The sequence below is a fragment of the Sphingomonas sp. Marseille-Q8236 genome, assembly GCF_965112005.1.
On the sequence record NZ_CBCOPO010000002.1, the window covers coordinates 1,326,568 to 1,418,645 of the forward strand.

At 66.0% G+C, this 92,078-nt stretch carries 84 protein-coding genes and 1 tRNA gene; 37 read left to right on the forward strand and 48 right to left on the reverse strand.

Annotation, left to right across the window (positions count from 1 at the left end; genetic code table 11):
• Positions 1-71: 71 nt before the first annotated feature.
• Together def and recR are read right to left on the reverse strand one after the other, a co-directional pair.
• Positions 72-593 (reverse strand): peptide deformylase, encoded by a 522-nt coding sequence (gene def, locus ACWPWT_RS18545; RefSeq protein WP_261267831.1) that lies wholly within the window; start codon positions 591-593, stop codon positions 72-74.
• Positions 594-638: 45 nt separating this feature from the next.
• Positions 639-1,235: a recombination mediator RecR gene (gene recR, locus ACWPWT_RS18550; RefSeq protein WP_261267832.1), complete on the reverse strand. Its 597-nt coding sequence runs from the start codon at positions 1,233-1,235 to the stop codon at positions 639-641.
• A 54-nt stretch (positions 1,236-1,289) separates the two neighbouring features.
• On the opposite strand from recR, the gene fmt reads away from it, so the two are divergent.
• Entirely contained in the window at positions 1,290-2,195 is a 906-nt protein-coding gene (gene fmt, locus ACWPWT_RS18555) for a methionyl-tRNA formyltransferase (RefSeq protein WP_454280908.1), read from the forward strand.
• Complete coding sequence (gene truA / locus ACWPWT_RS18560; RefSeq protein ID WP_454280909.1) at positions 2,192-2,941, forward strand: tRNA pseudouridine(38-40) synthase TruA; 750 nt, start codon at positions 2,192-2,194, stop codon at positions 2,939-2,941. The genes fmt and truA overlap by 4 nt, the downstream gene beginning before the upstream one ends.
• On the opposite strand, the gene ACWPWT_RS18565 is transcribed toward truA, so the two are convergent.
• The 9 genes from ACWPWT_RS18565 to smpB form a co-directional block, all read right to left on the reverse strand.
• Entirely contained in the window at positions 2,923-4,119 is a 1,197-nt protein-coding gene (locus ACWPWT_RS18565) for a class I SAM-dependent RNA methyltransferase (RefSeq protein WP_454280910.1), read from the reverse strand. The two genes, truA and ACWPWT_RS18565, sit on opposite strands and share 19 nt — an antisense overlap.
• A gap of 4 nt (positions 4,120-4,123) precedes the next feature.
• Positions 4,124-5,506, reverse strand: coding sequence for an NAD(P)H-hydrate dehydratase (locus ACWPWT_RS18570; protein ID WP_454280911.1), 1,383 nt, complete (start codon positions 5,504-5,506; stop codon positions 4,124-4,126).
• Positions 5,503-5,886: a hypothetical protein gene (locus tag ACWPWT_RS18575; RefSeq protein WP_454280912.1), complete on the reverse strand. Its 384-nt coding sequence runs from the start codon at positions 5,884-5,886 to the stop codon at positions 5,503-5,505. Before ACWPWT_RS18575 ends, ACWPWT_RS18570 begins: the two co-directional genes overlap by 4 nt.
• Positions 5,873-7,594, reverse strand: a complete 1,722-nt coding sequence (gene ilvD, locus ACWPWT_RS18580; RefSeq protein WP_261267838.1) for a dihydroxy-acid dehydratase — start codon at positions 7,592-7,594, stop codon at positions 5,873-5,875. The genes ACWPWT_RS18575 and ilvD overlap by 14 nt, the downstream gene beginning before the upstream one ends.
• A 151-nt stretch (positions 7,595-7,745) precedes the next feature.
• Entirely contained in the window at positions 7,746-8,096 is a 351-nt protein-coding gene (locus ACWPWT_RS18585) for a response regulator (protein WP_261267839.1), read from the reverse strand.
• Between the two features lie 56 nt (positions 8,097-8,152).
• Positions 8,153-10,558: a response regulator gene (locus ACWPWT_RS18590; RefSeq protein WP_454280913.1), complete on the reverse strand. Its 2,406-nt coding sequence runs from the start codon at positions 10,556-10,558 to the stop codon at positions 8,153-8,155.
• A 75-nt stretch (positions 10,559-10,633) separates the two neighbouring features.
• The gene (locus ACWPWT_RS18595) at positions 10,634-12,691 is read right to left on the reverse strand and encodes a M13 family metallopeptidase (protein ID WP_454280914.1); all 2,058 of its coding nucleotides are present in this window, start codon (positions 12,689-12,691) and stop codon (positions 10,634-10,636) included.
• Between the two features lie 95 nt (positions 12,692-12,786).
• Positions 12,787-13,362, reverse strand: a complete 576-nt coding sequence (locus ACWPWT_RS18600; protein WP_454280915.1) for a DUF2062 domain-containing protein — start codon at positions 13,360-13,362, stop codon at positions 12,787-12,789.
• Positions 13,362-13,841: an SsrA-binding protein SmpB gene (smpB, locus tag ACWPWT_RS18605; protein ID WP_261267843.1), complete on the reverse strand. Its 480-nt coding sequence runs from the start codon at positions 13,839-13,841 to the stop codon at positions 13,362-13,364. The genes ACWPWT_RS18600 and smpB overlap by 1 nt, the downstream gene beginning before the upstream one ends.
• A gap of 142 nt (positions 13,842-13,983) precedes the next feature.
• On the opposite strand from smpB, the gene ACWPWT_RS18610 reads away from it, so the two are divergent.
• On the forward strand, positions 13,984-14,874 hold the full coding sequence (locus ACWPWT_RS18610) for an endo alpha-1,4 polygalactosaminidase (protein WP_454280916.1): 891 nt from the start codon (positions 13,984-13,986) through the stop codon (positions 14,872-14,874).
• A 10-nt stretch (positions 14,875-14,884) separates the two neighbouring features.
• Here the strand turns inward: ACWPWT_RS18610 and ACWPWT_RS18615 are convergent, their stop codons facing one another.
• Both ACWPWT_RS18615 and dapA read right to left on the reverse strand, forming a co-directional pair.
• Complete coding sequence (locus ACWPWT_RS18615; RefSeq protein WP_261267845.1) at positions 14,885-15,217, reverse strand: hypothetical protein; 333 nt, start codon at positions 15,215-15,217, stop codon at positions 14,885-14,887.
• Between the two features lie 80 nt (positions 15,218-15,297).
• Positions 15,298-16,197: a 4-hydroxy-tetrahydrodipicolinate synthase gene (gene dapA, locus ACWPWT_RS18620; protein WP_261267846.1), complete on the reverse strand. Its 900-nt coding sequence runs from the start codon at positions 16,195-16,197 to the stop codon at positions 15,298-15,300.
• Positions 16,198-16,288: 91 nt separating this feature from the next.
• On the opposite strand from dapA, the gene ACWPWT_RS18625 reads away from it, so the two are divergent.
• From ACWPWT_RS18625 to ACWPWT_RS18640, 4 genes are all read left to right on the forward strand, one after another.
• Positions 16,289-18,298: a transglycosylase SLT domain-containing protein gene (locus ACWPWT_RS18625; protein ID WP_454280917.1), complete on the forward strand. Its 2,010-nt coding sequence runs from the start codon at positions 16,289-16,291 to the stop codon at positions 18,296-18,298.
• Between the two features lie 31 nt (positions 18,299-18,329).
• A complete protein-coding gene (greB, locus tag ACWPWT_RS18630) occupies positions 18,330-18,812 on the forward strand; it encodes a transcription elongation factor GreB (protein ID WP_261267848.1) in 483 nt (160 codons plus the stop codon).
• Positions 18,813-18,926: 114 nt separating this feature from the next.
• Positions 18,927-19,307, forward strand: coding sequence for a DoxX family protein (locus ACWPWT_RS18635; protein WP_454280918.1), 381 nt, complete (start codon positions 18,927-18,929; stop codon positions 19,305-19,307).
• A 26-nt stretch (positions 19,308-19,333) separates the two neighbouring features.
• Positions 19,334-20,113 carry an NYN domain-containing protein gene (locus tag ACWPWT_RS18640; protein ID WP_454280919.1) on the forward strand — a complete coding sequence of 260 codons (780 nt, stop codon included), beginning with the start codon at positions 19,334-19,336 and terminating at the stop codon, positions 20,111-20,113.
• Between the two features lie 37 nt (positions 20,114-20,150).
• Here the strand turns inward: ACWPWT_RS18640 and ACWPWT_RS18645 are convergent, their stop codons facing one another.
• Both ACWPWT_RS18645 and ettA read right to left on the reverse strand, forming a co-directional pair.
• Complete coding sequence (locus ACWPWT_RS18645) at positions 20,151-21,335, reverse strand: sensor histidine kinase (RefSeq protein WP_454280920.1); 1,185 nt, start codon at positions 21,333-21,335, stop codon at positions 20,151-20,153.
• A 169-nt stretch (positions 21,336-21,504) separates the two neighbouring features.
• Positions 21,505-23,184 (reverse strand): energy-dependent translational throttle protein EttA, encoded by a 1,680-nt coding sequence (gene ettA, locus ACWPWT_RS18650; RefSeq protein WP_261267852.1) that lies wholly within the window; start codon positions 23,182-23,184, stop codon positions 21,505-21,507.
• 106 nt (positions 23,185-23,290) lie between these two features.
• Between ettA and ACWPWT_RS18655 the strand changes: the two genes are divergently transcribed.
• The 4 genes from ACWPWT_RS18655 (at position 23,291) to bfr (ending at position 26,463) form a co-directional block, all read left to right on the forward strand.
• Positions 23,291-24,688: a M20/M25/M40 family metallo-hydrolase gene (locus tag ACWPWT_RS18655; RefSeq protein ID WP_454280921.1), complete on the forward strand. Its 1,398-nt coding sequence runs from the start codon at positions 23,291-23,293 to the stop codon at positions 24,686-24,688.
• A 192-nt stretch (positions 24,689-24,880) separates the two neighbouring features.
• The gene (locus tag ACWPWT_RS18660; protein WP_261267854.1) at positions 24,881-25,147 is read left to right on the forward strand and encodes a hypothetical protein; all 267 of its coding nucleotides are present in this window, start codon (positions 24,881-24,883) and stop codon (positions 25,145-25,147) included.
• 145 nt (positions 25,148-25,292) lie between these two features.
• Positions 25,293-25,368 (forward strand) — tRNA-Ile (locus ACWPWT_RS18665).
• A gap of 573 nt (positions 25,369-25,941) precedes the next feature.
• Complete coding sequence (gene bfr, locus ACWPWT_RS18670; RefSeq protein WP_261267856.1) at positions 25,942-26,463, forward strand: bacterioferritin; 522 nt, start codon at positions 25,942-25,944, stop codon at positions 26,461-26,463.
• 292 nt (positions 26,464-26,755) lie between these two features.
• On the opposite strand, the gene der is transcribed toward bfr, so the two are convergent.
• From der to ACWPWT_RS18695, 5 genes are all read right to left on the reverse strand, one after another.
• A complete protein-coding gene (gene der / locus ACWPWT_RS18675) occupies positions 26,756-28,126 on the reverse strand; it encodes a ribosome biogenesis GTPase Der (RefSeq protein WP_454280922.1) in 1,371 nt (456 codons plus the stop codon).
• Between the two features lie 84 nt (positions 28,127-28,210).
• Complete coding sequence (locus ACWPWT_RS18680) at positions 28,211-29,533, reverse strand: outer membrane protein assembly factor BamB family protein (RefSeq protein ID WP_454280923.1); 1,323 nt, start codon at positions 29,531-29,533, stop codon at positions 28,211-28,213.
• Complete coding sequence (locus ACWPWT_RS18685) at positions 29,530-30,198, reverse strand: tetratricopeptide repeat protein (RefSeq protein WP_454280924.1); 669 nt, start codon at positions 30,196-30,198, stop codon at positions 29,530-29,532. The genes ACWPWT_RS18680 and ACWPWT_RS18685 overlap by 4 nt, the downstream gene beginning before the upstream one ends.
• A 116-nt stretch (positions 30,199-30,314) precedes the next feature.
• Positions 30,315-31,181: a 3-methyl-2-oxobutanoate hydroxymethyltransferase gene (panB, locus tag ACWPWT_RS18690; RefSeq protein ID WP_454280925.1), complete on the reverse strand. Its 867-nt coding sequence runs from the start codon at positions 31,179-31,181 to the stop codon at positions 30,315-30,317.
• Between the two features lie 49 nt (positions 31,182-31,230).
• Positions 31,231-31,575, reverse strand: coding sequence for an ArsC family reductase (locus tag ACWPWT_RS18695; RefSeq protein ID WP_454280926.1), 345 nt, complete (start codon positions 31,573-31,575; stop codon positions 31,231-31,233).
• 170 nt (positions 31,576-31,745) lie between these two features.
• On the opposite strand from ACWPWT_RS18695, the gene ACWPWT_RS18700 reads away from it, so the two are divergent.
• Both ACWPWT_RS18700 and ACWPWT_RS18705 read left to right on the forward strand, forming a co-directional pair.
• Positions 31,746-33,800 (forward strand): NAD(+) synthase, encoded by a 2,055-nt coding sequence (locus ACWPWT_RS18700; RefSeq protein ID WP_454280927.1) that lies wholly within the window; start codon positions 31,746-31,748, stop codon positions 33,798-33,800.
• A gap of 107 nt (positions 33,801-33,907) precedes the next feature.
• Positions 33,908-34,552 carry a GntR family transcriptional regulator gene (locus tag ACWPWT_RS18705; RefSeq protein WP_261267863.1) on the forward strand — a complete coding sequence of 215 codons (645 nt, stop codon included), beginning with the start codon at positions 33,908-33,910 and terminating at the stop codon, positions 34,550-34,552.
• A gap of 5 nt (positions 34,553-34,557) precedes the next feature.
• Here ACWPWT_RS18705 and ACWPWT_RS18710 read toward each other — a convergent pair whose 3' ends face one another.
• The 3 genes from ACWPWT_RS18710 to ACWPWT_RS18720 form a co-directional block, all read right to left on the reverse strand.
• Positions 34,558-35,844 (reverse strand): NAD(P)/FAD-dependent oxidoreductase, encoded by a 1,287-nt coding sequence (locus ACWPWT_RS18710; protein WP_454280928.1) that lies wholly within the window; start codon positions 35,842-35,844, stop codon positions 34,558-34,560.
• A gap of 10 nt (positions 35,845-35,854) precedes the next feature.
• The gene (locus tag ACWPWT_RS18715) at positions 35,855-36,859 is read right to left on the reverse strand and encodes a zinc-dependent alcohol dehydrogenase family protein (RefSeq protein ID WP_454280929.1); all 1,005 of its coding nucleotides are present in this window, start codon (positions 36,857-36,859) and stop codon (positions 35,855-35,857) included.
• A 62-nt stretch (positions 36,860-36,921) separates the two neighbouring features.
• Positions 36,922-38,121, reverse strand: a complete 1,200-nt coding sequence (locus ACWPWT_RS18720) for a hypothetical protein (protein WP_454280930.1) — start codon at positions 38,119-38,121, stop codon at positions 36,922-36,924.
• 115 nt (positions 38,122-38,236) lie between these two features.
• Here ACWPWT_RS18720 and ACWPWT_RS18725 point away from each other — a divergent pair, with 115 nt between their 5' ends.
• Positions 38,237-38,467 (forward strand): hypothetical protein, encoded by a 231-nt coding sequence (locus ACWPWT_RS18725; RefSeq protein ID WP_454280931.1) that lies wholly within the window; start codon positions 38,237-38,239, stop codon positions 38,465-38,467.
• 115 nt (positions 38,468-38,582) lie between these two features.
• Here ACWPWT_RS18725 and ACWPWT_RS18730 read toward each other — a convergent pair whose 3' ends face one another.
• From ACWPWT_RS18730 to ACWPWT_RS18770, 9 genes are all read right to left on the reverse strand, one after another.
• Positions 38,583-39,179: an alpha/beta hydrolase gene (locus tag ACWPWT_RS18730; protein WP_261267868.1), complete on the reverse strand. Its 597-nt coding sequence runs from the start codon at positions 39,177-39,179 to the stop codon at positions 38,583-38,585.
• A gap of 61 nt (positions 39,180-39,240) precedes the next feature.
• On the reverse strand, positions 39,241-39,660 hold the full coding sequence (locus ACWPWT_RS18735; protein ID WP_454280932.1) for a hypothetical protein: 420 nt from the start codon (positions 39,658-39,660) through the stop codon (positions 39,241-39,243).
• Positions 39,661-39,845: 185 nt separating this feature from the next.
• Positions 39,846-40,454, reverse strand: a complete 609-nt coding sequence (locus tag ACWPWT_RS18740; protein ID WP_261267870.1) for a TetR/AcrR family transcriptional regulator — start codon at positions 40,452-40,454, stop codon at positions 39,846-39,848.
• 81 nt (positions 40,455-40,535) lie between these two features.
• Positions 40,536-41,939 (reverse strand): amino acid permease, encoded by a 1,404-nt coding sequence (locus ACWPWT_RS18745; RefSeq protein ID WP_261267871.1) that lies wholly within the window; start codon positions 41,937-41,939, stop codon positions 40,536-40,538.
• 51 nt (positions 41,940-41,990) lie between these two features.
• Positions 41,991-42,701, reverse strand: coding sequence for a GntR family transcriptional regulator (locus tag ACWPWT_RS18750; RefSeq protein WP_454280933.1), 711 nt, complete (start codon positions 42,699-42,701; stop codon positions 41,991-41,993).
• Positions 42,701-43,615 (reverse strand): dihydrodipicolinate synthase family protein, encoded by a 915-nt coding sequence (locus ACWPWT_RS18755; RefSeq protein ID WP_261267873.1) that lies wholly within the window; start codon positions 43,613-43,615, stop codon positions 42,701-42,703. The genes ACWPWT_RS18750 and ACWPWT_RS18755 overlap by 1 nt, the downstream gene beginning before the upstream one ends.
• A gap of 70 nt (positions 43,616-43,685) precedes the next feature.
• On the reverse strand, positions 43,686-45,479 hold the full coding sequence (locus ACWPWT_RS18760) for a DUF885 domain-containing protein (protein WP_454280934.1): 1,794 nt from the start codon (positions 45,477-45,479) through the stop codon (positions 43,686-43,688).
• Between the two features lie 16 nt (positions 45,480-45,495).
• Entirely contained in the window at positions 45,496-46,491 is a 996-nt protein-coding gene (locus ACWPWT_RS18765; RefSeq protein WP_261268224.1) for an Ldh family oxidoreductase, read from the reverse strand.
• A gap of 11 nt (positions 46,492-46,502) precedes the next feature.
• Positions 46,503-48,878 (reverse strand): glycoside hydrolase family 127 protein, encoded by a 2,376-nt coding sequence (locus ACWPWT_RS18770; RefSeq protein ID WP_261267875.1) that lies wholly within the window; start codon positions 48,876-48,878, stop codon positions 46,503-46,505.
• 99 nt (positions 48,879-48,977) lie between these two features.
• On the opposite strand from ACWPWT_RS18770, the gene ACWPWT_RS18775 reads away from it, so the two are divergent.
• A complete protein-coding gene (locus ACWPWT_RS18775; RefSeq protein WP_454280935.1) occupies positions 48,978-51,725 on the forward strand; it encodes a DUF5695 domain-containing protein in 2,748 nt (915 codons plus the stop codon).
• Here the strand turns inward: ACWPWT_RS18775 and ACWPWT_RS18780 are convergent.
• A complete protein-coding gene (locus ACWPWT_RS18780; RefSeq protein ID WP_454280936.1) occupies positions 51,671-52,150 on the reverse strand; it encodes a (deoxy)nucleoside triphosphate pyrophosphohydrolase in 480 nt (159 codons plus the stop codon). The genes ACWPWT_RS18775 and ACWPWT_RS18780 overlap by 55 nt on opposite strands.
• 33 nt (positions 52,151-52,183) lie before the next feature.
• On the opposite strand from ACWPWT_RS18780, the gene ACWPWT_RS18785 reads away from it, so the two are divergent.
• Both ACWPWT_RS18785 and ACWPWT_RS18790 read left to right on the forward strand, forming a co-directional pair.
• On the forward strand, positions 52,184-52,375 hold the full coding sequence (locus ACWPWT_RS18785) for a Flp family type IVb pilin (RefSeq protein ID WP_261267878.1): 192 nt from the start codon (positions 52,184-52,186) through the stop codon (positions 52,373-52,375).
• 126 nt (positions 52,376-52,501) lie between these two features.
• Positions 52,502-52,669, forward strand: a complete 168-nt coding sequence (locus tag ACWPWT_RS18790) for a Flp family type IVb pilin (RefSeq protein ID WP_261267879.1) — start codon at positions 52,502-52,504, stop codon at positions 52,667-52,669.
• Between the two features lie 333 nt (positions 52,670-53,002).
• Here the strand turns inward: ACWPWT_RS18790 and ACWPWT_RS18795 are convergent, their stop codons facing one another.
• The 4 genes from ACWPWT_RS18795 to ACWPWT_RS18810 are packed head-to-tail and all read right to left on the reverse strand — an operon-like array spanning position 53,003 to position 56,820.
• The gene (locus ACWPWT_RS18795; RefSeq protein WP_454280937.1) at positions 53,003-53,953 is read right to left on the reverse strand and encodes an acetyl-CoA carboxylase carboxyltransferase subunit alpha; all 951 of its coding nucleotides are present in this window, start codon (positions 53,951-53,953) and stop codon (positions 53,003-53,005) included.
• 11 nt (positions 53,954-53,964) lie between these two features.
• Complete coding sequence (locus tag ACWPWT_RS18800; protein ID WP_454280938.1) at positions 53,965-54,864, reverse strand: tyrosine-type recombinase/integrase; 900 nt, start codon at positions 54,862-54,864, stop codon at positions 53,965-53,967.
• A complete protein-coding gene (locus tag ACWPWT_RS18805; protein WP_454280939.1) occupies positions 54,861-56,702 on the reverse strand; it encodes a hypothetical protein in 1,842 nt (613 codons plus the stop codon). Before ACWPWT_RS18805 ends, ACWPWT_RS18800 begins: the two co-directional genes overlap by 4 nt.
• Positions 56,686-56,820 (reverse strand): hypothetical protein, encoded by a 135-nt coding sequence (locus tag ACWPWT_RS18810; protein ID WP_261267883.1) that lies wholly within the window; start codon positions 56,818-56,820, stop codon positions 56,686-56,688. Before ACWPWT_RS18810 ends, ACWPWT_RS18805 begins: the two co-directional genes overlap by 17 nt.
• An 81-nt stretch (positions 56,821-56,901) precedes the next feature.
• Between ACWPWT_RS18810 and ACWPWT_RS18815 the strand changes: the two genes are divergently transcribed.
• The 3 genes from ACWPWT_RS18815 to ACWPWT_RS18825 are packed head-to-tail and all read left to right on the forward strand — an operon-like array spanning position 56,902 to position 58,681.
• Positions 56,902-57,444, forward strand: coding sequence for a shikimate kinase (locus tag ACWPWT_RS18815; RefSeq protein WP_261267884.1), 543 nt, complete (start codon positions 56,902-56,904; stop codon positions 57,442-57,444).
• The gene (aroB, locus tag ACWPWT_RS18820; RefSeq protein ID WP_454280940.1) at positions 57,441-58,541 is read left to right on the forward strand and encodes a 3-dehydroquinate synthase; all 1,101 of its coding nucleotides are present in this window, start codon (positions 57,441-57,443) and stop codon (positions 58,539-58,541) included. The genes ACWPWT_RS18815 and aroB overlap by 4 nt, the downstream gene beginning before the upstream one ends.
• On the forward strand, positions 58,541-58,681 hold the full coding sequence (locus tag ACWPWT_RS18825; RefSeq protein WP_454280941.1) for a DUF2256 domain-containing protein: 141 nt from the start codon (positions 58,541-58,543) through the stop codon (positions 58,679-58,681). Before aroB ends, ACWPWT_RS18825 begins: the two co-directional genes overlap by 1 nt.
• Before the next feature lie 21 nt (positions 58,682-58,702).
• Here the strand turns inward: ACWPWT_RS18825 and ACWPWT_RS18830 are convergent, their stop codons facing one another.
• Together ACWPWT_RS18830 and ACWPWT_RS18835 are read right to left on the reverse strand one after the other, a co-directional pair.
• A complete protein-coding gene (locus ACWPWT_RS18830; RefSeq protein WP_454280942.1) occupies positions 58,703-60,073 on the reverse strand; it encodes a cryptochrome/photolyase family protein in 1,371 nt (456 codons plus the stop codon).
• Positions 60,070-61,005: a histone deacetylase family protein gene (locus ACWPWT_RS18835; RefSeq protein ID WP_454280943.1), complete on the reverse strand. Its 936-nt coding sequence runs from the start codon at positions 61,003-61,005 to the stop codon at positions 60,070-60,072. The genes ACWPWT_RS18830 and ACWPWT_RS18835 overlap by 4 nt, the downstream gene beginning before the upstream one ends.
• A gap of 19 nt (positions 61,006-61,024) precedes the next feature.
• Here ACWPWT_RS18835 and ACWPWT_RS18840 point away from each other — a divergent pair, with 19 nt between their 5' ends.
• From ACWPWT_RS18840 to ACWPWT_RS18890, 11 genes are all read left to right on the forward strand, one after another.
• Positions 61,025-61,999, forward strand: a complete 975-nt coding sequence (locus tag ACWPWT_RS18840) for an alpha/beta hydrolase (RefSeq protein WP_454280944.1) — start codon at positions 61,025-61,027, stop codon at positions 61,997-61,999.
• Between the two features lie 2 nt (positions 62,000-62,001).
• Positions 62,002-62,517, forward strand: a complete 516-nt coding sequence (locus ACWPWT_RS18845) for an RNA pyrophosphohydrolase (RefSeq protein ID WP_454281008.1) — start codon at positions 62,002-62,004, stop codon at positions 62,515-62,517.
• An 11-nt stretch (positions 62,518-62,528) separates the two neighbouring features.
• Positions 62,529-63,440, forward strand: coding sequence for a DUF481 domain-containing protein (locus ACWPWT_RS18850; RefSeq protein WP_454280945.1), 912 nt, complete (start codon positions 62,529-62,531; stop codon positions 63,438-63,440).
• Positions 63,441-63,487: 47 nt separating this feature from the next.
• Positions 63,488-64,690 (forward strand): hydrolase, encoded by a 1,203-nt coding sequence (locus ACWPWT_RS18855; RefSeq protein ID WP_454280946.1) that lies wholly within the window; start codon positions 63,488-63,490, stop codon positions 64,688-64,690.
• The gene (locus ACWPWT_RS18860; protein WP_454280947.1) at positions 64,687-65,706 is read left to right on the forward strand and encodes an arginine N-succinyltransferase; all 1,020 of its coding nucleotides are present in this window, start codon (positions 64,687-64,689) and stop codon (positions 65,704-65,706) included. The genes ACWPWT_RS18855 and ACWPWT_RS18860 overlap by 4 nt, the downstream gene beginning before the upstream one ends.
• Positions 65,707-65,711: 5 nt before the next feature.
• Positions 65,712-66,965, forward strand: a complete 1,254-nt coding sequence (locus tag ACWPWT_RS18865; RefSeq protein WP_454280948.1) for an N-succinylarginine dihydrolase — start codon at positions 65,712-65,714, stop codon at positions 66,963-66,965.
• Between the two features lie 39 nt (positions 66,966-67,004).
• Positions 67,005-67,223 carry a hypothetical protein gene (locus ACWPWT_RS18870; RefSeq protein WP_261267895.1) on the forward strand — a complete coding sequence of 73 codons (219 nt, stop codon included), beginning with the start codon at positions 67,005-67,007 and terminating at the stop codon, positions 67,221-67,223.
• A gap of 49 nt (positions 67,224-67,272) precedes the next feature.
• Complete coding sequence (gene cysD / locus ACWPWT_RS18875) at positions 67,273-68,172, forward strand: sulfate adenylyltransferase subunit CysD (RefSeq protein ID WP_454280949.1); 900 nt, start codon at positions 67,273-67,275, stop codon at positions 68,170-68,172.
• On the forward strand, positions 68,172-70,085 hold the full coding sequence (gene cysN, locus ACWPWT_RS18880) for a sulfate adenylyltransferase subunit CysN (protein ID WP_454280950.1): 1,914 nt from the start codon (positions 68,172-68,174) through the stop codon (positions 70,083-70,085). Before cysD ends, cysN begins: the two co-directional genes overlap by 1 nt.
• Positions 70,082-70,813, forward strand: coding sequence for a 3'(2'),5'-bisphosphate nucleotidase CysQ (locus tag ACWPWT_RS18885; protein WP_261267898.1), 732 nt, complete (start codon positions 70,082-70,084; stop codon positions 70,811-70,813). Before cysN ends, ACWPWT_RS18885 begins: the two co-directional genes overlap by 4 nt.
• 148 nt (positions 70,814-70,961) lie before the next feature.
• Positions 70,962-71,672: a ZIP family metal transporter gene (locus ACWPWT_RS18890; protein ID WP_261267899.1), complete on the forward strand. Its 711-nt coding sequence runs from the start codon at positions 70,962-70,964 to the stop codon at positions 71,670-71,672.
• A gap of 57 nt (positions 71,673-71,729) precedes the next feature.
• Here ACWPWT_RS18890 and ACWPWT_RS18895 read toward each other — a convergent pair whose 3' ends face one another.
• The 5 genes from ACWPWT_RS18895 to ACWPWT_RS18915 all read right to left on the reverse strand — a co-directional run bounded on the left by ACWPWT_RS18895 (position 71,730) and on the right by ACWPWT_RS18915 (position 75,671).
• On the reverse strand, positions 71,730-72,248 hold the full coding sequence (locus ACWPWT_RS18895; RefSeq protein ID WP_454280951.1) for a YciE/YciF ferroxidase family protein: 519 nt from the start codon (positions 72,246-72,248) through the stop codon (positions 71,730-71,732).
• 17 nt (positions 72,249-72,265) lie between these two features.
• Positions 72,266-73,048: an SDR family NAD(P)-dependent oxidoreductase gene (locus ACWPWT_RS18900; protein WP_454280952.1), complete on the reverse strand. Its 783-nt coding sequence runs from the start codon at positions 73,046-73,048 to the stop codon at positions 72,266-72,268.
• 11 nt (positions 73,049-73,059) lie between these two features.
• On the reverse strand, positions 73,060-74,235 hold the full coding sequence (locus ACWPWT_RS18905) for a zinc-dependent alcohol dehydrogenase (protein ID WP_454280953.1): 1,176 nt from the start codon (positions 74,233-74,235) through the stop codon (positions 73,060-73,062).
• A complete protein-coding gene (locus ACWPWT_RS18910; RefSeq protein ID WP_454280954.1) occupies positions 74,232-74,822 on the reverse strand; it encodes an SRPBCC family protein in 591 nt (196 codons plus the stop codon). Before ACWPWT_RS18910 ends, ACWPWT_RS18905 begins: the two co-directional genes overlap by 4 nt.
• Before the next feature lie 129 nt (positions 74,823-74,951).
• Positions 74,952-75,671 (reverse strand): Crp/Fnr family transcriptional regulator, encoded by a 720-nt coding sequence (locus ACWPWT_RS18915; protein WP_454280955.1) that lies wholly within the window; start codon positions 75,669-75,671, stop codon positions 74,952-74,954.
• Between the two features lie 512 nt (positions 75,672-76,183).
• On the opposite strand from ACWPWT_RS18915, the gene ACWPWT_RS18920 reads away from it, so the two are divergent.
• Entirely contained in the window at positions 76,184-77,374 is a 1,191-nt protein-coding gene (locus tag ACWPWT_RS18920; RefSeq protein WP_454280956.1) for an amino acid aminotransferase, read from the forward strand.
• A gap of 108 nt (positions 77,375-77,482) precedes the next feature.
• Here the strand turns inward: ACWPWT_RS18920 and xylA are convergent, their stop codons facing one another.
• The 3 genes from xylA to ACWPWT_RS18935 are packed head-to-tail and all read right to left on the reverse strand — an operon-like array spanning position 77,483 to position 81,404.
• Complete coding sequence (gene xylA, locus ACWPWT_RS18925; RefSeq protein WP_454280957.1) at positions 77,483-78,805, reverse strand: xylose isomerase; 1,323 nt, start codon at positions 78,803-78,805, stop codon at positions 77,483-77,485.
• Position 78,806: 1 nt separating this feature from the next.
• Positions 78,807-80,255 carry a xylulokinase gene (gene xylB, locus ACWPWT_RS18930; protein WP_454280958.1) on the reverse strand — a complete coding sequence of 483 codons (1,449 nt, stop codon included), beginning with the start codon at positions 80,253-80,255 and terminating at the stop codon, positions 78,807-78,809.
• A gap of 9 nt (positions 80,256-80,264) precedes the next feature.
• Positions 80,265-81,404 carry a glycoside hydrolase family 43 protein gene (locus tag ACWPWT_RS18935; RefSeq protein ID WP_261267908.1) on the reverse strand — a complete coding sequence of 380 codons (1,140 nt, stop codon included), beginning with the start codon at positions 81,402-81,404 and terminating at the stop codon, positions 80,265-80,267.
• 350 nt (positions 81,405-81,754) lie between these two features.
• On the opposite strand from ACWPWT_RS18935, the gene ACWPWT_RS18940 reads away from it, so the two are divergent.
• Complete coding sequence (locus ACWPWT_RS18940) at positions 81,755-82,825, forward strand: alpha/beta hydrolase (RefSeq protein WP_454281009.1); 1,071 nt, start codon at positions 81,755-81,757, stop codon at positions 82,823-82,825.
• Between the two features lie 45 nt (positions 82,826-82,870).
• Here ACWPWT_RS18940 and ACWPWT_RS18945 read toward each other — a convergent pair whose 3' ends face one another.
• Positions 82,871-85,555, reverse strand: a complete 2,685-nt coding sequence (locus ACWPWT_RS18945; protein ID WP_454280959.1) for a glycoside hydrolase family 3 C-terminal domain-containing protein — start codon at positions 85,553-85,555, stop codon at positions 82,871-82,873.
• 160 nt (positions 85,556-85,715) lie between these two features.
• On the opposite strand from ACWPWT_RS18945, the gene ACWPWT_RS18950 reads away from it, so the two are divergent.
• The 4 genes from ACWPWT_RS18950 to ACWPWT_RS18965 all read left to right on the forward strand — a co-directional run bounded on the left by ACWPWT_RS18950 (position 85,716) and on the right by ACWPWT_RS18965 (position 92,074).
• Positions 85,716-87,626, forward strand: coding sequence for an NPCBM/NEW2 domain-containing protein (locus ACWPWT_RS18950; RefSeq protein WP_454280960.1), 1,911 nt, complete (start codon positions 85,716-85,718; stop codon positions 87,624-87,626).
• A gap of 94 nt (positions 87,627-87,720) precedes the next feature.
• Positions 87,721-88,857: an endo-1,4-beta-xylanase gene (locus tag ACWPWT_RS18955; RefSeq protein WP_454280961.1), complete on the forward strand. Its 1,137-nt coding sequence runs from the start codon at positions 87,721-87,723 to the stop codon at positions 88,855-88,857.
• Positions 88,854-90,521, forward strand: a complete 1,668-nt coding sequence (locus tag ACWPWT_RS18960) for a glycoside hydrolase family 43 protein (protein WP_454280962.1) — start codon at positions 88,854-88,856, stop codon at positions 90,519-90,521. Before ACWPWT_RS18955 ends, ACWPWT_RS18960 begins: the two co-directional genes overlap by 4 nt.
• Positions 90,521-92,074, forward strand: a complete 1,554-nt coding sequence (locus ACWPWT_RS18965; RefSeq protein WP_454280963.1) for a glycoside hydrolase family 43 protein — start codon at positions 90,521-90,523, stop codon at positions 92,072-92,074. The genes ACWPWT_RS18960 and ACWPWT_RS18965 overlap by 1 nt, the downstream gene beginning before the upstream one ends.
• The last annotated feature ends 4 nt before the right edge of the window (positions 92,075-92,078 follow it).

The window sequence follows — 92,078 nt, forward strand, 5'->3', positions numbered from 1 at the left end:
CGGAACATAGAACGAACGACCGGGATCGAACAGGGGGTAATCGCCCCCCGCCCGATCGATCCGGGCCGCGATCAGGCTTTGCGCAGCTTGCCCAGCTTGCGCATCAGCATGTCACGCTTCAACCGGCTGACATGATCGATGAACAATACGCCGTTCAAATGGTCGATCTCATGCTGCATACAGGTGGCGAGCAGGCCATCGAGTTCGGCCTCATGCGCGTCGCCCTTCTCGTCCAGCCATTTGACCTGGCAGCGCGCAGGCCGCTTCACCTCGGCATATTGCTCGGGGATGGACAGGCAGCCTTCATTATAGGTCGACAGCTCGTCGCTGACCGACAGGATTTCCGGATTGATATAGGCGCGCGGGTTCTTGACCGGCTTGCCCTCTTCATCCTCTTCCTCCTGAAGGTCGATGACGAGCACCCGCTTGTCGACGCCGACCTGGATCGCCGCCAGCCCGATGCCGTGCGCGTCATACATGGTGTCGATCATGTCGGTAACGAGCTGACGGATCGAGTCATCGACCGCCTCCACAGGCTTGGAGACGAGACGCAGGCGGGGGTCGGGAACTTCGACGATGGGAAGAATGGCCATGACGGTTTCGCTACGGTGCGGGCCGGGGACCGTCAAGACGGCGCATCAGACCACGGGACGCCGCGCCCGTAGCGCCTGTGCCAGCGTCCCCTCGTCCAGATAGTCGAGTTCGCCGCCGACCGGCAGGCCATGCGCGAGCTGGGTCACCCGCACCGGAAAACGCTCGATCCGCTCGGCGATGTAGTGGGCGGTGGTCTGGCCCTCCAGCGTGGCGTTCATCGCAAGCACGACCTCGTCGATGCCGCCTTCCTCGATCCGGCGGACCAGAGCGTCGATCGCCAGATCCTCGGGCCGCACGCCCTCCAGCGCCGACAGCCGTCCGCCCAGGACATGGAAGCGGCCGGGGAACAACCGCGACCGCTCCAGCGCCCAGAGGTCGGCGACCTCTTCCACCACGCACAAGGCACCCGCATCCCGCCGCGGATCGACACAGATGGCGCATGGATTGGCCGTGTCGATGTTGCCGCACACCGCGCAGGTTTCCAGCCGCTCCTCCACCGCGCTCAACGCCGACAGCAAAGGAGCCAACGCCGCCTCGCGCTTCTTGAGCAGGTGCAAAACCGCGCGCCGGGCCGACCGGGGGCCAAGGCCGGGAATACGCGCCAGCGCCTGGGTCAGCGCCTCGATCTCGGGGGATGCCATGATGAACAGATAGGGGCTTGCGCGCCATCCCGCCAGCGAAGAGAGACCTTCGCCATGCGGATCATCTTCATGGGTACGCCGGGCTTTGCCGTCCCGGTTCTGGACGCGCTGGCACGGGCCGGACACGACATCGTCGCCAGCTATAGCCAGCCGCCGCGTCCTGGCGGACGGCGCGGGCGGCAACTCGTCCCCTCGCCAGTCCAACAGGCGGCGGAGGCACTGAACATCCCCGTCCTGACGCCGGTCAGCCTGCGCCATGCGGAGGAGCAGGCGCGCTTTGCCGGGTTCGACGCGGATGTCGCGGTCGTGGCCGCCTATGGCCTGATCCTGCCGCCGCCGATCCTGGCCGCGCCGCGCCTGGGGTGCCTGAACGTGCATGGCTCGCTGCTGCCTCGCTGGCGCGGTGCCGCGCCGATCCAGCGCGCGATCCTGGCGGGGGACGCGGTGACGGGCGTCGGGATCATGCAGATGGAGGCGGGGCTGGATACCGGCCCGGTCCGGCTGGAGGGATCGACGCCGATCGGGCGCAAGACCACCGGCGAACTGACCGACGAACTGGCAGCGATGGGGGCCGAACTGATGGTCCGTGTGCTGGCCGATCCGGATCGCTATCCGGCACGGCCCCAGCCGGTCGAGGGCGTCACCTATGCCGCCAAGATCGACAAGGCGGAGACACGGATGGACTTTACGCGGGAAGCCGTCGAACTGGAGCGACAGGTTCGCGCCTTCCATCCCGCCCCCGGCGCCTGGTTCGAGCATCTGGGGGAGCGGATCAAGCTGCTGTCCGCCGACATCGAGAACGCATCGGGTGCGCCGGGAGAAGTTCTGGACGACCGGCTGACCATAGCGTGCGGCACGTCGGCCCTGCGCCCGCTAATCGTTCAGCGCGCGGGCCGTGGCGTGTCGAGCGCAGAGGAATTGCTGCGCGGCTTTGCGATCCCGGCGGGCACCCGGCTTTGACGCGCTTTGCCCTGACGGTCGAGTATGACGGGCGGCCCTTCATGGGCTGGCAGCGTCAGTCGCACGGACCCAGCGTCCAGCAGGCGCTGGAGGACGCCATCCATGCCGTGACGGGGGAGCGGACCGCCGTCCATGCGGCAGGACGGACCGATGCGGGCGTGCACGGGCTGGCGATGCGGGCGCATGTCGATATCGAAAAGGCGATCACGCCGTTTCGACTGATGGAGGCGATCAACGCCCGCGCCCGCCCCGCCCCCGTCGCGGTGCTGGAATGCGTCGAGGTCGCCGACGACTGGCATGCACGCTTTTCGTGCATCCGACGGTCCTATGAATATCGCATCGTCAACCGCCGAGCGCCGCTGACGCATGAAGCCGGGCTCGCCTGGCAAATTCCCCAGCCGCTGGACGAGGCCGCCATGGCCGATGCCGCGGGCCGGCTGGTCGGACGGCATGACTTCACCACCTTTCGCTCGGCGCATTGCCAGGCGGACAGCCCAGTGCGGACGCTGGACCTGCTATCGGTCGAGCGGGACGGGCCGCGGCTTCTTATCCGAGCGGCGGCCCGATCGTTCCTCCATCATCAGGTGCGGTCGATGGTCGGCTGCCTTGCGCTGGTCGGCATGGGCCGCTGGGCGCCCGACGATGTCGCGGCGGCACTGGCGGCGCGCGACCGGGCGCAACTGGGACTGAACGCGCCGTCCGACGGGCTGTTCTTCGTCCGGGCGGATTACCCGGACGAAGCCTGACGCACGAACCGCGCCGCCAGTTCGACATGGGTCGACCAGCGGAACTGGCCCACCGGCTGGACCCATTCGAGCTGCCATCCCTGATCGACCATCGCCCGCGCATCCCGCGCAAAGCTTGCCGGATTGCACGAAACATAGGCGACGGCACCGACATCGGCGCTGGCCAGCGCATCCGCCTGGTCCCGCGCCCCCGCACGCGGCGGATCGAGCACGATGGCGTCGAAACGGTCCAGCTCCGCCTTGGTCAGCGGGCGACGATACAGGTCGCGATGCTCTGCAAAGACCGGCCGCCGCTGCGCATTGGCGGCGCCCTTCAGCGACAGGATGGCATCCCGCGCGCCCTCCGCCGCATAGACCTTCCCCGGCAACGCGAGCGCGAAGGTGCCGAGCCCTGCGAACAGATCCGCCGTGGTGCGCGGTTGGCCGACCGCCTCCAGCACGGCGGCGACCAGGGCCGCCTCTCCGTCCGGCGTCGCCTGTAGAAAGGCACCGGGCGGCAGGGGGACGCCGATCCCGCCCAGGGTGATGGTCACCGGCTCCGGCTCCCACCGCGTCTCCGGGCCCAGCCCGTCATCGACCGAGAAGCGCGCGACGCCGTGCCGCTCGCAAAAGCCGATGATCGTCTCCGCCGCTTCCAGCCCGTCGGGCGAGAAGCCCGTGACCAGAATGTCCGCTCCCTGATCCGCCAGCGCCAGATGAACGTCGCCGCGCCGCTTGAACCCCAATCGCTGCAACAACGCCCGGAGCGGAGCGACCAGGGCGAAGAGCACCGGATCGAGGATATGGCATTCGGCGATGTCGACGATCGCGTGGCTCTTTTCCTCCGAAAAGCCGATCAGCACGCGGCCCCCCTTGGCCTCCGCATGAAGGGTCGCGCGCCTCCGGCTGCGTGGCGGCGACAGATGGGCGGGGCGCAGCGGGGCGGTCAGGCCCTGTGCGTCGAGGGCCGAGGCGATACGGTCGGTGACGAAGCCCGCATAGCTTTCGTCGTCCAGATGCTGAAGCTGACATCCGCCGCAACGTGGGAAATGGCCGCAGGGAGGCGTCCGGTGATGCGGGCCGGGCGTGATCGTGCCGTCCGCCGAAAGAATATCGCCGGGCGCGGCAAGGGCGGCATGTCGCCCGTTCTCGGTCACGCCATCGCCTCGGGCGGCGACGCGGATGATGGTATCGCTCATGCGATCAGCCTCTGACGGCGGAAAGCGCGTCTGCCAAGTCGTCCGCGATGAAAGCCTTGCCGCACGCCCGCGCGGCCTGGGCGTGGAGCCAGACCCCCGCCTCTGCCGCCGCCAGCGGATCGAGGCCGGCCGCCAGCATCGCGCCGACCGCGCCGGCCAGCACATCGCCGGTCCCGGCAGTCGACAACCACGGACTGGCTTCCGGGCACAGGATCGCGCGGCCATCGGGGGCCGCTATGACCGTATCCGCGCCCTTATGAACGACGGTCGCGCCGCTGCGCTCGGCGGCGCGGAGTGTCGCGGCCAGCTTGCCACCGCTCGTGTCTGCGAACAGATGCGCGAACTCGCCGCCATGCGGGGTCAGAATCTTCGGTCCGTCATGCCGGTGTAGACGCTCGACATCGATCAGCCGAAGCGCGTCGCCATCGATGACAAGAGGCCGTCCGCTCGCCAGCGCCGCCTCCAGGCGATCGCGGGCCTGGTCATCGCGCCCCAGCCCCGGTCCGACAACGATCGCGCCGATTCGCTCCTCGGCCAAAGCGTCCGGCGAAAAGGCGCGTCGGACAATGGCATGGGGCTGCGCCGGGCCCGGCGGGGCCGCGCTGGCGAGATGGAGGACATAACCCGCCCCGGCGCGCAACGCCGCCACCGCCGCCAGTTCCGATGCGCCCGACATGCTTCCGGCCACGACGGCGACCATCCCGCGGCTATATTTGTGCGACGTCGCATCGGGCTCGGGCAGATCGGGCCGCGTCATCGCGCGGACTTTGCCGGACACCGGCACCCCGATCTCGATCAACCGGACCTGCCCGACCCGCGCGGCGGCGGGCTGAAGCAGATGCGAAGGCTTCACCGCCCCAAGCGCCAGCGTGACGTCGAAAATCGGTACATCGCCGAACAGCGCGCCGTCGTCGCTCGACACGCCACTGGGCAGATCGACCGCGATGCTCAGCCAGGCCGCCGCCGTCAGTCGGGACAGCGCGGACGCGACCGCCGCGTCGGGCGCGCGGGAAAGACCGGTGCCGAATATCGCGTCGACCAGAATGGGGGCGGGTTTGGCGTCGGCCAATGGCTCGACCGGACCGTCCCAGCCCGCTCTGGCACGACGCGCCCCGTTGCCGCGTGGCTCGTCGCTGGCTGCGACGCGAACCGTCAGCCCCTGCTCGCGCAACAGGGTCGCCGCGATATAGCCGTCGCCGCCGTTATTGCCGGGCCCGCACAGGATCAGCAGCTCGCGCCCGCCCGCCAGTCTTGCCACCTCCCGCGCGATCCCGGCCCCGGCGCGGTCCATCAATTCCGCTTCCGAACTGCCATCGGCGATGGCTTGCCCTTCCGCAGCCCGCATCTGTGCAGCGGTCAGAATCGGGCGACCATCGATCGGGATCATCGTCCACCGACCGTTGCGGGCAGGCGATAACGGTCGTCGCCGACCCGCACCTCGATCTGATCGCCACCAGCGATCGAAACCAGCGCCGGCAGCGCCCCGTCCGCGCTGGCGACGCCATGGCCGTCCTGGGTCACGCGTAGCCGCCGGAAACCGCCATCGCCATGCCGCAGGGTCAGAACCACCGCGTCACCCGCGGCCGATTGCTCCACCGTACAGTCGCGGCGGAAAGCTTGCGCTCCACCCAACGCGCATTCGATCGGCAGGCTCCGCTGCTCGGCGGCGGGGGCATCGGATGGCTCCGTCCCCTGCCCGCCCTGTTCGCCCGAACAGCCGGCCAGCGCCAGAGCGCCGGCCAGCGGCAGCCAATCAGATGTCCGCATAGACATGGCGCTCGCTCTTGGCGCCGGGATGGGTGACCGCGCCCTGATGCGCGGGGCCGACATTCTGGGCATAGCGCCACAACACGCCCGCCTGGTAATCGTTCACCCGCGGGGTCCAGCGCGCGCGACGCTCGTCCAGCACCGAGGGCTCGACGGCCAGGTCGATGGTGCCCGCCTCCGCATCGATGCGGATGACGTCGCCATTCTCGACCAGCGCGATCGGACCGCAATCGGCAGCTTCCGGGCCGACATGGCCGATGCAGAAACCACGCGTGCCGCCCGAGAAACGGCCATCGGTGATCAGCGCCACCTTCTCGCCCAGCCCCTGTCCATAGAGCGCGGCGGTGGTCGACAGCATCTCGCGCATGCCGGGGCCGCCCTTGGGCCCTTCATAGCGGATGACGACCACGGTGCCCTCGGTGATGGCGCGGGCCTCGACCGCGGCGAACGCCTCTTCCTCGCAATCGAAGACCCGTGCGGTGCCTTCGAACTGCAGGCGCTTCATGCCCGCGACCTTCACGATCGCTCCTTCAGGCGCCAGCGACCCGCGCAGGCCCACCACGCCGCCGGTCGGCGACAGCGGCGTCTTCACGTCGTAGATGACCTTCTGATCGGGGTTCCAGGTGACCTCATCGATATTCTCGGCCAGCGTCTTGCCGGTCACGGTGATGCAATCGCCATGCAGGTAACCGCCCGCCAGCAGCGTCTTCATCAGCATATAGACGCCGCCCGCCTCGTACATGTCCTTGGCGACATAGCGGCCGCCGGGCTTGAGGTCGGCGATATAGGGCGTGGTCTTGAAGATTTCGGCCACATCGAACAGATCGAAGTCGATGCCCGCTTCGTTCGCCATCGCAGGCAGGTGAAGCCCGGCATTGGTCGAACCGCCGGTCGCGGCGACGACGCGCGCGGCATTTTCGAACGCCTCGCGGGTGCAGATGTCACGCGGGCGCAGGTTGCGCGCGACCAGCTCCATCACCTGCTCGCCCGCCGCCTCGGCAATGCCGTGACGGTCGAGGAAGGGTGCGGGCATCATGTTGCTGTTGGGCAGCGACAGGCCGATGGCTTCGCCCACGCACGCCATGGTGTTGGCGGTGAACTGGCCGCCGCACGCACCGTGGCCGGGACAGGCGACCTTTTCCAGCGCGATCAGGTCATGGAGCGGGCAATTGCCCGCCGCATGCTGGCCCACCGCCTCGAACACATCGACCACGGTCACGTCGCGGTCATGGTGCCGACCGGGCAGGATCGAGCCGCCATAGACGAAGATCGACGGCACGTTCAGGCGCAGCATCGCCATCATCATGCCGGGCAACGACTTGTCGCACCCCGCAAAGCCGACCAGCGCGTCATAGCAATGGCCACGCACCGAAAGTTCGACCGAATCGGCGATCACCTCGCGGCTGACCAGCGAGGACTTCATCCCCTGATGGCCCATCGCGATGCCGTCGGTGACGGTGATGGTGTTGAACCGGCGCGGCATTCCGCCGCCACGGATCACCCCGCCCTGCGCGGCGTCCGCCTGCGCATCGAGCGTCGTGTTGCACGGGGCTGAGTTGTTCCCCGCACTCGCCAGCGCGACGAACGGCTTGGCGATATCCTCTTCCTGGATACCCATCGCGTAATAATAGCTGCGATGCGGAGCGCGTTCTGGGCCGACGGAAACGTGGCGAGACGGCAGGCGGGACTTATCGAATTGGCGTGTCATGGCGCAGGCCTATGTCGCCAGACGGGGCTTTGACGCAAGCAAATTTCGCAACGCGGGCATTGCGCGCCTATGAAGCGAGAGGTGGCCCGCTCCCTTCACCGCTGCGTCGCGGCGCCTCCCTCCCCATGGGAGATGGGGAGGAATAGAAAGGTCAAAGCGAGCCGAGCGCCTTGGCCACACCGTCCATGGTGAACGGCTTTTGCAGGCGCGGACGGTCGCGGAACCGCTCGTCCACCGAATCGTCCGACCCGCCGGTGGCGAAGACGAAGGGAACGCCGCGCTCGGCCAACGCTTCGGCGACGGGGGTGCTCTTCTGGCCGCCGCGCAGGTTGACGTCGAGAATGGCGGCGTCGATACCGCCCTGAGCCACCCGCGCCAGCGCGTCATCGACGCTGTCGACGGTGCCCGCGACCTGTTTGTCGAGGACGTCCAGGAAATCCTCGAGCATCATGGCGATCAGGGGTTCGTCCTCGACGATGAGGATTTGCACGGGCTCTGTCATCGGCACCGCCATACCATGGTTTGCGCCGTCCGCCAGCCGCTTGTTACGAACCGGCGTTAAGCCACCGGACCGCGCGACAGAGCCGCCTGGGTCGCTTCGGCCAGATCCTGCACGGAGAAGGGCTTGGGCAGGAAACCGACATTGGGCAGCGTGATCGACTTTCGGAGCTGTTCCTCGGCATAGCCCGACATGAACAGGACGGCGAGGTCGGGATAGCGTTTGCGAACGATGCCGACCATCGTCGGGCCGTCCATGGTCGGCATGACCACGTCGGAGATCAGCAGGTCTGGCTTGCCATGCTTGTCCAGCAGCTCCAACGCGGCCTCGCCATTCTCGGCCGCGATCACCGTATAGCCCTGTCGCGACAAGGCGCGCTCCGCGACCGCGCGGACCATGTCCTCATCCTCGACCAGCAGGATCGTGCCCGATCCCCATGGCGTGGCCGCGCGGGCGGCTGGCTTTTCGGGACTGGACTTGGCCGTCGGCATGGCGGGTGCGGCGTGGACCGGCAGATAAATGGAGAATTTGGCTCCCCCGCCCGACGGCGAATCGGCGAAGATATAGCCCCCCGACTGTTTGATGATGCCGTACACGGTCGACAGGCCTAGCCCGGTCCCCTTGCCCAGCTCCTTCGTGGTGAAAAAGGGCTCGAATATCTTGGGCAGGATTTCGGGGGGGATGCCCGTCCCGTTGTCGCTGATCGTCAGTGCGGTGTAATCGGCCGCAGGGAGGATGTCATTGCCCATCGCGCGGACGTCGGCCATCGACACCGCCCGAGTCTGAATTGTCAGGATGCCGCCGCCTGCCGGTTCATTCTCCAGGATCGCGTCGCGCGCATTGACCGCCAGATTGACGACGACCTGCTCCAACTGCCCCGGATCGGCGCGGACCGGGCCCAGGTTGCGGCCATGGCTGACATTCAGCCGCACCCGTTCGCCCAGCAGGCGCTTGAGCAGGTTCGACACTTCCGACACGACATCGGGCAATTGCAGGATCTGGGGCCGCAACGTCTGCTGACGCGAAAAGGCGAGCAACTGCCGCGTCAGGCTGGCCGCGCGGTTGGAATTGGTGCGGATCTGCTGAATATCGTCATAGTCGCTGTCACCGGGCGAATGACGCATCAGCATCAGGTCGCAATGCCCGATGATCGCGGTCAGGATATTGTTGAAGTCGTGCGCGACGCCGCCCGCCAACTGGCCGACCGCCTGCATCTTGGTCGCCTGCGCCACTTCGCGCTTCAGGCGGCTTTCCTCCGAATTGTCCTTGAGGCTGAGCAGCACCGCCGCATCGCCCAGCCCGCGCGCACCGGCGATGGTCAGCGCGACGGGCTCTTCCGGATGATCCTTCAGGCGGACGGCCATATCGGCGGAGTGGGTCGCCCCCCCGGCAAAGCGTCGGATCGCATCGGCCACCGCCGCCTTGTCCTCGCGCACCACCAGATCGCCCGGATAGAGAGGCGGGGTCGTCCCCTTCACCCCGGCGGCGCGCATGAACGCGGAATTCATCTGGAGGAAGCGACCGTCGCGGTCCACCAGCGCGATACCGAATGGCATCAGCGAGACGAGGCCACGCACATGGCTGCCCGCGCTCGCCCCCACGGGCGCGACGAGCCGCTCGTCCTCGTCGAGCAGCACGACCAGCATCGGTGCGGCCTCGCCCTCGACAAAGGGAATTTGCAGGATGCGCAAGGGCCGGCCATCGCCCTTGCCGGCCTCGGCAGCGAAGCGGACCTGACCGGCGGGATCGTGCATCAGGAACGTCGCAAAGTCCCGGCCCACGATCGAGAGCATCTCGCCGCCCATCGCCCGGGCGCACAGCACGCGGTTGGCGGCGCGGACGCGACCGTCGGGGGCGATCAACGCCGCCATGATCCCCGCCGCCCCCAATCGGTCGCCCTGGATGCCGCCGATCAGCCGCTCGACCGATTCGGCCAGATCCTGTTCCTGCGCCACCGCGAACCGCCAGACGAGCAGATCGGCCTCGTCCCCCGCACGCGTCACCAGCACCGACAATTCAGTGCCCATCACCGCGATCCGGTCCGCGCGGCCCAGCCCGTCGCGCCACGCCGTCCGCCCAGCCTGCGCCAGCGCCTCGACCGATGGCTGGTCGAGCGGCACGCCCGGCGGGGTCGGCATCATGGGGAAGAGCGAGGCATAGGCGTCGTTGGCGCAAACCAGTCGCCCCGCCCGGTCGGTCACCGCGATTGCATCATGGCTGGCATCGGCGACGACGCGCGCGAAATCCCAATCGACGCTTCGCCGCGTCTGCTCGACCTGCGGGGCCAGCACGCGCCAGACGACGATCAGCCCGAAGGCGAGCAACGCGACCGCCAGAAAACCCGCCGCGACGATCCAGTTGCCGATCGCCAGGAATAGCAGCGCCGCCGCCCCCGCCCCGCTGAGGAGCGATACGAAGCCCGCGATGCGGACGGGGGTAAATCTTTCGGGAGACGCAATCGCCATGATGAAACTCTTCATCCGGCGACCCGGCACGGGTCAAGCGCGATCCTGCGCCCGAGTGCGTCTCCCGACAGAACGTTACCAGATACGCACGCGCTGTTCGGGCGTCAGCGCCATCTTGTCAGTCGGCTGCACCTTGAACGCCGCATACCAGGGATCGAGGTTGCGCACGGTCAGCACGCGCTCATGTCCCGGCGAATGCGGGTCCGAGAGCAGCGCCTGGCGCAGCGCCGGTTCGCGCCACTTGGTCCGCCACACCTGCGCCCAGCCATAATAGAAGCGCTGGTCGCCGGTCGTGCCGTCGATCACCGGCGCGGGCTTGCCGCCCAGCGACTTGCGATAGGCATCGAGCGCGACGGTCAGCCCCGCCAGGTCGGCGATATTCTCGCCGAGCGTCAATTCGCCCTGAACATGCTGGCCCGCCAGCGGCTCATATCCGTCATATTGCTTCACCAGCTTGTCGGTGAAGGTCTTGAACCGCGCCACGTCCTGCTCGGTCCACCAGTCGGTCAGCTTGCCGGTCGCGTCGTATTTGCGACCCTGATCGTCGAAATGGTGGCTGATCTCATGCCCGATCACCGCGCCGATACCGCCATAATTGACCGCCGGATCGGCCTTGGGATCGAAGAAGGGCGGCTGGAGGATCGCCGCCGGGAACACGATCTCGTTCATCGGTGGGTTGGCATAGGCGTTGATCGTCATCGGCGTCATGAACCATTCGCCGCGATCGATCGGCTGGCCCAGCTTCTTCAGGTCACGCTGGAACTCGAAGGCATTGGCGCGCGCGACATTGCCGACCAGATCGCCCCGCTGGATGGTCAGCGCGGAATAATCCTTCCACTTGTCGGGATAGCCGATCTTGGGCGTGAAGGCGGCCAGTTTGGCCAGCGCCTTCTGCTTGGTCTCGGGCGCCATCCATTCCAGATTGCGCAGCCGGTCGCCCATTGCGGCGATCAGATTCTTGACCAAGGCGTCGGCGGCGGCCTTCGATTCGGGCGGGAAATATTTGGCGACATATTGCTTGCCGACTTCCTCGCCCAGACCGTCGGACACGAGGTTCACGCCCCGCTTCCACCGCGCCTGCTGCTGCGGCGTACCCGACAGGGTGGTGCCGTAAAAGGCGAAGTTGGTCTTGTCGAAATCGCTCGACAGATAACCCGCATAGCTGCGCAGCACCTTGAGCATCGCATAGTCCTGAAGGACGTTCAGCGGCGTCTCGCTATACAGCTTGGCTTCGCCGGTGATCGCGCTCGGCTGGGCCACCAGATAGGCGGGGCGGCCCGCGACGCCCAGCGTCTGCATATATTGCGCCCAGGGGAAGCCAGGCGCCTTGGCGGCGAAGTCCGATGCCAGCCACTTGTTATAGGTCTTGTCCGCGTCGCGGCTTTCGATCCGGGTCCAATGGACGTTCGCCATCGCCTTTTCGAAATTGAACACCGCCGCCGCGCGCGCCTCGGCATTCGGCTCACCCGCCAGCGTCAGCATCCGTGCGAGATAGGCCTGATAGGCGGTGCGGATCGTCGCCAGCTTGGCATCGTCCTTCAGATAATAGTCGCGGTCGGGCAGACCCAGACCGCTCTGGCCGAAGTTCGGAATATAGGTGTCGGGGGCCTTGTCGTCCTGACCGATATAGACGCCGAACGGCGAGCCGACGCCCTGCCGTTGAAGCTTGGCCATCTCGATCGCCAGCGCGTCGCGGCTCTTGGTCGCCTTGATGGCGCTCAGCCACGGCTTGACCGGGGTCGCCCCCTTCGCATTGACGGCGGCCTCGTCCATGAAGCTGGCGTAGAAGTCGCCCGCCTTGTTGCCCGGCTGCTTGGTCGCCTCGTCCAGAATCGTGCGGGTCTGCTCCAGCGAGCGATCCTGCAGGACATGGAACATGCCGTAGGACGAGCGATCGGCGGGGATCGTCGTGCTCTTATACCAGGTGCCGTTCGAATAATCGAAAAAGTCGTCGCCCGGCTTCACCGCCGTATCGCGGCCCGCCATGTCGAAACCGAAATCCCCGATTTCGGGACCGTTCTTAGCATTGGGCTTGACCGGGCCGACAGCGGCCTTGTCGACGGGGTTCGCAGTCTGGGCCATGACGGGGGAAATGGCGGTCGTAAGAAGAGCGGCGATCAGCAGAGAGCGCATCTGAATTCCCGAAAAGGAGATGGATGCGGCTGTTGTAGCGAGCCGATACGCCCAGTCAAACCGTTAGAAAGTCACGTCAAACCGCGATACCGCTATCAGATTGCCGCGCTTTTCCGTCGGTTACGCCATTTGCGCGCGATCCATAGCCGCCATCCCAGCGCCGATCCGGCATAGCCGATCACCGCGCAGGATGCGGTCAGCACGCACAGTCCAAGGCCGAAGGCGGGTCCCTGCTCCCAAAGCCAGTGAAAGGCGCTCAGCGCCCATTGCAGCCATCCGGTCGCGGCCTCGGCCACCGGCTGGGTATTGAGCGGCGTCTCGCTCCGCAGCAGGAAGGTGCCGATGCGATAGGCGATCAACCACAATATCGGCGTGGTCAGCGGGTTGGTGATGAAGGTGGTCAGTGCCGCGACGGGCACATTGGCGCGAAAGGGCAGCGCGAAGACCGCCGCGATCGCGATCTGCGCCAGCGGGAACAGAAACCCCGCCACCACGCCCAGCGCGACGCCGCGCGGCACCGATCGCCGGGTGAAGCGCCACAATTCGGGCGCGAGCACGCGGTGCGCGACCGGCCGCAACAGCCGGTTCTTCTCCATCGAATCGCGGGTCGGCATATTGCGCCGGACCCAGGCCAGAGAGCGGCCCCACATGGTGGGCGCAGCCGAGGCCATCAGCCGCGATCGCGCAGGATACGGCCCTGCTCACGCTTCCAATCGCGTTCCTTGATCGCATCGCGCTTGTCGTGCGCCTTCTTGCCCTTCGCCAACGCCAGCTCCACCTTCGCGCGACCGCGCGAATTGAAATAGATCATCAGCGGCACCAGGGTCATGCCCTCGCGCGCCACCGCTCCATGCAGCTTGTTTATCTCGCGCTCATGAAGGAGCAATTTACGCGGGCGCTTCGCCTCGTGGTTGAAGCGGTTACCATGGCTGAATTCCGGAACGTTGGAATTGACCAGCCACACCTCCTCGCCGCGAACCTCGGCATAGGCCTCGGCGATCGAACCCTCGCCGAAGCGAAGGGACTTCACCTCGGTCCCGGTCAGGGCGATACCGGCCTCATAGGTCGTCTCGATCGCATAATCAAAACGGGCACGCCGGTTCTCGGCGACGATCTTCTTCTTGTCGAAGGTTTGGGGTTTCGGGCGCATGGACGCGTCGATGTAGGCGCTTGGACCGCGCATGAAAAGCCGCTGCCGTCGCCATTGTCCCGTTTCCGACCTTTGCCCTTCCCGCCAGGGCCGCCGGGGCTGGCAAGCACTGCCGCTTTGTCGCAGAGCAGCCGCGATGGGCATGACGTGCATATTCCGCTGGGCCATGCCCTGTATCGCGATGACGATGGCGACCGCTTGCGGCGGCGGCGGCACGGGGGACGATGCGGAGGCGGCCCCGATCGTCTCCGCCAGCCCGACGCCGCAACCCTCGCCCTCTCCGACAGCAAGCGCTTCCGCGGCGACCTGGTGGCGTCCCAACCGGGCGACGAGCTGGCAGTGGCAATTGAGCGGTCCGCTGAACACCGGCTATGCCGTCGCCGCCTATGACATCGACCTGTTCGATACGAACGCCGCGACCATCGCCGATCTGCATCGTCAGGGCCGAAAGGTCATCTGCTATTTCTCGGCCGGCAGTTCGGAGGATTGGCGGCCCGATGATGGCCAGTTCGCATCCGGCGATCGCGGCAGGGCGCTGGACGGATGGGCTGGCGAGCGCTGGCTCCGGATCGATTCGGCATCGGTGCGGAAGGTCATGACAGCCCGCCTCGATCTGGCGCGGAGCAAGGGGTGTGACGCGGTCGAGCCCGACAATGTCGATGGCTATGCGAACGACAACGGGCTGGGCCTGACCGCCGCGATGCAGCTCGACTATAACCGCTTCCTCGCCACCCAGGCACATGCGCGCGGACTGGCGATCGGGTTGAAGAACGACCCCGACCAATTGGCCGTCCTGCAACCCGCCTTCGACTTCGCGGTGAACGAGCAATGCCATGAATATGCCGAATGCGCGGGCTATTCGGTGTTTCTCGACGCCGGAAAGCCGGTGTTCGTCGCCGAATATGCCCAACGCTATCGCGACGACAGTGGGGGCGCACGGGACGCCCTGTGCGCTGCCTCCCGCAACCAGGGGGTGCGCACGCTGGTGCTCGCGGTGAAGCTGGACGACAGCTATCGCTTCAGTTGCGACTGACGGCTGCACCTCATTCCTTGCGGCGACCGCCCAGCGGGATCTTCAGGCGAACCATCGCCCGGTTGCTGACGAAGCCGCCGACCGAGCCCTGCTCGGTCTCGGCCGACAGCGTGCCGACGCCCGGAATGTCGGTCCGCGCCTGGGGCAAGGTCAGCGGCGAGGAATAATCGCGCACGCTGGGGATACGATACGCATCCGACGGCTTGGCGCAGACGATCACATCGTCGCTTCCGCCATCCTCCGCCACGGGGCAGCGCCGCGCGGTGGCGGGCTGGCGCGGCTTGGGCAAGACGGGCCCTGCCACCGCGCCAGACTGCAACGCGATCATCACGACCATCCACATCGGCCCGTCTCCCTGCGCATCCCCCGACCGGGGGACGACGCCGATGCTGGATCAGGAATGCGGCGGAAGCGGGGCCGGCTTCAGATCAGCCCGGCATGGGCCAGCGCGGCATCGACCTGGGCCCGAGCCGCCTCGGACGGCCACGTCATCGGCAGGCGAACGCCGACCGGGAAATGCGGCAAAATCCGGCTGAGCGCATATTTCACCGGCCCCGGCGATGCATCGGCGAACATCGCCTCGTGGAGCGGGAAGAGCCGGTCGTGCAATTCCAATGCACGCGCCATGTCTCCGTTCGCACAGGCCGCCTGGAACTCGGCGCACAGGCGCGGCGCGACATTGGCGGTCACCGAGATGCAGCCGACCCCGCCCATCGCGTTGAAGGCGAGCGACAGATCGTCATTGCCCGAAAGCTGGCAGAAATCGGCGCCCAGCGCGCCGCGATGATGCGACACGCGGGCCAGCACACCGCTGGCATCCTTGACGCCGACAAAGACCTCGGGCGCGGATTGGACGATGCGGATCAGCGTCGCGGGCTGAATGTCGGTCACCGTGCGGCCCGGCACATTGTACAGCACGATGGGCAGCGGCGCGTCCTTGGCCAGTTCGGCGAAGTGGCGGGCGATCCCCTCCTGGCTCGGGCGATTATAATAAGGCGGAACCATCAGGGCGGCATCCGCGCCGGCCTGTTGCGCTGCCTTCATATTCTCGATCGCGACGATGGTGTCGTTGGACCCCGCACCCGCGATCACCGGCACCCGGCCGCGTGCCTGGTCGACGCAGACGCGCACGACGTGGAAATGCTCGTCCTTGGGCATGGTCGCCGCCTCGCCCGTCGTGCCGCACGCGACCAGCGCCGACGAACCCTCGGCAATCTGCCATTCGACGAAATCCCGGAATTTCGCCTCGTCAAATGCTCCGCCGACATGATCGCCCTGATCGTCGAACGGCGTCACAAGCGCCGGAATGGACCCTGAAAACATGAGAGGAAATGCGCTCCTGCTGCGCCGAAATTCGCGCGGATAAGGGAATTTGTTCAGGACATGTACGGGTAGAGTCCCTATCCTGTCCACCATGATGGCATTGACGAAGGCGGGGGCGATCCTCGCGACACTGGCGGGCACCATGGTCTCCTCGGGCGGGCAGGATCAGCTCGACCGCTATCGTACCCAAATGGCGAATATGAGCCCCAGCCAAAGCACCCAGGGAATGCCCAGCGCCGCCGACGGCGCGATCGCCGCGGCGCTGGCGCAGTGGCGCGCGCTGCAACAGACCGATTCGCTGCCCTTCGACAGCTATGCCGGCTTCCTGATGGCGCATCCCGGCTGGCCGGGCGAGGCGGGCAACCGCCGCGCTGCCGAACGGCAGGCGACGAACTTCACCGCCGCACCGTCGAGCATCGTCGCCTATTTCCGACGCTATCCGCCCTTATCGGCCGCGGGCGGCGTCGCCTATGCCCGCGCCCTGCTCGCCACCGGAGCGCCCGGCGAAGCGGCACAGGCGGCGCGCATGGCCTGGCGACGCGGCACCCTGTCACCGACCGACGAAGCGCTGGTCATGTCGACCTTCGCCTCCTCGCTGACGCCCGAGGATCACGACGCACGGATGGACTCGCTGCTGTGGAGCGGACAGACCAGCGCGGCGGCGCGTCAGCTCGGCTATACCAGCGCCGCGCGGCGGCCGGTCTTTGCGGCGCGCCTCGCCTTCCGCACCAAATCGGCGGATGCGGCCAGCCTGTCCGCCTCGACCGCCGAACTCTACGCCAATGATGCCGGCTATGTCGCCGACCGGGCCATGTGGCTGCGCGACACGGGCGACAGCCTGACCGCGCGGTCCTGGCTCGCACGGACGCGCCAATTGACCGTGCGGCCCGGCAATGTCGAGAAATTCTATGAGGCGCTGCTCGTCAACGGCCGCGCCGCGGCGTCCGACAACCAGCTTCAGACCGCCTATGACATCGCTCGCCAGGTGGACGATGCCTATCCGGCGGGGACCGACGTCTCGACCAAGGCTTATGGCGAGCGCGACGACTATACCAGCCTGGTCTGGCTGGCGGGGCAGAGCGCGATGAAGCTGGCCAGGCCTGCCGATGCGATGACCCTGTTCGACCGCTATGGTCGTGGCAGCCAGTCGCCGCAGACGCGCGCCAAGGGCTTTTACTGGGCGGGTCGCGCGGCCGAGGCGGCCGGGCGTTCCACCGATGCCGCAGGCTTCTATGCCCGCGCGGCGCAGTATCGCGATCAGTTCTATGGGCAGCTGGCATTGGAGCGCACCGGCCGGCCGCTGGTCGCGCCGCCCGCCATCGCCGCGACCAACGTTCCTCCCGCCACCCGCGCCGCATTCGACGCCCGCGAAACCGTGCGCGCCGCCAAGTTCCTGGGGCAGATCGGCCAGTGGCAGGATCAGAGCGCCTTCGTCCGCCAGATCGCCGCCGATGCCGAAAGCGAGAGCGATCACCTGCTCGCCGCCGATCTGTCGCGGACGATCAACCGCCCCGATCTGGCGGTGATGGTCGGGCGCAGTGCGATGCAGAACGGGCTGACCGACTATTCGGCCGCCGGCTTCCCGGTCGTGCCGGTGCCGTCGGGCTATGAATCGAGCTGGACGATCATCCATGCGATCGCGCGGCAGGAGAGCCAGTTCGACCGCGCGGCCGTCAGCCATGCGGGCGCGCGCGGACTGATGCAGTTGATGCCCGCCACCGCCGCCGAACAGTCGGGCAAGATCGGCCTGGCTTACTCGCCCGCATCGCTGACCACCGATCCCAACCTGTCGATCCAGCTGGGCGCGAGCTATTTCGAGCGGATCCGCAACAATTTCGGCAGCTATCCGCTTGCCATCGCGGCCTATAATGCGGGCGGCGGCAATGTGAACAAATGGCTGCGGCTGAATGGCGATCCCCGGACAGGCGCGGTCGACATCGTCGATTGGATCGAGGCGATCCCGTATATGGAAACGCGCAATTACGTTCAGCGCGTGCTGGAGAATGCGGTCGTCTATGACCTGATGAACCCCGCCCGCGCCACCAGCCGGGGACCGGCGCCGCTTAGCTGGTATCTGGGCAAGTCGTCGCGGCCGGGTTGATCGCGGCGGCATAGGGAATAGAGGGGGGGCGATGGATCGTCCCAACTATATCACGCCCGCCGGTTACGCCGCGCTGCGACAGGAATATGAGGCATTGTTCGCGGTCGAACGGCCCAAGCTGGTCGATACGATCGCTTGGGCGGCGGGCAATGGCGACCGTTCGGAGAATGGCGACTATATCTATGGTCGCAAGCGCCTGCGCGAGATCGACCGGCGGCTGGGCTGGCTGTCCAAGCGGATGAAGGCCGCCAAGGTCATCGACCCCGCGCGTCAGGAAGACCGCAGCAAGATATGGTTCGGCGCGACCGTGACCATCGCCGATGAGGACGATAATGAGCGCGTCCTGACGCTGGTCGGCGATGACGAGGCGGATGCTGGCAAGGGTCGGGTCGGCTGGAACGCCCCTCTGGTCCGGGCGCTGCGCGGGGCATCGGTCGGCGATTTGCGGCGGGTGACCCTGCCCGCGGGGGAGCGGGAATATGAAGTGATGGCGATCGCCTATCCCGATCCGTAACCGCATTCGCAACGGTTCGTTTCGCATCCGGTTCTTGTTGTGGATCAGGCCGTTGGCAAGATGGGATTTCCGGGGGCGGCGATTGTCGCAGCCCTCTGTCAACGAGTGTCGACCATGCCCATTCCTGCCCGCTTTTCCGCGCCTCTCCTGTCGCTGTTCCGCGCCGTTTTCGGCATGATGTTCCTGGCGCACGGCGTCTCAAAATTCTTCGGCCTTCCGCCCTTTCCGATGCCGCTCAACCCGTTGCTGACGGCGGCGGGCGTGTTGGAACTGGCAGGCGGCGCGTTGCTGCTGATCGGCCTGTTCACCCGGCCGGTGGCCTTTCTGCTTTCCGGTCAGATGGCGGTCGCCTATTTCATGGCTCATGCGCCCCAGGGCTTCCTGCCGCTGGCCAATGGCGGTGAAGCGGCGATCCTCTACTGCTTCGCCTTCCTGTATCTCGCGGCGGCGGGCGGCGGTTCGATCGGCGTCGATGCAATGCGCCGTGGCGGCTGATCGCCGGCTCTGATAGCGAGGGCGGCATGAACGCCCTCACCCGCAACATCGCGCTGCTCATCGACGCCGACAATGCCCAGTCGGCGGCCATCGACCCCGTTCTGACCGTTCTGGCCGAGCTGGGCACGGTCAATGTACGGCGCGCCTATGGCAACTGGTCCAAGCCCGGGCTGAAGGGCTGGCGTGACGTCATGGTCAAGCATGGCATCGAGCCGCAGCAGCAGTTCGACCTGACCAAGGGCAAGAACGCCACCGACATGAAGATGACCATCGATGCGATGGACCTTCTGTTCCGTGGGCGGATCGACGGCTTCGGCATCATGTCGTCCGACAGCGACTTCATGCCGCTGGCGACCCGCATCCGGCAGGACGGCTTTCCCGTCTACGGTTTCGGCAACAGCCGCACGCCCGAGGCGTTCAAACAGGCGTGCAGCCGCTTCATCGACGTCGGCGCGCTGATCGGTGAGGCGGCACGGCCTGCGGCCATAGGCAAACCGACGGCCACCGATGTTCCCCTGGCCGATTCGCTCCCGCCGTCGATCGAGCAGACCAAGCGGACCACCGGCACGCCCCGCCCGATCGACGAGGAACTGCTCAAGCTGCTGGTCGATGCCTATAATAGCGTGAAGCGCGACGAGCGCGGTTTCGCCAGCCTGTCGGCAATGGGGCAGCTGGCGGGCAATCGGTCGAGCTTCGACACGCGCAATTACGGGTTCAAGCGCCTGTCCGACCTGATCGAGGCGGTCCCCAATTTCCAGACCGAACGGCGCGAGGACGGCCGGACCTTCGTCAAGCGGGTGCGGTGACCATGGGCCTTTCCTCCCCTGCAAGGGGAGGAGTTTCCTAATCCCTCGGATCGGGCATGGTCAGCGTCGCACAAGTGCCCGGTGCCGCGTCGTCGAACCGAACCTCACCACGCAACTGACGCGCTAGGCTAGTGATCATCCGCATCCCGAGGCTATGCCGCGATGCCGCCTTCATGTCGAAATCGGCGGGAAGGCCACGCCCCCGGTCGCGCACCGACAGGACGATGTGCCCGTCTCGCGCGTGCAGCGACACGTCGATCGTGCCGCCCGCTTCATCATAGGCATATTTGATCGCGTTCGTTAGCAGCTCGGTCAGCATCAGCCCGATCGGGATGGCGGTATCGGCGTTCATCTCGATCGCCTCGATATCGCAGTGAACCTGATGGTTCTGCGCCTGTTGCGCCAGTTGCTCAGCGATACCGCAGGCGAGATCGTCGAGCGAGACGATCCCCACCCGCTCACCGCGCCAGAGTTGATCGTGCGTCTGGGCGATGGCGGTGATCCGTGCCTGCGCGTCGTTCAGCATTCGCAGGACACGGGGATCGTCATCCTCCTGCTTTTGCAGGTTGAGCATCGCCGACACGAGCGCGAGACTATTTTTGACCCGGTGGCTTGCCTCGCGGGTCAGCAGTTGCTGATGCTCGACCGCCTCGGCCAGCCGCCGCTCGGCCTCCTGCCGTTCGATCGCGACGCCGATCAGATTGGCAAAACCCTGCATGAAGGCCAGATCGGCCTCCTCGAACCGCCCCTCGTCAGGGCTGTCGACTTCCAGCACGCCGTAACGCTGGCCCGACGCTTCGACCAAGACGTTGATGGCGCGGCGGATATGATGATCGGCCATGAATTGCGGCGTGCGGAACCGCTCTTCCTGATCGAGATGGTTGGAGATGACCCCCTGCCCCGTCTGAAGCGCGAAACCGGCTGGCGAGCACATATCGGTTCGCATTTCGGTCGATCCGACCACACCGGGGCCCCAGCCCACGCCGTTGCGCACCAACAGGGTTTCGCGATCGGACCGGTATTCCAGGAATTTGCAGTAGCGCGAGCGCATGCCCTCGGCACATAATTCCGTCGCGCGCTGCAGCATCGGGTCTAGGTCGCGCGCACGCAGCGCCTCGATCCCGAACGCCGCGAGGACCGATTGTTGCCGCAGGCGATAATGCAACTGTCCCGCGCCGGCGATTTCCTGATCCTCGCCCTGCGCCTGTTCCACCACCGCCATTCGCTATCGAACCCCTAATATCCTCGCCCTCGCGTTGAAGAATAGGGAATTGATTAATCGATTTAAACCCGGCCCCGTCGCATTTGCGGAAAGCCAGTCCGGGACGGATATGAAAACGCCCTCCCCGATCGCTCGGAAAAGGCGCTTTCTTCATTCAGGAGGCTGCAGCTCAGCGGGTCAGCTTCTTGTACGCCAGACGGGTCGGACGATCGGCGGCATCGCCCATGCGGCGACGCTTGTCCTCTTCGTAGGATTCGTAATTGCCCTCGAACCATTCGACATGGCTGTCGCCCTCGAATGCCAGGATATGGGTGCAGAGGCGATCGAGGAAGAAGCGATCGTGGCTGATGACCACGGCGCAGCCTGCGAACGTCTCCAGCGCCTCTTCGAGCGCGCGCAGCGTTTCGACGTCGAGGTCGTTGGTCGGTTCGTCGAGCAGCAGGACGTTGCCACCCTCCTTGAGCATCTTGGCCATGTGGACGCGGTTGCGCTCACCGCCCGACAGCTGGCCGACCTTCTTCTGCTGGTCGGGTCCGCGGAAGTTGAACGCGCCGACATAGGCGCGCGTGCCCAGTTCCTGCTTGCCGAAGCGGAAGACCTCCAGTTCGTCGGAGATTTCCTGCCAGACATTCTTGTTGGGGTCGAGGTCGTCGCGGCTCTGGTCGACATAGCCGAGCTTGACGGTCGAGCCGATCTCGATCGTGCCCGCATCGGGCTGTTCCTGCCCGGTGATCAGCTTGAACAGCGTCGACTTGCCCGCGCCGTTCGGCCCGATCACGCCGACGATGCCGCCCGGCGGCAGCATGAAGTCGAGATTCTCGAACAGCAGCTTGTCGCCATAGGACTTGGTCAGCCCCTTGGCCTCGATCACCTTGCCGCCCAGGCGCTCGGGGATCTGGATCAGGATCTGCGCCTTGCCCGCGACGCGGTTCTCCTGCTTCTCCATCAGCTCCTCGAACGCGCGGATACGCGCCTTCGACTTGGTCTGGCGGGCCTTGGGCGTCTGACGCATCCAGGCCAGCTCGTCGGCGATCGCCTTCTGCTTGCCCGCCTCGTCGCGCTCTTCCTGCTCGAGGCGCTTGGCCTTCTTTTCCAGATAGCCGGAATAGTTGGATTCGTAGGTGTAGTAGCGGCCGCGATCCAGCTCGAGCACCCAGTTGACGACATTGTCGAGGAAGTAGCGATCGTGGGTGACGAGGATGACGTTACCCGCATATTCCTTGAGGTAATTTTCCAGCCACGACACGCTTTCGGCGTCGAGGTGGTTGGTCGGTTCGTCGAGCAGCAGCACGTCGGGCTTTTCGAGGAGCAGCTTGCACAGCGCCACGCGACGCTTCTCACCACCAGACAGGCGGGTGACGTCGGCGTCACCCGGCGGGCAGCGCAGCGCTTCCATCGCCTGCTCCAGTTGGCTGTCGAGCGCCCAGCCATCGACCGCATCGATCTTGGCCTGAAGCTCGCCCATCTCTTCCATCAGGGCGTCGAAATCGGTGTCGTCCTTGGGATCGCCCATCTCGGCGGAGATGGCGTTGAAGCGATCGACCAGGTCGGCGACCGGGCGAACGCCGTCCTTGACGTTGCCCATCACGTCTTTCGACGGGTCCAGCTGCGGCTCCTGCGCCAGATAACCGACGCGGACCCCCTCGGCGGCCCAGGCTTCGCCGGTGAAGTCGGTGTCCATGCCCGCCATCACCTTCATCAGCGTGGACTTGCCCGCGCCGTTGGGGCCGATGATCGCGATCTTCGCGCTCGGCAGGAACTGAAGGTGGATGTTGTTGAGGACAGGCTTGTTGGCGCCGGGGAAGGTCTTGGTCAGACCCTTCATCACATAGGTATATTGGACGGCCATGGCGGCGCGGGGCTCCGTGCTTTTTGCGACTGTTGGATATTTCCCGCCCATGTAGTCTGTGGGCGAGCGGTTGGCAAACGGGACCGGCTGGGCAACAGTCGCACCCATGAAGCGATTTGTCCTAGCGGCGCTGGCCGCCACCGCCCTTTCCTCTCCCGTTCTGGCACAACGCACGCCGCCACCCATGCCCGCCGCGGTCGCGCCGGAGGTGGAACGCCTGCGGGATGCCGCACTGACCGACACGGTCGCCTGGGACATTGTCGAGGGGCTGACCACCGAAGTCGGCCAGCGTCTGGCTGGCACCGAAGCGGAAGCACGCGCACGCGACTGGGCGGTCAAGCGGCTGACCGCGCTGGGGTTCAGGAATGTGCGGATCGAGCCCTATCGGATGCCGGTGTGGGAACGCGGCGCGGAAAGCGCCGAGATTCTCGCCCCCTTTCCGCAGAAGCTGACCTTGGCCGCGCTGGGCAATTCGGGGGCCACCCCGCCCGCCGGGCTGACGGCCGAGGTCGCGGTCTTTCCGAGCATGGCCGCCTTCCAGTCGGCGCCGGATAGCGCGATCAAGGGACGGATCGTCTATATTGGCAACGCCATGCCCCGTACCCAGGACGGATCGGGTTATGGCGCCTATGGCACCGCGCGCTTCACCGGCCCGGCCTTGGCGGCACGGCGGGGGGCCGTCGCGATCGTCATCCGTTCGATCGGCACCGACCATCACCGCTTCCCGCACACCGGCACCACCAACTTCCCCGAGGGTGTGAAGCCGATCCCCGCCGCCGCCCTGTCGGTTCCCGACGCCGAACAGCTGGAGCGAATCGCAAGCCGCGGCGGCCCGGTGCGGATGAAACTGATCCTCACCCCGCGCATGGTCGGAATCCGCGAATCGGGCAATGTCATCGCCGAAGTGCCCGGCAGCGATCCCTCGGCGGGCATCGTCCTGGTTGGCGGTCACCTCGACAGCTGGGATCTGGGCACCGGCGCGATCGACGATGCCAGCGGCTTGGCGATCACCACCGCCGCCGCCAAGCGCATCCTGGACGCTGGCACCCCGCGTCGCACGATCCGCGTCGTCTGGTTCGGTGCCGAGGAAGTCGGCGGCATGGGCGGCGCGGCCTATGCCAAGGCACATGCCGGTGAACGTCACGCGACCGCATCGGAGAGCGATTTCGGCGCGGACCGCGTCTGGCGCTTCGAGGTCAATCTGCCCGACACGGCCAAAGCCGTCGCCGACCGGCTCCAGACCGCGCTCGCGCCGCTGGGTATCGCACGCGGTAGCGGCCTGGGCGGCGACGGCACCGACATCGGCCCGACGCTGAAGCTCGGAACCGGCGCGATCGACCTTAACCAGTCGGGCTGGGATTATTTCGACACCCATCACACCCCCGACGATGTCCTCGACCGCGTCGATCCGGCGGCGCTGCGGCAGAATGTGGCGGCGTGGACCGCGATGCTGGCGGTCGTGGCCAATGCGCCGGAGGCGATCGGGCCGGTGACACCGCGATGACCCTTCGGATTAGCGGTAACGTTTTGGTAACCCCAACGCCTTGAAAAAGCCCGCTCCGTGCCATCGGTTCGTCGCGAACCTTGCCGCGATGTGAATTTTGCGGATTGACCGCGATGAACCGCGCGTTATTTGAGCCGCTTCGCGACGGCATTCGGGTCGGCCGCGATGATTGCTATGCTTGGGAGCATTCGAATGAAGAAGATTGCCTTTGTTCTCGCTGCCGCCGGCCTGATGTCCGTGGCCGCCTGCACGAAGTCGCCGGAAGCGGCCGCTGTTGAAAACAACGCGGACATGCTGGCTGACAACATGGAAATGCAGGCCGACAACCTCGAAGCGGTTGCCGACAACACCTCGAACACCGCCGCTGCTGCGACGCTCGAGAACGCTGCTGACAACATGAACGCCGCCGCCGACAACGTCCGTGACGCTGCCGACGCCAAGGCTGACAACATGCAGTAATGTCGCCTCGGACCTTCGGGTCCGAAGCACAGACTGTTTGTCGGAAAAGGGCACCTTCTTCGCGAAGGTGCCCTTTTTCTTTTGTCCGATACGCAATTCCCCCGTTGCGAAGCCGCGCGTCGTCACGCTACGGACATTCTCGGTGGGGCCTGTAGCTCAATGGTTAGAGCTGGCCGCTCATAACGGCTAGGTTGCGGGTTCGAGTCCTGCCGGGCCCACCAATGTCGACATTCACCTTGTCCCAGACTTCCCCTGCGGCGCCAGCAAGCCACGGCATCAGGGCATGTAATCTCACCTCGACGAAAGCCCGCATCACCTGGGGGTAGTTCGGGGGGGGGTATCTGGGGGTAGGGTTAGCCGATACCCCCATGGCGTCGTTCCCTTGCCCCTCACTGGTGCGGGGGCTGCGCGCGGCGATCAGTGCGCAATATCGATGATTTCCGGGACGCCATGACTAGTCGCGAACCAGTGACATCGCCATCCAGAAATAGCGCCGCCGACACAGGGCTTGCCGAGCTATCACGCACGATGGGGAGATACCGGTAGGCTGGAAAGCCCCGATGTTTCCGATCAACGAGCATGAGACCTTCAAGAAATATCTTCGGCGATCCGCCCCCAATTTCTCCGGCCCGCTACTCACCCGATGCTGCGAACGCCTTTCAACTTCATTCGCAGGTCTCACAACTTCAATGCCCTGAAAATGGTTCGCAGTTTTACTTGTGAAAATCTTCTTGCCGTCGTCACAGATATTACACTAATGTGGTTGGCGAGCCGATTTACGAAGGATGAAGGCAATGGCAGTCAAGGGCGACCCCAAGGTCATCGAGTTTCTGAACGAGGCGCTCAAGAACGAGCTGACCGCGATCAATCAGTATTTCCTGCACTATCGACTGCTCGATCACTGGGGCGTCTACAAGCTCGCCCAGTTCGAGTATAAGGAGTCGATCGACGAGATGCGCCACGCCGACTGGCTGGCCGAGCGCATCCTCTATCTGGACGGCCTGCCCAATTTTCAGCTGCTCGGTCGCCTGCGCATCGGCGAGACAGTGGAAGAGGTGCTCAAGGGCGACCTCGCCATCGAGATCGAGGCGGTGGCGCAGCTCAAGGGCGCGATCGCCTATTGCGAGGAGGTCCGCGACTATGTCAGCCGTGACCTGTTCCAGCGCATCCTCGCCAGCGAGGAAGAGCATGTCGACACGCTGGAGCGCCAGTTCGAGATGATCGAGCGTATGGGCATCCAGAATTATGTCCAGCTGAACGCCATGGCGGAAAACGACGCCCCCAAGTCGGGTGCTGCGCCGCACTTGCAGGGGTAATGGCCGCGGGGGCGGGTTTGGAAACCCGCCCCTTTCCGGCTTTCGGGCTCGCTCCCCGTCGAGCCCCCATATCCCCTCACTCCCGTTCAGCCTGCGCGAAGTCGAAGGCTATGGCAAACCCTTCGCTACAAAGCCCCGTCCAAGCTTGGCCGAGGTCATCCCGTGGCCTTCGACTTCGCTCAGGCTGAACGGAGGTAAGGCTGGAACGGAACGGAGGTGGTCCGGAACGGCACGGAAGTGCGTACTAGCCCAAGGGTGGCATGGGCAGCAGGCGGGGCTTGCGCCCCTACCCTCAGTCCTTGTTTGCGAACGGGTTCTTCGGTGCCCGCAGCGTCAGCCGCACCGGCACCGCGCCGAAGCCCAATTCTCGCCGCATCGAGTTGACCAGATAGCGCTCATAGCTGGCGGGTAATTGGTCGACCCGCGTTCCGAAGATCACGAAACTCGGCGGCCGCGACTTGATCTGGGTGACGTAGCGCAACTTGATCCGCTTGCCGCCGGGCGCGGGCGGCGGATTGGCATCGACGGCCCTTTCGAACCAGCGGTTGAGTTCGCCGGTCGGCACCCGCTTCGACCAGGCGGCGCGCGTTTCGAACGCCGCCTCGATCAGCGTATCGAGCCCCTTGCCGGTCGCGGCCGACACCGCCAGCAGCGGCACGCCCTTCACCTGGCTGAGCCCATCCTCCAGCGCCTTTTTCACGCCGTTGAACAGCGACGACGGATTTTCCGCGACATCCCATTTGTTCAGCGCGATCAGCAGCGCGCGCCCTTCCTCCAGAACGCGGTCGGCGATACGCAGATCCTGCGATTCCAGTCCCAGCGTCGCGTCGAGCAGCAACACCACGACTTCGGCGAAATCGACCGCGCGCAGGGCATCGGCGACGGACAGCTTTTCCAGCTTGTCCTGCACCTTGGCCTTTTTGCGCATCCCCGCCGTGTCGATCAGGCGGACCTGGCGGATTTCGCCGTCCCGGTCGCGCCATTCCCAGTCGATCGCGATCGAATCGCGGGTGATCCCTGCCTCGGGTCCCGTGATCAGGCGGTCCTGCCCCAGGAAACGGTTGATCAGCGTGGACTTGCCCGCATTGGGGCGGCCGACGATCGCCAGCTTGAGCGGGGCGAAGGGGTTTTCGAGATCGACCTCCTCCTCTTCCTCGATTTCGACATCGATGAAGGGAAGCAGCGCCTCGAACAGATCGCCCACACCCTCGCCATGTTCCGCCGAGAGCTGGACCGGGTCACCAAAGCCGAGGGCCAGCGCTTCCAGAATACCCTGCTCCGCCGCACGCCCCTCGGCCTTGTTCGCGGCGAGGACGATCGGCGTGTCCGAACTGCGTAGCCAGCGGGCGATTTCCTCGTCCAGCGGCACGACCCCGGCACGCGCATCGACCAGGAACAGCGCGACATCGGCCTCGGCGACCGCCGCCTCGGTCTGGCGACGCATCCGGCCGGGGAGCGTATCGGGGTCTTCGTCCTCGTAACCCGCCGTGTCGATGACACGGAAGTCCAGGCCCAGCAGATGCGCGTCGCCTTCGCGTCGGTCCCGCGTCACACCGGGCCGGTCATCGACCAGCGCCAGCTTTTTTCCGACCAGACGATTGAACAGCGTCGACTTGCCGACATTAGGACGGCCGACGATCGCGACGATAGGGAGTTTTGCCATCGCGTTCCGTTAGCGAAAGGCGCGCCTTTCGTCACGGTACAAAACATACCGTCCCCCCGGCCGGGCCGAGGGGACGGTCGTTCTTTACTTATAGGCGGCGATCCGCCCCTTTTGATCGAGGACATAGAGCGTCCCGTTCGCCACGACCGGCGGCAGCGCGAAGGGGGTCTTGGCCTCGACCGTCGCCTGCACCGATCCGTCGCCCGGATTGGCGTAGACGATCTGCCCTTCCGAATTGGTCAGGATCAGGCGGTTGCCTGCCAGCACCGGGCCGAACCAGGTGATCGCACCCGACTTCTTCTTCTCGTTATGGAAACGCTGGAGCTGCGCGATCCAGCGCGCCTTGCCGCTCGACCGGGCGAGCGCGACCAGCCGCGCGTCGTCGGTCACCAGAAAAATCCACTCGCCCGCGATCCAGGGAGTCGAGATACCGGCAAAATTCTGTTCCCACAGACGCTGACCGGTGGACAGTTCCAGCGCGACCATGCGGCCACCCTGGCCCAGCGCATAGACGCGGCCCTGATCGATGACGGGCGCCGCGTCGATGTCGGACAGCGTCGAGACCGAGGTCGAGATGCTGGTCCGCGACAACGCATCCTGCCACAGCATACGCCCGTTTTCGTAGCGATAGGCGTTGAGTTCGCCGCTGGAGAAACCGGCGACGACCGTGCCCTGGCTGGCGGCGGGGGCCGCGACGCCGAACACGCCCTGCGTCTCCAGCGTGCCCTGGCCGGCCCATACGATCTTACCATCGGCCTGGTTGATCGCGTAAAGCTGATTATCCTGGGTCAGGACATAGACATTGCCGTTGGCGATGGTCGGCGATCCGCGCAGCGGGCCGCTGGGCTTGGCGCGCCACAGCACCTTGCCGTCGGCGGCATTGGCCGCGATCACATCGCCCAGACCATCGGTCGCATAGACCGTGCCGCTGTCATAGCTGGCCCCGCCACCGAAGCGGGCAAGACGGTTTTCGTCGCCCTCGGTGATCGCGGTTGACCACAAGCGAGCCCCGGTATCGGCGTTCAGCGCCTGGAGATTGCCCTCGACATCGACGACGAACAGCTTGTTCTCCGCCACCACCGGCGCGGCGCCCAGCGGATCGCGCGCCGACCCGCCGTTGATCGTCGTTTCCCAGACCCGCTGCGGCTGCTCGGCAAGGGCGAGTTGCCCCATCGACTTCGACGCGTTGCCGCCCGGCTGCGACCATTCGGCATTGGTTTCGGGTGCGGGCAGCAGGACCTGCACATCGGCGATCGTCTTGTCGGCCTCGACGCCGGTTTCGGACACCAGGATGGGGACCCGGTTACCGACGGTCGGAGTCTTTTTCGGCGCGCTCTTGAATACGCCACAGGCGCCCAGCGCCATCAGCGCGGCCAGCGCGGCCGAGGTGCGGAAATGCTTCGTCATTGGGTTTTAGTGTCCTCGCTCTGGCCGACGGCATCGACCCCCAATACGCCGGCCATCTGAACCGCACGTTGCCGCAACGTATCGGGCACATCCTTCTCGCTGGCAATCTGGCCGAACAGGCGACCGGCTTCGGCGCGCTTGTTCTGGCGCAGATAGGCGATGGCGACCATTTCTCCGGCGCTACCGAAATAGGCGTTGCCGGGCACCGCCATGCCACCCAGCCGCGCGACGACGGCCTCGGGCTTCAGCGTATCATATTCGGCCATGGTCTGGCGGATCAGCGCCAGGTCACGGAAAGGCTGGGCCAGCGACGCATCGTTGGCGATCGTCGCGAAGCGCGCCGCGGCACCCTTCATATCGTCCTTCTGCAGAAGGATGTCGGCCTGGGTGAACTGCGCCAGCGCGCGATAGGCATCGACGTCGGACGTCGCCAGCGTCTTCAGCTTGGCATCCGCCGCCTTGGTGTCGTTCTGCGACAGCGCGTCATAGGCGGCCTGCAACTGCTCGCCATCCGTACCCGCCGCCTGATGCTGACGATGCTGCCAGTAGAGATAGCCGCCGAACGCCGCGAGCCCGATCAGGATCACCGCACCGACGACGAGGCCCCAGCGGGTCCAGAATTTGGTCAGCCGGTCGCGACGCAGTTCGTCGTCAACCTCGCTCAAAAAGGCCTGGCTGGATTGGGGCGTTAGGGCCAAGACGGGCTCCGCTATTCTGGATCAAGGCAACAAGGAAGCCGCGACCTTTAGCGAGGAGCGGGCCCGGTGGGAAGAAGCTTGCGTCACGCCCCTTCGCGGGGCGCGTAAATCTGTTCCGGCCCCGGAAAGCGACGAGCCCGGACATCTTCGGCATAGGCGCGCGCTGCCTCGCCGATCCGGTCGCCCATCGTCTCGTACCGGCGAACGAAGCGCGCGGTCCGGTCGAACAGGCCCAGCATGTCTTCGCCCACCAGAACCTGTCCGTCGCACTGCGCCGATGCGCCGATACCGATCGTCGGGCAGCTGACCCGGTTGGTGATCTCGATCGCGATCGGCTCGACGACCCCTTCGATCACCACCGAAAAGGCTCCGGCCTCGGCAATGGCGAGGGCGTCGGCGATGATCTTCTCCGCCTCTTCGGGAGTACGGCCGCGCGCGCCATAGCCGCCCAGCACGTTCACCGCCTGCGGCGTCAGGCCGACATGGCCCATGACGGGAATGCCGCGTTCGACCAGGAAGCGGACGGTCGGCGCCATCGCGACCCCGCCCTCCAGCTTGACCGCCGCCGCGCCGGTTTCCTTGAGCAGCCACGCGGCATTCTCGAACGCCTTTTCGGGGCTCGCCTCATAGCTGCCAAAGGGCAGGTCGATGACCACCACCGCGTGATAGCTGCCCCTGACGACCGCCGCGCCGTGGGCCGCCATCATCGCGAGCGTGACCGGCACCGTCGAGGGCAGACCATAGATCACCTGCCCCAGACTGTCTCCAACCAGCAGCATGTCGCAATGCGGATCGAGCAACTGTGCCGAGCGCACCGTATAGGCCGTCAGCATGACGAGCGGCGTCTCGCCCTTGCGACGACGAATGGCCGGAACGGTCAGCCGCTTCATCGGGGCGGGCGTGGGATTGGCGCGACTCGTCGCGGTGTCGAGCGTGTAGGTCGTGGACATGCGCCGCCCTTACTCCCGCTATCGAGCCCGCTCCACCCCCTTGGCGAGGTTAGAAGATTTCGGCGTAGCGCTCCGGCTTGAACCCGACGGTCAACGCACCCTCCCGGTCGAGCACCGGCCGCTTGATGAGCGAAGGCTGGGCCTGCATCAGCGTGATGGCCTTGTCCGCATCGATGTCCTGACGATCGGCTTCGTCCAGTTTGCGGAACGTGGTGCCGGCGCGGTTGAGCAACAGCTCCCAGCCGACCTGCTCCACCCAGCGGCGCAGCGTGGCCTCGTCGATGCCGTCCGCCTTATAATTGTGGAAGCGATAGGCGACGCCGTGCTGATCCAGCCAGACGCGCGCCTTCTTCATCGTGTCGCAGTTCGGAATGCCATAGAGTTCGACCGTCATCAGTGCCTCTGGACGCTAGGAATGCGACGCCTTTAGCGAGGTCGCCGACGGATTGCAGCAGGATCGCATGGAGTGGGGACAAAGCTCACCCCCACGATCACGACCCCATCCTAACCCGTGACAAGCCACACGGGGTAGCGCCCCCCTGCCCGGACCGCTATCCCGACAGGATGCAGGACCATCCCTTCTACGCCCTTCACTCCCATGGCCTGATCCGCGTCGCGGCCGCGACGCCCGCCGCGTCGGTCGGCGATGCGCAGGCCAATGCGGCGGCCATGCTCGATCTGGCGCGGGTCGCGGACGAGGATGGGGTGGACCTGATCGTCTATCCCGAATTGTCGCTGACCTCCTACGCGATCGACGATCTGCATCTGCAAGGCGCGATGCACACCGCGACGCTGGCCGCCCTGGGCGAGATGGTGGATGCCAGCGCCGCGCTGTCGCCCGTCCTGCTGATCGGAGCCGCGCTGCCCCGCAATGGGCGGCTGTACAATTGCGCCATCGTCATCGCACGGGGGCGGATACTGGGGGTGGTGCCCAAGACCTTCCTGCCCAATTACCGGGAATATTACGAAAAGCGCTGGTTCGCGAGCGGGGCCGGCCTGACCGGGCTCACCATCGAACTGGACGGGCAGGTCGTGCCCTTCGGCACCGATCTGATCTTCGCGGCGGAGGATGTGCCGGGCTTCGTCTTCCATGCGGAGATTTGCGAGGATTATTGGGCCCCTACCCCACCCTCGACGCTGGGCGCGCTGGCGGGGGCGACGATTTGCTGCAACCTGTCGGCGTCCAACATCGTGATTGGCAAGGCGCGCGATCGGGCGATGCTTGCGGCGGCGCAATCCGCCCGCTCCGCCTGCGCCTATGTCTATTCCGCCGCCGGGATCGGGGAGAGCACGACCGACCTGTCCTGGGACGGGCAGGGGCTGGTCCACGAACTGGGCGAAACACTGGCCGAGTCCGAACGCTTCCTGCGCGAGCCCGCGCTGACCACCGCGGATGTCGATGTCGAGCGGATCGTGCAGGAACGGCTCCGCTTCGGGACGTTCAACGATTCGGCGGCCTTTGCCGGGCATCCCGAGACCCGGTTCCGGCGGATCGGTTTCGTGCACGGTGTCGAGCCCGCGGACCAGGGGCTTCGCCGCGCGGTCCACCGCTTTCCCTTCGTCCCCGACGATCCTGCGCGGCGCGACGCGGATTGTTACGAGGCCTATAACATCCAGGTCGAGGCGCTCGCCAAGCGGCTGGACGCCAGCGCCGCCAAGACGTTGGTCATCGGCGTGTCGGGGGGGCTCGATTCCACCCATGCCCTGATCGTCGCCGCCAAGGCGACCGACCGGCTGGGCTGGTCGCGCGACCGTATCCTGGCCTTCACCATGCCCGGCTTCGCGACCGGCGAAGGGACCAAGGCGCATGCCTGGGCGCTGATGCGCGCCCTGGGCGTCAGCGCGGAGGAGATCGACATCCGCCCCGCCGCACAACAGATGCTGGCGGATATGGACCACCCCTTCGCCAAGGGAGAGCCGGTTCACGACGTCACTTTCGAAAATGTCCAGGCGGGCCTGCGCACCGATTATCTCTTCCGCCTCGCCAATCAACGCGGCGGGATCGTGCTGGGCACCGGCGACCTGTCGGAGCTGGCGCTGGGATGGTGCACCTATGGCGTCGGCGATCAGATGAGCCATTATGCCGTCAATGCCGGAGTCCCAAAGACGCTGATCCAGTTCCTGATCCGCTGGTGTATCCGAACCCGCCAATATGACGACGACACCAATGCCGTGCTCGCCGCCATCCTGTCGCAGGAAATCTCGCCCGAACTGGTCCCCGCCGACGCCAGCGGGGCGATGCAGTCGACCGAGGCAATGATCGGCCCCTATGCGCTCAACGACTTTTTCGCGCATTACGTCATCCGGTATGGCCTGAAGCCATCGAAAATCGCATTCCTGGCCTGGCATGCCTGGCGCGACGCGGAGGTCGGGGGATGGCCGGAGGATTTGCCGCCCGACGCGCGGGTCGCCTATGACCTGCCGTCCATACGCCATTGGCTGGAACGGTTTCTGACCCGCTTCTTCCAGACGAGCCAGTTCAAGCGGTCCGCTTTGCCCAATGGACCCAAGGTTTCGCCCGGTGGCGCATTGTCGCCCCGTGGCGACTGGCGCGCGCCCTCGGATGGACGCGCATCGGTGTGGCTGGCGGAGTTGAACGACGCCTTGCCGACCGACTGATCCGCGACACTTGGCAGCGACATATGAAAAGGTCTATGCTGCCGGTCCCAATAATACTTTATCCATGAATTACAGGCTCCTCCTGGCCTGTCGGCACGAGAGAGACCATGAGCCTTGTCGTTCGCACGCTGTCCGAACAGATCTTCACGATCATTCGCGAACGGATCATCAGCGGCGATCTGCCCGAAGAACAACCGATCCGGCAGGACGCCCTCGCCAACGAACTGGGCGTCAGCAAGATTCCGCTGCGCGAGGCGCTGGCGCGGCTGGAGCAGGAAGGCCTGCTGACCAGCCAGGCCAATCGCGGCTTTTTCGTACGGTCGTTGGGGGCGGGCGAGGCGGAAGAGATTTACGAACTTCGCCTGGCGCTGGAGCCCGATGCCGCCGCTCGCGCCAGCCGGGTGGCGACCGACGCCGACCAGCAGGCGGCCAGGGATGCCCTCGTGGCACTCGACGTCGCCGCGCATGAGGCGCTGCATGAGGTTGCGCTGCGCAACCGCGCCTTCCATCTGGCGCTGGTGCGGCCGCTGGGCGCGGCCTTGACCTTTCAGTTGATCGAGCGGTTGCAGGTGCTAGCCGAACGCTATGTCGTTCAGCATCTCAAGCCTGCCGGGCGCGAGACCCGTGCGCACAAGGAACATCATGAACTGCTCGACGCGTGGTTGGCGCGCGACGAGGCACGCGTCGCCGGGTTCCTGACCGACCATATCGGCGCCACCCTGGTGGATCTGCGCGCCCAGTTGAGCCGCTGACCCGTTCAGCCGGGGGGCCGCGCGAGCGGCGTGGTGATGATCCGCGCACCCCGGCGATAGGTCAGGTATCGCCACAGCCATTGCAGACTGACCCGGATGCGCTGCGCGAAACTGACCAGCAGCACGACATGGACGATCGCCCAGAGCATCCAGGCCGGATAGCCCTTCATCCGAAACCGCCCGAAATCGAAGATGGCGGCGTGCCGCCCGATGATCGCGGCATTGCCCCGATTATGGAAGCGGAAGGGCCGGGCCGATTGCCCCTTCGTCAATTCCGCACGTAGCGCCTTGCCCAGATACTGGCCTTGCTGCTGCGCGACCTGTGCCAGTCCGGGCAAGGGCTTGCCCTGCTCATCGGGACACGCAGCGACATCGCCCAGTGAATAGACATCATCGATTCCGACGACCTTCAGGTCGGACCCCACCGCCACCCGCCCGCCCGGTCCCGGCGCGATGCCGAGCAGCTTGGCGGCCCCGGTCGGCGCGACGCCCGCACCCCAAAGAACGGTGCGGGCAGGGATGAATTGCCCACCTGCGGTCAGCCCTTCGGCCGTGATCGCCTCGACCGGGCAATCGGTCATCACCTGAACCCCCAACCGCGACAGCGCGCGTTCGGCATAATCGGCCAACTCGTCGGGAAACGCCGCCAGGATGCGCTTTCCGCCTTCGACCAGGATGATCCGCGCGGTTTCGGGCCGAATCCGCCGAAAGTCGGAGGTCAGGACATGGCGCGCCAGTTCGGCCACCGATCCCGCAAGCTCGACCCCGGTCGGGCCGCCGCCGACGATCACAAAGGTCATTAATGCGTCGCGATCCGCCACGCCGTCGCGCTCCGCCTCCTCGAATGCGCCCAGCACGCGCGACCGGATGACCCGCGCCTCCTCGATCGTCTTGCAGGCGGGGGCGACGCTTCGCCACTCGTCATGTCCGAAATAGCTGCTGGTCGATCCCGTCGCGACGACCAGCCGATCATAGGTCAGCGTCTCGCCCGTCGCCAGCGCCACCTCGTGCCGGTCGGTATCGACCTGCACGACCTCCCCCAACACCACCCGGATATTGGGATAACGGCCCAGCACATGCCGGATCGGCTCCGCCACATCCGCCGGGGATAATGCGGCGGTCGCCACCTGATAGAGCAGCGGCACGAACAGGTGATAGTTGTTGCGGTCGACCACCGTCACCCGGACCGATGCATTGGCGAGCTGCTGGGCGACGGCGAGCCCGCCAAAGCCTGCCCCCACGATGACGATGTGCGGCCAATTCGGATCGACAGTGGCGGCGGCGCTGCTCATCCCCCTGCCCTCACCATGTCACGGCGATCTTGCCGAAATGGCCGCCGCTTTCCTGCAACCGGAATGCCTCGGCCAGATCGGGCAGGTCGAAGCGGCGATCGATGACAGGCCGGAGCGCGGCATCGTCCAGTGCCCGAACGAATTCCATCTGCATCCGGCGGCTGCCGACGATCAGCCCCTGCAAGCGCGCCTGTTTGCGCATCATCGTCGCGGTCGGCACGTCGCCCGCCACGCCGGTCAGCACCCCGATCAGGCCGATATGCCCGCCGATCCGGACCGAATCGATCGACTGGGCCAACGTACCCGGCCCGCCGACCTCGATGACGTGATCGACACCGCCGCCCGCCCAGTCATGGACGCGCCGCCCCCAATCCTGATGGGTGCGATAGTTGATCGTATGCGCGGCCCCGAGCGCCCGCGCGCGTTCGAGCTTCTCGTCGGATGAGGAGGTCACCACCACCTGCGCCCCCATCATTCGCGCGATCTGCAAGGCCCAGATGGACACGCCCCCGGTGCCGAGGACGAGCACGCTGTCCCCGGCCTTCAGACCGCCATCGACCACCAGGCTGCGCCATGCCGTCAGACCGGCGGTGGTGATGGTGGCCGCCTCGGCATGGTCATAGCCCTTGGGCGCGCGGGTGAAGGCCGTGGCGGGTGCGACCACCGTCTCACAGGCATAGCCGTCGATCCCGTCGCCCGGCACGCGGGCGAAGTCGCCGACGCGGGGCGGCCCCTCCTGCCAGTCGGGGAAGAAGCAGGCGACCACCGCGTCGCCCGCCGCAAAGTCTGTCACCTCGTCCCCGACCGCCTCGACCACGCCTGCGCCATCGGCCATCGGGATGCGGCCATCCTCGGTCGGCATGCTGCCCGAGACGACGCCATAATCATGATAGTTGAGGGATGTCGCGTGGAGCCGCACCCGGATCATTCCGCGACCCGGGGCACCGGGGTCGGGCCGTTCGACCAGCTTCAGCCGATCCAGTCCACCCGGTGCATCGAGGATCATCGCCTTCATACCGTCGCCTTCATCGCTGTCGTTCGTTCGCAAAAAACGCAGGCGCGACGCGATGCGATCCCTCAGCCGGTCGCCAGCACCCACCCATCGGGCAGGAAATCGACTGACATATAATAGTAAAAGGCACAGCTTCCGTCACCGCGATAGCTGCCGCCTTTCACGATGCCGAATGCCGTGCCGCCCAAAAAGACAGGACCGCCGCTGTCCCCGCTTCGACAGGTGGGACCACGCACCGCGACCCAGGTCGGGGTACAGCCGCCCCCGCACAGATCGCCCGCAGGGGCGAAGTCGGGCATCCAGACTTCCGCGCAGCTATAGCCGGTCCGCTCGCCCCGATGGCACACAATGTCGCCCGCACGGGTCGAGGCACGGGGGCGTGCCCCCGTCACGGTGCGGCTGATCGTCTTGGCGGTGTCGCTCCAGAAGTCGGGCACGAGCGGATGGTCGCTGACATTGACCTGCACGTCCTGATAGCCCCAGCCCCATTGCCCGGCATAGCGTAGCGGATGTGCCGTCCCCAGGGCGTCGATCCAGGACAGATCGTCCGGGCAGTGTGCGGCGGTGACGATCGCGCTCTCGGCCGCTCGCCGGACCACGAAGCCGCTGGTGCAGGCGTAACGCCGCCCATTGGCCCGATCGACACCGACCAGCCGCGTTCCACCCTGGAGATCGGCCAGATCGATCTCCGGCGTATCCAGGGTGGCGATCTTCACCGGCACGCCTGCGATCCGCGCGATCCGGTCGCGCAGAGCGTCCGCTGCTTCGGCCAGCAAATCCCCCCGACCGACCATCACGACCAGCGCCCCGATACGCGGATCGACGCCGATGCCCGGCGGCTGAGTCAGGTTGGCACGAATTTCGGTCTGGTGCAGCGCGAGCGCGACGACCAACTGGTGATGAGTGGCATAGGCCCCGGTGCGAAACCGGATGGCGACCGCCTGCCCCGCCAATTGGACCACCCGGTCGGCCACCGGGGCATCGCCGGTCAGCAGCACATCGATCCGGAACGGCGCATGACCGACCGACAGGCCGGCCAAGCGGTCGGCGAATTCGATTTGCAACGCATCGGTCAGCGGCACCGACGCCTCCTGCACGCGAAGCTCCTGCAATGCTTGTGGGCCGGAGAGCCCCGAGGCCAGGCCATATTGGTCAGCATCAAGCGCCAGCGCGGCGGGGCCCTTCACGGGAACCGCTCCCCCCTGCGCCGCGGCCATAGCGGGCCACGCGAACAGGATCAGCAACAGGACGATGGGCCACGACAAAGCCCAGCTATCGCCCCGCAAAGAATAGCCTTGGTTATATCCCATCGTTTTAGTATGTATTCCTTGCCTGTAGCCGGAAAGCGGCGATATACGGGCAGAACAGGGAACCCACACGATGTTGCGACGCCATATTTCCTCGTTGATCCTTCTTGCTGCCGCCGCGACGGTCGCGGGCTGCTCGCCCTCCGGATCGGGCAATGTCACCGCGGTCGACAACGAAGCCGCGCTGGCGCTGGATAATGAGGTGATCGCGAATGACGAAGGCACGCTGAACGAGGATAGCGCGGTCGGCAACGAGCTGTTCTCGGACAATGGGGTGACCCTGAACGCCGCGAACGCGAATTGATTTTTCCCTCGGTGGCGGGTCCCTAGCGGGCTCTAAACCGCTCCTCCTCGCCAAAGGAAGCTCCCTAAGGCGATCGACTGGCCCGGCGGATGGTACCCGTCGGGCCTTTTTTTCGTCAGCGATCGGAATGGCCCAGCGTGCGCAGGATGCGCAAATCCTGCTCCACCACGCCGGCCGAGAGACGCTCGATCAGGCGCTGGGCCTGACGCCACATGCCGGTCGGTGGCGGGGCCGCGACAGGGGCGTCCAGCAACCGCCCGCCGCACATTTGCGCCAGGGCCGATCCATGAACCGAACCGTCGACGATCAGCGAGGGGAATGGCAGCGCGCCATCGGGCGATGCGAAAAGCTGCCCGCCGCTACGCTCCAGCGCGGTCGCGGCGGGTGGCTGGAAGAACAGGGCACCCGCGACCTTCGAGACATAATGGCTGGGCGACAACCGCGCCCACCAGATGCTGGCGAGGCACGCCGCCCCTTCCGCCACCAGCAACACGGTCTTGTCGGCATGGGCCACCGCATGATCCAGCCGAGTCGCCCAAATGTCCCGCGCCTCGCGTGAGGCGCCATCGAACGGCAATTGGACATCGCCCTGTCGCGGCCAGGCGAACAGATTTTCCCAGGGCATGGTCCGCTCGCCATCCACCATGGGCAGGGTGATGATCGAAAAGGGGTCATTCAGACGCAGTTCGGCCGGCATGGTCTGCTCCGTCATTGGCGCCCCTAAGCTACGCCACTTCGCGCGAAGGGCAAGAGCCCGTCGCCTTATCGCAGCGTCATTCCGACGTGGCGAGCCGTGCCGGACGCCGCGAACTGCTGAGCGCGGTGGCGATGCTGTCGACCATCAGCTCATATTGGTCGGCGGTGTAACCCGCCGCCAGAAAGGCGCGGACCTCATGCGAGGGCACGCTATAGCCATGGTGCCAGCTCAGCACCGCCATGCGCCGCAGCGCCTCCAGCGAGGGATCGGCCAGACGGGGATTACGCGTCTCGCCAAAAATGCTGCCCAGCGCGCGGCTCAACTTGCCCGGTGCGCGCAGGCTGGCGATGCGGTCCCGACGGGCCAGCGCCACGACCTGCCATTCGAGCGCGGAAAGCCGAGCGTCGGGACGAATCGCCGACGCGCCCCGCTGCGCGATGGCGGCATCGACCGCGACGCGGGCGGCACCGATTTCCTGAAAAGCGACATAGGCCATGAGACTACCCCTTCTGTCGCGCGACATCCCGCGCGCCCGGCCTGTGCCCGACGCGATCGGCAGTCCGTAGCCCGCCGCCGTGCTGTCTCGCTTGTTATCGATCAGAAAGGCCCGAAGCGCCTTCCATACCGAGTGGTATATTAACCGATGGAAAGGTCGTCAAGCAGTTTTATACCGGGTGGTATTTAACGCGAAGGCCAGAGTGCCATGCCGGTTTCGACCAGCGTTTCCAGATCCGCGCGCGTCGCGCCGGACCCGGCCTGGACCGCCATCCCCTGAAACAAGGCATAGAGATATTGGGTCAGCCCTTCGGGATCGACGCCGTCGCGCAGATCGCCCTCTTCCTTGGCCCGCTGGAAACGCGCCAGCAGTGCGGCCTGGGACGAGGCGCGCCGGGCGACGACCTCCGCCTTGATCGATTCGGCCTCTGCCCCGCAAGCCACCGAGAGGATGACGCCCAGACACCCTTGCGGCTCGTCGCAATTGGTCTGCGCATCAAGCGCGCCGCGCAACAGATACTCGGCTACCGCGCGGGCGGTCGGCTGCTCCAGCGCGTCACGCATATAAGCGAGCTTTTCGGCTTCGTAGAGGTCCAGCGCCTTGTGGAACAAGGCTTCCTTATTGCCGAATGCGGCATAGAGGCTGGGCTTGGTGATTCCCATCGCCTCGGTCAGGTCAGCCATCGACGCGCCTTCATAGCCCTTGCTCCAAAACACCCGGAGCGCGGCTGCCAGGGCCTTGTCAGTGCAGAATTCGCGTGGCCGCCCCTTACAGACGGGCAATAGGTTTTTCATAACACTCGGTATAGAATTATCCGAGCGGTTTGGAAAGCCCCGGCGGTCGCATCGACGCGCCGGGGCCCATCCCGATCGGGATCAGGCTTGTGCCAGGGCGCTCCGACGGCGGCCATAGGCGAAGTAAAAGGCCAGGCCCGCCGCGTTCCAGATGGCGAAACGGACGATGGTCGAGCTGGGCAGGCTGAACAACAGATAGAGGCAACCCGCGATCGCCAGCGTCCCGACCAGATAGGGCTGCGGACAGCGGAACAGCCGCTTGGCATCGGGCGCCTTGCGACGCAGCACCATCAGGCAGGCACCCACCGAGATGAACGCGAGCAAGGTGCCCGCATTGGCAAGCTCGGCAATTTCGTCCAGCCGGAAGATACCCGCCACCAGCGCGATCGACACGCCGGTGACCAGCGTGATGCGGGTCGGCGCGCCGCTCCGCTTGCTGACCACCGCCAGCGATTGCGGCAGCAGTCCATCGCGCGCCATGGTGAAGAAGATGCGGCTTTGCCCATACATCATCACCAGAATGACCGACGGCAGCGCGATGACCGCCGCCAGCGCGATCAGATGCGCCGCCGTCGGCTGCCCCAGCGATCGCAGGACCAGCGCCAGCGGCTCGGGCGAGTTGGCCAGTTGCTGGAAGGGCAGCGCACCGACCGCCGTCACCGCGACCGCCATATAGATCAGGGTGCAGACCAGCATCGATCCGACGATGCCGATGGTCAGGTCGCGGCCCGGATTCTTGGCCTCCTCCGCCGAGGTCGCCACCGCGTCGAAGCCGTAAAAGGCGAAGAAGACGATCGCCGCCGCCGCCATGACGCCGCGCTTGGCGCCGTCCACTTCGGTCGCGGCAAAGCCATAGGGCATGAAGGGGTGGAGATTGTCCGCGCTGAACGCCGGGGACGCGAAGGCGACGAAGACGCCCAGCGCCACCAGCTTCACCACCACCAGAATGATGTTCAGCGTCGCGCTTTCGCGGGTACCCGCGACCAGCATTCCCATCACGGACAGCGCGACGAGCACCGCCGGCAGGTTGATGATGCCGCCGCCATGCGGGCCGGACAGAAGCTCGGGGGGCAGATGCACGCCCGCCGCCTGTATCCATCCGACCAGATAGCCCGACCAGCCAACCGCCACGGTCGAGCAGGCCAGCGAATATTCCAGGATCAGGCTCCACCCCACGACCCAGGCGAGCGTCTCACCCAGCGCGGTATAGCTGAAGGTATAGGCGCTGCCCGCCGCCGGAATCAGCGTGGCGAGTTCGGCATAGGCCAGGGCGGCACAGGCGCACACCGCACCGGCGATGGCAAAGGCCAGGATCACCGCGGGCCCCGCGCGCTCCGCCCCCACGCCGGTCAGCGTGTAGATGCCGGTGCCGACGATCGCGCCGACCCCCAGGGCGATCAGATGCGGCCAGCTCAGCGTCTTGGCCAGCGCCTGCCCCTCGCCATGCTGGGTCGCGCTGCCCAGCGGTTTCAACGGTCCGAACATCGATGGAAATCCCCCCGCCCTGTGACTGGTTGTCCTATGGGCTCATGATTGTCAGACGACGGGTGAAAACCCGCCTTTCAGGTCCATCAGCGTGGACCGGATATGCGCGTCAAGCAATCCCTGAAGCCGCGCCGCATCGCGGGCCATGAAGGCATCAAGCTGTTCGCGATGCTCCAGATGCGCGCGTGCGTCGCGACCCGCGGGTTGCAGATGGGCGACGACGTAACGCTCGGCCAGCACCGCCAATTGGCGGACGAGCTGGATGGTCAAGGGGCGCCGAACCGGGCGCACCATGGCCATGTGGAATTGGCGATTGCAGACGGCGACGCGTGCCAGATCGCTCTGGGCCGCCTGATCGAGCGCATCGAACGCCGCGACCAGCTTCACGCGGTCCTGGTCATCGGCGACCAGCGAGGCTTGGGCCGCCGCGATCGGTTCGATCTTCAGCCGAAGGCCGTAGATATCCTCGGCCTGTTCGGCGGACAGCGCGCCGATCATATAGCCGCGATTGGCGACGCCGTGGAGCAGACCTTCCTGCTCCAGCCGGGCCATCGCCTCGCGCAGCGGAATCTTGCTGACCCCCAGTTCGGCGGCCAGCGCATCCTGGCGGATCGGACGATCGGCGGGGATTGCACCCGCGATGATCCGTTCGCGGACGATCGCGAAGATGCGATCCGCCAGCGTCTGCACGACGATGACGCCCTCGCCCCGATGACGCCCGTCATCGAGCGCGCTGTCCAGGGGCGAGAGCGTCGTCGCCATCAGGCGGCCTTGGCCTGGCCCAGGGCCGGACGGGTCGCGGCAGCCTTTTCGACCATCGCGATCACCTCGGCACGACGTTCGCCCTCAAGGACATAACGCGGCGGCAGCACCCGCTCCGAGCCACGCCCCATGACCTGTTCGGCCAGCTTGATCGACTGGACCAGATCATGCTCGGCATCGAGATGGAGCAGCGGCATGAACCAGCGATAGATTTCCATCGCCTTGGCATGATCGCCGCGCTCGAACGCCGCGACCAGTTCGACCGACTCCTTGGGGAAGGCGTTGGTCAGGCCCGAGACCCAGCCCTGCGCGCCCAGATACAGCCCCTCGAGCGCCACGTCGTCGAGACCGGCGAACAGGGTGTAACGGTCACCGAACGCATTGCGGAAATCGGTGAAACGGCGGGTGTCGGGCGCCGACTCCTTGACCGCGACGATGTTCTTCACATCGACCAGCGCCTCCAGAACCGTCTGGTCGATCACTGTGCGATAGGCGGGCGGATTGTTGTAGAGCATGATCGGCAGCCCGGTCTGGTCCGCCACGCCCTTGAAGTGGTTCACCAGTTCATGCGCCTTAGGCACATAGACCATCGGCGGCAGCAGCATCAGGCCGTCGGCCCCGGCCTTTTCCGCCGCCTGGGCATAACGGACCGCGCGGCGCGTGTCATATTCGGACACGCCGGTGATGACCGGAACACGCCCGGCCACCGCCTCGACGATCGCGGTCAGCACCGTGACCTTCTCGTCATAGTCGAGCGAGTTGTTCTCGCCGACCGTGCCGAGCGCGATCACGCCGGTCACGCCGTCGCGAACCAGATCGTCGACGACACGCTGCGTATCGGCGAGGTCGATCGACAGATCCTCCCGAACCTGGGTCGTCACTGCGGGGAATACGCCGCGCCAGCCGATGCTCACAATCAGTCTTCCTGCTATTGTTCTAGATACTGTATACTTTCTTATCGAATGATCGCGATCCGGTCAACGATCATTCCTCGTCGGGATAGGGCCCCTTGCCGCCTTCCGCGATAAAGCGATCGTTGCGCTGCTCGATCACGCCGAGCGGCACATAACCCAGTTGCAGCATGGCATCGTGCCACGCACGGATGTTGAACTTCGGCCCCAGGGCCTTCTCCGCCTTGGCCCGTGCGCGCTGGAAGGCGAGCTGCCCCATATAATAGGACAGCGCCTGACCCGGCCATGCGATATAGCGGTCTACCTCGGTCTCGATCTCGTGATCCGAAAGGGCGGTATTGTCATGCAGATAGGCCTGCGCCTTCTCACGGCTCCACCCCATGGCATGGATGCCGGTATCGACCACCAGCCGGGCGGCGCGCCACGCCTGATAGGAAAGCATGCCGAACCGGTCATAGGGCGTCTTGTAGAAGCCCATATCCTCGCCCAGCGCCTCGCAATAGAGCGCCCAGCCCTCGCCATAAGCCGACAGATAGCTGTCGCGGCGGAAAGCGGGCAGGTCCTTGTTTTCGGCGGCCAGCGGCATCTGGAACGCATGGCCCGGCGCGCTCTCGTGCAGCGTCAGCGCGGGTAGCGCATAGAGTGAACGCGACGGAAGATTATACGTGTTGACCAGATAGATACCCGTGCCCCCACGACCGGCGGTATAGAAAGGGGCCAGGTCGGCGGGCACCGGCTTGATGGCGAAACGGCTGCGCGGCAGGCGGCCGAACCAGTCCGACGCGATCCCGTCGAAACTCTTGGCAAGCCAAGCCGCCCGGTCGAGCAGGTCCTGCGGCGTCTTGGCGTAGAATTGCGGATCGGTGCGCAGGAAGGTCAGGAAGGCGGGGAAGTCGCCCTTGAACTTCACCTCCTTCATCACGCCGTCCATCCGCGCACGGATCCGCTGCATTTCGGACAGGCCGATCGCATGGACCTGTTCCGCAGTCATGTCCGAGGTCACATATTCGCGGATCTTCGAACGGTAATAGGCCTTGCCATCGGGCAGGTCATAGGCCGCCGTGCTGGCCTGCGCGCGCGGCATATAGTCGTTGCGCAGGAAGGTCAGCAGCCGCTGATGCGCAGGCAGCACATCATCGCGGATCGCGGCTTGCGCCTCCGCCCGCAATGCCGCAGCCGTCGCGGGGGCGATGGTTGCAGGCATCGTCCTGAACGGTTCGTAGAAGGGCTGCTTTTCGCCCACACCCGCATCGATCACCTGCGCGACGCCAATGTCCCGCCCCTTCAGCGTGACGCGCGGGACCGTGAAGCCCCGCGCCAGCCCTGCGCGCATATTGACGATCTGCTGATCGAAATAGCGCGGCATCTGGTGCAGCATGGCGATATAGCCGCGATACTGGCTTTCCTTGGTGAAGCTGCCGCGCGACCAACTGGCGAGATTGCCCCAGAAGCTGGTATCCGCGTTGAGCGGCTTTTCATATTCGCGGAACCGCTGCGCGGCGAGCAGCGCGTCGATCTGGCCGCGATAGACCATGTAATCGGTGCGGACCTCGGGGGAGAGAGTGGCGGGGTCGATCGCATCCAGCGCCTTGGCCGTCGACTCCCACCGCGCCAGTCGCGCGGCCTGGGCGGCCGGGCCGACATCGGGGAGTTGGCGCGAACCGGCGCTGCCGCTGTCCTCGTCGGCCGCATTCTGGCTGACGCGCCATTTATACTCGGCCTCCGACAGCGCACGGAAGCGGGCATCCGCCGCCGTTGGCGCTGGCTTTGCGGCCCGTGCCGGGGTCGCGACCTTCGCGTCGGCAAAGCCGACCGGCAGGATCGCCAGGGCCACACCGGTCAGCAGCAACATGGTCCGGTTCGTCATGCTTAATCCCCTTTGCTCAACCGTTCAAAGCCATCACGTCGCGGTGCAGGTCGGGGGAGATTTCCACCCCTTCGACCAGCGAAACCGCACGCGCGGCATAGCGCCGGGCGGAGGGCAATCGCGCCCCCTGCCCCGTAATCGCGCCGAACATCGCCTCTGCCCGTGCCTGATGCTCGGGCAGAAGATCACCCAGGAACCCCTTGGGATCGATGGCGATAACCAGTTCGCCACCCAATGGCGATCCGCCGCGCCCGGCATCGATGTCGATCGACTCGCGGCTGGTCAGGTCGCCGATCAGCGGCCCGGCGAGCAGCTCGACCATTGCCGCCAGCGCCGATCCCTTATGCCCACCAAAGGTCCGCATCGCGCCGGACAGGATCGCTGCGGGATCGGTCGTCGGGTTGCCCTGTGCATCGACGCCCCAGTCGTCGGGCACCGATTTGCCCGCACGCCGGTGAAGCTCGATCTCGCCACGCGCGACCATGCTGGTGGCGAAGTCGAAGACGAAAGGCGGCTGACCGGGGCGCGGCCAGCCAAAGGCGATCGGATTGGTCCCGAACACCGGCTCCGCTCCGCCGGATGGCGCGACCCAGGCATGGCTGGGCGTGAAGGCCAGCGCGACCAGCCCCGCCTCCGCCAATTCCTCGACCTCGGGCCAGAGCGCGGCGAAATGCACGACATTGTTCAGCGCCAGCGCGGCGATGCCGTTCGTGCGCGCCTTCTCGATCAGCGCGGGCTTGCCGGTCTGAAAGGCCAGTTGCGCAAAGCCACCGCCGCCATCGACCCGAACCAGCGCCCTGGCCGGGTGCGACAGGACCGGCTCGGCATCCGGCACGACGACGCCCTTCTCGATACTGGAGACCGCGACCAGCAAACGGTAAATGCCGTGCGAGGTGCATCCGTCCCGCTCGCCCGCGACCATCGTTTCGGCCACCGCCTCCGCATGGGCGGGCGCGAGCCCGGCGCCCCGCAGCTTGGTGCGGGCAAGCTGGCGCAATTCCTCCAGCGTCATACGGATACCGGTCAAGCCACGGCCCCCTGCTTCGCAGTAAACAGCCGCATGCCGAAAATCGGCCCTGCCGTGCTGCGATCATGCGGCACGATGCGGACGCGGACGCTCTTCTTCCCCTTGGTCAGCGGTTCGGGGAGCGGATATTCGACATCGAAGAACGCGCCCGGCCTATCGTTTTCAAGATGTTGCGTGGCGACCTTCACATTGTCGACGAGGATGTCGAAGTCGCGTGCGCGCTCCTCGCCCCAATAGGTCGCCTGCAGGATCATTGGGCCGGGGCGCACCGCCATGCTGAACTCGATATAACCGCCCGATCGCGCGTCGCGGCCCTGCCGTCCGCGATAGGAAACGGGGTAGGAAATGTCCGAGGTCAGGTTGTGGTCGCGCTCAGGCTGCATCTCGCCCAGATGCATGACGTCGACAGATCGCGCCGCAATGTCGCGCGCCCGTGCCTGTTCGGCGAGGAAGGCGGCCTCCTGCGTCTTCCATCCGGCGTCGGTGAAACGCTTGAAATAGACCGCACTACGCCGGTCATATTGGCTGTAGAATGGCGCAAAGCTCAGATTGCCGGGTCGGAAGATTCCCGCCGTGCTATAGCGCCCCCCTGCCCCATCGGCGGGCGCGAAGCCGGATAGCGGATTGGCGCCGACCATGACGGGGTCGGGCGAGTCCCATTTCGTATCCCGCCCGCCCAGATCCGCGGCCATGACCATCGGCCCGCGCAGCACGGCAACCACCGTATCGTCGCCCGGCGTCGCCTCGATCCGCAGGTCGAGCGGCAGGCGGATCGCCACGCTGTCGCCCGCCTTCCACCGGCGATCGACAATCGCATAGCCCCGCTCGATTTGCGGCGTGACCGTCTGTCCGTTGACCTCGACCACCGCCTGGCCATTGGCCCAGCCGGGGATGCGCAGCGCGACCGGGAAGCGCCCTGCCCGATCCAGCCGGTTGAAGGTCATCCTGGCCTGCCCGTCCATCGGATAGGCGGTGTCGAGCGTGACGATCGCGCCGCGCTTTTCCCATCGCGCCTCGGCCGGGATGTAGAGGTTGACGAAGAAGGTGTCGCCGCCCTGCCAGAAGATGGACTCGCCATGCTTGGCATGGGCTTCCATCCCCGATCCGACGCAGCACCAGAAGGCATCGTCCTTGTCCGACGAGAATTCCCGCACCATGCCCGACATCAGCGGCGTCATATAGGTGAAGCCGCCATGCTCGGGATGCTGCGCCGCCATGACATGGTTCAGATGCGCCCGCTCATAATAGTCGAACAGCCGCCCGTCTGGCTTCCAGCCATAAAGGTGCCGCGTCAGCTTGAGCATGTTGTAGGTATTGCAATGCTCGCACGTCTGGTCGGTGATGTGGCGCGCGATGGTGTCGGGCGCGGAGAAATATTCGCGATCGGCATTGCCACCGATGACATAGCTGTGGCGGCCGGTCACCGTTTCCCAGAAGAAGCTCGCCCCCTTGGCCGGTTCGGGCTTGCCAGTGATCTCATGGATGCGGGCCAGCCCGATCAGCTTGGGGACCTGCGTATTGGCGTGGAAATTGGCGAGCTTGTCCTCGCCCGCGACCAGCGGATCGAGAACCTTGCGGTCATAGATCCGCTCGGCCAGCGCCAGCCACTGACGGTCGCCGGTGCGCTGATAGAGTTCGGCGAAGCTCTCGTTCAATCCGCCATATTCGCAGCCCAGCACCTCTTGCAGCCGGGCATCGTCGAGCGCGGCGAAGACGCGCGCGAAATAGCCGCCCAGCTTCACCGCGACGTCGAGCGCCTGCGCATTGCCCCAGCCGCCATGAATATCGAGCAGGCCGGCGAACAGCTTGTGCACCGTATAGAGCGGCGACCAGCTACCGTTCAGGTCGAAGCCGCCGGACTTGATCTTGCCCGCCATGACCTCGGGGAAGATTTCCTCGCCATCGACCACTTTGCCGTCGGGCCGCTTGCGGCCCAGCGCGCCGACATAGCCATTGCCACGCTTGTCCTGCGCCTCGGCCAGTTCGGTGACGATATAGTCGGCGCGGCGGCGCATCTCGACATCGCCGGTCTGCTGCCAGGTCAGGACCAGTGCGGACATGTAATGGCCCAGCGTATGGCCCGCGATCGTGTCGCTTTCCCATCCGCCATAGCGGGGGGCACGGGGCTCCAGTCCGGCATAGAGGCGGAAATTGTGAAGCAGCCGATCCGGGCTGAGCCGATAAAGATAGCGTCGGTTGGTCTCCACCGCCGTCGCATAGGCCGACGGGCGCAACCGTATCGCCGTCAGCGGCAAGGGCTCCGCCTTCGACGGCAGGACGGACATACCCGCCGCCATCGCCCGGGGCGCCGCCCCCATCAGGGCGACCGTCGCCGCTCCCCGCATCCACTCGCGTCTATTTGTCCGCACCATCTTGCTCTCCAGCCTATACTGTATACCATATCGGCCGATGATATGAGGGTCAATCGCGACGAGTGCGGCGCGGAGCAGACCCGATAGGGAGGAAATTCTATGCGTCACAAGCTTTTACGACTTTTGCCGGTAACGCTGGCGACGCTGTCGATGACGGCCGGATGGCAGGTCGCGGGCTCTGCCGAAATGCGCAAGGGACGCGCTGTGCCGACCGCTTCCAAGGTGTCCGACCTGCGCGTCGGCGCCTTCCGCCTGCGGCTCGACCCGGTCAGCCAGACGGCGCGCAGCCTATCGCCCGTCGGGACGCCGGGATTCGATTTCCTGCCGGTCGGGCGTTCGCGTGAGCGGGCGGGCAATGGCTATAATCATGTGGGCGATATCCACCTGCGCATCCGCGCCGGATCGGGACCGTGGCAGGATTATTTCTCGTCTCGCGAGCGCAAGCCGGTGCGTGCCCTGCCTGTGCGCGGCGGCATCCTGGCGGCGGCGGACATCACCGCGACGATGGGCACCGGCCTGCCGCTACGCATCGTTCGCGAATGGGTTAATGAGGGCGGCGTGCCCGCGCTGCGCTTCACCCTGACCAACAATTCGCCCGCCCCGGTAGAGATTGGCGGGCTGGGCATCCCGATGGTGTTCGACAACATCATCAGCGACCGCACGCTGGAACAGGCGCATGCCCAGGCGAGCTTCGCCGACCCCTATATCGGGCGCGACGCGGGCTATGTGCAGGTGACCCGCCTGAACGGCGCGGGCCCGGCCCTGCTGGTCCTGCCCGAGCGGGCGACGCCGCTGGAGGCCTATGTGCCCATCCCGACGGTTCGGGAAACGGGGGGCAAGGCCGTCATCTCCGAGGCCAGCCCGCGCGCCCAGACCTCCGAAGGCTTTTACGACTGGACGATCGCCAGCGCCGCCTATGCCCAGACCGACTGGGCCAAGGCCGGGGCGCCGTGGAACGAGCCGACCAGCATCCGCCTGGCCCCCGGCGAAAGCCGCCGGATCGGACTGCGCTTCGCCGCCTCGCCGAGCATTCGCGGCATCGAACAGACGCTGACCGCGCAAAGCCGCCCGGTGGTGGTCGGCGTGCCCGGCTATGTCGTGCCGACCGATCTCGACGCCGCATTGTTCGTCCGCGCGCCTTCGGCCATCACCGGTTTCACCAGCTATCCCGCCGGCGCGCTGGAGGTGACGCGCCAGCAGGGCAAGCCGGGCTGGACACGCCTGTCGGTGCGCGGGCGGCAATGGGGCCGGGCGCGCCTGACGCTCCAATATGCCGATGGCAGCGTCCAGACGGTGCAATATTTCGTCACCAAGCCGCTCGAGCGGACCATGGCCGATCTGGGACGCTTCTCGACCACCCGGCAATGGTTTGAAGGCAAGGGCGATCCTTTTGGCCGCTCCCCCGCCATTCTGACCTATGATCGGGAGGCGAACCGCATCGTCACGGACGACCCGCGCGTGTGGATTTCGGGGATGAGCGACGAGGGCGGCGCGGGAAGCTGGGTCGCGGCGGTGATGAAGCAGCTCGACAATCCCGACGCCGCCGAGATCGCCCGGATCGAGCAACTGGTCGACAAGACCGTGGTGGGACGCCTTCAGGTCGCCGATGGGCCCCATGCGGGCGGCGTCAAGAAGAGCCTGTTCTATTACGACCCCGTCGCCTTCCCCAATCTCTATCAGCCCGCCAAGGACTGGAAGAGCTGGACCTCGTGGAAGAAGGACCAGGCCGACGATCTGGGGCGCGCCTATAACTATCCGCATGTCGCGGCGGGACATTGGGTCCTCTACCGGATCGCGCGCAACCATCCGGGGCTGACGCGGGTGCATGACTGGCAATGGTATCTCGATCATGCCTATCAGACGATCACCGCGATGATGCGCGACGCCCCCCATTATGCGCAGTTCGGATTGATGGAGGGCGACGTCTTCGTCGACATCCTCACCGACCTGAAGCGCGAGGGATGGACCGCCAAGGCCGATGAGGTCGAACGACTGATGAAAGGCCGCGCCGATCACTGGCGGACGCTGCAATATCCCTTTGGCAGCGAGATGGCCTGGGACTCGACCGGTCAGGCGGAAGTCTATGCGTGGATGCGCTATTTCGGATACGGGCCGCAGGCCGATGTCACGCGCGAGGTGATATTGGGCTATGACCCGACCATCCCGCACTGGGGCTATAACGGCAATGCGCGGCGCTATTGGGATTTCCTCTATGGCGGCAAATATCCCCGGCTGGAGCGGCAGATCCACCATTACGGATCGACGCTGAACGCCATCCCGCTGTTCGACTCGTTCCGGCGCGATCCGAGCGACATGCATCTGCTGCGCGTCGCCTATGGCGGGCTGCTGGGCGGGATCACCAATATCGATCAGCAGGGCGCGTCGTCCGCCGCCTTCCATAGCTGGCCCGACCGGATGGCGTGGGACCCGTATAGCGGCGATTACGGCATGGGCTTTTTCGGCCATGCCTATGCGGCGGCGACCTATCTGGTCGATGATCCTTCGCTCGGCTGGCTGGCCTATGGCGGCAACCTGTCGCAGGCGGGGGGCATGATCCGGGTCGAACCGCGCGACGGGGCGCGGAGCCGCTTCTTCGTCGCGCCCGCGGGGTTATGGCTGACGCTCGAGGCGGGGAAGATCGCGGCGGTCGAATATGATCCGGCCAGCCGGACGGTTCGCCTGACCCTCGACCCCGCCACGGCGACGACGCCGACCGCGCGGCTGTTCGTCGAGACGACGACGCCCGGTGGCAAGGCCTATGCCCCCGATCGTGGCACGATGGAGCGCGGCGGCTACACCATCGTGCTATCGGACTCGCCATCGCCAATCGCCCTGTCCGCCAGATAGGAACGGAGCTGGCGGACCAGGGGCACATCGGCGGGCGGCATGGGCCATGCGTCCATCGCCGCCGCCTCGCACCAGATCAGGCCGTCCGCCTCCAGCGCGACCGGAATGCCCGACCATTGACGGACGACATAGAGCAGCAGGATCAGATGGCGACCGGGCAGCGGCTCGGTCGCGAACCCTGCCGGCTCCAGCGCGGCCGGGTCGACGGAAATCCCGAGTTCCTCATGGAGTTCGCGAACCAGCGCGGCTTCGGGACTTTCGCCCGATTCGATCTTGCCGCCGGGGAACTCCCAAAGGCCGCCCAGCGATTTGTCCGCCGGACGCTGTTGCAGGAGCACCCGTCCCGCGCCGTCGATCAGGGCCGCCGCCACCACCGGAAATAGCGGCGCCGGATTGTTGGCCCGTGGGCCCTCCCCATAGATCATTTCTTAACCCACATCCGATAAGACCGATACGGCATGATAGCGTCCAACCTCCTCCGCACCCTGCGACATGTCTGCGCCGATACGCGCGGCGCCACCGCTGTGGAATATGGTTTGATCCTCGCCAGCATCGTCGTGGTGCTGATCGTGGGGCTCTCCCAATTGGGGGTCAGCCTTCAGGGCGTGCTGCAGCTGCTGAGCAACGAACTGGGCGATGCAGTCCGTTAGCACTCAGCAGGAACGTTAAAAACTTAAGCCTTCGTCAACCAGTTAGCGGTTAAACAACACCAAGCTGATCCGGCTCTCCGGCTCAGCCGGGTGATCGACAGAGCATTTGAGACAACGGAGACCGGAATGAAGACGATCCGCAAGATGGTGAAGAACAACAAGGGCGCGACGGCCATCGAGTATGGCCTGATCGCTGCCCTGATCGCCGTCGCCGCCATCGGTGCCATGAAGGGCCTCGGCACGCAGCTGAACACCACGTTCGGCAACATCACCACCAAGCTGTCCAACCCCTGATCCAATGGCGATCCCGTGGCGTGACAATATCGCCACCTGATCCCCTGGGCTTGCCCAGCAGGATATGACCTTCGGTCGGATTGTGCCTTACGGACAGCACGCAATCCGGCCGAAGTGCTTTTTGGAATGGCTGCGTTCGCGCAGCGCTCATTCGGCTGATGCCAGCGGCCCAGCCGATCGCACAAGATCGCTCGCGGCCCCTTCATCCCTTCCCGACATCGTGACCGCCAAACGCGCTTCGGTTTGGCCTGCGATCCCGTCGAGGGCGCGACGGGGAAGTTGCGCCGGGGGGATAACGCGCCGCGCCATCCCCCCGCTATCCGCCATCCGTCTTTAAAGGCGACCCATCGCCAGGAACTTGGCCGCGCGACCGCGCTTCAGTTCGTCGCGACCGACGCCACCCAGATCGCCAAGCGCCTTTTCGATCGCGTCGCCCAGATTGGCGATCGCGCCCGGATGGTCGCGATGCGCGCCGCCGACCGGCTCCGGAACGATGGTGTCGATGACGCCGAAGCTCTTCAGGTCCTGCGCGGTCACCCGCATCGCCTCGGCCGCTTCCGCCGCCTTGTCCGCCGTACGCCACAGGATCGAGGCGCAGCCTTCCGGCGAAATCACCGAATAGACGGCATGCTCGAACATCAGCACCCGGTTGCCCGCCGCCAGCGCCACCGCGCCGCCCGATCCGCCTTCGCCGACGATCGCGGAGACGACCGGCACGCCCGCCGCCAGGCACGCCTCGGTCGAGCGCGCGATCGCCTCGGCCTGGCCGCGTTCTTCGGCCTGGATGCCGGGGAACGCGCCCGAGGTATCGACCAGCGTCACGATGGGCAGGCCGAATCGGTCGGCAAGTTCGACGAGGCGGATTGCCTTGCGATACCCCTCGGGCTTGCCCATACCGAAATTGTGGCGAAGGCGGCTGGCGGTATCCTCGCCCTTTTCATGGCCCAGCACCATGACGCGCTGGCCGCGAAACTGTGCGAAGCCGCCCATGATCGCCTGATCGTCGCCGAACGCGCGGTCGCCGGCCAGCGGCACGAATTCGTCGAACAGGCCCGCGACATAGTGCTTGAAGTGCGGGCGCTGCGGATGACGCGCGACCTGCGTCTTCTGCCACGGGGTCAGCTTGGCGAAGGTATCGCGCAGCAGCTTGTCCGACTTGGCCTGGAGCTTGGCGATCTCTGCGCCGATATCGACCGTGCCCTCGGCCGTCGTGTCGCGCAGTTCGTCGATCCGGCTCTGAAGCTCGGCGATCGGTTTCTCGAAATCGAGGAAGGTCGTTGACATGGGCCTAGCGCCTAAGGGCGCTTGTTCCGAAAATCAACGAGCGGGTGCCGTGCATTGACGAGTTCGACCAATCGTGCCGCCTCGACATGGGTGTAGATTTCGGTCGTCGCGATGTCGGCATGACCCAGCATCGCCTGCACCGCGCGCAGATCCGCCCCACCGCCCAGCAAATGGGTGGCAAAGGCATGGCGCAGGACATGGGGGCTGACGCGATCTGGCGGAATGCCCGCCTCGGCCGCCAGCGCCTTGACCAGTTGATAGAGGCGGATGCGCGTCAGATGCTTCTTGCCGCCAGGGAACAGCCAGGTTGCTTCGGTGGGTACATGGCTTCGCCACGCCGCGACTGCGGCCCGTGCCCGGTCCGAAATCGGTACCATCCGCTCCACCCCGCCCTTGCCTTTCAGGATCAGATAGGGGCGATCGGGATGCACCGCATTGCGTGGCAAGGCGACCAACTCGCTGGCGCGCAGGCCCGATCCGTAAAGCATCTCGACCAGCGCCGCCAAGCGCAGGTCGTTGGGCAGCGGATGGCCAGCGGACGTCCGCTCGGCGATCGCGGCGAACAGGCGGTCGATGTCGGCATGGCTCAACACCTTGGGCAGCGCGCGACGCCGGCCCGGCCGGGGTAGCGCGGCCGAGGGATCATCCTCGCGCAGCCCCTCTTCATGCAGAAAGGCATAGAATCGCCGTAACGCCGCCGCCTTGCGCGCGACGCTGCTACTGGCCAGCGTGGCCCAGCCATCGGCCAGCATGCGCAACGCCGCTTCGTCCGCGTCGGCCAGCCCACCCATCGCCTCGCCCGCCAGTCGCAGGTCGGAGCGATAGGCGGTCAGCGTGTTGCCCGCCGCCCCCGCTTCGGCCGCCATCATCTCCAGGAAACGGTCGAGCAGCGCGGCATCGCGAGACGTCATGCCCGCGCGATCGCCTCCGCCGCGATCATCCGCGCCTCGGCATCGAGCCCGACCGAACGCAAGGCGCCGACGATGCGGTACAGCGCCTGGGGCGGCACGCCGCGCCAGTCACTCGTCTGCATCCCGATCCCACAAAGCAGCACCACCATGCCGGTCTGACCATCGGCCACCGCCTGGTCCAGCGCCTCGGTCCAGGCATTGCGCTGCCCGATCCGCACGTCCAGCGCCTGCGCGCCGCGTTCGGTATCGCTCTGCGACAAACGGCCCAGCCCCGCCAGCCCGGCGAAGAACATGCGCTGTTTCCACGCGTCGCCATCGTTGGCGTAGGACGTCACCTGGTCATAGCCGACCTGGCCCTGCTGGTCGGGATCGCTCAGTTCGATCATCGCCCAGGCGTCACTGCCCTGCTTGACCGCGCCGCGCCAGCGTGCCGCGCTGCGATCCAGTCCGGCGGACAGCATCGAGGCGATCAGACGATCCGAATCGCGATCGGAGGATAGAACCGGCAGGCGGGCGACCGCACGCGCCGTCAGCACCAGCCGGCCATAAGGCGTCCGGTCGTCGCTGCCCCAGAGCGAGCGGATCGCGGACAGGCGCTGACTCTCGTCGCTTCCCGCATAGGCATTGCGCAGGTCGTTGGCGATCGCGCCCTGCGCCCGGCTCGCCTGGTCGTCATCGGCCAGCGCCGAGTAAAAATCGACGAGCGCGGCGTTGGACAGCACGCCCATCGTCGCTGCCTGATCGATCACGCTCGCCCGCTCGGTCGCGGCGACGGCTGGGGATGTGGCCAGCCAGCCGCGCACCTGCGGTCCGACATAAGAGAGATATTCGGGCGCGATGCTGACGCCCGTCGCCGTCGCGAGGCCGAATCGCCAGCTCGTCAGGCGATCCGCGCCGCTCCAGTCGACCGAGACCGCGCGGCGACCACCGGCGCTCGACCCCATCAGCTTTTCGGCGAGCTTCAGATCGAAATCGTCCGTAATGCGCTGGCGCCGGACCTGACGCAGGATCGCGGCACCGCGCTGTCCGTCGCCCGCCAGCGCGGCGCACATCGCCTGCGCCACGCGGTAGCCGCCAAGCCCGGTCACGCTGCTGCCCCGGTCGGCCAGCGGGCACAAGCCCGCCGGATCGCTGGAGGCGAGCAGCGCGTTGATGCCGACCTGGAAGAGCTTGGGCGTATAGTTGGCGGTGTCGACGGACTGCACCACCGCGCGCGCCACCTGTGCCTCGCCCATGCGGAGCAGGAGCCATGCCCGCTCGGCCGCGAAATCGGCGCCGTTGACGCCGCGCGGGGTGATCATCTGGGCGGCCAGGGTCCGGCGCAGCAGGATCGAGGTCCAACGCGACGGCAAAGGCGCCGACAGACGCCGCATCAGCGTTTCCGCCACCCGCCCGTCCGCCCCTGCGAAGACACGGCTGTCCAGCGCGCCTTCGCTCGGGCCGGCCGGTCCGACCAAGGCCAGCGAGCGGCGCGCCGAGGCGGGCAGCTCATATTCGGCCAGCGTGCGGGGATCGATCGTCGCGCTCGGCGACGGCGTCGGGCTAGGCGTTGGGGTCGCGAGCGAGTCCATCAGCGCACCGACGGGATCGGCCTGGCTGGGCGCGGGTGTCGCCACGGGCGTCGGGCTCGCCACCGCACCGGACGGCACGCGCGGCGTCGCGGTTCCACGAGGGGTCGGCCGGGGGCTGGCCGGCGCGGTCGGCTGACCAAAGCCGGGAGGAAGCAGCGATTCGGGCCGATCCTGCGCCGCCGCCAGCGCGGCGGCCCCGACCATCAATAAGGCGACGGCACGGGGCAGATGGCGAAAACCGGCCTTCCGCTTATTGCAGGTTGCCAAGCGAGACCGCCTTTTCGACCTGGGTGGTCGGCCGTTCGGTCGCCCGGCCCGAGAGCAGGAACAGCCCCCCGACGATCACGACGAGCAGGATGATGAGCGAAACGACCATACGGGACATGAAACGCAAAACCTTATAATGGACCCGCGAAAGCCCGGCCGGTGTTGCCGGGCGCGCGCACGCTGTATAGCGCAGAGTGCAATGTTGCAAAGCCACAACCCTGTAGATGCAAGCTGGAACGGGTCACCCATCGTACTCGTCGGGCTGATGGGCGTGGGCAAGTCGACCGTGGGTCGCCGTCTGGCGAATCGGTTGCGCGTGCCCTTCGTCGATGCCGACACCGCGATCGAGGAAGCCGCGGGCATGAGCGTGTCCGAAATCTTCGCCGAATTCGGCGAACCCTATTTCCGCGACGGCGAACGCCGGGTGATCGCCCGGCTGGTCGATGGACGGCCCAAGGTGATCGCCACCGGCGGCGGCGCGTTCATCAATGACGAGACCCGCGCGCTGATCCTGGAACAGGCGACCGCGATCTGGCTGAACGCGACGCCCGAGGTACTGGCCGAACGCGTGAAGCGCCGGGACACCCGTCCGCTCCTGCGCGGCAAGGACCCGCTGAAGGTCCTTCGCGAACTGTCGGCGGTCCGCAATCCGATCTATGCGCTCGCCCCCATCCATGTCTCCAGCAAGCGCGGGCCGCACGAGGCCACCGTCAACGCCATATTGAAAGCCATCGGACGATGAAGACCGTCACCGTGTCGCTCGGCGACCGCAGCTATCCCATCCATATCGAGGCCGGGCTGCTGCCGCGCGCCGCCGAATGGCTCGCCCCCCTGTCGCGCGGACGCCGCATGGCGATCGTCACCGACGAGAATGTCCGCCCCCACCTCGCCGCGTTGCAGGCTTCGCTGGCGTCCGCCGGGGTGGATAGCGAGGCGATCATCCTGCCGCCGGGCGAGAAGACCAAGAGCTGGGCGATGCTTGAGCTTGTCTGCGACCGGCTGCTGGAACTGGGCATCGAGCGGTCGGATCATGTCATTGCGCTGGGCGGCGGGGTGATCGGCGATCTGGTCGGTTTCGCCTGCTCGATCGTCAAGCGCGGTTGCCGCTTCGTCCAGATACCCACGACGCTGCTGGCGCAGGTCGATTCGTCGGTCGGGGGCAAGACGGCGATCAACACCTCGGCGGGCAAGAACCTGATCGGCGCCTTCCATCAGCCCGCCATGGTGCTGATCGATCCGCAGGTGCTCGATTCGCTGCCCGCGCGACAGGTTCGGGCCGGTTATGCCGAGGTCGTGAAATACGGCCTGATCGACGATTTCGCCTTTTTCGAATGGTGCGAGGCGAACGGCTCCGTGCTGATGGCGGGTGACGCGGATGCGCGCGTCCATGCCATCGCCCACTCGGTTGCTGCCAAGGCGCGGATCGTGGCGGCGGACGAGCACGAAACCAACGGCATTCGCGCGCTTCTCAATCTGGGACATACTTTCGGCCATGCGCTGGAGGCGGAGGCGGGCTTTTCCGACCGGCTGCTTCACGGCGAAGGCGTGGCGGCGGGTTGCGCGCTGGCGTTCCGCTATTCGGTTCGAAACGGCCTTTGCGAGCGTCAGGATGCCGAACGGGTCGCCGCGCATCTGCGTGCGGTCGGTTTGCCCGACGGCCTCGCCGCCGCGGGGATCGATGCCCCCTCCGCGACGTTGGTCGAGCATATGAAGCACGACAAGAAAATGGCGGCGGGCACCCTGCCCTTCCTGCTCGCCCGCGGGATCGGCCGGACCTATCTCGACAAGACGGTCGATCTGGCCGACGTCGCGGCGTTTCTGGACGCGGAACCGCGCTGATGCCCAATGGCGTCCGCAAACAGGATTTGCCGAGCAAGACCTGCCCCGCCTGCGGACGCCCCTTCACTTGGCGCAAGAAATGGGCGCGGGATTGGGAGAATGTGATCTACTGTTCGGATGCGTGCCGAAAAAAGCGGTGAGGCTTGCCCCTTGATCCCGCTTTATCCCCGCGCGGCCCGACCCGCTGCCAGCGCCCGCTCCCGCCCTTCCCGATGGCCAATGATCTTGGCCGGATAGGTTTTGGGCCGGCACCCCGCCCCGTCGGGATCGTGGATCGCCGGGTCGGACAGATGCTTCAGTTCCGGCACCCATTCTCGAATATAGTCGCCCGCGTCGAACTTTTCCGACTGGCTGAGCGGCGCCATGATACGGCCGAACATGTTGGCGTCGATGCCCGTCCCTGCGACCCATTGCCAGTTGACCGAATTGTTGCCGTAATCCGCATCGATCAGACAGTCCCAGAACCAGCGCTCGCCCTCACGCCAGTCGATCAGCAGATGCTTGATGAGGAACGAGGCGGTGATCATCCGCACCCGGTTGTGCATCCAGCCCGTGGTCCAAAGCTGGCGCATCCCTGCATCCACGATCGGATAGCCGGTGCGCCCGGTCTGCCAGGCCTTCAGATCGGCATCGGCCTCTTTCCCCTGGCGCCATGGCAGACGATCGAAAGCCTCGCGGCCGTTGCGATCGGCATAATCGGGCAGCGCCATCACGACGCCATCGGTGAAGTCCCGCCACGCCAGTTCCTTGCGAAACGTCTCGGTATCGGCATGCCGGTCGAGCGCATGCCAGACGGTGCGCACCGACACCTCTCCGAAGTGGAGATGCGGGGACAGGCGCGAGCTTCCCTCTTCCGAGGGCATGTTGCGGCCCGTGTCATAGCCGGTCGCCTTCGGGACGAAATCCTCGATCCGCTCCCGCGCGGCCGTTTCGCCGGGCGTCCAGTCGCTGTCGAAGCCCGTCGACCAGTCGGGCTTGGTCGGTAGCAATGCCCAGTCCGACAGCGTTTCGCTCTTCGGCCATCGCTCCGGCGCGTTCAGCGCCTTGGGCGGGTCGAGCGGATGCTCGGGCGGCAAATGGCCCTGCAGTCCCTTCCAAAAGGCGGAATAGATGCGAAACGGCTTTCCGCTGCCGGTCGTGACCAGTTCGGGGCGGGCGAGATGATTGCCGTCATGCAGGCAAATCCCATCGCCCAGTTCGTCCTCCGCCTTGCGCCACCAGGGTTCGTAATGGCGGATGGCATGGATCGTCTCCGCGCCCGTCTCCTCTACCAGCGCCCGGAGCACCTGCGTCGCCGCGCCGCGTCGCAGGATCAGGCGGCTACCCAGTTGCTTCAGATCTTCGGCCAAGGACGTCAGGCTGTGGTGGAGCCACCAACGCTGCGCCTCTCCCATCCGCCAGTCGCCGGGCGTGTCGTCGTCCAGGATATAGACCGGGATGACGGAGCCCGCCTCCGCCGCCGCCAGAAGTGCAGGTTGATCGTGAAGGCGAAGATCCTGTCGAAACCACAGGATGGAGGGGGCAGCAGTCATCGGACCGCTACGCTTCGCTTGCCGCCCGGTTCCACCGCCTTCCATCGTTTTCCGAGCGTCAGTATGGCGGTAACGTGCCGCTCCGCGATTGCCATCACATCGTCGCCATAACCGCCGCCCACCGTGCTCGCCAGCGGCAGCCCCCGCGCCAATGCCAGATCGGCAATCAGATTTTCGCGCGCGATCAATCCCTTGTCGCTGAGCGACAACCGCCCCAGCCGATCCCCGACAAAGGGATCGACACCCGCCTGGTAAAGGATGATGTCAGGTCGATGCTCGTCGAGAAAGGGCCGGAGCGTGGCGTCCAGTTCGGCCAGATAGCCGTCATCGTCCACTCCGTCCGGCAGGCCGACGTCCAGCGTGGAGCGCGCCTTGCGCGCCGGAAAATTCTTCTCGGCATGGATGGAATAGGTGACGATGTCGGTCCGCCCGGCGGTCAGCGCGGCGGTGCCGTCGCCCTGATGCACGTCGCAATCGACGATCGCGACCCGGGCGACGGTCCCTTCCTCGACCAGCCGGTTCGCCGCGATCGCCAGGTCGTTAAAGATGCAATAGCCCGCCCCCGTATTGGCCAGCGCATGATGGCTGCCCCCGGCGATGTTCGCGGCGAAGCCGTGATGCAGGGCCAGCATCGCCGCGGTCCAGCTCCCACCCGGCACCGCCCGCGCACGATAGGCGACCTGTTCGGTGATCGGAAAGCCGATGCGGCGCGTCTTTTCCGGCGGCACCCGCGCCTCCAGTACCTCTGCGACATAATCCGGGTCGTGCACCGCCTCGATCCATGCGGGCGGCATCAGCGCGGGTTCGGTCCAGACCACGGCGTCGCCCTGTCGGCGCAGCAGGTCGCGGATCGCGCCATTCTTGCCCCAGCGATAGGTTGAGCGCGTTGGAACCTCGGTCACATAGGCCGGGTGATGGACGACATGGATCATCCTGCCTAGTTAGGATGTCATGACCCGCGATAGGAGGGCCGAGGGCCCCTTGCCCGAACTGCGCGCCGATGTGGCGCGGTTTCTGGGCTATTATAATCGTCTGCCCGGCCCACCCCAGCAGGATCTGGGGCCCGAGGCCGCGCGCCTGATGATGCGGGCGGCCCGCGACCTGACCGATCCGCCGATCGGGCCACTCGGTATCGACCGCCGCTTCACCATCGCTGGGCCGGGCGGCGCGATGCTGGTGCGGCTGTTCGATCCGCGCGAGGAGCGGGCGGCAGGACCGGTGGTGCTGTTCCTGCACGGCGGCGGCTTCGTGCTGGGTGATGTCGACACCCATGCGCCGCTGGCCGCCGAGATCGCACGCGCGCTGGACCTGCCGGTGCTGTCGCTCGATTACCGGCTGGCCCCCGAGCATCGCTGGCCCGCCGCTCCCGATGATTGCGAAGCGGCCGCGCGGTGGATCGCCGACCGGCCGGACACGACCGGACTGGTCCTGATGGGCGACAGTGCGGGCGGTACTTTGGCGACGGTGACGGCCATGAGCCTGCGCGATCGTCCCGCTGCCGTGCCGGTGCTGGCGCAAGGACTGCTCTACCCCGCCACCGACATGGCGCGGGCGCATCCGTCGCTGCGTGATTTCGCGGACGGCTATTTCCTGACCCGCGCGATGCTCGACTGGTTCGTCGCCTGCTATGCCGCGGATCTGGCCGATGTGCGCGCCGCCCCGATGCGCGGCGACCTGTCGGCCATGCCGCCCGCCGCCATCGTCACCGCCGAGTGCGACCCGATCCGCGACCAAGGCCGCGCCTATGCCGCCGCGCTCGCCCGCGCCGGCGTGTCCGTCAACTTTCGCGAGGCGAAGGGGACGATCCACGGCTTCGCCACGCTGCGCAAGGCGATCCCATCGGGCATGGCCGACCTTGCCGCATTCCTGCTTGCGTTGAAGTCGCTGATCGTGGAGGCGGATGCGGCACGCCCCATGGGACAATGATGATGACCGACCTCCCCTATCGCCCCTGCGCGGGCGTCATCCTGATGAACCGCGACGGCCGCGTTTTCGTCGGGCAGCGGATCGATTCGACGCTGGAGGCATGGCAGCTTCCGCAAGGCGGGATCGACCCGGGCGAGGAGGCCGACGCCGCGGGCCTGCGTGAGCTGTTCGAGGAAACCGGCGTCACTTCGGACAAGGTCGAACTGATCGCCCGCGCGCCTCGCGAACTGACCTATGACCTGCCCGAGGACATGATTGGGAAGGTGTGGAAGGGCAAGTGGCGCGGCCAGCGACAAATCTGGTTCCTCTATCGCTTCCTGGGCGAGGACGGCGACATCCGCATCGACACCGAACATCCCGAATTCCGCGCCTGGCGCTGGACCGAGCCGCAGACGCTGCCCGCGATGATCGTGCCGTTCAAAAAGGCGCTGTACGAGGAACTGCTGGTCGTCTTCGCGGAGCATTTCGCCGCACCGCAGGGGGACGCCGCCATTCCCGTCGCGCCGCGATCGGCCTAAGGCTTGGTATCATGACCAAGCGGCTGCTGCTGATCCCCATCGCGCTGGGCCTGCTGGCCAATGCCGAACCGAACGACCCCGACCCCGCGCTGATCCCGCCGCAGATCCGCGCGATGCTGGAGGCGGCGATCGCCAGCGGGAATGAGAACGACATCACCACCGTCGTCCGCTATGCGCGCAATGCCGTGCCCGAGGCCGCCGATGCGATCGACGCGATGGCCGATGTGTGGCGCGACGAAAAGACCGCGAGCCGCAGCCGCACCCTGCGCGAGGCGACCTTTTTCGACCTGTGGCACGGCCGTGTCGAACTGGGCGGCTTCGCGACCACCGGGAACAGCCAGAATATCGGCCTGACCGGCGTGGTCGACCTGACCCGCGAGGGGCTGCAATGGCGGCACAAGCTTCACCTGCAGGGCGATTATCAGGAAAGCTTCGACGTCACGAGCCGCGAACATTATGTCGCCTCCTACGAGCCGAACCTCAAACTGAACGCCAACAACTATGTCTATGGCGCCGCGCAATATGAAAGCGACCGGTTCCTGGGCTATTTCAACCGTTTCTCGGCCTCGGCAGGGGCGGGCTACAGCGCGATCCGCAAACCCAACATGACTCTGGACGTGGAACTGGGCCCCGCCTTTCGTCATACGGAGTTCACCGACGACCGCATCGAGAGCGCCCTGGCGGCACGCGGCAATCTGAACTTCACATGGAAGCTGACCCCCGCCATCTCGTTCAACCAGACCGCCTCGGCCTATCTGCAACGGTTCAACAGCACGGTCGGGACCAATTCCGCGCTCAACGCCAAGGTGTTCGGGCCGCTATCGGCGCAGTTTTCCTACAACGTCCAATATGAAAGCGAGCCGCCGCTCGGCCGCCAGACGACCGACACGATCACCCGCGCATCGGTGGTCTATAGCTTCTGACCGGCGCGGGGTTCACCTGCCCCCCTTCCATGGCCTAGGCTGTCGTCATGGACAGTCTGAACAGGATCGAACGGGACGCGGTCGCGTCCGCCGCCGCTTACCCCATGCTGGCGCTGACCGAGCAATGGTCGGCGATCAACAGCGGCACGCGCAACCTGCCCGGACTGGCGATCATGGCCGACCATCTGGCGGAACGTTTCGGCACATTGCCCGGCGTCCTGACCATGGTCGCGCCCGACCCGGTCGAGCGGGTCGGCCCCGATGGACGCCCGGTGCCGATCGAGCATGGCCGGCACCTTCATCTCTCGGTCCGCCCCGACGCGCCCGTGCGGATGCTGTTCACCGGCCATATGGACACCGTCTATCCGGTCGACCATCCCTTTCAGGCGGTAACGCGGATCGACGCGAACCGGCTGGGCGGGCCCGGCGTCGCGGATATGAAGGGCGGGCTGGCGGTGTTGCTGGCCGCGCTTCACGCGGTCGAGGAGAGCCCGCTGGCCGATCGGCTGGGCTACGACGTGCTCATCAATTCGGACGAGGAAACCGGTTCCGCCTCGTCGGCGGCGCTGATCTCCCGACTGGCGGCGGGCAAGGTCGCCGCGCTGACCTATGAGCCTGCGCTGCCCGACGGCACGCTGGCGGGCGCACGGGGCGGCACCGGCAACTTCACCATCGTCGTGCGCGGACGCAGCGCCCATGCGGGCCGCAATCCCGAGGAGGGCCGCAACGCCCTCGTCGCCGCCGCGCGCATCACGCTGGAACTTAGCCGGTTGGCGGCGGAGGACATCACCGTCAACCCGGCGCGGATCGATGGCGGCGGGCCGAACAATGTCGTGCCCGACCTCGCCATGCTCCAGGTCAATTTCCGCCCGCGCGCGCTGGCGGCGATCGAGCGGACCGGCCCCGCGATGCAGGCGATCGCAGAGCGTATCGCCGCCGAGCATGAGGTGGGCGTCGAAATCCATGGCAGCTTCAACCGACCGCCCAAGCCGATCGACGACGGCGCGGCGGCGTTGTTCGAGACGGTGCGTAGCGCGGGTTCCGATCTGGGCCTGTCGATCGGCTGGCGGGCGACCGGCGGGGTATGCGACGGCAACAATATCGCGGCGGCGGGCGTGCCGGTTGTCGACACCATGGGCGTTCGCGGCGGCGCGATCCACTCGCCGGACGAATATATGCTGATCGACAGCCTGGCCGAGCGGGCGGGCTTGTCCACCCTGACGATCCTGCGCATCATCGGTGCCGCATGACCAGCTTTCGCATCCGTGCCGCCGTCGACAGCGACCTTCGTCACCTTTACGAAATGGCCAAGCTGACCGGCGGCGGCTTCACCAACCTGCCCCCCGACCGCCGCGCGCTGACCGCCAAGCTGGCGCGCAGCCACGAGGCCTTCGAGCGGGAGTCGGACGGCGGCATCGAGGACGAGCTATTCGTCCTGATGCTGGAGGACCGCGCCACCGGCGACGTTCGCGGCACCTGCCAGATCTTCACCCGTGTCGGGCAGAAACATCCTTTCTACAGCTATCGCATCGGCACTCTGACCCAGCATAGCCGCGAACTCGACCGGACCTTTCGCGCCGAGATGCTGTCGCTGACCACCGACCTGGAGGGCGCGAGCGAGGTGGGCGGATTGTTCCTCCACCCCGGCGAGCGGGCGGGCGGCCTGGGCCTGCTGCTTGCCCGCAGCCGCTATCTGTTCATGCGCGCCAACCGTGCGCGCTTCGCCGACCGGGTGCTGGCGGAGCTTCGCGGCGTGATCGACGAGGCGGGGGGATCGCCTTTCTGGGATGGGCTGGCGGGCCGTTTCTTCGGAATGAACTTTCAGCAGGCGGACGAATTCAACGCCATTCATGGGCACCAGTTCATCGCCGACCTGATGCCCAAGCACCCGATCTACACCGCCATGCTGACCGAGACGGCCCGCGCCGCGATCGGCCTGCCCCACCCGTCGGGCCGCGCGGCGATGCGGATGCTGGAGAATGAGGGGTTCGCCTTCGAACATTATATCGACATCTTCGATGGCGGTCCGACCATGACGGCGCGGACCGATCAGGTTCGGACGATCCGCGATGCGCGCGAAAGCAGGGTCGTCGGTATCGACGTCCATTCAGGGCGCGAGGCTCTGGTCGCGGCCGGGCGGCTGGCCGACTTCCGCTGCGCCTTGGGCGAGATACGCGACGGGGACGGCGGAGTCATCGTCTCCGAAGACACCGCGCGGACGCTCGACCTGTCGGTCGGCGACACCGTCCTGCATATCGATCGGTGAGGATCATGCTGAAAGAGATCAACTTCGACGGCATCATCGGCCCCAGCCATAATTATGCCGGGCTCAGCCATGGCAATCTGGCCGCCACCCGCAATGCGGGCAGGACCTCGCATCCCCGCGCCGCCGCGTTGCAGGGGATCGCGAAGATGCGCGCCAATCTCGCTTTGGGATTGGTGCAGGGTATCTTTCTGCCGCATCCGCGCCCCGATCGATCTTGGCTCGAACGACTGGCGACGGATTATGACGCCGCCGGCCCGGTGCTCAAGGCGCAGGCGCTATCGGCCTCGGCGATGTGGGCGGCCAATGCCGCGACCGTTTCCCCCGCCCCCGACAGCCGGGACGGGCGGTGCCACCTGACCGTCGCCAACCTTCTGACCATGCCGCATCGCAGCCATGAATGGCCCGCGACCCTGGCGCAGCTTCGCCTCGCCTTCGCCGACCCGGCCTTTGTCGTGCATTCGCCCGTCCCCGCACCGTTCGGGGACGAGGGCGCGGCGAACCATATGCGGCTGTGCTCAGCGCATGACCGGCCGGGCGTCGAGGTCTTCGTCTATGGCGAAACCGGCGGCCCCTTCCCCGCGCGCCAGCACCGCCAGGCCTGTGAGGCGGTGTCGCGCGCGCATCGCCTGTCCCCCGACCGCGTGCTGTTCGCGCGCCAGTCGGAGGCGGCGATCGCGGCGGGCGCCTTTCACAACGATGTGGTCGCCGTCGCCAACGAGCGGGTGTTGTTCGCACACGAACAGGCCTTTGCCGACCCCGCCCGTCTCTATGCCGATCTGCGCACCATCATGCCCGAGGTGGAGATCGTCGAGGTTCCCGCCGCTCGCGTCAGCCTGGAGGACGCGATCGCATCCTATCTGTTCAACGCGCAGCTCGTGACCCCGCCGGGCGGCGAGCCGACCCTGATCCTGCCGCAGGAAGCGCGCGACAACGAACCCGTCTGGTCGTGGTTGCAGGACCATGTCGCGGGCAACGGCCCGATCCGGCGGCTGGAGGTGGTGAATGTCCGCGAGTCGATGGCGAATGGCGGGGGACCGGCCTGTCTTCGCCTGCGCGTCGTGGCCGATCCCGCGACGATCGATCCGCGCTTCCTGGTCGATCCTGCCCGGCTCGACCGGATCGCCGCGGTCATCGAGGCGCATTGGCCCGAATCGATCGACCCGGACGAGATCGACGATCCGGCGCTGATCCAGCGGATCGAAACGGCGCGCACCGCACTGCTCACCGAACTTGACTGTCTCATATTGGCTTCGACTTGACGCTTGGCCTTTGGGTCGTGCGGTGGTGTAACCGTGCCCATGTGGTCCCGCATCGTCGCCCTGTTCACGATCAAGACGAAGTTCGAGGCATTTCTCGTCATCTATGGGCTTGGGCTCGGCGCGGTCGAGCGGGGGATGCATTATCTATCGGCCTATCCGGGCTGGCCGGGCCGGATCCTGTTCCTTGCCTGCCCCATCGCGGTGTTCATGGCAGGGTCCCGAATCCTGGACTCGCTGGAGCGGGACTATCGTGATTGACAGGATAAGTTGGTCGCACGGTTCGCTGGCGACATTATCTGACAATCCGATGACTGGCCTAACTTACCTCCAACGCCTCGAAGCCGAGAGCATCCATATCCTGCGCGAAGTGGTCGCCGAGACGGAGCGGCCGGTAATGCTCTATTCGGTGGGCAAGGATTCGGCGGTGATGCTGCACCTTGCCAAAAAGGCATTCTTCCCGGCACGCCCGCCCTTCCCCCTGCTCCATGTCGACACGACCTGGAAGTTCCGGGCGATGTACGAACTCCGCAACCGTGCGGCCGAGGAAGCGGGCATGGAGCTGATCGTCCACCGCAATCCGGAGGCCGAGGCACTGGGGATCAACCCTTTCGACCATGGCAGCCGCCACACCGATATGTGGAAGACCGAAGGGCTCAAGCAGGCGCTGACCGCTGGCGGCTATGACGCGGCCTTCGGCGGCGCACGACGCGACGAGGAGAAGAGCCGCGCCAAGGAGCGCGTCTTCTCCTTCCGCTCGGCCGCGCATGGCTGGGACCCCAAGGCACAGCGCCCCGAATTGTGGAACCTCTACAATAGCCGCATCCACAAGGGGGAGAGCATCCGCGTCTTCCCGCTGTCCAACTGGACCGAACTCGATATCTGGCAGTATATCCTGCAGGAAGGCATTGAGATCGTGCCGCTCTATTTCGCCGCCCCCCGCCCGACGGTGGAGCGCGACGGGATGCTGTTGATGGTCGATGACGACCGCTTCCAGTTCCGCCCCGGCGAGGTGCCGGTGGATCGCTCGATCCGTTTCCGCACGCTCGGCTGCTACCCGCTGACCGGCGCGGTGGAAAGCGAGGCGGCAACGCTGTCCGAAGTGATCCAGGAGATGCTGCTGACCACGACGTCGGAGCGACAGGGGCGTGCGATCGATCACGATCAGGCCGCCAGTATGGAGAAGAAGAAGCGCGAGGGATATTTCTGATGACCGCCTATCAACCCGATGCGCTGATCGCCGCCGATATCGACGCCTATCTCGCCACCCACGCCGCCAAGTCGATGCTGCGCTTCATCACCTGCGGCTCGGTCGATGACGGCAAGTCGACGCTGATCGGGCGGCTGCTCTACGATTCCAAGACGATCTTCGAGGATCAGCTGAGCCAGCTCGAGGCGGACAGCCGCCGGGTCGGCACGCAGGGGCAGAATATCGACTTCGCGCTGCTGGTCGACGGCCTCGCCGCCGAGCGCGAACAGGGCATCACCATTGACGTCGCGTACCGCTTTTTCGCGACGGAGAAGCGCAAGTTCATCGTCGCCGATACGCCGGGCCACGAGCAATATACCCGCAACATGGTGACGGGCGCCTCGACCGCCGACCTGGCGGTAATCCTGATCGACGCGCGCAAGGGCGTGCTGACCCAGACGCGGCGGCACAGCTATCTGGCGCATCTGGTCGGGATCAAGGAGATCGTGCTGGCGGTCAACAAGATGGACCTGGTCGGCCATGACCAGTCCGTCTTCGACGCCATTGTTGCCGACTATGCCGCCTTTGCGAAGACCATCGGGATCGAACACTTCAACGCCATCCCTCTGTCTGGGCTGACCGGCGCGAATGTGACCACGCCTTCACCCGACATGCCCTGGTATGAGGGCCCCGCGCTGCTCCCGCATCTGGAGACGGTGGCCATCGACGGCGACCGCGCGGTGGCCGCGTCGTTCCGTATGCCGGTCCAGTGGGTCAACCGGCCCGATCTCGATTTCCGCGGCTTTGCGGGCCTGATCGCCAGCGGTCGGGTCAGCGTCGGCGACCGCGTCCGGATCGCGCCCTCGGGTCGCACGACCAGCATAGCGCGGATCGTCACCTTTGACGGCGACCGCGAAGAGGCGATCGCGGGCGAGGCGGTGACCTTGGTGCTCGCGGAGGAAGTGGACTGCTCGCGCGGGGACGTGATCGCCGCGGCAGAGGACCCGCCCGAAATCGCGGACCAGTTCGTCGCCACCATCGTCTGGATGGCCGATGCGGCCATGGTGCCGGGGCGCAGCTATTCGCTCAAGCTCGGTACGCAGCTGGTCGGCGCGACCGTCCAGCCGCCGCGTCATGTGATCGACGTGAACAGCCAGGAACAGCGTCCCGCCGACACGCTGGCGCTCAACGATATCGGCCTGGCAGAGGTCTATGCCGATCGCCCCATCGTGTTCGAGCCCTATGTTAAGGGCAGTGCATTGGGCGGGTTCATCCTGATCGACCGTGCCACCAACGCGACGGTCGCGGCAGGGATGATCGACCACGCACTGCGCCGCGCCCAGAATGTCCATTGGCAGTCGGCGGTCATCACCCGCGAGGCCCATGCCCGGCAAAAGGGCCAGACGCCCAAGGTCCTGTGGTTCACCGGCCTGTCGGGATCGGGCAAGTCGACCATCGCCAATCTGGTCGAGCAGAAGCTCCACAGCATGGGCCGCCACAGCTTCCTGCTGGACGGCGACAATATCCGCCATGGCCTGAACCGCGACTTGGACTTCTCTGAAGCCGGGCGGGTGGAGAATATCCGCCGGGTGGGCGAGGTTGCCAAGCTGATGGCGGATGCGGGACTGATCGTGCTCACCGCCTTCATCTCGCCCTTCCGGGCCGAGCGGGACATGGTCCGCGCGCTGCTTCCAGCGGGCGAGTTCCTCGAAATCTTCGTCGACACGCCGCTGGCCGTGGCGGAGGATCGCGACGTGAAGGGCCTTTATGCCAAGGCGCGCGCGGGTGAGATCGCCGAGTTTACCGGCATCTCCAGCCCCTATGAGGCCCCAGAGCGACCCGAGATGCGGATCGACACGACCAAGGAGACGGCGGAGGAGGCGGCCAGCCGGATCGTCGAGCGGGTCCTGGGCATCTGGAGTTACGACCTGTGAGCGACGCCGAACTAGCCCGGTCGGTCGCCGTCGAGGCCGGCGAACTGCTCAGGCACCTGCGCGCTTCGAGCGGGCTGGAGGGTAAGGCATTGGGGGCGCTGGGCGACCGGGACGCCAACATGCTGATCCTCGATCGGCTGCGCGCCGCACGACCGGACGACTTCATCCTGTCCGAAGAGTCGGTCGACGACCGCGCCCGCTGCGCCGCGCGGCGGGTGTGGATCGTCGATCCGCTCGACGGAACCCGCGAATATGCTACCGGCTCGGACGAATGGGCGGTCCATATCGGACTGGCAATCGATGGTAGCCCGGCACTGGGTGCGGTGGCGGTGCCCGACCGGCGTCAGGTTTTCGCGACCGACGACCTGCCTCCCCGACATGACCCCTGCCCGGTCGGACTGCGCGTCGTCGTCAGCCGCAGCCGGGCCCCCGACATCGCACGCTGCGTCGGCGACCGGCTGGGCGCGACACTGATCCCGATGGGTTCGGCGGGCGCGAAGGCGATGGCCGTGGTCGAGGGGCGTGCCGATGTGTATCTGCATGACGGCGGGCAATATGAATGGGACAATTGCGCGCCCGCCGCCGTCGCGCTTGCCGCCGGCCTTCACGCCTCGCGGATCGACGGACGACCGCTCGTCTATAATTGTGAGAATCCGCTGCTCCCCGATCTGCTGATCTGTCGGCAGGAGGTCGCCGGACTGGTCCTCGACGCCATCGCCAAGGGGTAAGGCGTTTGCGCCTTGGCCGTCATGATCCGTGTTATGTCACCGGCATTTCCTGGGCGCGTGACCTTGTAACGTCACATGGGCTGGTCCATGGGCGTGCGATGCTGCGGCCGTTACCCTATCCTGATGCCTTCGCGGGGCGGATCGCGCGATGACACTGATCCCCCTGGCGTTCGGCTTGGCGGCGATGATGGCGACGCTGGCGGGCGGGATGCTTGCGCTGCGTCTGCGCCACCGGATCGGCATCGTGCTGGGCGTCACCGCGGGGATCGTCGTCGGCGTCGCGCTGTTCGATCTGGTGCCCGAGGCGCTGGAGTTGGCGGGCGATCGCTGGGCGGTGCGACAGTTGATGGGGTTCACCGCCATGGGGTTGGCGGGTTACATGCTGCTCGACCGCGCGCTGGCACGGATACCGCGTACGGCAGCGGCGTCGTGGCGCGGCGATCTCGGCCCGGCAATGCTTTGCCTGCACAGCATGATGGATGGACTGGGCATCGGCCTGGCGTTTCAGATCGACACGGCGGCGGGCTGGATGATCGCGCTGGCGGTGCTGACGCATGACGTGGCGGACGGGGTGAATACCGTCAGCCTCAGCCTGGCCGCGCGATCGGAAGCGGCGGCGCGGCGCTGGCTGCTCCTGAACGGCGCAGCCCCGATGCTGGGTGTGCTGATCGGGCTGGGCATCTCCATCCCGGCATCGATGCTCGCCCCGCTGATGGCGCTGTTCGCCGGCGTCTTCCTGTATATCGGCGCGTGCGAACTGGTGCCGCGCAGCCAGTCGCTCGATCCCCGCTTCCGGACCAGCATCGCCACCATTGCGGGCATCCTGCTGATGCTGGGCGTCACCCACTTCGCCCATTGAAGCATCGCCGCCGGGGAAGGGTGTTCCGGCGACGATGCTCCCTTGACCGACAGGGTGTCAGGCGGATTCGGCGGCCTGCGCCGCTGCGTTGGTGCCGCCTTCGGCCATGCCGGTTAGCTTTTCGTCGGTCGCCTTCTCTTCGGCCAATGTCTCGTCGAGGATCGCCGCGCAGTCGCTGCGGCCCAACTGACGCGCCCAGGAGACCAAAGTGCCGTAGCGGGCGATCTCATAATGCTCGACAGCCTGGGCGGCGGCGATCAGCGCGGCGTCGAGAACGCGCTTGTCGGCGACTTCGCCCGCCACCTCATTGGCTTCCTTGATGATACCGTCGATCGCCGGGCAGGTGACGGCCTTCGGCGTCTCCCCATGCATTTCGAATACCTGTTCCAGACGACGGATCTGCCCTTCGGTTTCGCGCAGATGTTGCTCGAACCCCGCCTTGAGCTGCGGATCGGTCGCCTTTTCGATCATCTTGGGCAGCGCCTTGGTGATCTGATGCTCGGCATAATAAATGTCTTGAAGCTGATGGACGAACAGGTCGTTCAGTGTCGCGATGTCCTTGGTGAATAGGCCCATGATCCGTCTCCTCGAGGTTATTGGTCGGCCGAGCCGGGCTCAGCGATCTTGCGATGCGCTTCGGCCAGCACCGATTGCGGCACCACGCCGGCCCCGGCGACCTGCAGCTTGTTCTTCAATCCGGTGGTGATATGCCCCTCGCCCGCCATCATCGCGTCCCAGCCCTTGCGGGCGACCTCGGCAGGGTCGTCCTTTTTGCTCTGCCCGACATTGGTGTCGAGCATATCGGCGCGGGCGAAGAACTCGGTCTCGGTCGGCCCAGGCATCAGCGTGGTCAGGGTGACGCCCTTTTCCTCCTTCAACTCGTTGCGCAGCGCCTCGGTGAAGTTGTCGATGAACGCCTTGGTCGCATTGTAGATCGCGTTGAAGGGGCCGGGGATGAAGCCGACGATCGAGCCGGTGACCAATACCCTGCCCTCGCCCTGTCGGACCATCGCCGACAGCACGCGCTGAAGGATATAGACGGTGCCCGTGACATTGGTGTCGATCGACCGCCGCCAATCCTCCAGCGACTGGTCGAGGAAGGCGCCGCCCTTGCTGTTGCCCGCATTGGCGCACAACACGTCGATCCGCCGCCCGTCCGCCGCCGCGAGCAGCGTGTCCACGCCCTCCACCGTCGCCAGATCGGCCTCGACCGCCTGGACCCGTGCACCCTCGGCCGCCAGTTTGCTCGCGGCGGCATGGATGGCGGGCTCGTCCGCGACGATCAACAGGTCATAGCCCGCCTTCGCCGCGCACATCGCCAGGTGATAGCCGATGCCTGTCGAGGCACCGGTCACGATCGCGAATTTTTCTGCCATGATGCGTTTCCTTACTGACCGGGCTTCAGCACGATCTTGGTCACTTCATTCTGCTTGTCATGGAACATCCGATAGCCATCCGGCGCCTGTTCCAGCGGCAGGCGGTGCGAGATGAGGAAGGTCGTGTCGATCTTCTCCTCCATGATCGCGTCGAGCAGGCCGGGCAGGTAATGTTGGACATGGGTCTGCCCGGTCTTGAGCGTCAGCCCCTTCTGCATCACCGCGCCCAGCGGAAATTTGTCGACGAAGCCGCCATAGACGGCCGGCATCGACACGCGCCCGCCCTTGCGGCACGCCAGGATCGCCTGGCGGATGGCATGGGTGCGGTCGGTGCCCAGGAAGGTCGATGCCTTGATCTGATCGATGGCGTTGTCGACGAACAGGCCGTGCGCCTCCAGCCCGACCGAGTCGATGACGGCATCGGGCCCGATCCCGCCGGTCATCACCATCAGCGCATCATAGGTCGCGCTTTCCTCGAAATTGATCGTCTCGGCGCCGAACTGGCGGGCGAGCTCCAGCCGATGCGGAAAGTGGTCGATCGCGATCACCCGCTCCGCCCCCATCAGGAACGCCGACTGCACCGCAAACAGACCGACCGGGCCGCAGCCCCAGACGGCGACCGTATCGCCCGGCTCGATCTGGGCATTTTCCGCCGCCATCCAGCCGGTGGGCAGGATGTCGGAGAGGAACAGCACCTTTTCGTCGTCCACTCCCTCGGGAATGACGATCGGGCCGGTGTCGCTGAACGGCACGCGGACATATTCCGCCTGCCCGCCCGCATAGCCGCCGGTCATGTGGCTATAGCCGAACAGCCCGGCCATGGGATGGCCGTACAGCTCGCGCGCAATATCTTGATTGTCGGCAGGCAGGCCGTTTTCGCAGCCAGAATATTGGTGCTTGCCACAATGATAGCAGGAGCCGCACGCGATGGTGAACGGCACCACCACCTTCTGCCCCTTTTTCAGCGTCGAACCCGAGCCCGTCTCGACCACCTCGCCCATGAATTCATGGCCGAGAATGTCGCCCGACTTCATGGTCGGGATATAGCCGTCATAAAGATGCAGGTCGGACCCGCAAATGGCGGTTGCCGTCACCTTGATGATCGCATCGCGCGGATTGACGATTTCGGGATCGTCCACATTGTCGATGCGGACGTCATGCTTGCCGTGCCAGGTCAGTGCCTTCATGCGCCCTGCTCCTCAAGCTGTTTGGGGTTCATCGCGTTGGTCGCGACCTCGCCGGTCTCCATCAGCTGCTTGAAGCGCGCCAGGTCGCGGCGGACCTGGATATTGGGCTCGCGCTGAAAGAGTTTGGCGACCAGCTTGCCGATCACGCCTGCGGGCGGATCATAGAGGATGGTGGCGGAGACGACGGTGCCCCGGGCACCCGCGTCGCGAAAGGTCACCCGGCCCGAATTGGCGATATCGGCACCCTCGGCCGACGCCCAAGCGATCAGCGAACCTTCCGTCTCTTCGGTGACGATCGCATCCCATTCGACCGTGGCGCCACCCGGTGCCTTGACCACCCAATGGGAGCGCTTCGAATCAAGCACGTCGATTCGTTCGACATTCTCCATCACGCTGGCAAGGTTGGAAAAATCGCGCCACCAGGCGAACAGGTCAGCGGCGGAGCGGTTGATCGTCACCGCCCACGCCGCCAGAGTGTCGCCGCGATCCTCGATCGCTTCGTTCGTCGTGATCCTGACGGCGGCGGCGCTGTCTTTCAACGTGGACAGGGGCGCATCGTCATAGGGTCTGTCGGCGATGTCCGGCATAAGCCTTTCTCCTCATTCCTTGCCCCGGACAGCGTCGGATGAGGGTGGTTGTTCCTTAATTAATGATGTTTTTCCAATATCTTGATGAACATCAATGATCCATTGCTGCGGCCTGCACCGCCGTCGTGCCTACATACCGGACACTCGAATCAGCGCCCGGCCGACCTTGCGGGCCAGGCTCTTGGGGTCCGGGATCGTCATCGACCGCGACGACCAGATCAGATCGCCCGCCCGTCTCGCCGCCTGAAGCATCCGGTTCACATGCACCGCCGTCAGCCCCAGCGCATCCGCCAGCGTTTCCTGCGTAATCGGCAGTTCGAAACTGCGCCCCTGCGCCAGTTCGCCCATGGTCAGCCGCTCCTGCAACTCCAGCATGAGGTCGCCGATCCTCTCCATCGCGTTCATCCGGCCCAGCCGTGCGATCTGCGCCAGCAGAAAGGCCTCGTCCAGCGCATGGGCGACTGCATAGGCCTCGTCCAGCGCGGGGCTCGTCCCCCAGGCAGGCGGGACGCAGGTGGTGACTTCGGTTAGCGTGATGACGCTGGTTGGGGCGACCGGCTTCTGATGCTGGTAAAGCCCGATCACATCGCCCGGCAGCAGGAAGTTCAGGAATTGCCGCCGCCCATCGAGCAGGATGCGCACCCGCGCCGCCCAGCAGGACAGGATCAGGTGCGGGCTGGCAATATCCCGCCCCTCGACCATCAGGTCGCGACGGGGTCGGAACAGTTGCGGCCGGGCCATCGCGTCCAGCAGCGCGGACTCGGCGGCCTTGTCCAGGACGGCCAGCCGCGCGAGGCGACTAAATGCCGGCAGCGAATTCCCAAGCGGGCGAGCCAGGCCGTACATCATGGTTTTTTCTCCGCACGCGTGAAGCCCGCCCGATTCTTCCATCCCGGATGGGATAGAAACGGCGCCTTGTCTGTCCGAACATGCGAGATGGGTCGGCTAGGATTCATCGCAAACTATTCTCATCGCGCCGCCGACCCGTCAAGGTCGCACGGCGATGGCGATGACGCGACGCACGTCACCGAGACTGACAATATTGGGGGCTCGACGGAGCCGAACCTTTGGCAGTTCCCTGGATCAGCTTGCCATCACGGTCATGGCAGGCAGATTGAGCACCACCGGAGTTTTCCGTCCACAAGGTCTACGAACAACCGTGTGGCGTGCTCCATAATTCACATCAATATTACGCATTTTTCGAGCGTTAGGTATATTTTCGGGGCGGAGCGACCCGGAAATGCATTGCATTCGGACCTACGGCGCGGGCGTCCCGGCCCGTACCGCGCGTGGTGGATGAGACATTCCCTTTGTCCGAAGACGCCCTATGGTGCGCGCCTTTCCCTCCAAGAGGCCTTGCCATGCGTTTCGCGAACCTGACCCGCCAGCCCGACGATCCCTTGTTGCGGATCATCGGCCAGCACGCCGCCGACCCTCGCGCCGACAAGATCGACCTGGGCGTCGGCGTGTTTCGCGATGAGGAAGGTCGCACCCCGGTGATGACCGCCGTCAAGGCCGCCGAGACCCGCCTGCTCGCCGAACAGCCCAGCAAGTCCTATCTCGGGCCCGAAGGCGATACCGGCTTCGTACGTGCGCTGGGAAGGCTGGTGGTCGCAGACACCGTATCCGCCGATCGCATCGTCGGTCTACAGACCCCCGGCGGCACCGGGGCGCTGCGCCTCTGCGCAGAGTTGCTCGCCCGCGCCGGTGTGCCGCGTATCTGGATCGGCAGCCCGAGTTGGGCCAACCACGCGCCGCTGTTCCGCCAGGCCGGGGTCGAGCCTGCGATGATCCCTTGTTACGATCTCACCGCCCAGCTCTTCGATCTGGCAGGTTTTCTGAAGGGACTGGACGGCGCGGCGGCGGGCGATGCGGTGCTGCTGCACGGATGCTGCCACAATCCGATCGGGATCGATCCCGACGCCGCCGGATGGGCGGCGATCGCGGAGCATGTCGCGGCCCGGTCGCTGACGCCCGTGGTCGACCTAGCCTATCAGGGGCTGGGCGACGGGTTCGACCAAGACGCAGCGGGTGCGCGTACGATCCTGGCGGCAGTGCCCGAGGCGCTGCTTGCCTATTCCTGCGACAAGAATTTCGGCCTCTATCGCGAGCGGACCGGCGCGCTTTTCGCGCTGTCGCCGGACGCCGGGACCGGCGCGGTGGTGTTGTCCAACCTGTTGGCGCTGGCGCGGGCCAACTGGTCGATGCCGCCCGATCACGGCGCGGCGGTCGTCCGCCTCATCCTGGAGGACGAGGCACTGACCCGCGAATGGCGGGACGAACTGGAAACGATGCGGCAACGGCTGGAAGGCCTGCGCGCGGCGCTGGCGGCGGGCGGCCGGATCGGCGCGATCGATCTGGGCGCGGTGGCGCATGGCAAGGGTATGTTCGCGACGCTGCCCCTCTCGCCCTCGCAGGTCGAATGGCTTCGGGACCGCCACGGCATCTATATGGCCGGGTCGGGCCGGATCAACATCGCCGGCTTCAACAGCGCAGCGATCGGACGCTTCCATGCGGCGCTGCAGGACATGGCGGCGAACGGGGTGGCCTGAACCGCTCCCCTATAGGGGAATATAAACAGAAAAGGGAGCGCGTCCGGTTGTCCGAACGCGCTCCCTTTCATTGCGGGAAACGGGCCGGATCGACCGGCCCGCCACGCCTTACTTGCCCGAATGGACGATCCGGTTGACGAGATTCTCGATCCGCTCCTGACGGCCCGAACGCGGGCGGGGATCGACCGCCTTCTGCTCGGCGAGGTCCGCGATGCCGGCCAGGTCGAAGCCACCGATCTGCTGCCCGAACTCGCCGTCCCAACCGGCATAACGCTCGGCCTTGATCGCATCCAGACGACCGTCCTCGATCAGCGCGGCCGCGTTGAGCAGGCCCTTGGCGACGACGTCGATGCCACCGACATGGCCGTGGAACAGATCGACCGCATCCATCGACTGGCGGCGAACCTTGGCGTCGAAGTTGAAGCCGCCGGTGGTGAAGCCACCCGCGCGGATGATCTCCAGCATGGCCAGAGTCAGTTCCTCGACCGAGTTGGGGAATTGGTCGGTATCCCAGCCATTCTGGTGGTCGCCGCGATTGGCGTCGATCGATCCGAAGATGCCCAGCGCACCGGCGGTGGCGATCTCATGCTCGAAGGTATGACCCGCCAGCGTCGCGTGGTTCGCCTCGATATTGACCTTCACTTCATTCTCCAGGCCATAGGCCTTGAGGAAGCCGTACACGGTCGCCGTGTCGAAGTCATACTGATGCTTGGTCGGCTCGTGCGGCTTCGGCTCGATCAGGATGGTGCCGTTGAAGCCGATCTTATGCTTGTGCTCGACGACGAGGCTGAGGAAGCGGCCCAGATTGTCGAGTTCGCGCTTCATGTTGGTGTTGAGTAGCGTCTCGTAACCCTCGCGGCCGCCCCACAGCACATAGTTGGCGCCGCCCAGGCGATGCGTCGCCTCCAGCGCGTCGCGGACCTGCATCGCGCCGAAAGCATAGACTTCCGGGTCCGGGTTGGTCGCGCCACCGGCGGCGAAGCGCGGATGGCTGAACAGGTTGGCGGTGCCCCAAAGGAGCTTGCGGCCCGAAGAGGCTTGAAGCTTTTCGAGGTGATCAACCGCCTCGGCGAAGTAACGGCGATGCTCGGCCACGCCCTGCGCATCGGCCATCACGTCGACATCGTGGAAGCAGTAATAGGGCACGTCGAGCTTCGAGAAGAAGTCGAACGCGACCTCGCGCTTCTGGGCGGCAGCCGCGCTGTCATTGGCACCGGCATGCCAGGGGCGGTTGAAGGTGCCGCCGCCGAACACGTCCGAACCCGGCCAGCAGAAGGTATGCCAGAAGCAGGCGGCGAAGCGGAGATGCTCCTCCATCGTCTTGCCCAGCACGACGCGGTTCTTGTTGTAGAAGCGATAGGCCAGCTCATTGTCGCTGTCGGGGCCTTCGTAACGGATCGTCGGGATGTCGGCGAAAAAGTCGGTAGCCATATTAGGAATTCCTCGGAGTGATGCGGGAATAGCTGTCGCGGAAACGCGCGATCTTGGGGGCGAAGCGCTCGGCGAGCGCGGGGTCGGGAGCAATGGTGTGCGACACGGGCGGCGGTGCGCAGACTTCCTCCGGCGAGCCGCCATCGACCGCCAGTTGCGCCAGGCGTGCGGCGCCCAGTGCCGGTCCGACCTCGCCACCCTTCAGATAGACGAGTTCGACGCCGAGTGCCGCGGCCAGGGTCTGACCCCAATAGGAGGAGCGTGCCCCACCGCCGATGACGGAGAGTTGCGACAATTCGGTCCCGGCCTCGCGCAGCACCGACAGGCCGTCGGCCAGCGCGAACGCCACGCCTTCCAGCACCGCCTGCGCAAGACGTTCGGGGGTGGTGTCATGATCGAGGCCCAGGAACGCGCCGCGCACCTCGGCATCGTTGTGCGGGGTCCGCTCGCCCGACAGATAGGGCAGGAAGATTTCGGGGCCGCTCGCCGGGCCGACGCTTTCGGCCCGGGCGAAGAGCTCGGCGGCACCCGGCATACCGGTCAGCCGCGCGACCCAGTCGATGCACGCCGCCGCCGACAGATGCACCGACATCTGGTGCCAGACATTGGGCAGACAGTGGCAGAAGGCATGGACCGCCCCCGCCGGATTGGGACGGAATTCCCTGGTCGCGGCGAAGATCACGCCCGACGTGCCCAGTGACAGCAGCGCGTCGCCGTCCTTGACCACGCCCACGCCCGCGGCACCGGCGGCATTGTCGCCACCGCCGCCCGCGACCGGCACCTGATCGATGCCCCAGGCCTCGGCGACTTCGGCACGCAGACGGCCGGTCTGCGCCGTGCCCTCGACCGCCTGCGGCATCTGTTCGCGGGTCAGACCGGTGGCGGCGAGAATCTCGTCGCTCCATTCGCGCGCCGCCACATCGAGCCACAAGGTGCCCGCCGCGTCCGACACGTCCGATGCTTTCTCACCCGTCATCCGCAGCCGGACATAGTCCTTGGGCAGCAGCACGGTGCGGACCTGCTCGAAAATCTCCGGCTCGTGATGGGCGACCCATAGCAGCTTGGGCGCGGTGAAGCCCGGCATGGCCAGATTGCCTGCGATGCGATGAAGCGCAGGCGCCTTGGCCTCCAGTTCCGCACATTCGGCATGACTGCGCCCGTCATTCCACAGAATGCCCGGGCGCAGCGGCTGATCGTCCGCGCCCAGCAAAGTCGCGCCATGCATCTGCCCGGCCAGACCGATGCCGCGCACCGCCCGACGGACCGCCGGATCGATCGCGCGGACCGCCGCCGTCGTCGCCTGCCACCAGGCCTCCGGATCCTGTTCGGACCAGAGCGGCTGGGGGCGCTGCACGGTCAATGCCGCCGTCCCCTGCCCCACCACGGCGCCATGTTCGTCGAGCACCACGGCCTTCACGCCGGACGTGCCGATGTCGATACCCAGAAACATCCGCCGTCCTTACTTCACGAAGGGGTCGATGGTCGGGATCGTGCCGTCCGGGTTGAACTTCAGCTCGGTCATCTTGACGTTGCGCAGGTGGTTCTTGTTCGACAATTGCGTGTCGGCGTAGAACAGCCACCACTTGCCCTTCCACTCGACGATCGAGTGATGGGTCGTCCAGCCCTGAACCGGGCTCAGGATATGGCCCTTGTACGTGAAGGGACCATAAGGGCTGGTGCCGATCGCGTAGTTCAGGAAATGCGTGTCGCCGGTCGAATAGGTATAGTAATATTTGCCGTCGCGCTTGAAGACCCACGACGCCTCGAAGAAGCGGCGGTCATGATCGCCGCCCAGCACCGGCTTACCCTTTTCGTCGAGGATGACGACGTCGCGCGGCGTTTCCGCGAAGGTCTTCATGTCGGGATTCAGCTTGGCGATCTTGCCCGAAATGGCGGGCTGGTCGTCCTGCTTCAGGTCGGTGTCGCTGCCGTTCGGATCGTACTTGCCGTCCTTCCAGCGCTGAAGCTGACCGCCCCAGATGCCGCCGAAATACATATAGGCCGTGCCGTTCGCATCTTGGAAGACGGCCGGGTCCATCGAGAAGCTGCCGGGGATCGCCTCCGGCTCGGCCTTGAACGGGCCCATCGGGTCCTTGGAGGTCGCGACGCCGATGCGGAACGCGCCCAGGCCGTTGCGATCCTTGGTCTTATCGCGCGCCGGGAAATAGAGATAATAGGTACCGTCCTTATAGGCGGCGTCGGGGGCCCACATCTGCTGCGAGGCCCAGGGCACGTCCTTCACGTCGAGCGCAACGGGGCCGACGGTGACCGGACCACCGGGCTCGTCCATACGCAACACGCGATAGTCGCGCATGGCATATTGGTTGCCCAGATCGTCGTCCTTGGTCTCGGTCGGGATGTCGTGACTGGGATAGACGTAGAGCTTGCCGTCGTTCCAGACATGCGCGGACGGGTCGGCGGTGAAGATGTCGCGTACCAGCGGCTGCGACAGATAGTGGCGGCCATCGGGCGATGTCGGATTGGCGTCGTTCGACGCGGTGGCGGTGTTTCCCTGCGCCGCATTATCGGCCGTCTGCGGCGATCCACATGCCGCGGTGCCAAGCCCCAGAACCAGGCTGGCCATCATCAAGCGCTTCATCGCTTTCTCTCTCCCATTCGCCCCGTATCCAGGGCTTTGACGGCACGATAGCGCTATCAGCGGCGAGGATGCAAGGCCGGTTCGTCGTTTTCCGGGGACAGCTGTTCCGCATGGCCTTCGACTTCGCTCAGGCTGAACGGAGCGCGAGATCAGGGCGCCTCATCCCATCATCCGTTCAGCCTGAGCGAGGTCGAAGGCAAACGGATTCCCCCTCCGCGCCGACGCTTGACAATGCCAGCCCTGCCCTGTTCGTATCGCTATTCAGGCCCCGCTCATCCCGTTGCGGGTCGACCCTTCATAAAGACCGGCACGCTTATGCCGGCGCGATTTCAGGACAGAGGATGACCCGTATGGCCCTTCGCTTTTCGCCCTCTTGCTGGCTGTTCGCCGCCGGTGTCGCGCTGCTGCCGCTCGCCGCCCTTCCCGCGCAGATGGCGACGCAGACCCCCGCCACGGTGCCGGGGGCCAAGCCCGTCACGGTCGAGCGGATCAAGGTCCATTCGACCGCCATCGACGGCAATCTGGAGGGCAATAGCGCGGACCGCGACGTGATCGTCGTTTTGCCGCCCGACTATGCGAGGAACAAGGCCCGCCGCTATCCGGTCGTCTATGCGCTGCACGGCTATTCGATCGGTGCGGACCAATGGACCAAGGAAATCCACGTGCCCGCCTCGATCGAAGGCGCCTTTGCGCGCGGGGTGCCGTCGATGATCGTCGTCTTTCCCGACAGCAAGACGATGCACAACGGATCGATGTACTCCTCGTCGCAGACGGTGGGCGATTTCGAGCGGTTCATCAGCCACGATCTGATCGCCGCGATCGACACGCGCTACCGCACCATCGCCCGGCGCGAAAGCCGGGGCCTGGCAGGTCATTCGATGGGCGGATACGGCACCGCGCGGATCGGAATGAAGCATGCCGACATGTACGGCGCCATCTATATGATGAGCCCCTGCTGCCTGTCGCCGCGCGTGATGGCCCGGCCCGAAGGCACCGATGAAAAGTTGCTGAGCAGCCTTTCCTCGCCCAGCGAGTCCAAAAAGCTGAACTGGGGCCAGCGCGCGATGCTCGCCGCCTCGGCCGCCTGGTCGCCCAATCCGAAGAACCCACCGCTCTATCTCGACCTGCCGGTCAAGGACGGCAAGTTGCGCGAGGACGTCACCGCCAAGTGGCTGGCGAACACCCCCCTCGCCTTTGTCGACCAATATGTCGCGCCCTTGCGCAGCTATCGCGCGATCGCGCTGGATGTCGGGTCGCAGGACGGGTTGAAGGCCGATGCCCAGGCGCTGCACGATGCCCTGGATCGCTATGGCATCGCACACCGGTTCGAAATCTACGACGGCGATCATGTCAACCGGATCGGGGTGCGCTTTCAGGAGCAGGTGCTTCCCTTCTTCGGCCGGTCGCTGGTGACGAAATGATCCGGGCTTGTTCCTCTCCTGCAAGGGGAGGAACAGGCTGGCCGCTCAATCCGCGATGGGGCGGGTGCTATCGATCCGAAACGGTGCGCTGCGGGTCGGAACGCCCGTATCAGGCTGGCCCGAGCCGATCGAGACCCGATAGTCGCCCTTCATCACCATCCGCGTGCCATCGGTATCGACCGCGCTCAGGTCACGCGGAGCCAGGTTGAAGGTCAGGCTCCGCCGCTCGCCGGGAGCCAGATGAACCCGCTGGAACCCGCGCAGAGCGATGCGCGGTGCGCCCTCGAGCTTGGGGAAGTCGAGGTAAAGCTGCGCCACCTCGTCCCCTGCGCGGCGACCGGTGTTGCGCACCTCGGCGGTGACGGTCATGCTCCCGTCCGCGTTCGATCGGACCGAAAGCGGCGCATAGGCGAAGCTGGTATAGCTCAGCCCATAGCCGAACGGATAAACGGGCGTGCCGGTGAAGTAACGATAGGTCCGCCCCTTCATCGCATAGTCGCCAAAAGGCGGCAAATCCTCGACCGAACGGTAGAAGGTCAGCGGCAAGCGACCCGCCGGGTTGGTCTTGCCCGACAGGACGTTGCCGACCGCCAGCCCCCCGGCCTGCCCCGGATACCAGGCCTCGACGATCGCATCCGCATTGGCCTTGGCCCAGGCGAGGTTCACCGGGCTGCCGTTCATCAGCACCACCACCAGCGGACGCCCGGTCGCCTTGGCCTGTTCGAGCAACGCCTGTTGCTCGGCGGGCAGGTCCAGCGTCGTCTTGTCGCCGCCCTTGAAGCCGGGCACCGAGATCGGCGCCTCCTCCGCCTCCAGATCGGAGGTCAGGCCGACGACCGCGACCAGCGCGTCGCTTGCCTTCGCCGCAGTGCGAAGCTCGCCCGCCGGATCGTCGGACACGCGCTTCCAGACGAGGTTGATGCCGGTCAGGATGCGTGCCTCTGTCGTGACGGTGATCGGGTAGCGACGCCCCTTTTCCAGCGTGACGGTCCGCATCGTCGGCAGGCTGTTCCATGAAGCCTTGGTCAGATCGACGAAGGGCTGCCCCTCAAAGGTCATCGCCCCGTTGAAACCCGATATGCCCAGCCGATAGCGTCCGCTCTCCGGTGGAACGAGATCGCCGGTCCAGACCGCCCGGTGCACGTCGCGGACCGAGGACAGGTCCAGGCTGCGCGAGGCGGCATTGGCCTCGACACGGGTGACGACGGGGCGATCCTCGAACCGCGCAGTCTTCAGCCATTCGCCCAGCGCACCGGGGGCGAAGCGTTCTGGAATGCGGCCGACAACGTTGTAATAGCGGGCCAGCAGGCCGGGCTGCCCCTCTTCGGTCTGGAGCGCAGCGGTCGGAATCGGGTCGCCATCGGTGAAGGTCTCGGCGAAGGGCACATAGCGGATCTGCGCCCCCGGCATCGCGCGCCGCAGACCGTCGACCACGGAGAATGGCGGTCCCGACAGCGACGAGGAATAATTGCCGCGCAACACGCGCGTCGCATCGCCGAGCGGGCCGATTACCGCAATCCGGGCGCTGGGCTTCAGCGGCAATATGCCCTTGTTCTTCAGCAGCACCAGGCTCTTCTCCGCCACCTCCAGCGCAAGTGACCGATGCGCGGGCGTGTCGATGTCGGCGGTGGAACTGGTCTGGATCGATAGCGGACGCAGGCCGGGCAGGTCGCCCGTGCGATAGCGCGCCGCGAACAAGCGGGTCAGCGAGCGGTCGATGTCCGCGACCGAGATCAACCCGCGCGACAACGCCTCGCGATAGGGATTGGTCAGCCCGTCGGTATCGGTCAGCGTCGCATTGTTGCACTCGTTATCGACGCCCGCACGCATTGCGGCGGCAACCGCGCTGGCGGCGTCGGGAGCGTAATGATGATTGGCGGCAATGTCCTTCACCGCGTCGCAGTCGGACACGACATAGCCGCGAAAGCCCCAGCGCTCGCGCAGATAATCCTTGAGCAGCAGGTCGCTGCCGCAGGCGGGTTGTCCGTCGATGCGGTTATAGGCGCACATGATCGAACCCGCGCCGCCCTCTACGATCGCCGCGCGGAAAGCGGGGAGGTAGGTATCGACCAGATCGTGGCGCGAGACATAGACATTCGCCTCGTGTCGCGTGGATTCGGGGCCGCTATGCACCGCATAATGTTTGGGCGTCGCGACCACATCGATCCGCGTCGGGTCGGTGCCCTGCATGCCCCGCACGAAGGCCACGCCCATCTTCGCGGTCAGATACGGGTCTTCGCCATAGGTCTCCTGCCCCCGGCCCCAGCGCGGATCGCGGAAGATGTTGATATTGGGCGACCAGGTGTCGAGCCCGGTGCCGATCCGTCCCATTCGCCCCGTCTGGCGAGCGAGCGCGTGGAGCCCGCGCACCTCGCTGCTGATCACCTGAGCCGCGCGGCCGACCAGCGCATCGTCGAAGGTCGCGGCCAGCCCGACCGGTTCCGGGAAGTTGGTCGTCGGCACCGGCCCCAGGGCGCCGTGGAGCGACTCCGTCCACCAATTATAGGCGGGCACGTCCAGCCGGGCGATGGCGGGGGCGGTGTTGAGGAGTTGCGCCAGTTTCTCGTCGGTCGTCATGCGCGCGACCAGACGGGCTGCCAGTGCCTCGGCCTGCTCCACCCCGTCGGTCGCCGGACCCACCGTCGTTCCAACTTTCTGCGCTTGTGCGATGGCGGCCTGCGCTGTTGAAAGCGCCAGGACGGACAAGACCGATGCACGCCATGATCTCATGACAATCCACTCCCATGCTGTTTTTTGTTACCGTTATCAGCCGCGCGATGCCTGTCCAGCCGACAAATCCTCCGCAATCGATCGCTGTCGGTGGACAGCCGCGGATTAGTCCGACAAGATAGCGTTAAAACAGATTGGGAGGATGGCTATGCCCCGGACAATGCGGACGATTTTGACGTGCAGCGTGGCGCTGCTGGGACTGGCGAGTCCCCTGTCCGCGCTCGCGCAAACGGCAAGTGTCGATCCGCTCGCGCCGACCGGCCGATGGAGCGCGAACGATCAGGGGCAGGCCGCCCTGCCGCCCATGGGGTGGAATAGCTGGAATGCCTTCAACAGCGACGTCGACGAGGAAAAGGTGATGGCATCGGTCAAGCTGATCGCCGACAAGGGCCTGCGCGAGGCGGGGTATCGCTACATCAATATCGACGATGGCTGGTGGCTGCGCCGTCGTCAGCCTGATGGCCGCATGGTGATCCGGGCCGACAAATTCCCGTCCGCCGCAGCAGGTCCCAACCAGCAGACGAGCTTTCGCCCATTGACCGACCGGCTCCACGCCATGGGTTTCAAGGCGGGCATCTATTCCGACATCGGCCGCAACAGTTGCGGCCAGGTCTATACGCCCAATTTCGCCAACCAGCCCGAGGGAAGCGTCGCCGAACGCGAAGTCGGGCTATACGGGCACGCGGATCAGGACATCGCGCTCTATTTCGGCGAATGGGGTTTCGACTATATCAAGGTCGATGGGTGCGGCATTCGTGGGTTGGGCAAGGATGCCGACCATGTCCGCAAGGGCGATTATCGTGAACTGACCCCGTTGATCGACATGAACGCGCTGGCACGGACCGATATTCCCGCCGTGCGCGCGCTGTACAATCAGGTCGCGACGGCACTGAAGCGCGAAAATCCGGATGGCGACTATATCTTCTCCCTCTGCCTGTGGGGTTCGGCGGATGTGCGATCCTGGGGCAAGCAGATCGGCAATGTCTCGCGCACCAGCGATGACATCACCGCGCACTGGTCGCGGATGCTGACCAATTTCGACACCAGCGCCTCCCGCGCGCTCTATGCCCATCCGCATGGCTGGAACGACCCCGACATGCTGTTTGTCGGATCGGGCGAATTCGACGCGAACCACATGACCGAGGCGCGTTCGCATTTCGTGCTGTGGGCGATGATGAACGCGCCGCTGCTGATCGGCTTCGATCTGCGCAAGGCCAATGCCGAACAGATCGCGCTGCTGGGCAACCGGGCGATCATCGCGCTCAACCAGGACCCGGCCGGGCATCAGGCGATCCCGGCCTATCTATCGGACGATGTGCAGATTTTCGTGAAGACGTTGGCCAATGGCGACAAGGCGGTGGCGATCCTGAACCGCACCGCCTCCCCCATCGCTCCCGTCCTGACCGCCGATCACCTGAAGCTGCGCGGCGACCGCCCGGTGGCGATGACCGACCTGTGGACCGGACAGAAGAGTCGTTTTTCGGGTGAGGCGAAGCTGACGCTCGCACCGCACCAGACGCTGATCTTCCGCGTGTCGGGCGAACGTCGCCTGCCGCGCGGCCATTATCTGTCGGAGACGCCGGGCGACGTGAACCCGGCGGAGGACGGCATCCGCACTCCCGAAGGCGATCCGACCATCCATCACGAACTCAGCCCTTGGGGCGGGACCAAGGGGCCGGGCGACTTCCCGCAATATGGCGGCTGGGGCGGTGCGCAGGCGGACCGCACGCCGTTCGGACGGCCGCTGCACATGGCGGGCAAAGTCTATGATACCGGGCTGGGCGTGCTCGCCAATTCGCGGCTGGAGGTGCGCAACCCCGGCCAGTCCCGGTTCGGCGCCACGATCGGCATCGATGACTCCGCGACGGCACGCGGTCGACGCGTGATGTTCGAAGTCTATGGCGACGGCAAGCTGCTCACCCGCTCGCGTCCCATGGCTTTGAACGACGCGCCGGCGACGATCGAGGCGGATGTGCGCGGCCGCAGGCTGATCGAACTGGTCGCCCGTGCCGATAGCGCTCCCGATGCCGCGCTGCCGGTGGCTTGGGCCGATGCGCGGCTGCTCGACTGAGCCCGGTCGCTACGAATGGACGTCGTCGTTGCATGGCCTTGCCGTTTCCGGATGTCCATGCAACTGTCCTGACAAAGGAAAAAGGGAGAGGGTGATGAAACCCAATTGGCAAGGGCCGGTGCTGACCCGTCGTCAGCAACTGGCCGGTATGGCGGGCGTTCTGGCAATGGGAGCGCTCCCGTCTGTGGCACGGGCCGCTGGTCCGGACGTGCCGCTTTGCGATCTGGCCGCGCAAAAAGGCATCCTGTTCGGCACCGCGATCAGCGCGGGCCGGGACTCGCCGATCAACGACCCCGCTTATGCCGCGGTCGTCACGCGCGAATGCGCGACGCTGGTGCCCGAGAATGAGATGAAGGTCTATGTCGTCGGCAACGACCCCAGACATCTGAACTTCGCCCCCGCCGACCGTATCGCGGGGTTCGCGCGCGACCATCGCCTGAAACTGCGCGGGCACACGCTGCTGTGGAATTACGAAAAGTACATATCGCCCGCATTGGCCGAGCAGGTCCGTACCACGGGGGCAGAGACATGGCTCCGCGCCTATATCGCACAGGTCGCGGGCCATTTCGGCGATCAGATCTATAGCTGGGACGTGGTCAACGAGACGATCCATCCCAAGACCGGCCAGATCCGGGGCACGGTGTTCGATCAGGCGCTCGGCTTCGACATATTCAAGATCGCCTACGAAGCTGCGCGCGAGCACGCCCCCCATGCCCAGCGCGTCTATAACGATTATATGTCGTGGGAAGTCGGCAACGAGGCCCACCGCGCGGGCGTGCTCCGCTTGCTGGAGCGGTTCCGCAAGGAGAATGTCCCCGTCGATGCGCTCGGCATCCAGAGCCATCTGGGCAATGACGGCAGCCATTCGCGCATCCAGCAGGCGGAGTGGAGGCGTTTCCTCGATGCCGTCACCGCCATGGGCTATCGCCTGCTGATCACGGAATTCGACATCAACGATCGCGAGATGCCGCGCGACGTGGCGCAGCGGGACGCGAAGACGGCGGCGGTGGCGCGCGACTATCTGGACATGATGTTCTCCTATCCGCAGCTCGACCAGTTCCTGTGCTGGGGCCTGTGGGACAAGCATAGCTGGCTGAACGGCTTCGCGCCGCGCAGCGACGGCCTGCCGCAGCGCCCACTGCCCTATGACGATGCGTTGAAACCGAAGCCGCTTCGCACCGCCATTGCCGACGCGCTGCGCGCCGCCCCCGTTCGAAAGGGTATTGCATGATCCGCCCGGTATTGACCGCGCTCGTTCTATCTCTGGCCATGGCTGGCGGGGCGACGGCCCAGACCGCGACCTTCGAGCGCTTCACCTATCGGGGCCAATCGATCGAGCAGGTGAAGCCGGCGTCGGGCGAGTATCTGAACCCCATCATTTCGGGCTATTATCCCGATCCGTCGGTGACGCGGGTGGGCAAGGACTATTATCTCGTCAACTCGTCCTTCGCCCATTATCCGGGCCTGCCGATCTTTCACTCCACCGACCTCGTCCACTGGACCCAGATCGGCAATGCGATCGATCGGCCGGGGCAGCTCGACTTTACCGGACGCGCGGTGTCGGAGGCGGTGTTCGCGCCCGACATCACTTATCATGACGGCACCTTCTATATCGTCAACACCTGCGTCCAGTGCCGGGGCAATTTCGTCATCACCGCCAAGAACCCGGCGGGGCCCTGGTCCGACCCGATCTGGCTGCCCTTCGAGGGAATTGATCCGTCGATCTATTGGGAAGGGGACCGCGCCTATATCGTCAACAATCGCGCCCCCGCCGAGCCGCCCCGCTATGACGGCCACCGCGCCATCTGGGTGCAGGAATATGACTGGCGCGCCGGGAAAATGGTCGGCGAAAGTACGCAGTTGATCAATGGCGGCGTCGACCTGTCCAAGAAGCCGGTCTGGATCGAAGGCCCCCATATCTTCAAGAAGGATGGCTGGTATTATCTCACCGCCGCCGAAGGGGGGACCAGCGTCAACCACTCGCAGGTCGTATTGCGATCCAAGGCGCTGCGCGGCCCCTATGTGCCGTTCGCCGGCAATCCGATCCTGACCCAGCGCGACCTCGATCCGAAACGCCCGCATCCGATCAGCGCGGCGGGTCATGCCGAACTGGTCCAGACGCAGAACGGCGACTGGTGGGCGACCTTCCTGGCGACGCGCCCCTATGCCGAGGATTATTACAATATCGGGCGCGAGACCTTCCTGTTGCCGGTGACGTGGAAAGACGGCTGGCCGATCATTCTGGACAAGGGCAAGACGGTGCCCTGGACGCTCGCCAAGCCCCGCCTGCCCGCTTCCCCGCCGCCCAAGCTGCCGACCAGCGGCGATTTCGGCTATACCGACGAGTTCGAGGGCAACCGGTTGGCGATGCAGTGGATCGGCATCCGTACGCCCAGAACGCCCTTCTACACCGTCGCGAACGGCACGCTGAATATGCGCGGCGGCGATGCGCTGGGCGATCGGCAGGGCGTGCCGGGCTTCGTCGGACGACGGCAGCAACATGCGATCGCCGATGTCTCGACCACGTTGCGCTATGCTCCCGCCAAGGACGGCGCCCGCGCCGGGCTGGTCGCGATCCAGAATGACTATGCCTATCTGTTCTTCGGTCTGACCCGCATCGACGGTCAGCCCCGGATCGCGCTCTACAAGCGGGAGGGTCAGAACACCCGTGACGAAGCCGCAGCCGAGACGCTCGTCGCCTCCGCGCCCTTCGCCGCGAGCGGCCCGGTGACGCTGACCATCCATGCCAAGGGCGGGCAGATGGCATTCGACTATGCGGTCGGCGGCAGGACCATGACGCTAAAGCCCGATCTCGACGTGCGTTTCCTCAGCACGGCACGCGCCGGCGGCTTTGTCGGCATGGTGATCGGCCCCTATGTCTATGAGGCACGGTGATGCGGCGCAGCCTCTCGCTCACCCTGCTGGCGGCAACGCTCGGCGGCGTATCGGCCATGGCGGCGGCGCAGGTCTGGCAATCGGATCGGGGCGACGGCAGCTATGCCAACCCGCCGCTCTATGCCGATTATCCCGATCCCGACATCATCCGCGTCGGTCTGGATTTCTACTTCATCACCACGACCTTCGCGAACGTCCCCGGCCTGACCATCATGACCTCGCGCGATCTGGTGAACTGGCGGTTCGTCGGCCATGTCATCGACCGGCTGGAGGGGCTGCCCGAATATGAGCTGAAGAACGGCGGCGCCTATCGCAAGGGCATTTTCGCGCCCAGCCTGCGCTATCATGACGGCGTCTTCTACATCGCGGTGACCCCGGTGGGCGAGAAGACGCGCATCTATCGGTCCAGGGACATTCGCGGGCCGTGGCAGATGAACCGGTTGAGCGAAGAAGCCTTCGACCCCGGCCTCTTCATCGACAAGGACGGCAGCGCCTATGTCATGACCTCGGTCGGTTCGGACGGCACGACGACCCTGCTCAGCCTCAGCCGCGACCTGCGCACCGTCACCGACAAGCGCGTGGTCTATTTCAACAAGGGCGCGGAAGGCTCGAAGATCGTCCGGCGGGGCGATTATTACTATATGTTCAACGCCATCCCCCGGCGGCTGGGGATGACGGTGTCGCGCGCCAGAAGCCTGTTCGGCCCATGGGAGACCCGCGACCAGATCGACGACAAGACCGGCGGGCACCAAGGCGCGATCGTCGATCTGCCCGACGGCAGCGACTATGGTTTCGTCATGACCGATGCGGGCGCGATCGGGCGGATGACCAATATCAGCCCGGTCTATTGGAGGGATGGATGGCCCGTCTGGGGCACGCCAGACGCACCGGGCCGCGTCCCCGCGACCGCGCGCAAGCCGATCCAGGGGCAGCCGGTCGGCGTCCTTCCGGCCTCCGACGATTTTTCCGGGCGGACGCTCGGCCTGCAATGGCAGTGGAACCACAATCCGCTGGACGATCGCTGGTCGCTGGCCGAGCGGCCGGGCTATCTCCGGCTTCGCGCCACCCAGGCTCCCGCGCTGTGGAGCGCCCGCAACACGCTTCTCCAGAAGGGGCAAGGGCCGTTCAGTCGCGGCGTCGTGGCAATCGATACGACGCATATCGTCGCGGGCGATCAGTGCGGCTTCGGCACCTTCGGCAAATATAGCGGGCATATCGCCATCGGCCGAGGGCGCGACGGCCGACCGACGCTCACCATGCGGGTGATCGAGGACGTCGCCACGGCTCAGAAAGCCGAAATCCGCGTCGATGCGCAGCCGATAACCGCCAAGCGGCTGTTCCTGCGCACCGATATGGACTTCAAGACCGACCGGGCCAGCGTCGCCTACAGTATCGACGGCCGGGACTGGCGGACGTTGGGCGGCGATTTCCCGCTCGCCTTCGATTGGCGGACGGGGACGTTCCAGGGACAGCAATATGCGCTGTTCTGCTACAATTCGAAGGCGAAGGGCGGGTGGATAGATGTGGACGGCTTCACGCTGTCGGGGCGGTAATCCC

Coding starts and splice junctions, on each gene's coding strand:
- ilvD (WP_261267838.1), bottom strand. CDS start 7,594: ATGACACGCCAATTCGATAAGTCCCGCCTGCCGTCTCGCCACGTTTCC.
- ACWPWT_RS18715 (WP_454280929.1), bottom strand. CDS start 36,859: ATGAAGGCGATGATCCTCGATGCACCGGGTGGACTGGATCGGCTGAAG.
- xylA (WP_454280957.1), bottom strand. CDS start 78,805: ATGGCTACCGACTTTTTCGCCGACATCCCGACGATCCGTTACGAAGGC.
- ACWPWT_RS18640 (WP_454280919.1), top strand. CDS start 19,334: ATGAACGCCCTCACCCGCAACATCGCGCTGCTCATCGACGCCGACAAT.
- ACWPWT_RS18660 (WP_261267854.1), top strand. CDS start 24,881: ATGAAGAAGATTGCCTTTGTTCTCGCTGCCGCCGGCCTGATGTCCGTG.
- ACWPWT_RS18575 (WP_454280912.1), bottom strand. CDS start 5,886: ATGCGGACATCTGATTGGCTGCCGCTGGCCGGCGCTCTGGCGCTGGCC.
- ACWPWT_RS18840 (WP_454280944.1), top strand. CDS start 61,025: ATGACCCGCGATAGGAGGGCCGAGGGCCCCTTGCCCGAACTGCGCGCC.
- ACWPWT_RS18785 (WP_261267878.1), top strand. CDS start 52,184: ATGATAGCGTCCAACCTCCTCCGCACCCTGCGACATGTCTGCGCCGAT.
- ACWPWT_RS18565 (WP_454280910.1), bottom strand. CDS start 4,119: ATGAGCGATACCATCATCCGCGTCGCCGCCCGAGGCGATGGCGTGACC.
- ACWPWT_RS18850 (WP_454280945.1), top strand. CDS start 62,529: ATGACCAAGCGGCTGCTGCTGATCCCCATCGCGCTGGGCCTGCTGGCC.
- ACWPWT_RS18860 (WP_454280947.1), top strand. CDS start 64,687: ATGACCAGCTTTCGCATCCGTGCCGCCGTCGACAGCGACCTTCGTCAC.
- def (WP_261267831.1), bottom strand. CDS start 593: ATGGCCATTCTTCCCATCGTCGAAGTTCCCGACCCCCGCCTGCGTCTC.
- der (WP_454280922.1), bottom strand. CDS start 28,126: ATGGCAAAACTCCCTATCGTCGCGATCGTCGGCCGTCCTAATGTCGGC.
- ACWPWT_RS18700 (WP_454280927.1), top strand. CDS start 31,746: ATGCAGGACCATCCCTTCTACGCCCTTCACTCCCATGGCCTGATCCGC.
- ACWPWT_RS18810 (WP_261267883.1), bottom strand. CDS start 56,820: ATGTCCCGTATGGTCGTTTCGCTCATCATCCTGCTCGTCGTGATCGTC.
- ACWPWT_RS18585 (WP_261267839.1), bottom strand. CDS start 8,096: ATGACAGAGCCCGTGCAAATCCTCATCGTCGAGGACGAACCCCTGATC.
- ACWPWT_RS18800 (WP_454280938.1), bottom strand. CDS start 54,864: ATGACGTCTCGCGATGCCGCGCTGCTCGACCGTTTCCTGGAGATGATG.
- ACWPWT_RS18915 (WP_454280955.1), bottom strand. CDS start 75,671: ATGATGTACGGCCTGGCTCGCCCGCTTGGGAATTCGCTGCCGGCATTT.
- ACWPWT_RS18835 (WP_454280943.1), bottom strand. CDS start 61,005: ATGATCCATGTCGTCCATCACCCGGCCTATGTGACCGAGGTTCCAACG.
- ACWPWT_RS18945 (WP_454280959.1), bottom strand. CDS start 85,555: ATGAGATCATGGCGTGCATCGGTCTTGTCCGTCCTGGCGCTTTCAACA.
- ACWPWT_RS18615 (WP_261267845.1), bottom strand. CDS start 15,217: ATGTGGATGGTCGTGATGATCGCGTTGCAGTCTGGCGCGGTGGCAGGG.
- ACWPWT_RS18795 (WP_454280937.1), bottom strand. CDS start 53,953: ATGTCAACGACCTTCCTCGATTTCGAGAAACCGATCGCCGAGCTTCAG.
- ACWPWT_RS18610 (WP_454280916.1), top strand. CDS start 13,984: ATGACGTGCATATTCCGCTGGGCCATGCCCTGTATCGCGATGACGATG.
- cysN (WP_454280950.1), top strand. CDS start 68,172: ATGACCGCCTATCAACCCGATGCGCTGATCGCCGCCGATATCGACGCC.
- ACWPWT_RS18725 (WP_454280931.1), top strand. CDS start 38,237: ATGTTGCGACGCCATATTTCCTCGTTGATCCTTCTTGCTGCCGCCGCG.
- greB (WP_261267848.1), top strand. CDS start 18,330: ATGGATCGTCCCAACTATATCACGCCCGCCGGTTACGCCGCGCTGCGA.
- ACWPWT_RS18815 (WP_261267884.1), top strand. CDS start 56,902: ATGTTGCAAAGCCACAACCCTGTAGATGCAAGCTGGAACGGGTCACCC.
- ACWPWT_RS18825 (WP_454280941.1), top strand. CDS start 58,541: ATGCCCAATGGCGTCCGCAAACAGGATTTGCCGAGCAAGACCTGCCCC.
- dapA (WP_261267846.1), bottom strand. CDS start 16,197: ATGTTTTCAGGGTCCATTCCGGCGCTTGTGACGCCGTTCGACGATCAG.
- ACWPWT_RS18780 (WP_454280936.1), bottom strand. CDS start 52,150: ATGATCTATGGGGAGGGCCCACGGGCCAACAATCCGGCGCCGCTATTT.
- ACWPWT_RS18735 (WP_454280932.1), bottom strand. CDS start 39,660: ATGGCCTATGTCGCTTTTCAGGAAATCGGTGCCGCCCGCGTCGCGGTC.
- smpB (WP_261267843.1), bottom strand. CDS start 13,841: ATGCGCCCGAAACCCCAAACCTTCGACAAGAAGAAGATCGTCGCCGAG.
- ACWPWT_RS18960 (WP_454280962.1), top strand. CDS start 88,854: ATGATCCGCCCGGTATTGACCGCGCTCGTTCTATCTCTGGCCATGGCT.
- ettA (WP_261267852.1), bottom strand. CDS start 23,184: ATGGCCGTCCAATATACCTATGTGATGAAGGGTCTGACCAAGACCTTC.
- ACWPWT_RS18595 (WP_454280914.1), bottom strand. CDS start 12,691: ATGCGCTCTCTGCTGATCGCCGCTCTTCTTACGACCGCCATTTCCCCC.
- ACWPWT_RS18790 (WP_261267879.1), top strand. CDS start 52,502: ATGAAGACGATCCGCAAGATGGTGAAGAACAACAAGGGCGCGACGGCC.
- ACWPWT_RS18655 (WP_454280921.1), top strand. CDS start 23,291: ATGAAGCGATTTGTCCTAGCGGCGCTGGCCGCCACCGCCCTTTCCTCT.
- ACWPWT_RS18950 (WP_454280960.1), top strand. CDS start 85,716: ATGCGGACGATTTTGACGTGCAGCGTGGCGCTGCTGGGACTGGCGAGT.
- ACWPWT_RS18635 (WP_454280918.1), top strand. CDS start 18,927: ATGCCCATTCCTGCCCGCTTTTCCGCGCCTCTCCTGTCGCTGTTCCGC.
- panB (WP_454280925.1), bottom strand. CDS start 31,181: ATGTCCACGACCTACACGCTCGACACCGCGACGAGTCGCGCCAATCCC.
- ACWPWT_RS18905 (WP_454280953.1), bottom strand. CDS start 74,235: ATGAAGGCACTGACCTGGCACGGCAAGCATGACGTCCGCATCGACAAT.
- ACWPWT_RS18710 (WP_454280928.1), bottom strand. CDS start 35,844: ATGAGCAGCGCCGCCGCCACTGTCGATCCGAATTGGCCGCACATCGTC.
- ACWPWT_RS18955 (WP_454280961.1), top strand. CDS start 87,721: ATGAAACCCAATTGGCAAGGGCCGGTGCTGACCCGTCGTCAGCAACTG.
- ACWPWT_RS18865 (WP_454280948.1), top strand. CDS start 65,712: ATGCTGAAAGAGATCAACTTCGACGGCATCATCGGCCCCAGCCATAAT.
- ACWPWT_RS18705 (WP_261267863.1), top strand. CDS start 33,908: ATGAGCCTTGTCGTTCGCACGCTGTCCGAACAGATCTTCACGATCATT.
- ACWPWT_RS18730 (WP_261267868.1), bottom strand. CDS start 39,179: ATGACGGAGCAGACCATGCCGGCCGAACTGCGTCTGAATGACCCCTTT.
- ACWPWT_RS18600 (WP_454280915.1), bottom strand. CDS start 13,362: ATGGCCTCGGCTGCGCCCACCATGTGGGGCCGCTCTCTGGCCTGGGTC.
- ACWPWT_RS18750 (WP_454280933.1), bottom strand. CDS start 42,701: ATGGCGACGACGCTCTCGCCCCTGGACAGCGCGCTCGATGACGGGCGT.
- aroB (WP_454280940.1), top strand. CDS start 57,441: ATGAAGACCGTCACCGTGTCGCTCGGCGACCGCAGCTATCCCATCCAT.
- cysD (WP_454280949.1), top strand. CDS start 67,273: ATGACTGGCCTAACTTACCTCCAACGCCTCGAAGCCGAGAGCATCCAT.
- ACWPWT_RS18770 (WP_261267875.1), bottom strand. CDS start 48,878: ATGGTGCGGACAAATAGACGCGAGTGGATGCGGGGAGCGGCGACGGTC.
- ACWPWT_RS18845 (WP_454281008.1), top strand. CDS start 62,002: ATGACCGACCTCCCCTATCGCCCCTGCGCGGGCGTCATCCTGATGAAC.
- ACWPWT_RS18895 (WP_454280951.1), bottom strand. CDS start 72,248: ATGGGCCTATTCACCAAGGACATCGCGACACTGAACGACCTGTTCGTC.
- ACWPWT_RS18855 (WP_454280946.1), top strand. CDS start 63,488: ATGGACAGTCTGAACAGGATCGAACGGGACGCGGTCGCGTCCGCCGCC.
- ACWPWT_RS18870 (WP_261267895.1), top strand. CDS start 67,005: ATGTGGTCCCGCATCGTCGCCCTGTTCACGATCAAGACGAAGTTCGAG.
- ACWPWT_RS18590 (WP_454280913.1), bottom strand. CDS start 10,558: ATGGCGATTGCGTCTCCCGAAAGATTTACCCCCGTCCGCATCGCGGGC.
- ACWPWT_RS18910 (WP_454280954.1), bottom strand. CDS start 74,822: ATGCCGGACATCGCCGACAGACCCTATGACGATGCGCCCCTGTCCACG.
- ACWPWT_RS18740 (WP_261267870.1), bottom strand. CDS start 40,454: ATGAAAAACCTATTGCCCGTCTGTAAGGGGCGGCCACGCGAATTCTGC.
- xylB (WP_454280958.1), bottom strand. CDS start 80,255: ATGTTTCTGGGTATCGACATCGGCACGTCCGGCGTGAAGGCCGTGGTG.
- bfr (WP_261267856.1), top strand. CDS start 25,942: ATGGCAGTCAAGGGCGACCCCAAGGTCATCGAGTTTCTGAACGAGGCG.
- ACWPWT_RS18745 (WP_261267871.1), bottom strand. CDS start 41,939: ATGTTCGGACCGTTGAAACCGCTGGGCAGCGCGACCCAGCATGGCGAG.
- ACWPWT_RS18765 (WP_261268224.1), bottom strand. CDS start 46,491: ATGACGCTGGAGGAATTGCGCCAGCTTGCCCGCACCAAGCTGCGGGGC.
- ACWPWT_RS18625 (WP_454280917.1), top strand. CDS start 16,289: ATGATGGCATTGACGAAGGCGGGGGCGATCCTCGCGACACTGGCGGGC.
- ACWPWT_RS18935 (WP_261267908.1), bottom strand. CDS start 81,404: ATGAAGCGCTTGATGATGGCCAGCCTGGTTCTGGGGCTTGGCACCGCG.
- ACWPWT_RS18570 (WP_454280911.1), bottom strand. CDS start 5,506: ATGATCCCGATCGATGGTCGCCCGATTCTGACCGCTGCACAGATGCGG.
- ACWPWT_RS18900 (WP_454280952.1), bottom strand. CDS start 73,048: ATGGCAGAAAAATTCGCGATCGTGACCGGTGCCTCGACAGGCATCGGC.
- ACWPWT_RS18890 (WP_261267899.1), top strand. CDS start 70,962: ATGACACTGATCCCCCTGGCGTTCGGCTTGGCGGCGATGATGGCGACG.
- ACWPWT_RS18920 (WP_454280956.1), top strand. CDS start 76,184: ATGCGTTTCGCGAACCTGACCCGCCAGCCCGACGATCCCTTGTTGCGG.
- ACWPWT_RS18695 (WP_454280926.1), bottom strand. CDS start 31,575: ATGACGGTCGAACTCTATGGCATTCCGAACTGCGACACGATGAAGAAG.
- ACWPWT_RS18940 (WP_454281009.1), top strand. CDS start 81,755: ATGGCCCTTCGCTTTTCGCCCTCTTGCTGGCTGTTCGCCGCCGGTGTC.
- ACWPWT_RS18830 (WP_454280942.1), bottom strand. CDS start 60,073: ATGACTGCTGCCCCCTCCATCCTGTGGTTTCGACAGGATCTTCGCCTT.
- ACWPWT_RS18965 (WP_454280963.1), top strand. CDS start 90,521: ATGCGGCGCAGCCTCTCGCTCACCCTGCTGGCGGCAACGCTCGGCGGC.
- fmt (WP_454280908.1), top strand. CDS start 1,290: ATGCGGATCATCTTCATGGGTACGCCGGGCTTTGCCGTCCCGGTTCTG.
- recR (WP_261267832.1), bottom strand. CDS start 1,235: ATGGCATCCCCCGAGATCGAGGCGCTGACCCAGGCGCTGGCGCGTATT.
- ACWPWT_RS18645 (WP_454280920.1), bottom strand. CDS start 21,335: ATGGCGGTGGTGGAACAGGCGCAGGGCGAGGATCAGGAAATCGCCGGC.
- ACWPWT_RS18760 (WP_454280934.1), bottom strand. CDS start 45,479: ATGACGAACCGGACCATGTTGCTGCTGACCGGTGTGGCCCTGGCGATC.
- ACWPWT_RS18680 (WP_454280923.1), bottom strand. CDS start 29,533: ATGACGAAGCATTTCCGCACCTCGGCCGCGCTGGCCGCGCTGATGGCG.
- ACWPWT_RS18775 (WP_454280935.1), top strand. CDS start 48,978: ATGCGTCACAAGCTTTTACGACTTTTGCCGGTAACGCTGGCGACGCTG.